At 44.3% G+C, this 115343-nt stretch carries 112 protein-coding genes and 2 pseudogenes (1 of these 114 running past the window's edge); 21 read left to right on the forward strand and 93 right to left on the reverse strand.

Annotation, left to right across the window (positions count from 1 at the left end):
• Positions 1-236: 236 nt before the first annotated feature.
• Positions 237-3452 carry a S41 family peptidase gene (locus OH456_RS06310; RefSeq protein WP_270033072.1) on the reverse strand — a complete coding sequence of 1072 codons (3216 nt, stop codon included), beginning with the start codon at positions 3450-3452 and terminating at the stop codon, positions 237-239.
• Between the two features lie 408 nt (positions 3453-3860).
• On the opposite strand from OH456_RS06310, the gene OH456_RS06315 reads away from it, so the two are divergent.
• Both OH456_RS06315 and OH456_RS06320 read left to right on the forward strand, forming a co-directional pair.
• Positions 3861-6293 (forward strand): hybrid sensor histidine kinase/response regulator, encoded by a 2433-nt coding sequence (locus OH456_RS06315; protein ID WP_270033073.1) that lies wholly within the window; start codon positions 3861-3863, stop codon positions 6291-6293.
• A 14-nt stretch (positions 6294-6307) separates the two neighbouring features.
• Entirely contained in the window at positions 6308-6670 is a 363-nt protein-coding gene (locus OH456_RS06320) for a DUF805 domain-containing protein (protein ID WP_051647556.1), read from the forward strand.
• Positions 6671-6723: 53 nt separating this feature from the next.
• Here OH456_RS06320 and OH456_RS06325 read toward each other — a convergent pair whose 3' ends face one another.
• Positions 6724-8544, reverse strand: a complete 1821-nt coding sequence (locus OH456_RS06325; protein WP_270033327.1) for a PhoX family protein — start codon at positions 8542-8544, stop codon at positions 6724-6726.
• Positions 8545-8953: 409 nt separating this feature from the next.
• Between OH456_RS06325 and OH456_RS06330 the strand changes: the two genes are divergently transcribed.
• The 3 genes from OH456_RS06330 to OH456_RS06340 are packed head-to-tail and all read left to right on the forward strand — an operon-like array spanning position 8954 to position 13923.
• Positions 8954-10576: an ABC transporter transmembrane domain-containing protein gene (locus OH456_RS06330; RefSeq protein ID WP_270033074.1), complete on the forward strand. Its 1623-nt coding sequence runs from the start codon at positions 8954-8956 to the stop codon at positions 10574-10576.
• A complete protein-coding gene (locus OH456_RS06335; protein ID WP_240205855.1) occupies positions 10569-12635 on the forward strand; it encodes an ABC transporter transmembrane domain-containing protein in 2067 nt (688 codons plus the stop codon). Before OH456_RS06330 ends, OH456_RS06335 begins: the two co-directional genes overlap by 8 nt.
• Positions 12628-13923 (forward strand): HlyD family type I secretion periplasmic adaptor subunit, encoded by a 1296-nt coding sequence (locus OH456_RS06340; RefSeq protein ID WP_270033075.1) that lies wholly within the window; start codon positions 12628-12630, stop codon positions 13921-13923. The genes OH456_RS06335 and OH456_RS06340 overlap by 8 nt, the downstream gene beginning before the upstream one ends.
• A gap of 64 nt (positions 13924-13987) precedes the next feature.
• Here the strand turns inward: OH456_RS06340 and OH456_RS06345 are convergent, their stop codons facing one another.
• Positions 13988-26119, reverse strand: a complete 12132-nt coding sequence (locus OH456_RS06345) for a VCBS domain-containing protein (protein ID WP_270033076.1) — start codon at positions 26117-26119, stop codon at positions 13988-13990.
• A gap of 447 nt (positions 26120-26566) precedes the next feature.
• On the opposite strand from OH456_RS06345, the gene ggt reads away from it, so the two are divergent.
• Positions 26567-28336: a gamma-glutamyltransferase gene (ggt, locus tag OH456_RS06350; RefSeq protein ID WP_252039025.1), complete on the forward strand. Its 1770-nt coding sequence runs from the start codon at positions 26567-26569 to the stop codon at positions 28334-28336.
• Positions 28337-28355: 19 nt separating this feature from the next.
• On the opposite strand, the gene OH456_RS06355 is transcribed toward ggt, so the two are convergent.
• On the reverse strand, positions 28356-28961 hold the full coding sequence (locus tag OH456_RS06355; RefSeq protein ID WP_006072366.1) for a nucleotidyltransferase family protein: 606 nt from the start codon (positions 28959-28961) through the stop codon (positions 28356-28358).
• Positions 28962-29038: 77 nt separating this feature from the next.
• Between OH456_RS06355 and OH456_RS06360 the strand changes: the two genes are divergently transcribed.
• A complete protein-coding gene (locus OH456_RS06360; RefSeq protein WP_006072365.1) occupies positions 29039-29227 on the forward strand; it encodes a hypothetical protein in 189 nt (62 codons plus the stop codon).
• A 61-nt stretch (positions 29228-29288) separates the two neighbouring features.
• Here the strand turns inward: OH456_RS06360 and OH456_RS06365 are convergent, their stop codons facing one another.
• From OH456_RS06365 to OH456_RS06480, 24 genes are all read right to left on the reverse strand, one after another.
• Positions 29289-29765, reverse strand: coding sequence for a GNAT family N-acetyltransferase (locus tag OH456_RS06365; protein ID WP_006072364.1), 477 nt, complete (start codon positions 29763-29765; stop codon positions 29289-29291).
• A 2-nt stretch (positions 29766-29767) separates the two neighbouring features.
• Positions 29768-30235, reverse strand: a complete 468-nt coding sequence (locus tag OH456_RS06370) for a 2TM domain-containing protein (RefSeq protein ID WP_006072362.1) — start codon at positions 30233-30235, stop codon at positions 29768-29770.
• A gap of 199 nt (positions 30236-30434) precedes the next feature.
• Positions 30435-30830 (reverse strand): DUF1801 domain-containing protein, encoded by a 396-nt coding sequence (locus OH456_RS06375; RefSeq protein ID WP_252039023.1) that lies wholly within the window; start codon positions 30828-30830, stop codon positions 30435-30437.
• A 10-nt stretch (positions 30831-30840) separates the two neighbouring features.
• Complete coding sequence (locus tag OH456_RS06380) at positions 30841-31593, reverse strand: SDR family oxidoreductase (protein ID WP_270033077.1); 753 nt, start codon at positions 31591-31593, stop codon at positions 30841-30843.
• Positions 31594-31786: 193 nt separating this feature from the next.
• Entirely contained in the window at positions 31787-32497 is a 711-nt protein-coding gene (locus OH456_RS06385) for an HAD family hydrolase (RefSeq protein ID WP_124941114.1), read from the reverse strand.
• Between the two features lie 159 nt (positions 32498-32656).
• Entirely contained in the window at positions 32657-33073 is a 417-nt protein-coding gene (locus OH456_RS06390; protein ID WP_270033078.1) for a GFA family protein, read from the reverse strand.
• A gap of 32 nt (positions 33074-33105) precedes the next feature.
• Positions 33106-33735, reverse strand: coding sequence for a DUF1349 domain-containing protein (locus tag OH456_RS06395; protein WP_236110575.1), 630 nt, complete (start codon positions 33733-33735; stop codon positions 33106-33108).
• A gap of 50 nt (positions 33736-33785) precedes the next feature.
• On the reverse strand, positions 33786-34313 hold the full coding sequence (locus OH456_RS06400) for a PH domain-containing protein (protein ID WP_240206784.1): 528 nt from the start codon (positions 34311-34313) through the stop codon (positions 33786-33788).
• Positions 34314-34519: 206 nt separating this feature from the next.
• A complete protein-coding gene (locus tag OH456_RS06405; protein WP_198557770.1) occupies positions 34520-34795 on the reverse strand; it encodes a hypothetical protein in 276 nt (91 codons plus the stop codon).
• A gap of 12 nt (positions 34796-34807) precedes the next feature.
• A complete protein-coding gene (locus OH456_RS06410) occupies positions 34808-35257 on the reverse strand; it encodes a YHS domain-containing (seleno)protein (protein ID WP_124941110.1) in 450 nt (149 codons plus the stop codon).
• 387 nt (positions 35258-35644) lie between these two features.
• A complete protein-coding gene (locus OH456_RS06415; RefSeq protein WP_270033079.1) occupies positions 35645-36034 on the reverse strand; it encodes an MAPEG family protein in 390 nt (129 codons plus the stop codon).
• A gap of 46 nt (positions 36035-36080) precedes the next feature.
• Positions 36081-36464 (reverse strand): hypothetical protein, encoded by a 384-nt coding sequence (locus OH456_RS06420; RefSeq protein WP_270033080.1) that lies wholly within the window; start codon positions 36462-36464, stop codon positions 36081-36083.
• A 177-nt stretch (positions 36465-36641) separates the two neighbouring features.
• The gene (locus OH456_RS06425; RefSeq protein WP_270033081.1) at positions 36642-37418 is read right to left on the reverse strand and encodes a phosphotransferase family protein; all 777 of its coding nucleotides are present in this window, start codon (positions 37416-37418) and stop codon (positions 36642-36644) included.
• The gene (locus OH456_RS06430; RefSeq protein WP_270033082.1) at positions 37415-37870 is read right to left on the reverse strand and encodes a DUF3291 domain-containing protein; all 456 of its coding nucleotides are present in this window, start codon (positions 37868-37870) and stop codon (positions 37415-37417) included. Before OH456_RS06430 ends, OH456_RS06425 begins: the two co-directional genes overlap by 4 nt.
• Before the next feature lie 69 nt (positions 37871-37939).
• A complete protein-coding gene (locus tag OH456_RS06435; RefSeq protein ID WP_270033083.1) occupies positions 37940-38185 on the reverse strand; it encodes a Rho-binding antiterminator in 246 nt (81 codons plus the stop codon).
• Positions 38186-38249: 64 nt separating this feature from the next.
• Positions 38250-38726, reverse strand: coding sequence for a GNAT family N-acetyltransferase (locus tag OH456_RS06440; protein ID WP_198557765.1), 477 nt, complete (start codon positions 38724-38726; stop codon positions 38250-38252).
• Positions 38727-38765: 39 nt separating this feature from the next.
• Entirely contained in the window at positions 38766-39239 is a 474-nt protein-coding gene (locus OH456_RS06445) for a GNAT family N-acetyltransferase (RefSeq protein WP_031495856.1), read from the reverse strand.
• A gap of 71 nt (positions 39240-39310) precedes the next feature.
• On the reverse strand, positions 39311-39676 hold the full coding sequence (locus tag OH456_RS06450) for a hypothetical protein (RefSeq protein WP_270033084.1): 366 nt from the start codon (positions 39674-39676) through the stop codon (positions 39311-39313).
• Positions 39677-39939: 263 nt separating this feature from the next.
• On the reverse strand, positions 39940-40293 hold the full coding sequence (locus tag OH456_RS06455; protein ID WP_006075010.1) for a DUF1428 domain-containing protein: 354 nt from the start codon (positions 40291-40293) through the stop codon (positions 39940-39942).
• Between the two features lie 574 nt (positions 40294-40867).
• Entirely contained in the window at positions 40868-41263 is a 396-nt protein-coding gene (locus OH456_RS06460; protein WP_006075009.1) for a GFA family protein, read from the reverse strand.
• Between the two features lie 121 nt (positions 41264-41384).
• Positions 41385-42329, reverse strand: a complete 945-nt coding sequence (locus tag OH456_RS06465; protein ID WP_270033085.1) for an RDD family protein — start codon at positions 42327-42329, stop codon at positions 41385-41387.
• A 421-nt stretch (positions 42330-42750) separates the two neighbouring features.
• A complete protein-coding gene (locus OH456_RS06470; protein WP_006075006.1) occupies positions 42751-43206 on the reverse strand; it encodes a GNAT family N-acetyltransferase in 456 nt (151 codons plus the stop codon).
• Positions 43207-43349: 143 nt separating this feature from the next.
• Entirely contained in the window at positions 43350-43739 is a 390-nt protein-coding gene (locus OH456_RS06475; RefSeq protein WP_270033086.1) for a nuclear transport factor 2 family protein, read from the reverse strand.
• Between the two features lie 110 nt (positions 43740-43849).
• Positions 43850-44284 (reverse strand): Sbal_3080 family lipoprotein, encoded by a 435-nt coding sequence (locus OH456_RS06480; protein ID WP_270033087.1) that lies wholly within the window; start codon positions 44282-44284, stop codon positions 43850-43852.
• 412 nt (positions 44285-44696) lie between these two features.
• Between OH456_RS06480 and OH456_RS06485 the strand changes: the two are divergent.
• A pseudogene (locus tag OH456_RS06485) lies at positions 44697-45568 on the forward strand (IS110 family transposase).
• A 22-nt stretch (positions 45569-45590) separates the two neighbouring features.
• Here OH456_RS06485 and OH456_RS06490 read toward each other — a convergent pair.
• The 17 genes from OH456_RS06490 to OH456_RS06580 all read right to left on the reverse strand — a co-directional run bounded on the left by OH456_RS06490 (position 45591) and on the right by OH456_RS06580 (position 58757).
• Entirely contained in the window at positions 45591-46484 is an 894-nt protein-coding gene (locus OH456_RS06490) for an SIR2 family protein (protein WP_270033088.1), read from the reverse strand.
• 136 nt (positions 46485-46620) lie between these two features.
• A complete protein-coding gene (locus tag OH456_RS06495; protein WP_270033089.1) occupies positions 46621-48297 on the reverse strand; it encodes an ATP-dependent nuclease in 1677 nt (558 codons plus the stop codon).
• Between the two features lie 157 nt (positions 48298-48454).
• On the reverse strand, positions 48455-48931 hold the full coding sequence (locus tag OH456_RS06500) for a hypothetical protein (protein ID WP_270033090.1): 477 nt from the start codon (positions 48929-48931) through the stop codon (positions 48455-48457).
• 138 nt (positions 48932-49069) lie between these two features.
• Positions 49070-49993, reverse strand: coding sequence for a chromosome partitioning protein ParA (locus OH456_RS06505; RefSeq protein ID WP_239942003.1), 924 nt, complete (start codon positions 49991-49993; stop codon positions 49070-49072).
• Between the two features lie 130 nt (positions 49994-50123).
• Entirely contained in the window at positions 50124-50687 is a 564-nt protein-coding gene (locus OH456_RS06510; protein ID WP_270033091.1) for a hypothetical protein, read from the reverse strand.
• Between the two features lie 120 nt (positions 50688-50807).
• A complete protein-coding gene (locus OH456_RS06515) occupies positions 50808-51020 on the reverse strand; it encodes a hypothetical protein (protein WP_270033092.1) in 213 nt (70 codons plus the stop codon).
• Positions 51021-51026: 6 nt separating this feature from the next.
• Complete coding sequence (locus OH456_RS06520) at positions 51027-51305, reverse strand: hypothetical protein (RefSeq protein ID WP_270033093.1); 279 nt, start codon at positions 51303-51305, stop codon at positions 51027-51029.
• Positions 51306-51435: 130 nt separating this feature from the next.
• Complete coding sequence (locus OH456_RS06525; protein WP_270033094.1) at positions 51436-51876, reverse strand: hypothetical protein; 441 nt, start codon at positions 51874-51876, stop codon at positions 51436-51438.
• Positions 51877-52013: 137 nt separating this feature from the next.
• On the reverse strand, positions 52014-52508 hold the full coding sequence (locus tag OH456_RS06530) for a DinB family protein (RefSeq protein WP_270033095.1): 495 nt from the start codon (positions 52506-52508) through the stop codon (positions 52014-52016).
• A 142-nt stretch (positions 52509-52650) separates the two neighbouring features.
• The gene (locus OH456_RS06535) at positions 52651-53163 is read right to left on the reverse strand and encodes a hypothetical protein (protein ID WP_270033096.1); all 513 of its coding nucleotides are present in this window, start codon (positions 53161-53163) and stop codon (positions 52651-52653) included.
• Positions 53164-53298: 135 nt separating this feature from the next.
• On the reverse strand, positions 53299-53733 hold the full coding sequence (locus OH456_RS06540; RefSeq protein WP_239913574.1) for a hypothetical protein: 435 nt from the start codon (positions 53731-53733) through the stop codon (positions 53299-53301).
• A gap of 136 nt (positions 53734-53869) precedes the next feature.
• Positions 53870-54652, reverse strand: coding sequence for a hypothetical protein (locus OH456_RS06550; RefSeq protein WP_270033097.1), 783 nt, complete (start codon positions 54650-54652; stop codon positions 53870-53872).
• Positions 54653-54803: 151 nt separating this feature from the next.
• Positions 54804-55550, reverse strand: coding sequence for an AlbA family DNA-binding domain-containing protein (locus OH456_RS06560; protein ID WP_270033098.1), 747 nt, complete (start codon positions 55548-55550; stop codon positions 54804-54806).
• 144 nt (positions 55551-55694) lie between these two features.
• A complete protein-coding gene (locus OH456_RS06565; RefSeq protein WP_140304463.1) occupies positions 55695-56390 on the reverse strand; it encodes a hypothetical protein in 696 nt (231 codons plus the stop codon).
• Positions 56391-56568: 178 nt separating this feature from the next.
• Positions 56569-57228 (reverse strand): CatB-related O-acetyltransferase, encoded by a 660-nt coding sequence (locus tag OH456_RS06570; RefSeq protein WP_270033099.1) that lies wholly within the window; start codon positions 57226-57228, stop codon positions 56569-56571.
• 212 nt (positions 57229-57440) lie between these two features.
• Positions 57441-57779 (reverse strand): hypothetical protein, encoded by a 339-nt coding sequence (locus OH456_RS06575; RefSeq protein ID WP_270033100.1) that lies wholly within the window; start codon positions 57777-57779, stop codon positions 57441-57443.
• A 147-nt stretch (positions 57780-57926) separates the two neighbouring features.
• A complete protein-coding gene (locus tag OH456_RS06580; protein ID WP_270033101.1) occupies positions 57927-58757 on the reverse strand; it encodes a hypothetical protein in 831 nt (276 codons plus the stop codon).
• Between the two features lie 243 nt (positions 58758-59000).
• Here OH456_RS06580 and OH456_RS06585 point away from each other — a divergent pair.
• Positions 59001-59924: pseudogene (locus tag OH456_RS06585) on the forward strand (integron integrase).
• A gap of 188 nt (positions 59925-60112) precedes the next feature.
• Here OH456_RS06585 and OH456_RS06590 read toward each other — a convergent pair.
• From OH456_RS06590 to OH456_RS06605, 4 genes are read right to left on the reverse strand one after another with little or no spacing between them, the layout of a single operon-like run.
• Positions 60113-64090: a host specificity protein J gene (locus OH456_RS06590; protein ID WP_270033102.1), complete on the reverse strand. Its 3978-nt coding sequence runs from the start codon at positions 64088-64090 to the stop codon at positions 60113-60115.
• 1 nt (position 64091) lies between these two features.
• Positions 64092-64667 (reverse strand): tail assembly protein, encoded by a 576-nt coding sequence (locus OH456_RS06595; protein WP_270033103.1) that lies wholly within the window; start codon positions 64665-64667, stop codon positions 64092-64094.
• Positions 64574-65332: a C40 family peptidase gene (locus OH456_RS06600; protein ID WP_270033104.1), complete on the reverse strand. Its 759-nt coding sequence runs from the start codon at positions 65330-65332 to the stop codon at positions 64574-64576. Before OH456_RS06600 ends, OH456_RS06595 begins: the two co-directional genes overlap by 94 nt.
• The gene (locus tag OH456_RS06605) at positions 65329-66021 is read right to left on the reverse strand and encodes a phage minor tail protein L (RefSeq protein WP_270033105.1); all 693 of its coding nucleotides are present in this window, start codon (positions 66019-66021) and stop codon (positions 65329-65331) included. The genes OH456_RS06600 and OH456_RS06605 overlap by 4 nt, the downstream gene beginning before the upstream one ends.
• A gap of 333 nt (positions 66022-66354) precedes the next feature.
• Between OH456_RS06605 and OH456_RS06610 the strand changes: the two genes are divergently transcribed.
• The 4 genes from OH456_RS06610 (at position 66355) to OH456_RS06625 (ending at position 71476) form a co-directional block, all read left to right on the forward strand.
• Complete coding sequence (locus OH456_RS06610) at positions 66355-66954, forward strand: Rha family transcriptional regulator (protein WP_270033106.1); 600 nt, start codon at positions 66355-66357, stop codon at positions 66952-66954.
• 203 nt (positions 66955-67157) lie between these two features.
• Entirely contained in the window at positions 67158-68318 is a 1161-nt protein-coding gene (locus tag OH456_RS06615) for an MrcB family domain-containing protein (RefSeq protein WP_270033107.1), read from the forward strand.
• 466 nt (positions 68319-68784) lie between these two features.
• Positions 68785-70341 carry an AAA family ATPase gene (locus OH456_RS06620; protein WP_270033108.1) on the forward strand — a complete coding sequence of 519 codons (1557 nt, stop codon included), beginning with the start codon at positions 68785-68787 and terminating at the stop codon, positions 70339-70341.
• Between the two features lies 1 nt (position 70342).
• Positions 70343-71476: a hypothetical protein gene (locus OH456_RS06625; protein WP_270033109.1), complete on the forward strand. Its 1134-nt coding sequence runs from the start codon at positions 70343-70345 to the stop codon at positions 71474-71476.
• Positions 71477-71611: 135 nt separating this feature from the next.
• Here the strand turns inward: OH456_RS06625 and OH456_RS06630 are convergent, their stop codons facing one another.
• The 32 genes from OH456_RS06630 to OH456_RS06785 form a co-directional block, all read right to left on the reverse strand.
• A complete protein-coding gene (locus tag OH456_RS06630) occupies positions 71612-72253 on the reverse strand; it encodes a GIY-YIG nuclease family protein (protein ID WP_270033110.1) in 642 nt (213 codons plus the stop codon).
• 465 nt (positions 72254-72718) lie between these two features.
• A complete protein-coding gene (locus OH456_RS06635) occupies positions 72719-73978 on the reverse strand; it encodes a hypothetical protein (RefSeq protein WP_270033111.1) in 1260 nt (419 codons plus the stop codon).
• A 3-nt stretch (positions 73979-73981) separates the two neighbouring features.
• On the reverse strand, positions 73982-75181 hold the full coding sequence (locus OH456_RS06640; RefSeq protein ID WP_270033112.1) for a nucleoid-associated protein: 1200 nt from the start codon (positions 75179-75181) through the stop codon (positions 73982-73984).
• Positions 75182-75436: 255 nt separating this feature from the next.
• A complete protein-coding gene (locus OH456_RS06645; protein WP_270033113.1) occupies positions 75437-75709 on the reverse strand; it encodes a hypothetical protein in 273 nt (90 codons plus the stop codon).
• A 183-nt stretch (positions 75710-75892) separates the two neighbouring features.
• Positions 75893-76309 carry a hypothetical protein gene (locus OH456_RS06650; RefSeq protein WP_270033114.1) on the reverse strand — a complete coding sequence of 139 codons (417 nt, stop codon included), beginning with the start codon at positions 76307-76309 and terminating at the stop codon, positions 75893-75895.
• 78 nt (positions 76310-76387) lie between these two features.
• Complete coding sequence (locus OH456_RS06655) at positions 76388-77416, reverse strand: aKG-HExxH-type peptide beta-hydroxylase (RefSeq protein ID WP_270033115.1); 1029 nt, start codon at positions 77414-77416, stop codon at positions 76388-76390.
• 2 nt (positions 77417-77418) lie between these two features.
• The gene (locus tag OH456_RS06660; protein ID WP_270033116.1) at positions 77419-78675 is read right to left on the reverse strand and encodes an MFS transporter; all 1257 of its coding nucleotides are present in this window, start codon (positions 78673-78675) and stop codon (positions 77419-77421) included.
• A complete protein-coding gene (locus OH456_RS06665) occupies positions 78647-79483 on the reverse strand; it encodes an FkbM family methyltransferase (RefSeq protein ID WP_270033117.1) in 837 nt (278 codons plus the stop codon). Before OH456_RS06665 ends, OH456_RS06660 begins: the two co-directional genes overlap by 29 nt.
• Before the next feature lie 297 nt (positions 79484-79780).
• Positions 79781-80794 carry a hypothetical protein gene (locus tag OH456_RS06670; RefSeq protein ID WP_270033118.1) on the reverse strand — a complete coding sequence of 338 codons (1014 nt, stop codon included), beginning with the start codon at positions 80792-80794 and terminating at the stop codon, positions 79781-79783.
• A 2-nt stretch (positions 80795-80796) separates the two neighbouring features.
• Positions 80797-82053 (reverse strand): MFS transporter, encoded by a 1257-nt coding sequence (locus OH456_RS06675; protein ID WP_270033119.1) that lies wholly within the window; start codon positions 82051-82053, stop codon positions 80797-80799.
• Positions 82025-82861, reverse strand: a complete 837-nt coding sequence (locus OH456_RS06680) for a hypothetical protein (RefSeq protein ID WP_270033120.1) — start codon at positions 82859-82861, stop codon at positions 82025-82027. The genes OH456_RS06675 and OH456_RS06680 overlap by 29 nt, the downstream gene beginning before the upstream one ends.
• Positions 82862-83130: 269 nt before the next feature.
• Positions 83131-83460: a phage tail protein gene (locus OH456_RS06685; RefSeq protein WP_270033121.1), complete on the reverse strand. Its 330-nt coding sequence runs from the start codon at positions 83458-83460 to the stop codon at positions 83131-83133.
• Positions 83447-85339 carry a phage tail length tape measure family protein gene (locus OH456_RS06690; RefSeq protein ID WP_443088627.1) on the reverse strand — a complete coding sequence of 631 codons (1893 nt, stop codon included), beginning with the start codon at positions 85337-85339 and terminating at the stop codon, positions 83447-83449. Before OH456_RS06690 ends, OH456_RS06685 begins: the two co-directional genes overlap by 14 nt.
• Before the next feature lie 431 nt (positions 85340-85770).
• On the reverse strand, positions 85771-86070 hold the full coding sequence (locus tag OH456_RS06695) for a hypothetical protein (protein ID WP_270033123.1): 300 nt from the start codon (positions 86068-86070) through the stop codon (positions 85771-85773).
• Complete coding sequence (locus OH456_RS06700) at positions 86061-86483, reverse strand: phage minor tail protein G (RefSeq protein WP_270033124.1); 423 nt, start codon at positions 86481-86483, stop codon at positions 86061-86063. The genes OH456_RS06695 and OH456_RS06700 overlap by 10 nt, the downstream gene beginning before the upstream one ends.
• A complete protein-coding gene (locus OH456_RS06705; RefSeq protein WP_270033125.1) occupies positions 86480-87043 on the reverse strand; it encodes a phage tail tube protein in 564 nt (187 codons plus the stop codon). The genes OH456_RS06700 and OH456_RS06705 overlap by 4 nt, the downstream gene beginning before the upstream one ends.
• Before the next feature lie 3 nt (positions 87044-87046).
• The gene (gpU, locus tag OH456_RS06710) at positions 87047-87442 is read right to left on the reverse strand and encodes a phage tail terminator protein (protein ID WP_270033126.1); all 396 of its coding nucleotides are present in this window, start codon (positions 87440-87442) and stop codon (positions 87047-87049) included.
• Positions 87439-88062, reverse strand: a complete 624-nt coding sequence (locus tag OH456_RS06715) for a phage tail protein (protein ID WP_270033127.1) — start codon at positions 88060-88062, stop codon at positions 87439-87441. The genes gpU and OH456_RS06715 overlap by 4 nt, the downstream gene beginning before the upstream one ends.
• Positions 88063-88072: 10 nt before the next feature.
• The gene (locus OH456_RS06720) at positions 88073-88384 is read right to left on the reverse strand and encodes a hypothetical protein (protein ID WP_270033128.1); all 312 of its coding nucleotides are present in this window, start codon (positions 88382-88384) and stop codon (positions 88073-88075) included.
• Between the two features lie 27 nt (positions 88385-88411).
• Entirely contained in the window at positions 88412-89395 is a 984-nt protein-coding gene (locus OH456_RS06725; protein WP_270033129.1) for a major capsid protein, read from the reverse strand.
• Positions 89396-89443: 48 nt separating this feature from the next.
• Positions 89444-89776, reverse strand: coding sequence for a hypothetical protein (locus OH456_RS06730; protein ID WP_270033130.1), 333 nt, complete (start codon positions 89774-89776; stop codon positions 89444-89446).
• A gap of 3 nt (positions 89777-89779) precedes the next feature.
• On the reverse strand, positions 89780-90883 hold the full coding sequence (locus tag OH456_RS06735; RefSeq protein WP_270033131.1) for a S49 family peptidase: 1104 nt from the start codon (positions 90881-90883) through the stop codon (positions 89780-89782).
• Positions 90867-92219 carry a phage portal protein gene (locus OH456_RS06740; protein ID WP_270033132.1) on the reverse strand — a complete coding sequence of 451 codons (1353 nt, stop codon included), beginning with the start codon at positions 92217-92219 and terminating at the stop codon, positions 90867-90869. The genes OH456_RS06735 and OH456_RS06740 overlap by 17 nt, the downstream gene beginning before the upstream one ends.
• Positions 92216-92449: a gpW family head-tail joining protein gene (locus OH456_RS06745; protein ID WP_270033133.1), complete on the reverse strand. Its 234-nt coding sequence runs from the start codon at positions 92447-92449 to the stop codon at positions 92216-92218. Before OH456_RS06745 ends, OH456_RS06740 begins: the two co-directional genes overlap by 4 nt.
• On the reverse strand, positions 92449-94287 hold the full coding sequence (locus OH456_RS06750; protein ID WP_270033134.1) for a terminase gpA endonuclease subunit: 1839 nt from the start codon (positions 94285-94287) through the stop codon (positions 92449-92451). Before OH456_RS06750 ends, OH456_RS06745 begins: the two co-directional genes overlap by 1 nt.
• Positions 94271-94849 (reverse strand): hypothetical protein, encoded by a 579-nt coding sequence (locus OH456_RS06755; protein WP_270033135.1) that lies wholly within the window; start codon positions 94847-94849, stop codon positions 94271-94273. The genes OH456_RS06750 and OH456_RS06755 overlap by 17 nt, the downstream gene beginning before the upstream one ends.
• A 261-nt stretch (positions 94850-95110) precedes the next feature.
• Complete coding sequence (locus tag OH456_RS06760; protein ID WP_270033136.1) at positions 95111-95266, reverse strand: hypothetical protein; 156 nt, start codon at positions 95264-95266, stop codon at positions 95111-95113.
• A complete protein-coding gene (locus OH456_RS06765) occupies positions 95253-95735 on the reverse strand; it encodes a hypothetical protein (RefSeq protein ID WP_270033137.1) in 483 nt (160 codons plus the stop codon). Before OH456_RS06765 ends, OH456_RS06760 begins: the two co-directional genes overlap by 14 nt.
• Positions 95736-95745: 10 nt before the next feature.
• Complete coding sequence (locus tag OH456_RS06770) at positions 95746-96435, reverse strand: phage antirepressor KilAC domain-containing protein (RefSeq protein WP_270033138.1); 690 nt, start codon at positions 96433-96435, stop codon at positions 95746-95748.
• An 81-nt stretch (positions 96436-96516) separates the two neighbouring features.
• Positions 96517-97041 (reverse strand): lysozyme, encoded by a 525-nt coding sequence (locus tag OH456_RS06775; protein WP_270033139.1) that lies wholly within the window; start codon positions 97039-97041, stop codon positions 96517-96519.
• Positions 97038-97319: an HP1 family phage holin gene (locus OH456_RS06780; RefSeq protein WP_270033140.1), complete on the reverse strand. Its 282-nt coding sequence runs from the start codon at positions 97317-97319 to the stop codon at positions 97038-97040. Before OH456_RS06780 ends, OH456_RS06775 begins: the two co-directional genes overlap by 4 nt.
• A 169-nt stretch (positions 97320-97488) precedes the next feature.
• Positions 97489-98127, reverse strand: a complete 639-nt coding sequence (locus OH456_RS06785) for a hypothetical protein (protein WP_270033141.1) — start codon at positions 98125-98127, stop codon at positions 97489-97491.
• A 67-nt stretch (positions 98128-98194) separates the two neighbouring features.
• Between OH456_RS06785 and OH456_RS06790 the strand changes: the two genes are divergently transcribed.
• Entirely contained in the window at positions 98195-98575 is a 381-nt protein-coding gene (locus tag OH456_RS06790) for a hypothetical protein (RefSeq protein WP_270033142.1), read from the forward strand.
• 63 nt (positions 98576-98638) lie between these two features.
• On the opposite strand, the gene OH456_RS06795 is transcribed toward OH456_RS06790, so the two are convergent.
• The 5 genes from OH456_RS06795 to OH456_RS06815 form a co-directional block, all read right to left on the reverse strand.
• The gene (locus OH456_RS06795; protein ID WP_270033143.1) at positions 98639-99763 is read right to left on the reverse strand and encodes a hypothetical protein; all 1125 of its coding nucleotides are present in this window, start codon (positions 99761-99763) and stop codon (positions 98639-98641) included.
• 207 nt (positions 99764-99970) lie between these two features.
• Positions 99971-100876: a DNA/RNA non-specific endonuclease gene (locus OH456_RS06800; RefSeq protein ID WP_270033144.1), complete on the reverse strand. Its 906-nt coding sequence runs from the start codon at positions 100874-100876 to the stop codon at positions 99971-99973.
• Between the two features lie 193 nt (positions 100877-101069).
• Positions 101070-102455: a short-chain fatty acid transporter gene (locus OH456_RS06805; protein ID WP_270033145.1), complete on the reverse strand. Its 1386-nt coding sequence runs from the start codon at positions 102453-102455 to the stop codon at positions 101070-101072.
• 470 nt (positions 102456-102925) lie between these two features.
• Positions 102926-103123 (reverse strand): hypothetical protein, encoded by a 198-nt coding sequence (locus tag OH456_RS06810; RefSeq protein ID WP_270033146.1) that lies wholly within the window; start codon positions 103121-103123, stop codon positions 102926-102928.
• Positions 103124-103132: 9 nt separating this feature from the next.
• Positions 103133-104110 (reverse strand): hypothetical protein, encoded by a 978-nt coding sequence (locus OH456_RS06815; protein WP_270033147.1) that lies wholly within the window; start codon positions 104108-104110, stop codon positions 103133-103135.
• A 339-nt stretch (positions 104111-104449) separates the two neighbouring features.
• On the opposite strand from OH456_RS06815, the gene OH456_RS06820 reads away from it, so the two are divergent.
• From OH456_RS06820 to OH456_RS06845, 6 genes are all read left to right on the forward strand, one after another.
• Positions 104450-105112, forward strand: coding sequence for a LexA family protein (locus OH456_RS06820; protein ID WP_270033148.1), 663 nt, complete (start codon positions 104450-104452; stop codon positions 105110-105112).
• A gap of 205 nt (positions 105113-105317) precedes the next feature.
• Positions 105318-105557, forward strand: coding sequence for a hypothetical protein (locus tag OH456_RS06825; RefSeq protein WP_270033149.1), 240 nt, complete (start codon positions 105318-105320; stop codon positions 105555-105557).
• Between the two features lie 391 nt (positions 105558-105948).
• Positions 105949-106176 carry an excisionase family protein gene (gene xisR / locus OH456_RS06830; protein ID WP_270033150.1) on the forward strand — a complete coding sequence of 76 codons (228 nt, stop codon included), beginning with the start codon at positions 105949-105951 and terminating at the stop codon, positions 106174-106176.
• Positions 106173-107414, forward strand: a complete 1242-nt coding sequence (locus OH456_RS06835; RefSeq protein WP_270033151.1) for an Arm DNA-binding domain-containing protein — start codon at positions 106173-106175, stop codon at positions 107412-107414. The genes xisR and OH456_RS06835 overlap by 4 nt, the downstream gene beginning before the upstream one ends.
• Before the next feature lie 369 nt (positions 107415-107783).
• Positions 107784-108152 carry a hypothetical protein gene (locus OH456_RS06840; RefSeq protein WP_270033152.1) on the forward strand — a complete coding sequence of 123 codons (369 nt, stop codon included), beginning with the start codon at positions 107784-107786 and terminating at the stop codon, positions 108150-108152.
• A 533-nt stretch (positions 108153-108685) separates the two neighbouring features.
• The gene (locus tag OH456_RS06845; RefSeq protein ID WP_270033153.1) at positions 108686-109654 is read left to right on the forward strand and encodes a hypothetical protein; all 969 of its coding nucleotides are present in this window, start codon (positions 108686-108688) and stop codon (positions 109652-109654) included.
• Between the two features lie 321 nt (positions 109655-109975).
• Here the strand turns inward: OH456_RS06845 and OH456_RS06850 are convergent, their stop codons facing one another.
• From OH456_RS06850 to thrS, 7 genes are all read right to left on the reverse strand, one after another.
• Positions 109976-110323: a nucleotide pyrophosphohydrolase gene (locus tag OH456_RS06850; protein ID WP_270033154.1), complete on the reverse strand. Its 348-nt coding sequence runs from the start codon at positions 110321-110323 to the stop codon at positions 109976-109978.
• Complete coding sequence (locus tag OH456_RS06855) at positions 110295-111122, reverse strand: HNH endonuclease (RefSeq protein ID WP_270033155.1); 828 nt, start codon at positions 111120-111122, stop codon at positions 110295-110297. The genes OH456_RS06850 and OH456_RS06855 overlap by 29 nt, the downstream gene beginning before the upstream one ends.
• Before the next feature lie 27 nt (positions 111123-111149).
• A complete protein-coding gene (locus OH456_RS06860) occupies positions 111150-111413 on the reverse strand; it encodes a hypothetical protein (protein ID WP_270033156.1) in 264 nt (87 codons plus the stop codon).
• Between the two features lie 383 nt (positions 111414-111796).
• Positions 111797-112150 (reverse strand): 50S ribosomal protein L20, encoded by a 354-nt coding sequence (gene rplT, locus OH456_RS06865; RefSeq protein ID WP_004401084.1) that lies wholly within the window; start codon positions 112148-112150, stop codon positions 111797-111799.
• A gap of 41 nt (positions 112151-112191) precedes the next feature.
• Positions 112192-112386: a 50S ribosomal protein L35 gene (gene rpmI / locus OH456_RS06870; RefSeq protein WP_004401085.1), complete on the reverse strand. Its 195-nt coding sequence runs from the start codon at positions 112384-112386 to the stop codon at positions 112192-112194.
• A 106-nt stretch (positions 112387-112492) separates the two neighbouring features.
• On the reverse strand, positions 112493-113044 hold the full coding sequence (gene infC, locus OH456_RS06875; protein ID WP_081411588.1) for a translation initiation factor IF-3: 552 nt from the start codon (positions 113042-113044) through the stop codon (positions 112493-112495).
• A gap of 3 nt (positions 113045-113047) precedes the next feature.
• Complete coding sequence (thrS, locus tag OH456_RS06880; RefSeq protein ID WP_031494507.1) at positions 113048-114973, reverse strand: threonine--tRNA ligase; 1926 nt, start codon at positions 114971-114973, stop codon at positions 113048-113050.
• 346 nt (positions 114974-115319) lie between these two features.
• Here thrS and OH456_RS06885 point away from each other — a divergent pair, with 346 nt between their 5' ends.
• On the forward strand, positions 115320-115343 hold the start of the coding sequence (locus OH456_RS06885; RefSeq protein ID WP_124941089.1) for a hypothetical protein. The gene runs 168 nt beyond the window's last position; 24 of the gene's 192 nt are visible here — the first part of the coding sequence; the start codon lies at positions 115320-115322; the stop codon falls past the right edge of the window.

Genomic DNA, 115343 nt, shown 5'->3' on the forward strand with positions numbered 1-115343 from the left:
AATATCATCAAATGTAAATGGTCTCATGTAGTTATATATGGTCAAAGCACCATACTGATGCAATACACATTATTTTGGTGCTTTTCATTAAGACGTGATCTTTTTCACAAAGCCTCACAGCGCTTTAACATTAATGTCTTACACGAAAGTATGTTCTATCTACTTCCATGAAAAAGGCCCTTGAACTCAAAGTCAAAGGGCCTTCAAAACTAAGTACTTATATGTAGTTGCCTATCTTAGTTCAGCTTCGCCAGCAACTCCTTAATAGCAACGCTTAGTTGACGGTCTCTGTCAGAAGCGACGTCGTCAGGTGAGTTATAAACCAAGATATTTGGCTTCACTTCATTGTTCTCGAACCATTTACCCTGATCATTTTTGAAACCAAGTTGCGGCACACCATATTCTAACAATGGTTCTTGCTGGTTTTCCCAAAGCACGTAAGTTCCCGTCCCTGGCACGCGTTCACCCACTAGTTTTCCAATTCCCTCTTTCTGATAAAAGTAAGGTACCACTGAACCATCTGAGTAACTCGATGCATTCGCTAACATAATGCTAGGTTTTGCCCAACGGCGAAGTGGGAAAGAGCCTGCTGAATAACCATCTCTCGATACCGCTGAACTGTGTCTTACGCCAGATAATAGATTCATTATTTGATCATGTAAGTTCCCTCCGACATTGTATCGGACATCAATAACAACCGCTTCTTTATCTCGATATCGTCCAAACAATTTGTTGACCAACTGACGATATGAATCGTTACCCATTTCAGGAATATGAATATAACCCAGACGTCCATTTGATAGCTTATTGGTCAGCACTTCACGCTCCGTTACCCAACGTTTATACGAGAGTTTCGCTTCGTCAGACAACGAAACTGGCTTAACGGCTACGGATATCGTCTTCTTATTCCCAGGAGTAAGAACAGATAGTCGAGTTACTTTACCTTCTAGGTTATTGAGTAATGGATAAATATCCTGACCAGGTTGAACATCTACACCATTGACCGAGTAAATAATGCTACCTGATTTAATCGGGTTATTCGGCAGATCCGCTGGCCCTCCTAGTAGAACGCTACGAACTCTTGCACCTTTCCCTTGATATTTGTCATCGTAAATTATGCCGAGTGATGCTGGCGACTCCCAGTTACCTGGGTGCATCCTATACGTAGAACCAGTGTGCGAGGCATTCAACTCACCAGCCAACTCGCTTAATAGCTGAGCAAAGTCGGTATAATTATGTATGCTTGGTAAATGTTTTGCATACGCCTCTCTATACCAATCCCACTCTACTCCATGTAGATTCTTGTCGTAGAATTTGGTCTTGGTTAAGCGCCATACATGGTCAAAGATATATTGTGTTTCTTTCGCAAAGTCATATTCGGCATCCAAGCTAAAATGAACGTCATCACTATCGCCATTAGCCAAATCGATTTTCTCTAGTTGTCCATGACCGATGAGCATCAACATCGTTCTGTCAGGCGTTACCGTAATGGCTTGGATGTCGTCCGCGGAGCGTGTGAACATCACTTCATGCTCCCCTGTTAAAAGGTTCAGGTGCACAAATTCGATATCATCGCCTCGTTGATTGGCAACAACCATTTCAGTGTTGTCGGGAGAAAGGTAACTCGCCAAAATTGACATAGAATAAGGCGTTAAGCGTTGGATTCTATCTTGAAGGTCGTTGACATCAATCAGAGTTTTATGGTTTGGAGCAGCAGCGTGTTCTTCTTGCTCAGCTAACCACGCTTGGTCTTGAGATAGGCCCAAGTTCGCTTCTGTCTTTTTATTTAGAGTGACCGCATATACGTCACCATTTACGGTACTGCCATCCAGTTCTGTCAGCCCGTCTTTGTCTGATGTCCAGTAAACAACCTGACCATCATCAGAGAACTTTGGCGCAGATTGAACAAATCCGCTGTAGCTCAATGTGATGGGTTTGTTCTCGCCTTTGCTATCAAGTAGAACAATATTATTAGCACTTAACGTACTACCATCACGAGATACAATATACTGATCATCTGGCGACCACTGATAACGCCAATCTGAATCCTCGTAAGAATACATAGATTGGCTGTTAAGAAGTGTCGTTTTGGCGCCATCTTCAATAGTCATTACTTTTAACGTATTTCTTGATTCTCTGTATGCAATGCGAGTGTCATCATGAGACAACACAGGTTGGGTCTCATCTACCAGCGTATCCGTGAGTTGCTGTTCTGTTATCTGACTTGCCGTAAGAAAGCTCTTATCGTGATCGCCTATATGACTCGCAAATAAATCCCAATTCCCTGCTCGCTCAGAGCCATAAAGTAATGTCATTCCATCACTAGAGAACGAAATGTTTCTTTCTGCTTGTGGGGTATTCGTCAACCGACGTGCCTCTCCGGTCAACGTAGAGATGACAAATACCTCCCCTCGAGCTACGACGGCGACTTCCGGAGCTGTTGGTGATACCGCTAGTTCAGTAATCTCATAGGCCAAATTCACGTTTCTAGTACTGCTATCACTGCGCGCTTTACGTATTTTGATGTCAACTTCATGCGCTGCCTTATCGCCTTTCCTCTTAAGCCAAATACCACCGTCAAACCCGTAAGCTAAATCACCTTGGGTGCTAATCGATAAAAACCTAACGGGTAACTTTTGATGATGAGTTACGGCAACAGCATCACCTTCAGGCTCAGTCAAAGATTGCTTCCAGATGTTAAAACTGCCTGAACGTTCAGATAAGAAATACATGGACTGGTCATCCTCAGACCAAACTGCGTTGCGATCTTCACCTCTAAACGTTGTTAGTTGTGTGTGTTTGTGAGTTTTAGCGTCATATTTCCAGATATCTCTTGCAGCATCTGATTGAGCACCTTTGCGCCACTGTTGTTCGGTATACGAAGGCAAATCAGTATACAAAGCCTGACTACCATCATGAGAGACCGAATAACTACTCACTGAATTTTCTAACAAGACCTGCTCTCGACCACCCTTTGCAGGAACTGTATACAGTCTGTAGGAGCGGCCAAAAAATCCGTTATTTAATTCGCTATCACCATTACCGATCCTAAAAGATTGAAATAAGACTTGGCTACCATCGGCACTAAAGGAATAAGGGATATCCTTGCTACCGTGGAAAGTTAATCGTTGAGATTTATGAGTGTTCATGTTCAAAACAAACACATCTCCCCGACCATACTGGTTAGATTGGTATGCTAACGACTGTCCATCAGGAGACCATACAGGATTCGAGCTATAAACCGTCTCACTTGTAAGCGGAACTGCATCGCCACCCTTTGCGTTTGCTACCCAGACTTGGCCACTGTAAGTAAATGCAATCTGATCACCGGCCGGAGAAATAGCAATGTCTCGATACCATGATGAGCCATCTGATGTTTGTGCAATAAGCAAAGAGGCGTGACTAGCCGAGAAAAGGACAAAGCCCACTCGGGCTAAATGTGAAAATTTCATGGATTCCCTTAAGTGTTGCGTTTTTACCCATCATGCCACAGATTTGGGCGGGAAATTTTCATCACGAAATCATTGTAAATACAGACAAGTATTCGTCACTTTATCAAGCAATCACTCACCAAGAAAATATGCGAGATAATCTCCTACCCAACCTATATCACACAGCATTTAAATACTGCAAAATGACATATCCAATCATCTTTGCACTAATGAATTCTTATTCCTCAACCTTGCGTCATGGCCTCAGGCATACACAAAAATACAAGTTGCTACAAAGTATTGACTCTGCTCTACCAAAATTAAGGGAATAAAAACTAACGCCATCTAGTTTTGTTTCATTTTTGTTACTACTTGTTTTGCGTTACACTACGGAGTGCAAAAAACGTTGTACCATAAGGATATGGATTGATGAGCAACACCTTTCCCACTCAGGCTATTCGCAAAACCCTTACTTTAGGCGCATTTGCTATTCTTAGTTTCTTAGCCCTATTTTTCTATACTCAACATTCCGTTGATAAAACCAAAAACCAATTGATTTCGCTTCAAAAGAGTATTCTTACCGCATCTAACGACATGCTAATGATGCGTCGTCACGAAAAAGATTTTATTGATAGAGTCGACCACATATATCTACAGAAAATGGAGACGGATTATCAAAACATTCTGGAGCAGCTAGGTTCGATCAATGCAACCATTATTAATTCCGGACTAAATACAGATTACGATGGGCAACAGGCATTATCCCATGTCGATGATTATGTTCAACGCTTCTACTTACTGGCTGATATTGTGTTGCTTATTCATGGTTCAGAGGGTGAAACCGGCCTTATTGATAATTTAAAGCAGAAGACGCTCGCATTCGAGTATGCCTTGATTCAAGCCAACTCAACACCACTTGATTACATTGCTCTAACAACCAAAGATTTAATGTACCAGTTCTTCGCCGAGTTTGACCCTACTGTTCTACCTAGAATTGAACGAACCCTCGTTCAAATGCAATCAGAGTTAAGCGCTCAGGAATCCTCATACGAACTCCTATATAGATTTCAGGAGTTTCGACTTGCTTTTTATGCTCTACAAAGCGCATACGAGAATTTTGGGTACTCCTATCAAGAGGGACAACTTGGTGAACTCAGAGCCACCATTCATAAACTGGAAGGTAAACTGAATACCTTGTTTAATATCTTACCAGAGCAGATAAACAGCGAAATCGTTAAGCATGAGAATCATCAATCTCTTGCTACTATTTTGCTCATCGCTGCCATTGTTCTCATCCTACTTTATGTTGTTAGACAAACCTCTACCCTAGAGAAACAGCTGATTGATGCAAGAGAGCACGAAAAACAAGCGAATCAAGCTAAGAGCACATTTTTGGCCAATATGTCTCATGAGATTCGTACGCCCCTTAACGGTATTTTAGGTATGACTGAGATCCTCGGAGACTCCAAGCTTAGTGCCATCCAAAAAGATTACCTGACGACCATCAATGCATCATCTCAGACCTTACTCATGTTGATTAACGATATACTCGATCTTTCAAAAATCGAATCCGGGCATTTAGAGATTTGTCCTCACACGACAGCAATAAAAGAGACGATCTTTGATACCGCGGCACTAATCGCACCCAAAGCACAGCAGAAACAAATCGATATTCTCATCGACATCGATCCAGAGATACCTGACTATGTGAAAGCCGACGAACAAAAAGTTCGCCAAACATTAATGAATTTAGCTTCCAATGCGATTAAGTTTACTGAAACAGGCAGCATCGCATTCTCTCTAAAGTTTAGAGCTCAGACAGAAGACAGTGTCACCATTGGCTTTTCCATCCAGGACACAGGGATAGGCATTGATGAAAAAAAGCAGAAGCACATTTTTGAAGAGTTTAAACAAGAAGATGTCGATACCTCGAAAGACTATGGCGGCACTGGTTTAGGCCTGGCTATTTGCGCAAAGATGGTGGAAATGATGGGTGGCAACATTCATCTTGAATCAATTAAAGGAAAAGGCTGTCACTTTTACTTTGACCTTGAATTCAGCCGCGACAGCCATAGTGTAAGTTATGAGCCATCGCTACATGTTCAATACTTCTCAGACTATCCAAATCCACTGTTGCTTTCGGAACTAGAACGTTACGGAGTGAAATACGTGCACGCTGCTGTATCAGACATCAACACGCTAGAACTCACTGTTGATACGATCATTATTCTTGATAGCAATGCCAACTTCTCTTCGGTTCAATCACAATTCAAAGAGCATGATATTGTCCTGTTGCGCGATAACAAAGAAACCGCGAATGCCAATGGATTACGGGTTTCTGCGTTTCTAACATCACCACTATTTGGTAACAGATTGATCAACAGCCTACGTAACCTTACGGCGACTAGAGCACCTACGACTAGAGCACCTACAGAGGTGACTAGCACCAATGACACCAATCTAAAATCGGAGAGAACCTTTAAAATCTTGGTTGTTGAAGATAATAAAGTAAACCAACAGATCGTTAGTTTAAATTTGAAGAAGCTATCTATTGACTTTGTGATTGCCAATAACGGTCAAGAAGCAGTTGAGATTTATCAACGAGACTATTCGACTATTGGACTTATACTTATGGACTGTATGATGCCCGTGCTTGATGGTTTTGAAGCCACCAAAGCAATTCGAGAGTTCGAAGCTGAGAATGCTCTTAAGCAAACTCATATTATTGCCCTAACCGCTTCGGTGCTCGATGACGATATTCAAAAGTGCTATCAAAGTGGCATGGATGACTATTTACCCAAACCTTTCAAACGCGAAGTGTTGATGGAAAAGCTAGACTCTAAGTTCCAAGCATCCTGTTAAACCAAGGAGTGTTTATGCTGAATAACTACATCGATGTCCTAAAGAACAACTATGCGAACTTCAACGGCCGAGCGACGCGCAAGCAATACTGGAGTTACGTGTTGGTCAGCTTTGTCATTGCCTTACTATTCAATATCATCGATAGAATCGTTGGTGCCGGTAGTGAGCAATTCGGGTTATTTGGTACGTTTTATTCTTTAGCTGTACTAGTACCAACATTGGCTGTGGGATGCCGACGACTACATGACACTGGTCGAAGTGGTTGGTGGTTATTCCTTTATTTGATTCCTTTGTTAGGCGCTCTCATTCTAGTCATCTTTTTCATTTTCAAGAGTGACCATGACAATGAGTACGGAGCCGCTCCTCCTTCACTTTAGTAAGTAGAAAAAGAGACTCACGCAGAGTCTCTTTCGATTTTTTGAGACCCTTATCAGGCCCCAATGATGCCGCCATCTGTACGCGTAATCATCATTACAGATGAACGTGGTATAGAATTACCACCTTCAGGGAAATGTGATGGAGCAAGGTCTTCGCCAGGATGCTGCACACCAACAAACATCGTCTTATAGTCTGGAGAGAAGGTTAACCCTGTAATCTCACAAGCAATTGGTCCAGTCAAGAAACGGCGGATTTCACCCGTTTGTGGGTCACTACAAAGCATTTGGTTGTTGCCCATACCCGCAAAATCACCCTTGTTTGAATATTTGCCATCAGTTTGAATCCATAACCTTCCAGCGAGGTCAAAACCAATTCCATCAGGGCTATTGAACATGTTGTCCTTATTGATGTTGTCACTGCCAGCCATCAAACCAGCTTCGTGCACCTCAGGATTGCCCGCAAGTACATAAATATCCCAGTTAAACGTGCCTGCTGAGTGGTCACCTTTCGTCGGCTTCCAACGAACGATGTGACCATATGGGTTCTTTTCTCTTGGGTTTACTGCATTCAGTGGCTGTGAATCTTTAACACCGCGATGTTTATTGTTGGTCAACGTACAGAAGACCGACTGATTGTCCGGATGTACGGCTACCCATTCTGGACGATCCATTGTTGTCGCACCAACTTGGGTGGCTGCCTCTCGAGCAAAAATCATCACTGAAGCCGCATCAGGGAAGCCGTTTTCAGGTGTTAGACCATTCTTACCCCATGTAAGCTCCAACCACTCACCAGTGCCGCTCAATTCACCTTCTGTTCCAGTGAATTTAGCAACGTATAATGTTCCTTCTTCAAGGAGATCACGATTAGAATCTGCACCTGCTACGTATTTTTTCTTAGATATGAACTTATATAAGTGCTCACCACGTTCATCATCACCTAAATACACCACAACATGGCCATCATCATTGATCGTCAATGCCGCATTTTCGTGTTTGAAGCGGCCAAGAGCACTACGCTTTTTTGGGGTTGCATTAGGATTCATCGGATCAACTTCAACAACCCAACCATGACGATGCGGTTCGTTAGGGTCTTTAGCCATATCAAAACGCGTATCATACTTATACCAGTCATACCCTCTGTCTTTATTACCCAGACCATAACGCTTATAGCGGTCGCCTAATTCACTACCAGAAGTATTAGCGAAATAGCCATTAAAGTTCTCTTCGCAAGTTAGGTAAGTCCCCCACGGCGTTTGCCCATTAGCGCAGTTATTAAACGTACCGAGTATCTTCTTACCCGACTTATCAGCATTGGTTTTAAGCAGTTCATGACCGGCAGCAATACCCGTCATTTCCATTTCTGTGTACGCCGTGATTCGACGGTTTAGGCGGCCATCTACATTCACTTGCCACTTGCCATTGTTCTTTTCTAACTCAACAACCGACACCCCGTGTGCTGCCTGTGCTTTTCTAGCATCATCTGCTGAAATATTATTACCTTGATGCTCATAAAGGTACTCGTTGTTGGTGTACTCGTTATTCACAACAAGAACAGCTCTGTCGTTGGAAATTAAGAAAAACGTCATACCGTCATTGTTGTCACCAAATTGAAGTTCCTGTGCCTGCGCATTATTCGACTGGCTAAACGCCGGTGCACCTTTTCTGATAACGTCACCCCAAGAGATCAATACATCTGCCTGATAACCTTCTGGTACTTCAACTGTATCGGTTGTTGAAATAGGAATAGCATCAAAGCCAATTAACTGCGATTTGCTTGGCATAGTGTTAGCAACAGCCTGACTAATAGGACTCGCAGCAAAAAAGCCAGCCGTTCCAGCAGCCCCCGTTGCTTTTAGAAAACGACGACGCGACATAGCAGCTTCAACAAAACGATTGAATTCTGGTTCTTGGTCGAGCGCTCTTTGATCTGGAGTTCGATTAAAATGCTTCACTTTGACTTCCTTTCTACTAAAGAAAAGGCCATTAAATTGGCCGTTATTACTATTGTGGCCGCTATGATGCAATCAAATTATGACATCTCAGTTACAAATAACTAACACTTATATTATTAGAAGTTTCTTTATGGACGATTTGATGTCTGTATAAGTTAACCTCCCTACACAAACACTGCTATGAAATAGATATTGCTTTTAAGTACAGTATTACTCCAATAACAATCGAACACTAAACCTTAACAAATTGTGGATTTTTCTTTCCTTACTATTTGAAATGTCGCTGCTTTTGTCCGAGTCTTAATTGATATGGATAAGAAATGAGCTAGGTATGGACACAACATTCTCTTCAGGTATTCAGGGCATTAAAAAAGTGCTGCTGCCATCAGTGCTTATCAATATTCTTTCTCTTGCCGTGCCTTTAACGGTGCTACAGATTTATGACCGCATAATTCCAAACCAAAGTTACGGCACTGCGACGTTGCTACTAGCAGGCGCAACGATAGCGGTATTACTTGATGCTTTACTCAGATACGTTCGTTCTAGGGTACTGGCCGCAGAATCTTCCATGCTCGAACAACAACGTTACGCAGAAACAGTTCGGGCGTTAGCAACGTCACCTATTAAGGAAATTAAGCAATTAAAAGTGGGAGGCGTTCAGAACGGATTAGAAGCTATCGCAAAAATCAAAGATCTCTATTCAGGGGGACTTCTATCTGGATTGATAGATATTCCTTTTGCGCTGTTGTTCCTATTTTTAGTTTACTATGTTGGCGGAAGCTTAGTAGCGGTACCTATTGTCGTATGGGCTATTACATTCAGCTTCGTCTGGCTGTCAGGTAAAAGAGCAAAACAACGAAGCTTAGAGCATGCCATTACCGAGGACGCAAGAGCGGGGTTTGTACTCAATCTCAACCGTAACATTCTTGGTATCAAACGTCAGGCAAATGAATATAAGACGTATGCAGCTTATAAGGGTATTAATCAGGAACATCGACTTACTCATTCAGAAGACGAACGAAAGAACGCCTTCGCTCAAGAATGCATCTATCTAGCCTCCTTGGGAACCTCCGTTATTTTAGTCATAGCCGGTGCCTCCCATGTTCTTTCTGGAGAACTAACAACTGGTGGGCTTGCTGCTTGTTCCATCTTGGCTGGCCGAGCGGTAGCGCCACTTAGCGCACTGACTAGTTTGAATATTCGTTATGCTAATATGCAAACCGCCATACAAAGCGTAAATGCGTTATTAAAACTCTCACCTCAAGACCAGAGCATAAGCGCTGCTTTACCATCTTTTTCATCACTACATATGAACAATCTAGCAATAAAGCGCTTCTCAAAAACCTATGTAATTAATGCCAGTATTTCTTCAGGCTCAATCTGTCAAATCACCTGTCCCGATAAGGAAGCAGCTAGCCACCTTCTCACTACAATAGGAGGGGCTAATCAGGAGCATGCCGGTCAGTTCTTGTTAGATACCGACACAACTTCTGCTTTGTCGCGCCAATATTCGAGCTCTTACATAGGGTCTCGTTCTTCAATTCTTCAAGGCTCTATTTTAGACAACTTATGTGGGTATAAGCCCGAGCTTTCTGAACGCGCCTTAGCATACAGTAAGTCACTTGGCTTGTATGACGTGCTAACTCAGCTACCGGATGGTTTCGAAACCAAACTGGGGGATCTTCCGACTATACCGTTAAGCCACAGCAGTATCCGCTTAATCAACATTTGTTTTCAGCTCGCTCGCCCTACCTCCATTATTTGTATTGATTTACCTGAATTGGACTTAGACATAGATACTTGGCCTAAGTTAGCAGAAATCATCCAAACAGAAGCGAACAACGGCCGAACCATATTTCTAGTCAGTTTTAATCACACTTTTACCTCTATATGTGACAACACGATCTTATTGCAGCTTGATGCGAACGCTGAGCAAGGAGAGAACAATGAATAATATTGAAACAGCCTCATTGTTGTCACTCAGAGCACTTGAAGTGAACAGCAACGTCGATGTGTTCGCTCATCAATGGGTAGAAGAAAATGGCCTCGATAACTTAGAAGACTATTTGAGTATGCTCGACCGACTCAATGTGCCTTATCGAATCGTCAATGCACAGCAACAGCTTCATACGAAATCTTATAAAGTGGCAGTTTTGGTCACCGACCAACAACTGATAATCGCTCAACCCAAGGACCAAGTCTTATTCGAAGTAACCAATGACACCCCTTTTTCATCACAAGATTTAAAACAATTCAGCATCGCGATCTTACTAGAGGGCTCACCTCCTGATAAACCCGACCCCAACTGGATGGGCACAAGGTTGGACGCTTACAAAGCGGTGGTCCCAAAAGTTGCGTTAGCGAGTTTGTTTTCTAACTTATTCGCACTGGCGATTCCTTTCATCACAATGTCCATCTACGATCATGTCATTGGTGGTGATGCAGCCCACGAGCTACAGGGAATTGCAATAGGAGCAGGCATTCTGTTTTTCATGCTTTGGTTGCTTAGAGTGGTACGAAGCCAGACGTTAACCACTGTCGCCAATCGAATAAGTCGCGAAATTTCCGATGCGCTCATTAAAAAGCTACTGACCGGAAGTTATAACGTTTGTAAGGCAACCCCTCAACAAAGCCAAATCAATCAATTGAGTTTTGCGGATAGAGTCGCAGGGGTTCTCGCTGGCCCTCTGGGAAACGCGCTATTTGATATCCCATTTGTCCTGCTATTCATCATAGCGATTGCTATATTGGGAGGTTGGTTAGTCATCGTTCCTATTGTCGCCCTCGGTCTGTATTACGTGGTCGCTCGCAGTAGTATCAAAAATTCAGCTTTAAAAGCCAATCAATCCACCATTGCAGGAACCAACCGCCAAATGCTCATAGCCGAGCTATCTACCCACCTCGGTTTTATGCGTAGTGGCCAACTACTAGAAGGTTGGTTGTCTCGATTCGATAAAGCAAACCACTTAGCCGCTCAGAATGGCTTCAAACAGACAGTACACCAAGCGAAATACACATCGATTTACTACGCCATAGGCGTGACCTCGACGCTCGCTGTCGTTGGTTTGGGCATCGATTTGATTTTTAACCAAGTGATGTCGGCTGGTGGACTGATCGCAACCATGATGTTGATTTCCCGAGTAACAGGTCCGGCCCAAACCCTCGCTAACAGCGCTTTTAGGCTTCAGCAGCTTAAGCAAACACAAATGACGATCAATCGAACGCTCACTCTAAATTCGGAAGAAGCATATCGATATCAACATCATACTTTGCCAAGTTCACCGCCACGGATTGAACTCGACCAAATTACTCTCCGCTATGCTAAACAGGCTAAACCGGCTCTTAGTGGGGTAAGTGCAGTCATAGAGCCAGGAGAAATCATAGCCATTACAGGGCCCTCTAACAGTGGTAAAACAAGCCTTATCGACACTATCGCAAGTTTCCAACCAGTGCAAAACGGTGTCGTTAATATCAACGGTATTAACTTAAGCCAATACGCGCCATTGCTCTATCGCCATTGGATGTTCTACAAAGCTGCTCATCCTCAAGTGCTCCTGACTAACATCCGTGAATGGTTCTCGGATAAACAAGAGATACAAGATGCAGAAATTATCCATGCTATTGAGCAAGCAGGTGGTAAAGATTGGCTTAACTCATTACCAGCTGGACTTGATACCAAACTCACCGAATTCTGGCCTGCCAGTATGTACGATTTATTGTCACGTTATGAAGCTAGAATGTTGATTGCTGCAAAAGCCCTCGCCATTCATTACCCTCTCTATTTGCTCGATAACCCTCTTCATGACTTGTCACCTAAGTCCGTTGAACTGTTTAAGACCTTCCTTAATAAAAAAAGAGGTCACTCTACAATTCTATTCAGTTCACAAGATCCCGAGTTAATTAAGCTAGCAGACAAAGTTATCGTCTTAAACCAAGGCGCTGTCGCCTACTTTGGTGCCCTGAACGAAGAGAACAATAGTGACAGCACAATGGAGGTCGCTGCCAATGAATAAATCTCAGTATGCTGAAGCAATCGAATCACAACAGACCAAGAAGCTATTGTCTGTAATCACTTATTCAATCGCCTTGTGTGTGATTGCATTTGGTACTTGGTCAGCTGTAACTCAAGTTGATGAAATTGCCAAGGCAAAAGGCACGGTCGTCCCAGAAGGTGAGCGTCAGGTCATTCAAAGTGATATTGGTGGCAAATTGAAAACCATTTCTGTCGCAGAAGGCGATATGGTCGAAGAGGGTCAAGTGTTGGTTGAGTTTGATGCGACCTTCCAAACAACAGCCTTGGAGGAATTGAAAGCTCAACAAGCTTCTCTCAATTTAACGATAGAAAGATTATCTTCACTTATTGACGAGCGCGAGCCTAATTTTGATTTATACCAAAGCCAATATCCAGAACTCGTTGCACAGCAGAGAGCTCAGCGCAGCGCGCAAATTGCTCTTTACTATCAAAAACGGATAGTGCTAGAAAAAGAGGCGGAGCAAATCGCAGAACAATTACGCAGTACAGAAAAAGCCATTCCAGCTTACGAACGCCAGTTAAGCGCGTCAAAACAAGAGCTCAGCATACTTCAAAAAGGACAAAAAAGCGGTAATATTTCAAGACTTCGTGTTCTTGAAATGCAGCAAAAAGTAGCCTCTATTGAACAGCAAATTGAAGAAGCGAGGGGTAAAAAAGCTCTGCTAATCAAACAGGCAGATTCTAATGATGAAAAGATCTCCCAGTTGCTCGCAGAAGCCAAAGTCGAGGTAGCCGATCAGCGCTCGAAAGCTACCTCTGAACTCTCTGCACTAGAAGCTCGTGTTCGCTCTGGAGAAGCGAAGCTGACTAATACTGTTTTGACGTCACCACTACAAGGTTTAGTTCAAAGTATACCGAGTACAAAAGTTGGTGCTGTAATTCAGCCAGGGGGAACCGTGGTCGAAATCGTGCCAATTGGAGGCACGGCAGACTTTAAAGCTCAGCTATCTCCGAGAGATATAGGTTTTGTTAACGAGGGACAAAGTGCGAGAGTCAAAATTGATGCCTACGACTATAGTCGATTCGGAGCTCTTAAGGGTATCGTAGAGTCCATCTCCCCTACAACCAGCAAGGATGAGAAAGGCAATATCTTCTACGAAGTCACCATTGCAGTCGAGAAGCCCTACTTTAGGGACGACCCAGATAGATTTGCGTTGTTACCGGGAATGACCGGTGAAGTGGATATCACCACTGGCGAAAAAACGGTGTTCCAATATCTGTGGAAACCGATATTCACAAATATCAGCCGTGCCTTTGGTGAGCGATAATCTTCTCAATCATTAATATTCGCTAGTTTGACTAACGCCCTTGATGAACAAGGGCGTTTTGTTGTTAGCGAGTCAGATCATCTGGTAACGTTGGATCTTGCATATCTTGATGGTCATTATCGATATCTTGGAAGTGCTCAATATCACTTTGAGCACCATGATGCGCCACATCACTTTGATGTTCGGTCGTAATATCATGCTGCTCCGCGTCATCAAGTACAATATCAAGATCATCAGGCAACGGGCTTTGCTCTATAGGTTGAAGCCCCTCTTGCTGAGTAATACCTAATTTATCCAGATAGTTTGAAGCATCATGTTGCTGGTGGTCGTCATTACCCGACGTAGCATCGCTAATTCCTAGCGCAGACATTATCGTTAGAGACTCTCCATCCGCTACCGCGTTATCGTCCATCGGCTCATCATTCAGAACCGGAGGTGGTGGAGGCGGCGGTGGGTTGATATGGCTATGTGTGTGTCCTTGAAGGTCTTCAGTCGTAACAGCACTTACCCCTGTTGCTGAGTTGTGGGTTGTCACTTCCGTTGCAAAGTAGTGATGGCTGCCACTTATAGGCTGAGATGAAACCAGCGTAACATGTCCGTTTGTAGGCACGGTGTAACTGCCATCTGGGTTTGCGTGAATCGTATGTCCAGCACTTTGCAAAGTGACATGAGTTTGCAAATGCGTTATCCGGATATCCGTGACAGTTTCATCATGAGAAGACAGGTGAGCTTGGATGCTTACATCACATTCATAATGCCCCTGGCTTTGAACAGGAAAGTTCGCAGGAAGGTGCCCTTTTAGTACAGTGCCATCACCCAGAATGATGTTTTCAATACTTTCTATCTCCATCTCTTCATGCCCATCACTGAGCTTTTCACCATGGTCACGCAAGCGTGGTGCGTTTTGGCGATTATAGGCACCAAGGATTAGCGTGTCTGAACCATGCCCCCCCTCAATCTCCTTGTCTGTCAGGCTACCGCCGATATAAAGAATGTCATTACCACTCTTCAGTTCGGCTTCTTCTGTTAAGCGCCCTTGCACAATAATAATGTCTGAGCTGCCATGCCCATTTATCTCATGGTGCCCGCTCGCCGTTGTGGCGGACTGCCCTATACGGTGAGCGTAATCTCGGACTGTGGTGGCAGTTATGGTTGGGGTTACATGACGAGCATGCCGAGCATCAACAGACACACTGATTGTCGGTGGCGTGTAAGGCACAGGGTCAGTATGACCATTAATGGTCATGGTAACTTGTTGGCTGGTTTTCCCACCATGCCCATCATCCACCAGCACAGTAAAGGTGTCGTGCAGCACATCACCATCATTTAACGCGTTAACGCGTGAGTTAGCATTGTCGAGATGATATGTCCAAGTATTACTATGACTATCTAGTTGTACCGAACCATAACTCGCACCATGACTTGGATCTAGGCTCAAACTGAGCGTATCCCCATCGATATCTTGAGTCGTCAGTTGTCCGGTTGAGATTAAGTTGCCATCTTCGGTCACCACGTGTCTGCTGGTACTTTGACCTGGTAGCACTTTTTCTGAAACCGTAGGGACGTCATTGGTTCCGGTGACCGTTATCACTATGTCATGCGTGGTGCCATCTTTTGCTTGGACTGTAATGGTTTCTGTATCCGTCTCGCCTTGCTTAAGCTGCTGTACAATGGGGTGCTGGTTGTAAAGGTCGTAGGTCCAGTGTCCACTACTATCAATATGCGCATGCCCATATCCTTTACTACCGACAATACCCACACCGCCTTGCACCGCAATAAAACCTTGCGTGCCATCAGGGTCAGCCACATTTAAGACCCCAGCTGTTTGGGTGTGAAGATCCTCTTGAGTTCGACCCGTTGAATCACCTGTGAATACTGCAGGGTCAGGAACTGCGACAATATTAATTAGGTACACTCCAGGCTTAGAGTCAGTATGCCCATCGTTTGCCGTAAATCTAATGCCCCCTAAGCCACTCGTATTAACACTATGGTAGTTCGGTGTTGGGGTATAGATTAATGAAGCCAAATCCACAGCGGCCACGTCATCACCAACAGAAATTGCCTGCCCATTGAGTGTCAGTGAACCATGAGCGATGCTGGTAATGGTAATGTGATGCAGTGAATCCCCATCAACATCTGCGTATTTGAAGTCGGATTTGGTAAAGCTGTGAGGTGTATCTTCCAGTAAACTGGTAAAGCTTGAACCAACCGTCGGCGCATCATTGATCGCGTTCACATCGATGACCATGGATGCACTCACCGAGTCTTGATGGCTATCATTCGCACTGAACTCAAAATGCGCATAATTAGCGCCGCTCTGATTTTGTATTGGTGTGAAGGTTAAATGACCCGCGTCTAGGTCTGCTTTAGAAACTTGTTGATTGGCAGTGACAGCCACACCATTCAAGGTTAACAGACCGTGGGAAGGTAACTGAGTAATCGTGATGTGGTTTAGTGCATCATGATCAGCATCTTGGTAGCCAAACTCTGCTGCGGTGAAAATATGACTTTGGTCTTCATCGCTTGTGACCGTTTGTGGTGTCACCGTTGGTGCATGTTGAGCTGGCGGCTTAACCTCTATGGATAGCGTATTTTGCGAGGAATCATTAACTGGGGTACCGCCATCGTCTCCGACTCGATATACCATGTTGGGTACTTTCCCAGCGAAGCCCGTTTCAGGAGTAAAGATGTAGTGACCATTAGCTTCAATAGCCAGTGTGCCAATTCCCGCTATGGCATGAGGGTGACCTGGAGTGACAGCCACGTAATTCCCCGACACAGGATCTTGTATCTGAATATCTTGAAGAACAAGGTGGGCATTAGTGTCTGAATCTGTCGCCGCAGCCGCTGCGCCTTGTGAGGTGCCTACACCAGAAATGAGATTACCTTCAATGGGTCCCGTGTTTTGGACGCCAGAGTCCGTGAAACTATGTATCGTTGGTCTATCCGTCGAACCACTAATGGTCACTGAAATCGAATGTTTAGTGCCGTCTATTGAGGTAATCTCGATACTATCGGTTAAGGTCTGGCCGTTATCTAAATCTTGAATGTTTGAATCGCTGTTGTCGGCAGTATAGACCCATGTACCATCTGGTTTAATCAAGAAGTGACCATAGGTACCATCTTGCGAAATTTGGTTCTGACCTTTTAGATCTAGTGCCGCTTCGCCTTGTCCGTCAACATCAGAGATCACAAGGCTTCCACGACAAAATAGTGCATCTTGAATAGTGGTTGAACCGACAAATCGAGTGTTGTGTTGCAGGTTGGTATCTTCAACAAGGCTTGCTGAATCGCCAGTAAATGTTGCCGCATCATTAACGGCAGCTAAGTTCATTGTGGCGGACGTCGATACTGAAGCACCATGTTCATCTTTGACGTCATAAGTAAACTGTACCTGTCCGTGATAATTTTTCTCTGGTGTGAAACTGAAGGTTCCATCTAAGTTATCGACTATCTGCCCATGATCAACACTCAAGTTGTGCACACTCAACTGACTGTGGTCATCAACATCACTGGCATTCGCGAGTAAATCCGCCGCGTTCAATGTGACTGGCGTGTCTTCTGTACCTTGAGATAAGCTCACCGCGGAAGTCACGACAGGAGTGTCGTTAGTACCGTGTACGGTCACTGTAATGGTTTGCTGAGCGGTTCCATCAATCGACTCAACCGTAAAGGTTTTCTGGTAGCTTTGTCCTTCGCCTAAATGTTGTAGCTTGGCATTGTCAATTGTGTACTGCCATCCGCCGCGAACATTGATAGAGAAATGTCCCCCTTCTGGCGTATCAAAACTCTGAGTAACGAACCCCGCTTGACCATGGTCGGGGTCGATAACATGTAAATTTCCACCACTCCACACTTGATTTGGCGTACTTCCCGGTGACAGGTTATCTTCATAAGCATGATTATCTAATGACGAATATTGCCCAACGACAATACGAGCTTGATCATCTTCCCCAATGACTTTAACGATGATGTTGAGTTTCTGACCATCACTGGTTCTGACCTGATAAGGGATCTCCATCGATTCCCCTTTATGAAGGCTATCGATCAAATCATCGGCATGTCGATTACGAGCTGATTCCAGTCGGAACTGATAAGAACCATCAGGCCAAACAGTTAGATCTCCTGGAGCATAACCTTGTCCCATATATCGACCGCTAAAGGCAAATTGAGTGTGATCACCCGCGTCGGGATCCGTAAGTTGTAAGTTGCCATGGTAAATCGACGTTTTACTTAATAAGGCTTCAGACTCTGACACTTGGATAACATTGGATGTCAATACGGCTTTGTCATCGGTACCTTCAATCGTTAAAGTTGCCGACTGCGGTGTTTGCCCTCCATGCCCATCATTAACAAGATAGCTTACTACGACTTGCAGGGCTTGACCTACGGCAAGATGCTGAAAAGTTGAGTGTGTTGCATCAACAATCACAGAATGTCCATCTGCACCTAAAACCAAACCGTCAGGCAGACTAGTCGTTGCGATAGCACCATCGACTGAATATTTGATTTGGGATACAGACAATGCATCCCCTTCTTTGTCTGTTGCGCCAGTTAAAAGATCAACGGAGTGATTATTGGTTGAGTCCTCTTTGATACTATCAGTAATAGGTTGAACGTCAGGGCGGTCGTTGACTGCAGCTAATGTCGTGTTTGCTCCTGTATGTGTAATTCCGCCATGCCTGTCAGCAACATCGTAAGTAAAATGAACGGTACCGTTGTAATCATGATCTGGATTGAAGGTGAAACTGCCATCCGAATTAGCGGTAATACTACCGTGGTCTACCGTAAGATTTTGAGCGTGCAGCCAACCCCTGTCGTTTGAATCGGCATCTGTAGCGTTGGCGATAAGTTGTGCCTGTGTAATATGTATTGAGGAGTCTTCTTTACCAGACGGTAAAATCACCTCACCACTCACTACGGGCACATCGTTATTACCACGTACAACAACCGATACACTTTGTGAAACCTTACTGCCATCAGTAGACACGGCCTCAATAGTAAAGTGCTCCCAGTATTCGTCTCCGTCACCTAGTTTTGTCGCTTTGCTCTGGTCAACGTCATAGTGCCATTGGCCATCGGAACTTAAATGGAACGAACCATACTGACCACTAACGCCACTTGTAGGTGTTGCTGTCCAGCTCACGGAGTCATGAAGGTCAGTATCATGTGCCGTCACGCTACCTGCAACAGAGGCGCCTGTTTGAGCATTCTCTACAACATGACCAAGCTCCGATTTAGAATAAATGACGACCCCATCCTCACTACCACTTACTTTGACGGTAATAGGAAATTCAGTGCCGTCAGTGGCGATTAACTTGATCGATTCAGTAAGTGATTCACCGTGCTTTAACTCTTGAACGTGAACATTAGAGTTGTCGCCAATATAGCTCCATGAATGCTCACCCGCATGCGGCCCACTCACTAAGGTATGAAACTGAAACTTACCAAACGGAGTGGTCACATCTAGGTCACTGCCCAGATTCCACGTATATTGCTGTCCAGCAAATTCAACCGTTACTTGTGTATTCGGGCTGTCCACGTCTGTGATTTGTAACGTTTGCCAGTCGACAGCATCCATGATGTTTACATTGGTCGACATGTGAGTGGCAACATCTTCCGTAGCAGTGCCATGGTCAGCACCTGTAATAGTGGTTTTGTCGTCCACTGCGGCAAGAGTAGTATTTGCTCCCGTGTGTGTTGTTCCTCCGTGAGCATCTACAACATCATAAGTAAAGTGTACCTGTCCGTTGTAATCTTTGGTGGGTGTGAACGTAAAAGTACCGTCTTGATTATCTCTGATAGAGCCATGGTCAACTTGAAGATTGTCCACGTGCAACTTACCCGCATCACTACTATCAACGTCCATACTATTGGCCAACAACTGCGCTTGAGTGATAGTTTGTACCAGATCCTCTTTTCCGGAATTGAGTTGCACCTCTCCAGAAGCAAACGGAGAGTCATTATCACCGTGGATGGTAATAACAACATCATGAGTCGTGCCATCCGCACTTCGGATGGTAATGGTATCGGTCAGGTTTTCGCCTGTATTGAGTTCATCTATTTTGCGACCTACCGCGCTATTGCCTACATCAACGCTATAATACCAATCACCGTCAGGCTGGAGTATTAAACGGCCATACTGACCAAAATACTGATAGGTCGGAGCATTGTTATCAAAGTGTGCCTCGCCAGAATCATGATCAACAATGTCTAGTTTTCCTGAGGTATGTATCGAATCATTCCATAAGTGAGAAATAATACCCCTCTGATAATCAGGAGAGCGATCGGCATAGGTTGACTCGTAGACATCTCCACTATCAGCACCAGTAATCTGCGCTGCATCATTGGTGCCTGTTACAGTGATATTGAGATCTTTAGTCGCGCTTGCTCCATGCTCATCCGTGACGGTAACTGGAATGGTGAGAATCTGAGTCTGGCCTTTCGCTAAGTGGTCGTAGCTCGCATTGGTTGGATCAAACGTGTAGCTACCGTCAGCATTGAAAGTTAGCCCATCCACAGACTTGGCAATGGAGTAGACTAATGTCGCACCGTGGTCGATATCACTTCCCTGCATCTGACCATTGAGCAGCGAACCATCTTCATTCACCGTTTGGGTTTGCGCCACAAGAATCGGTGTATCGTTGGTACCCACGATATCGACAGTAATCACATGGGTGTCACCGCCAAGTGTTTGCACCTGATATTGAACGTGCTTCGTTTCACCTTGCGCTAAATGTTGTAGGTTGCCATTCGGGACGCTGTAAATCCAACCTCCCGCTTTGTCTATTGAAAGGCTGCCGCCATATGGATCACTAATCGCGTGAGCATTCAAGGTATGATGGAAGCCACGTTGACCGATGTCCGGATCTATTACATTAAGAACACCACCAGTAAATACTGTATGTCTTGCGTCGCCTTGCACGTGAAGATCTTCTGTCACTAAGCCAGTGCTTTGGCCAGTAATGATTGCCGCATCATCAGTGCCCTTAACGAGTATTTCCACTTTCTGAGTGGCACGGGAACCATCACTAGAGATAGCGACAATATTAAATGCCTCAGCCTTCCCATCACCACTTCTCAATAAATCAACTTTTGAAGCATCCAAGTCATAATGCCAATGCCCAGCTGGATCGACGTAAAAGGTACCATAGCTGCCTGCTTGAGATGACGCAGAGCCTGTTAATTCAAAAGAGACATGATCGCCCTTATCGAGATCGTGCGCCTGAAGCATACCAACAACAGTCGTTTTGATATCTTCAACTGCCGTTCCTATAGCCGCTGTTAGCGCATCTGGAGTGTCAATAATGACATGATCGTCTTGACCTTGGATGGTCGCTGTTACTGGAATTCGAGTACCATCTTTTGTGATGAGCACCATAGTGTCCTGAAGCTGCTGCCCGGTCTTCAGTCCTTGTATTTCTGAGCTAGTATTATCGGCAGTGTAGCTCCATTTGTTGTGACCGTCGGTGCTATGTGTCGTTGAGAAATAACCATGGTTTGCAGTCAGGCTCATGCCAAAATCTGCTGGCACTGCATGCTTGATACCATTAACTTCGATAAAAGCGACTTCTGCCTCTGAAGCACTATCCACATCGGTTACATCTAAATTCGTCCAACCAGACCAGAGTTGCCCAGCGGTACCAGATCGCAGGTGATCCTCTGTCACCGAACCTGAATCTTGTCCAGCAGCCAGTACACTTGCGTCATTGGCGGATGCAAGATCGAACGACGCACCTGTCGGTGTAGAACCGCCATGGGCATCATGAACGTCGTAACTGAAATGGATTTTACCGTGATAGTTCAGCTCTGGCGTGTAAGTATAGGTTCCATCATGGTTATCGCGGATAGAGCCATGGTCAGCAAGCAAATTGGCGACCCTCATCAATCCTGCATCGTTACTGTCAACATCAACAGCATTCGCCAGCAAATCAGCCTTGGTGAAGGTTTGGCTGACGTCCTCTTTGCCAGACTGCAAGGTAACTTCTGATGAAACGTAAGGAGCATCATTATCCCCATGTATGGTTATAACAATATCGTGAGTGGTTCCATCTTTGGAATGAACGGTGACCGTATCGGTGAGAGTTTCCCCTTGACCCAACTGATCGATTGTTGAGCCTACTGTGGTTTTGGTGGAGCCTAAGTGCCAATCGTGAGTACCCGCAGCAACGGCATAGTCCCAATGTCCATCTGGTCGAAGCAGTAGGTGCCCATATTGACCGCTATATGAATACACCTTGCCATTGGGGTCAAACTCACTTTCACCAGAATCAGGATCCACAATCGTCAGTTGACCGCTTGTTGTCAGAGAGTCTTGACCAATAACCCCAATGCCGGGCTTTGCATAGTCAGGAGACTTATCCTGCCCTGCTTGATTCTCATGTACATCACCAGTATCCACGCCTCCAATAACCGCGGCATCTCCTTTACCTTGGAGGTTTATGGTCAAGTTTTGCGTCGAGCTTGCACCATATTCATCGGTCACCGTCACCGGAATATCTATGATCTTGTGCTCACCGTCTTTGAGCTGTTGATAGCTAGTATGAGAAGGGTCAAACGAGTAGCTGCCATCAGCATTAAATGTCAGCCCATCAACAGAGTGAGCTATCGAATATGTGAGCGTCGCACCGTGGTCAATATCTCGGCCTTGCATCTGTCCATTAAGACTGCTTCCATCTTCTGTCACTGACTGTGTTTGTGCGCTGAGTGTTGGCGCATCATTAGTGCCATGTATATTTACTTCAATCGTAAACGTTGTCCCATCTTTAGCTCGAACCACGCACTGATCAGTAAGCACTTCACCTTGACTTAATGACTGAACTTGGGGCTGATGGTCTCGGATCGTATAGGTATAGTGGCCATCGCGCATCAACAGAATATGGCCGCCAAGCTTGGTATCATAGCCTATGCCGTTATAGGTTTGCGGGCCGTAGTTAATATCAAATTCCGCTTCCCCTTGATCGGGGTCGACGATGTCGAGTTTACCTTCAAAGTGAAGCTCATCATGGGTATCGATATACCCCCTATCTTCTGTAACTCCCGCTAAATGATGGTCGGTTGATGCGTAGCTTATTTGTGCATTATCTGACACCGGCTTGAGTACCGAGTTCGCTGAGGTGATAACGCTTCCACCATGTCCATCATGGACTTCGTAGCTAAAACGCACTGGTCCGTTATAGTTGAGTTCTGGGGTAAATGTGAACGAACCATTGTGATTATCTGTAATGGTGCCAGCGGAAGAACCGTCTGCCTTGAGTGCAATAAGGTTGGACACTGATAGATGTCCCGCATCATTTGCGTCTACATCCGATGCATTGGCAAGCAAGGCGGCGCTACTGATGATATAAGGCTTGTCTTCATTACCAGGTGGCAATGTCACTGTCGAGGAAACTTCAGGATCATCATTGGTACCATGTACCGTCACAGTAATGACTTTTTGCGCAGAACCATCTTTTGATTCAACGGTAAATTGCTCTTGGAAGCTCTCCCCCTTGCCCAACTGCTGAATCGCAGGCAAGCTGTTGTCAATGTGGTACTGCCACATGCCCGTTTCTGTCACCGTGAAGTGACCTCCGTGGGCCGACACTAATGTTTGAGGCTTCAATTGATCGTCGTCATGGTCAGGGTCAATAGCCTTAACGATACCCGTTGCAAATAGCTCTGAAGGGTATGCCGGAGACGTCATCGAGTCTTCGTGTAAGTGATTGTCTGTCGTACCGTAATTAACAACAATCTGAGCGCTATCTTCTTCACCATGAATGGTCACGGTGACAGGTTTTGTTTGCCCATCGGCGGTCTTCACATTGAAGGTTTCGGTGAAACTCTCACCAGGCTTCAATGCTGCCACCGTTTTTTGAGCATTGGCAGTACCGACGTAGTTACCTTGAAGAAAGTACTCGTAGTGCCCATCAGCACGTAGCGCAAGAGAACCCAATCGAGAGCTAGATTGATAGATCATATCGACGAACTGAGGATTGTCGGTAGTATCAATATCCGTTAGTTGAAGAGCTCCTTTGATAGAAGTGCCGTGATAGGTGTGCTCGGCAACAGCTTCACCGATATTTATTGAGCTCGAAACCAGCTGCGCTTTATCGTCGGTACCAACAATTTTTACAGTGACACTTTGAGGCGTTGAAGCTCCGTGACTATCCGTGACTTTGTAACTCAGCTCAAACGTCGCAACCTCACCTTGCGCAAGATGCTGGAATGTAGAACTTGATGGGTCAACCTGCAAATGACCATTAACTATGCCAAAACCGTCAGGAAGCCTCTCTATATGACCATTCACTTTAACTTGAAAAAGGCTACCCACACTTAGCGCGTCACCATCCACATCTTGAGCTTGGGATAATAAGTTGATGTCAAGGTGTTGAGACTGGTCTTCATGGAACTGAGCGGTTATTGGAGTTACTGTCGGCTTATCGTTAGATCCTTCGATAACAAAGGACAGCTCTTTTTGATCTTGCCCACCCGCAGTATCAGTTACAATGACAGTGGTTTTCACAGTCTTTGTGTCGCCAACTGCTAAATGTTGGTACGAGGCATGACTAGGATCGAAGGTATAACTGCCATCTGAGTTGAATGTCAGGCCATCAATTGGGTTTGAAGTGGTGTACGTCAGTAAGTCTTGGTCAACATCAGTGGCTACCATTTGACCATGGAAAACCGCGCCATCTTCTTTAACCGGCTGCGACTGGCTCGTCATTACCGGCAAGTCGTTAACACCATCAATTTCTATCTTTATTTCATGAGTCGTTCCATCGACCGATGCTACAGTAAACGTTTCATGTAGCTCATCACCTTTACCCAATTGTTGAACTGCGGCTTGTAGGTTATTAGCTTCGTAACTCCAATGACCATTCGCATCAATACTCAAACTACCAAATTGACCAACAAGTACTTGTGAAGCAAAGTGTGCTTCACCTAAGTCAGTATCGACAACCGTTAGGTCGCCCTGTGTCTTTATGCTGCCATTTTTGACATGCAAATCTTCTACGACTACACCAGAGTCGACCCCAGAAATGACAGCATTATCATCGCTCCCACCGATAACTATTTGGATATTTTGACTTGTGTGGTCAGCGGTATGGATTGATATTGTTTCAGTAATTTGCTGTTGAGAAGAAAGCTGCTGTATTGCATTGAGGCTGTTATCAACTTGATATTGCCAGTGCCCTTGTTCATCAATAGTTAATGTCCCAAATTGCCCTTTTATGACTTCCGCTAAAGTATGCGATTCACCATGATCAATATCTTGTACTTGAACTTGTCCAGCAACGGTAAGTAAACCAGAGGAGTCAACATTGATGTCTTCTTGAATGTGACCAGAAACTTGACCTGTAACATTAGGGATGTCATTAGTACCCGTTACTCGAATAACAAAGTTTGCATGAGACGTCAGTCCCACTGAATCAGTCACAGTTACGGGTACTGTCAGTTCTTTAACTTCGCCCTCTTTCAAGCTCTGATAAGCAGTATCCGTCGGATCAAAAGTGTAAGTACCATCTGGATTCAGTGTTAAGCCATCCACATGAGTATTTGTAGCAAAACTTATGGTTTCATTGGTGTTTTTGTCTGTCGCAATCAATTGACCATGTACCAGTTGCCCATCTTCTTTGACCTGTAATTGTTGGTTAGAAATTTCAGGCCTGATAAATTGCGGTGCATTCTGATGTGAAAAAGGTTGGTGTAGATAGTCTTGAAAGCCAGTTAAAGTACTGCGTGGCGAAGAAGTTGGTTCTGAGGACTGGTTAACGTTATTGGTAGCCAATAAATGAGAGTTTGTGTAGGCGTGAACTTTATAATGGTGCAATTCCAATCTCGCACTTGACGCAATATGAGCGTCTCTAGCTTCGTTTGTATCAGCGTTTACAAGCTCTGACTCTTGTAAACTTGCACCTATGTGATGGGTATCGGTATCAGAAGACTCACCATGATGCAGTGCTTCTGTGGTTGGATGACTAGTTGGGCGTAACAAGTTTTCATTACCTTGAGCACTTGCATGTCTAGTAGCTAGAGAAGGTAATATCAGAGCTAAAGCAGGAGGTAGACCGACTTGGTATCGCAAGGTACTAAAAAGGCGACGTTTTTTTTCGTTTTTTTGCTGCTTCTTACGGCTAACGGTCTTTTGGGGTAGAGTTTCCTTTATACTCTGGCCGCTTTGGGTCTTCGCTTTATCACTCTTTTTATCCGTCATTCGTCCATTCCTAACTTCTAACTCTTTCATAAAGTTAAGGATATGGATGAAGAATTTGCTAATTATTCTTATCGGTTTTGCTTATTTTTCTATATAGAATCAAAACAAAAGTTTCATTACAAGTTGGTCTAAGTCAGCAAAACAAATCAGGCTAATGTAGACGACAATAAGTACCGCTATCATCAAGTAGTAACAAGCCCGTTTTGTTGCATCACTTAGCTGTCGACTCATTATAAAGAGCATTTCTTACCTCTCTTTGTTACATAGACGCATACATAAAAACAATAATCATTGAAAATGACAGCAGTGTTATTTGGCTTCAATTCAGCAAAGTAAGTTTCGGAAGCAAGTGCACATAAATAGACTAGAATTAGGAATTATCTTTTTCAGGAACGTAAAAAAGACTGTGGTAACAGGTAATTAACCCCACTATTATAAGGAAGTCAGATGTCAGTTAAAGCGCCCACCTCTCGACTAATTGCGATTACAATTAGTGCCTTACTCGCTTCATCCAGTGTACACGCTTCGCAACAAGCGGCGGATGCCTTTGCACCAGAAATGGCAACAGGAACGAGCGACAAACAACTCGTCAAAGCAAAAGACTGGATGGTAACCGCAGCCAACCCTGAAGCGACACAAGCTGGCGCTGAGGTTCTAGCTCGCGGTGGCAACGCTGTTGATGCCATGGTTGCCGTGCAGCTGATGCTAGGTTTAGTCGAGCCACAATCAAGTGGCATTGGCGGCGGCTCATTTCTTGTCTACTGGGATTCGAAAAAGCAGCGGTTAACCACCTATGATGGTAGAGAAACAGCACCATCAGCTGCCAATGGTGACTTATTTCTTGATAAGAACGGAAAACCACTTAAGTTCTATGACGCAGTGGTAGGTGGTCGCTCCGTGGGCACACCAGGTACAGTCAAACTGCTTTGGGACGTTCATCAGAAATACGGTGCTCTTGATTGGGATGAAGTGGTGTTGCCTATCGCTCAGAAAGCCGAGCAAGGTTTTACTATCAGCGAAAGATTGTCGATGCTCATTGAGAATGACGTCGATTTTCTTACTAGACACCCAACAACAGCCGCTTATTTCCTCAATAAGGACGGCACCCCAAAAACACAAGGAACCTTGCTAAAAAACCCTGACTACGCACAAACCTTAAGAACTATTGCAGAAAAAGGCAGTGACGGTTTTTACAAAGGCCCCGTAGCTACAGCGATAGTCAACGCCGTTCAAAAGGAAGCAGCAAGCAATCCAGGCAAACTTTCACTGGCCGACCTTGCTAACTATCAAGTAAAGAATCGACAAGCCGTCTGCGCCCCATATAAGCAATACGATGTTTGCGGCATGGGCCCTCCAAGTAGTGGCGCGCTAACACTGGGACAGATTCTGATGTTAACCGAACCATTCAAATTAAATGAGCTGGGAAGTAATAACCCAACCAGTTGGCAAATTTTAGCAGATGCTTCAAGGCTAGCATTTGCTGACCGCGGTCTATACATGGCCGATAGCGATTTCTTCGATGTACCAGTGAAAGGACTGCTGGATCAAAAGTATATCGCTGAAAGAAGCGCGCTCATCACACCAAACGAAGCGCTGCAAAAAGTATCCGCTGGCTCTCCACCCGCAATAAAAACCGTTCAACTGGCACAAGATCAAGCCATAGAACTTCCGTCTACAACGCACTTCAATATTGTGGACTCGCAAGGCAATGTTATATCCATGACCTCTTCCATTGAAAACGTATTCGGGTCGCGTGTCATGGCAGCTGGATTCTTATTAAATAATGAGCTTACCGACTTTTCATTTGTGGCCAACAAAGATGGTAAACCTGTGGCTAACCGAGTGGAAGCGAATAAACGCCCACGTTCTTCAATGGCACCGACTATCGTCATGCATGACGATAAGCCTTACCTTGCTATCGGATCTCCCGGCGGTAGCAGAATTATTGGCTATGTGGCGCAAAGCATCATTGCACACGTAGATTGGGGAATGGACATTCAACAAGCCATTGACCAACCGCGCATGATTAACCGTTTCGGTGCCATGGATGTTGAAATAAACACGCCTCTGGCGGACTATGCACAGCAATTCGAAGCAATGGGCTATAGCGTTAATAAGAGAGATCTCAACTCTGGTCTGCACGCAATACGAATTACTGAAACAGGTTTAGAAGGTGCCGCTGACCCAAGACGCGAAGGAGTGGCGCTCGGTAAATAGACATCTTGCTATGAATGGCCTAAGTGCTTAAATGCAATTTAGGCCATTTTTCTAACCACTGCTTCTCATTCACGCGATTCAGAAATATCTGATAGTCCCGCTTGATGTTATAAGTCACGTCCCCCTCGAACAAGGATTCCAGTTCAAAAGCGTGAACAATTTCGATTTGGTCATTGTCGAGCAGCCTAACGGCTATGGCGGTTTCTTTCTCAGGCCAATAAGACATCGCATCTTGCAAGCTTTTATATGGTTTGTCGCCATTACGAGTATGCATTACCGCTTGGTTCTTGACTTGCCAATGATAGCGAGGGTGTTGCTTAGATAGCTCTTTTTCGATAGTTCGCTGTATCTCTAGCCCCTCCACCTGATCATCAAAGTAAATCACATCAATATCGTTTAATGGCGTTGAAAATTGATACTGATGCAGTGAATCCCAAACTAAGTTTCGAACAAAACCCGCGGCTACATAAAGGCGATAGGAAGACCTTGAAAGTGCCTGAACGGTTTGGAGCAACTGAATTCGGTTCTCATCTTGTACCAATAGCTTGGTCAATTTTTCAAGATATTCATTTGGATTGTTTCGCATACGAGTTATATCACCACGAGCATTATTAAAAGATGCCATTAATTGATTTAAATCAAATTATTAATTTGATATTAGATTTATGTTGTAAAGGTGTTAAACACAAGGAGACAAGCATTATGGAATTAAAAAAGGACCCGCGCTGCTATACCGACATTTGTATCGATGGCAGATGGTTTCATCACGATCACTGTACCGATACAGCCTATATGCTTTGGGGAGGCAGTTCACCACAACTAAAACTAGAAAGAACACCAAACACCGAAGATGAACTGATTGGTCTTCTAAAACAAGCAAGATACAAATAACCTATGATGCTGGTTAGCCTCTATTACGTCTACCAGCATCGAAAATAAAGCACTCTAACTACTAAGTAAGTTCCACTCCTACCACTTGATGATTCTCATCACATTCAGAGTCGATAGTTTTCCATCCAAGATGTAGATACATCAACGGCACATCAGTATAAGCAAACAGAGTTTTCTGTTCGGCATTAGACATCAGGTGAATTGCACAGTCGATGAGGTGGCGAGCAACCCCCTGACCTCGCCAAGTTTCATCAACATACAATGCATTAAGCCAAATTACATTAGGTGGATTTTTATCGCTGCCACTGTCTTCCGGAGACGAAAATAAAGTAAACGCGAGCCCACCTATCAGCTTTCCATCCTTCAACGCCGCAATAGGGTTTGGAATGCCCTCCTTACGTTCCACATCAAATCTAAAGTCACTCCAACTAAGCTGAAATAGTCGCTCTAGTTCTTTCAACATTGTGGGTTCAATAACTTCAAGCGTTTGAAACGTCGCTGGAAAGCTATTTAAGGGTTGTGTTGTCACTTGTTTCATTTCTACAGTTTTTTTCCGAGACGCTTTTCAATTTGTCGCTTTTCCCACTTAGGACCAAAGAAGCTAAACAGTTCAAACGCATTGATTCCGTGGTTGAGAATACCGATCCCCCATCCCATCGCTGGCCACCATGCCCAAATATAGCTAGGGTCCGTGACAATGTTAATGGTAAACAGTAACGTCATAACTAACACATACGTCATTAAGTGAGAGTAAAAACCTTTGATAGATCTTACCTGATCGATAACGTTCTGTTCTTCCTGAGTGATCTCTACTTTACTGGTCATTTTAGGCTCCTGCTGTAGTTCAGTGATGGTTGTTTCAAATACAGCAGCTAGTGATTTTAGGGACTCCAAACCCGGCTTTTGCCCTCGCTCAATTCTCTGAATCGTCCTTATACTTAATCCGCTTAATTCAGCTAATTGTTCTTGAGACCAACCACGTTGTAATCTGAGTTTTCTAATAATCATCATTTATCCTTTCTGCTGTTGCAAAACAACTGTACTTACTTGGAGCTAAAATCGTTACGACAGCAATCTGTCACCGCTATGACACTCTTTAGTTATCAGATAGTTAAAAATTACATTCTGACTTCTGATATAGCCAAGTTAGACAACAACAATGCGTGACACACAATACAAGTTACTTATTTTTCGCTTTGCTAATATTTTACTGCCCTAATAATGGCAAGTGTTTAACGTTATGGTAAGTAAACGCCAAAGTGACACATTGGTTAATCATTGAAGGGAGTGGTTTTGAAGTAGATAGAATGATAGCGCGATTACCTTGGAACTGAAGCGATTCTCCGTAAAGCTCTTTAAAGGTGTCAACAAGCTTCGATTGGCAGTTGAAGTACAAATAGTATTGAGTAGGAGTGTTAAGTTTCCAATCTATGCGTATTGGGCTCCCTCCCTCAACTGAATAACTCGGCTCTCCCCATTTCAACGATTCCTTTACTTCACCAAGCTCTTTAGCTACTTGATAGATCAACGTCCTGAGTTCGAGCATCCGTGAACGCACTTCATTCGGATATTGGTTGAATTTTTCTTCGACAGATTTGTCCATGAAAACCCCGTTATAAGCCACCAGCTAAATCGAGAAAGTTACCCGTTGAATAGGAGGATTTATCCGATGCAAGCCAATATATCGCTTCCGCCACTTCTTCCGGCTGACCACCTCTACCAAGCGGTAGAACCGATTTGAGCCTGTCAACTCTCCCAGGCTCCCCACCATCACTGTGCATATCCGTATATATCAGCCCCGGACGAACGCAGTTCACTCGAATACCTTCTGAAGCCACTTCCAACGATAACCCTTTAGTGAGGGTATCAATTGCACCTTTAGACGCGGCATAATCAATATACTCATTTGGCGAGCCTGAACGCGCTGCTCCAGACGACACATTTACAATGCAACCGCCGCTACCACCATTGCGCGTCGACATTCGTTTGACCGCTTCTCTTGCACATAGAAAATAACCAGTGACATTCGTTGTTAGTATGGCGTTGATTCTGTCTGCGGACATATCCTCTAAGCGAGTCTGCGGTTTTAAAATACCCGCGTTATTTACCAACACCGATAGTGTTCCTAATTCACGATCGACGGTCGAGAATAAGCGCAGAACTTCATTTTCATCAGATACATCGGCCTGAACAGTGATGCATCGCCCTCCTTGCGCTTGTATACTTTCAGCCAAAGCTGAGGCAGAACCTACGTCAGACCTGTAGTTAATACATACCGCATAACCTTTCTTTGCAAAAAGTGTAGCGGTAGCTGCTCCTATCCCTCGGCCCGCACCGGTGATCAATACTGCTTTATTCTTATCCATACGACTAAATCCCGACTTCATGTATCTTGAAGTCCATTACCTTAACACATCAAAGAAATAGTACTTGGGCATACCGCCAAACACAGCAACACAAATGAGTCGTAGCAGAGTTAACCAGCCTGCGATACGAAGTACAATCACCGATAGTTATTGCCGATTACCCGAAGTGCGTCGAAGTTTCTTTCTGATACCGTTACGCATATTTCCCGATTATTTGAAGTAGATCTTCTACTTTATGGGCAACATAATCAGGCTTGGCTAGCCATCCATCTGGCTCTGAACGACTATAAGCTGCGGCAACTGAGATGACCTTAGAACCTGTCCCTAGTTCTTTCTGCAAGTTACGAGCGAACTGCGTATCTGCTTCATGATCGCCGATATACATCAGCAATTGTTCATTTTTGCTTCCCAAAATGGACTCTACACATTTGATGCCGCCATAAGGATTTGGTTTTTGGCTTCCATCAGGAACATCGTCATAACCGACAACCGACTTAAATGGCAAATTGATCCCGTGATTTTTCAGCACACGACGAATGTTGTTTTGAGAGTTCTGAGAGCAGATGCCGTGGGGAATATTAGAGAATTGCTCGATAACACCTTGAATGCCATTAAACAGAGAAACTTCCGTTTGGTTTTTCTCCTGATGCTCAGCCCACATTCCTCCAGCGACAAGCATTTCTTCGTGTGTTAATCCATAGTAGTCAACATATAGCTCTTGCCAATTCTTAGCACCATGGTTCGCTTCATGGTACAAGTCTTCACTAAGCAAGTATTTCGGTAAATTCTCGTTTGATAGGTGTGGCGCGACTATCGATAAAATCGTTTTGGTAATATCAATATTCTTTGGCACAGAGTTAACCAACGTGCCATCATAATCCCAAAGTATTGCGTCTAACTTCATTATATTCAAATCACCTAATTTTTTAATTTTATCAGAAGGTTAGTTGGTTTCAGCGCTCTACTTTAATGGTTTATATATTGATGACTGTGAGGTATCGCAGAAAAGGACAGATTGATACGCAGTGTTACCCATACCTTCCTCGTAAACGCTTCAAATACACTAATGTTCTTCTGTCATAAAGCCAAGATATTCCGGGGCGACTACTCCCTTACGAAACCATTCCGTTTTTTCCGAACAAAAAATCTGAGCATTGGGAGACAAAGTGAGTGCAGTATCCAAACAGCCCACCGGAACAACCAAATCCTTCCCGTTCTGCGATTCATGAGGTAAACCCGAGCCGCAGCGTGAACAAAATACCTTAGTGAATGCACCGCTCGGATGGTCAAATCGAACAGTCAGCTCTTCACCTATAGTCCAAACTATGTTGTTTTTATGGGTAATCGCATTTGAAGCGTGCGAAGAACCCGTTACCCTGCGGCATTGCTCACAATGACAAAAATAAAAGTTCTCAAAGCTGTCTTGAACTTCAAATCTCACTGAGCCACACAAACAGCCACCAGCTACTGTCTTTGTCATAACATCTCCTTATGTTAGATTTTCCAACTCCATTAAACAGCGTGAGCTAACCACTTGCATGGTTCTATATTCAATTCAGTGAATCTAGCGGTAAATGAAGATTGCAAAGGACTACAAGCATAAACACCAAATGTCACTGGAGTTTGGGCAGGTAAAGGTGGATTTGATTTCCCCATGTCAGCCGTCGTCTCACCCAATTGATGAAGATGGAAAATCCGCATTTGCTTAAAGGTTTGTCCATCAAATGACGACTCAATGAGAAAGTCAGGACCACGACGACTTAGGCGATACCAAACCTCGTTTGGCAATGGAATATCGGACGTTGCCCAATCAGAATAACCTAGGTTTGTCACAACACTGCCTAGCCTAGAATACTCTTCATTCTCATACTCAATCGAAGCTTTAAACCAGTTTTCGCTGTCTAGATAAATGATTAAACCGCATTGATCGAACTGAGCTTGGTAGTCAAATTGTACTTTCGTAGTGAAAGTGAAATTCTCAGTTGTCTCAAGTTGTAGTGCTGGAGCGTTATCATTTCTGAAGCCATAGTAAGACCGCTGCCAAAAGTCCGTCTCGGGATCTGTGGTTATTGATACAGAGCCTTTAGTTACCTCACTATTCCTCGGTTTGTATAACCATTTCGCTGTCGTAAAATCTATCATTGTTAAGTTCTACTGCTTTCTTGTTGTAGGCCCTATCATACCAATAAGTATCAGTGTTTCTGAGCGCTACGTATAATACTGAAAACATAATTGGGGTCTTTAATTAAATCTAACTTGGGTACACCTTTGGGTGTGCCTGATAGAGTCATTCCACGTTGCGTCGCACTTTGCGAGCCCAGTAAGATGGTTCCTACTCCATCCGAACGCTCCGACAAACTGACCTCAGGAAGCGCGTGGATATTCAAAGAAGTGATATTTCTCTGAATAAAGCCATCAACTATGATGATTCTCTCATTGGTAATTCCATAAAATGTCTTCTTCCTTTGAGAGGAGTCCCAGAAAAAGCGACCTAGTACAAAGTTCAAACCAATAACGACAAACACCCCACCAAACAGTAAAAAGAAAATCGACGCCCCCGAGTTAAACGCAGTAAATTCCCAAAAAATCGCAAAACCACACCAAAGTAAACTAAACGGAACCAGAAACAGGTCGGTACGTCGGAATACGATTCCCTGCTTTGGTTGCCCTGACCAAATCAACTTCTCTCTTGGCTCAAGTGCTTGTTGAATAATGTGCATACTTCTTCCTTGGGTGTTAGTAAAACCGCCAGTTCTCTTTTCCTAGTATTGTTCTTAGCAGTGCTTTCCGTTGTAGCCTTATCGTCCATCAGTTAGAGCGTCACTTTCAAGTAACAATTATTTATATAGCAGCGTTTAATTAGGTTAAGATTTATTTCCACCTTCTTAGAATCTGACAGGCACAAGATGCAAGTATCAGAATGATTTCAAATAGAAGAGTAGCAATCCTTTGGTAGGGCTGGGAGAGTTAGTGCTTGAGATTGCAATCCAATCGAAGATATCAGCATGTACAGTTTCTTTAAGAAACCTTGGTGCTCACTTTTGTAAATAGCCTCGGCTTCCTCTGCCGATACTACTGTGATAATTAACGATTGTTCGACAAAACCTTGTTTGATTAACTGAGTAGACTCTTCTTTGAACGTTGCTGACTCTATACAAAGGTAAGTGTAACTATCACCTTTGTTATAAAACTCAAAATCCATTTTTCCCTCAATTTAGTTCTTAAGTAATTCAGGCCAATTTAAATCAGCTTTTTGTACATTCCCGCTAATATCCTTTTGCCAGTTTTTTTGAACTGACTTGCTATAGTTCAAATACAACTTATTCTCGAAAATATACCAAGCATTAGGATCGATGCTAGCCGTGTAGCCTTGACTTACAGCCCACGCGCAGTATCCGCCGTATTGAGGCGCATAAGCTGTTGGGTTAGAAACAAACTGCTGCCGGTTTTCCTGTGTCGAAAAGTACCATTTAGCGCCATTCCACTCATAAGTAATATCACTATCACCTTTTAGTGGTTTACCTACCGTAAAGTAAGCAACTGGGTCATAACCTTTTATCGCTTTGCCAAAAAAATCACTATAGGTGGGTTCCAGTGCATAAACATAAGTCCACGAACTTAACCACATCAGTATTATCGAAAACAATCTTGCTGAGTATTTCATAACGCACCCTCCTCTATCACCATAGATAAAGAACTGAGAAAGCAGCGAAAGATTTCATTCACGCGATAATTTAAAAGTACTAATCCGTTAAACTCAGCCTAGGGAAGTAAAGTAACAAATACCTGCAACCATTAAGAGGTTTCTACAAACAAAAGGACGTGGCTTGGTTAAATCTTTCGGTACCCCTTTTTCAATAAGATGCAATTGAATAAACTCAAACTTCGACATGTCGGCCTCTACTTGTTGCTTAGAACATTATGAGGCCTATTTGGTGAGGATTACCCTAACCGCTCGTATATTTCGACACACTTCAAACTCATTGGACTAAACCACATCCCATTATGAGTTGCACTAAATGAAGAAATAAGCCTAATAAATAACCTGCCATCAACTAGGCATACTCTGCAACATAATCGCAAAAGAGCAACCTATTGCAACAGTCCAAGATAAAGAACGTAACGTGGCTTTGTTGAGCAAGTAGAGAATGTTGTAAATAACGCGAAATACGATGTGTACTACCGCTAAAAACTGTACGGTCTCATTAATGGTTCCCGTCGCAATGGCCAGCAATATCGCTATGGCAAACACAATCAAAGATTCGAAAGCATTTTGGTGTGCCGCTAAAGCACGCTCGCCAAATCCTTTGAGTTTTGCTTGCTGTTCTCTGGGATTATTATTGTCGTAACCTCCAGCTCTATGCATTGCGACTGCAAGAGGCATTTTCGCCAGATAAGGCAGTAGTGCCGCAATAAATAAACAAAGTACTAATGTCGTCAAGTTCTAATCCTTATGAAGGTTGTCCTAAAGCCCTTTTGAGGACCTATCATGTGCATTTATTCAACATAAAGTGCCAATCCTCTTCTGATATCCAAGACTGAAACACCCTCTTTCTATGATAACCAGTCTGGGTTAAAGAAGTCACTCTTATGTAGGGTTTGCCCAGCAGTGACTTTTGATACCTTAATGCCGCAGGTATATCGTAAAGGTAGACATCTTCATCATCAGCCGTCAGGTGACTTTCATTGTTTCTGATCGTGACTAAAACCTGAAATACCGCACCCAAAAAGGCACTTGCATATGCCACAGCACTTTGTTCATTTGAAAATACAAAGTGAACAACTAATACGGCCGTAACCCCTCCGACTAACGAAGACAGGCCCATCTTCCACGCTCGATGTAACCCAACAAATTCGATTGTACGTTTCATAGAACTTTCCTCCTGGTTGTTATGTTCTATGAACCACCCACTGATAGACAGATTGCTTGCTACTATTGCGACTGGAATCACTGCGGCATATTCAGGTAGAGTGTTGGTAATCTACTTTAATGACTGTGGAGTTCACATTAACAGTACTAGAACAGGTCCACTTTATCGGCTTATCCATTACAACGATGTCACCACCTTTTGGCACCAAGCAGGAACGTTACCATTAAACCAGTTGATGTATTTCTGAGCCTCGTGGTTTCGACGACTAATCAAAAGATTAGTCACCTCAATCACTATCCAAGCTTTCGCTATTACTAAATGCTTTTCCAGCAATTCTGCGGAAATAGAAGGATTGTAGATCAAATATTTATCTATGACTGCACGATAGTCTGAGCGCGTACCCAACCCTTTAACTAGTGGCGCAAGATCGATAGCAGGGCTACCGAAACCAAATCGCTCCCAATCGAAGAGAACGAGCTCACCATTATCCCTTCTCCCCCAATTGCCATCATTAGTGTCGCCAGATACTAATCCACAATGCTCAAATAGTTCTGAAGACAAAGTCTGGATAGTTAAGAGTGCATCTTGTGTTTCATTAGGTAGCGACAAAGCTCGAAAAGCAAATTCTGTATCCTGTAACGACCAAGCATGCTGTTTTACCTCAAATGTAGGAATATATGAGGATTGATGAATGTGTGACAACTGCTCAAAAGTACCACTAGATTGCTGTAATTCCTCTAAAGCTACTTTATTTGGTACTAGCTCAATGAATAAATCGTCGCCATCTACGTTAATTAGTTGTGGCGTCTGCACATTTTTAAGTTCCGGTGCTGCATATTGATAGAAGCCAACTTCAACGGGGGACGCATTCCGTTTATTGATATAGGGCCTTCCCCCGCCTTCACAAAGGATAACTTGAGCGTTTCCCATCTTCGACAAATATTGCGACTTCATGACTTAGCCTTAATATCGAGCGGCGTATAATTAGTCTTGAACGTAAACGCGTAGGGACTATCACCATTCGCTCTTAGATACGCTAATCGTTCCAAAGCTTCTTCTGTTGATGGAATGTGGTGGTCTTCAATCCACCATAACACGTAGGTATCCTCAGCAAGCCGGTGAAACCATTCACCTTTGCGGCGCATAAAATCTCTATGGTGTGTTCTAAACATAAAGTTTTTAAGCGAATCTACCGACTCCCAAACAGACATATTTACTATCATGTTGGGGTCATCGAAGAGTTGTATACTGGTCGCATCACCGCTGTCATCTTTTAAGCGCCAAATAAAGCCTTCACTTTCTTCTGCAATGCCATTGACCAAGTCTAAGTTATCAACGAACTCCTTAATCTCAGGAGCATCGAGCGGATATTTTGCTAATGCGATATTTAGTTGTGCCAGTTTCATAAATTCCTTTCCTTGGAATGCATACGGTTGATAGCTAACACCATTCTTTTTCCCATTGATGTTCAAACATCATTTAAAGACGACTTCAGAAAAATGTGGGTTATCTACCAATACCTCTAACTTATTGATTTCATCTAATATAACAAGAACATCTGTTTCCTTAGCAATTAGCTTCAGACATTCATTGTTGCTCTCGTCTCGCGCTGTATCCAATGCAATACCTTCTAGTAGCTGACCCACTTTCATCGTTAATTTAACCGGATAACGATACATACACGCTATTTCAATATAATCGTAGTCACTGCAACTTATCATTCGTTAACCTCAGAACTGCTAACCCACCAAATTACCCTAGTTATATATTGCTAGAAGGCGCTTTTTATAGCTGCTTCTCCATTCGAAGCAGGTCCCAAACCACCCCATCATAGGATCTTGTCCCTGTTTCACGAGACGTGACGTTAAAGCCTAACGCTTCATAGCAACGTCTCGCTGTTCGATTGTGCGCAAAAACTGCGAGTGACAACTGCGTCGCAAAGTATCGCGTTCGAGATAATTCGATTAACTGCGTTAGCATGATTTTAGAGATCCCCTGGCCCCGAAAGTTGCTCGACACAAATACACGACAAATACGGAAATTTGACTCAGTGACTTTGAACAATTCAACGTAGCCAACACGCAGGCTACCGGATACAAGAATAAAAGGAAGGACTTCGGGTTTAGCGCAGTGGCTGGTGAGTTGATGGTGGTCTAATGGAAAGGCGAAATTTGGCCCTCCCCATTGATAATTCAGTTTTTCTGAGTCAATCCATTGGATGAGCGTATCGTAATCTGCTTTGTCGAATACTCTGAGTTTCATGGTTCTCTCACTAATTGGCTCTCGCATTAAGTACATAGACTAAAGCACTTTTTCATAGCATTGCTCTCGTTGCATTGCGCCCCATAACTCACGTTCTATTTCCTCAACCTTACTGAATCCATATTTGATATATAGCGATTTTGAGACAGCAAGTCCGGCTACCGTCCATAACACTACCTTGGAGTAGCCTCTGTCAAGACAGAAGTCCAGCGCTTGTTCCATAAGCGCTTTGCCCACTCCTTTCCCTCTTGCAACGGGGTCAATAGAAAACCACCTGAGCTGTGCTTCGACCTCAGAAAGCTCGCAAATACAAATTGTCCCGACAAGCTTGTTATTAAGCCTGACAAGCCAAATTCTCTCTCGATCATTGTTTCGCTTAGCAAATTGCGCCAGTGGTTCGGCAACATAAGCTTCAAATGTCACGTCATATCCATATTCACTCGAGTACAATAGCCCGTGCTGTTTTATAATCTGCCCAATATCACCAGGCCTTAAAGTATTTGATATTTCCATTATTCTCCATTCCATAAGAAGAAGTCGACAAACGCGACAAGGCGGTATAAACCACACGGTCCCAAGCAGTACTATGAACTAAGCTTCAGGAATACGCCCTCTTCCCTTAATTGAGCACGTAAGTCTAGCAACTGAATATTAGCCGATATTACTGATAGCAGATTTCCAAAGGCTAGTCCGAGCATAAGACCAGCGGCGTACCCAGCCCAAACCTCCAAGTTCGGCTGATAAAACATATTAACGGCCTGACAAAAGAAAAGCAGACTGATTAAATAATGACGAAGTTCCCCGCAGCTCACTTTATAAGTATTAGTCGCATAGTCGTAGCAGATTTTGACTTGTGAACTTAAGCCGCCCAACTTGATGTACATTCTAGTTTTGCCACTTTCATAAGAAATATCATTTAACTCAAGCACTTTCTCGATACGTTCTAGCATATTTTTATTCCCTTTGAGCTTATTCAGAATCTATCAAGACTATTACTCTGCGGGAGCACATTCAGAACAAGAAGGCTATTTCACGAGATACTTCAAAAACAGAGTTGGTTTCATTGTGATTTGTGACGAGCAGAGATTCACCTCAACAGTATGACGTTGGTATTTCTTCTCTCGCCACAACAAATCAGCAAACTTGAAGGAAAACCACCAAGCACTACACATTACCGCTATTACTTGACAGCTTTACTGTGCATAGAAAAACTCTATTTGTCTAGAATGACCTCAAATCCCCCATAAATGATGCGCTTGCCATCGAATGGCATTGGATTGTTTTCTGGGCTCATCCTCGGGTCTTCTATTATTTTTTCCCAAGCAGAATCTCGTACATCCTTAGAAGGCCAAACGACCCATGAGAATACAACTGTTTCGTTGCCCTCTGCTTGAACCGCCATAGGGAATGAAGTAATTTCTCCATCAGGCACCTCACTTCCCCAAGCTTCTACAACCTTTATTGCGCCGAAATCTTTGAACATCTCTGCTGCAATTTCTGCGTGCGCAATGTACTTTTCTTTATTCACTGTTGGTACGGCAGCTACAAATCCATCGACATATGACATAAGCGAACTCCTTTGTATGGAGTAATAATCGTAGTACAAGGACTGCGTTGTACATAGCTGCCTGCCGTTAGAATGAGCTTTAGCAGATGCTGACACTGCAAGTGTTCGGACTTATAGACTGCTTGAGTCGTTTGAGGGAACTATAGCTTCCTAAGAGGCTGTAATAACTGTGTTACAAAGAATAAGAGCACCACTACTCCTGTAGCTTCCCACCACATCAAATACTCGATTCGCGTGCACATACTAATCAAATAAAGAGTGACAACGTACATTAGGTAATAGAAACGATGATATACGCCTAGAAGAGATCGACAGTTATCACAATATATAGGAATCTTAGGATAAGCTTTAAGTTTGCTAGCAAGTGTTAATGACTCATCACAATTGGGGCATTTAAACATCGAATATTCTCATGCAGTTGAATAGAGATTCAACCTAACCAATGTTAATACACTCAACCAATCGTCTAGTTAAATTCTTCGGCCAGGTTCAGATTAATGAGTAGATTTAGCTGTATTCTCTTTAAAGGCTAGCAAACAACAGTATTCAAAATATGCAACGCAATATCAGCTCACTATCTGTCCGCTGGGTGGTTGACCCCGTCATTTGTCACCACATCACCCAGATCAAACGGGTTAACTCCTTGTAAACATCCGACGTTGTATCCGTATTCAGTCGGGTCGGAACGTCTTTGGTGATGAGTGTAAATGCCACAGTTCGAGCAAAAATAGTGTTTTGCCGTATGCGTATTGAACTGATATAGCTTTAAGTGTTCCTGCCCTTTCAAGATACGAATACCGTCTAGTTTCACTGATGCAACGATCGCTCCACGACGACGGCACATTGAACAATCACAACGTCGAGGCTTATCTATTCCATTTGGTAGGTGCAACTCAAGCTCAACAGAACCACAATGACATGTAGCTAGATGGTAAGTTTTAATCAGGGTGTCACCGACTAACTTGGTCATTCATTTATCTCCAGTTTGATAAAGCGGTTTTAGGCGACAAGTAATAGCACGCTAAAAATGAGGTGAAGTGGAACCTAACAAGCTGTCACGCGCCTTACTTTAAACCCATGTTAAATTCTCATTACTCCAGACCTGTTAATTCTTGTGGGGTAAATTGGTAATTGTGGCTATTCCATTTTGAAGCAATACCAATGTCATAGCCGTAGACAAGGGCTACCTGAATTATGTCTTTGCTTAGTGATTCTGGATAAGTCTTAATTATTGCCTGCGCTAATTGCTTTGCAGTTTTGGAATCATCAACATTATCCTTATAAAGAAACGCTTGAGCATTCACATACGTAGTTGTTCTAGTACCTGAATCAGATGAGGTAACCGTACTTGAGCCTGTTGTTACCTCTGCATATCTAACCGATTCATTGCTGTTTATTGCTTCCTGAGTTACTAGCAGACCTTTAAAAGGTTCTGATTCAAATAAACTAGAAGTATATGCTGGCACAAGCGCTGCAACGATGAATAAAACAGCCACTACCCCTAAGTGAGGTTTCCAAAGTGAAGGGAGTTCTTGACGATTGGCCTTTGCATTTACGACGTAAGTACCTACCACAAGGTCATGTAATGATTGTCGAGTCACACGATTAAAAACGTATAAGTAAGAAATCGAAAGTAAGCCACCAAGAGTAATCAAAGATAAGGGGTACATTAAATATGAAAGAGATAATTCGTTTGGAATCTGTGCTCCATTCAGTGAAAATGGAATCGCTAGGAAGCTAAACCTTGCAAAGGATTTAGGCAGACTAATTGTTGAATTGGATGAGTCTACAACTCTGATGTTTAGTGCTTTTTTACCAATTGTTTGACCATTTGATACAGAGCTATTCATAACTCCAAAATATGTAATTGAAACGGCAAAACCAATTAACCTACCCCACCCGCCAAGTTGGGCGAAGGTGTCTTCAAGAAACAAACCTATAACAGACCCAAAAACACCTAGTATTAGAGAGTCGATAACCAAGGCCCCGATTCTTCTCCAAAAGCCGCAAATCCATTTCTCTTGTACTTCTTCCAAAATTCATTCCCTAATACAACGTTTGAAAACAATCTAATACCTTGTTATGCGTGTTTAATTCCTAAACTGAGCAAGTATTATTTATTGTTTTCCTTACCCTGAAAATACTCTTCGTACTTTCTGGCAACCCACTGATGAATGTGAAATCCAGTTTTGCGAACCAGGTACCAATCTACAGCAGCTAAAATAACCAAACCAATTATCGTTCCCATAGAAAACTCTCCATAAACATCGTGTGTAATTTCATAAAATAGTTAACAACACTGTGAACCTAAACAAGCTATTAGTGTTAGTTCTGGTTTTCCCGAACTTTACATAATACTGACGCATCACGTCCGACTAGGTGGCTGCTAATAGGCGGAACTTGAACCCAAACTGAAGAGCGTTACGAACCTGCCTGAGTTCATTATTCGCAGACTACCTACAACGCGAGCTTAAACCCTTCATGTGTCGCTTTGAATCCAAGTTTTTCATAGAACCTGATTGCATCAGGGCGCTGCTTGTCACTTGTTAGCTGAACGATTGTACAACCTTTGTTTTTTGCCAGTTCGATAGCATGTGCGAACATTTGCTCACCGAAACCTTGTCCACGATAGTCGCTATGGATTCGGACTCCTTCGATAAGACAACGCCAACTCCCAATATGCGTCAGGTATGGAATAAAGGTAATTTGAAGCATTCCAACTAGAGAGTTTTCCTGTTCAACAACAAGCAATTGGTTGTTTGGATCTCGTGCAATAGCTGCGAACGCTTCAAGATAAGCGCTGTTCAACGGAATAGAGGAATCTTCTCTTTGACTACCAAGGGGGTCATTTGAAAGCAAAGCAACAAGACTTTCTAAGTCTTCAAGAGTAGCTGAACGATATTTTAATCCCATTGAGGGTTCCTTTTTACTTTTGACTACTAACATCCTGTTAAAAGTAACAGTTTACCACCTTTGCACTCAAGTAAAGCCACTGTAACCTCAATACGCAACCAAACCAAAATCGGCGCCCTTAACGCGTCCACTTGAGTAATTTTTCAGGTGCCCTTTCGCGATACCTTTATTTCAAATACGTCACATGGCGTACCTTGATGATATTTAAGCTGCCACAACTCTCCGACTAAAACCCAAATGGAACTGCGCTTGGTGAAGTTGCTAACTTGACCACCGTCATCGATTAAAGCAGATTCATACGTCAGCAATTGAACTGTTGGCTCTAATGCGACACATTCATAATTCTGAGAGTGTACCTGCACATTTGATGGTTTCTCCGTTTCCATCATTCGAACAATTGATTTGAAGTCGTAGCTATTACCTGATCTACCAACTTCTCTAAAGCCTGGATGGATAAGTCGCTCAATTTCTACTTTGCCTTGTCGGACTTCGAATTGGTGCAACGCAATTTCTTGTTCGATTAGTACTTCCATTTATTCTCCGAAATCGATAAGGCAACTAACGCCGCATTATGGTTGAGCAACGCTTGACAATACTTGAGCCAAGCGTTGCTAATCACTAAATGCTTTGTTATGAGCCTGTTTTAATTGGTTTCGGCTTTGCCCAACATTTGGTCGATAACAGGTGTCATTTTTTCTTTCACACTATCAAACTTAGACATATCTAGACCACCTTTACCGTCGAGGTGATACTCACCATAAGCGATCTTCTTGTGATTTTTGTATAAACGAAGCTCTGCATGAGATAAGTAAGGAACGAAGTCCCATGACCTTAAAGCTGTGTAGGTAAGCTTGTAGTTGCAAGATTCAGGTACAAAATCAACGAACTCTGTCGTAATACCGTGATATTGGAAGCGATCTTCGACTACTCCAACAAAATCATCAACTATGACTTTCGGGTTATTCTGAATACAGACATGCTCCAAACTATAGTCATTGGATACAGGCTCAACTGTAATTGATGTACAGCCGGAAATAATAAGAATTGAGCTTACAGCTAACAAACTTGACGCTTTCATATAGACAACCATTTGCATTATTTTAGTTGTAGCTGATTATACAAGCGGAAACATATTAGTCATTGAAATATGTTAAGTTTTTCGATTTGACACGTAACGCCCAGTTAAGAGGTTGATAACTTTCAACCTCTTAACCAAACCTTGCCACCGTAATCACTACAGCTATTAAAACTGACAAACGTTGGCATTCCTGCTTAAACGGTTTGTATGGATAATAAGCACTCCAATCGGGTAATGTGAGACCCAGGCTTTAGCTGCAACTAAAGCTTTCTATGTAGCAGTTCGTTTAAACGCTGGCTCCTCTATCGAGAGACCGATAACAAACATGAACACTACATAGGACTTCAAGCATCAACCTCGAATAGTCGACTGGGTCTCGAACCCGCATTACGCAAGCATGAGTTAGCTTATTATGAATACCAAAATCAATCAAAGCATCAACGTTGGAGTTGATACTGGCAAAACACTATTAGACATCCACATCAGGCCACTAGACCTATTTTTCTCAGTAGAGAATAACGATAAAGGCATCAAAAAAGCACTCAAAACAATTAAGAGTCATAGTCCTGAACGCATCGTTATTGAAGCTACAGGCCGATTAGAAATGCCTTTTGTTTTAGCATGTGCAGAGGCTCAACTACCTATTGTTAGGGCAAACCCTGTCCACATTAAACGATTCGCTGGCGCTATTGGCCGCATAGCCAAAAATGATCGTCTAGATGCGGAGTTGATCGCTCACTATGGAGAAGCAATCAAACCATGGAAAAGAATCGAATCCAGATACTTCCTGTTTCTCTCCATTCGACTATCAAACCATTGCTAACCACGATAAAAAATCAGATCAACAAGCTAGAAGAAAAGCTTGTTAAGCTCATTGAAGATAGCCCTGAATACCAGAATAAAAACACAATATTGCAGAGCGTTCCAGGGATAGGAAACATTGCCGCTGCATCTATAATTAGCAACGTACCGGAACTTGGCTACATCACCAATAAACAAGCCGCGTCACTGATAGGTGTCGCTCCAATCACACGCGAAAGTGGACGCTACAAAGGTAAGCGTGTAATCCAAGGCGGTCGAGCGCAAGTACGAACCGTTTTATACATGGCGATGATGTCAGCTATGCAATGTAACCCTGTTTTCAAAACCACCTATTCACGACTTTTAGAAGCTGGGAAACCTAAGAAAGTGGCTATCATTGCCTGCGTTCGCAAGATGGTTGTAATACTGAATTCAATGTTACGAGATGGCGTCATGTGGGATGAAAATGTAGCCAAAATTTAGCTATTGACGCCATAGTCGTTTGTTAAGTGTATTTTACGGAGATCTGATCAATTGCACGGTTATAGTAACCAAGCTTATCTAGTTGGCTGTTTTCTATTTCTACGACCTGCACACCTACACTTTTGAGTAGATCTAATTTACTCTTCGAGCCATCAACGTAGGTTTTGGGGATATAGTAGTACACTTGATTAAATATCAATAAACGCTTGGTGTGCATGGACTTTTGTCTGAAAGTAAGCAACCACCATAGATCATTTTCATTAAAATCCAAAGATAGACCAAGAATATGGACGTCTTTAGTGAAGAACATATCAACCCATGATAAGTGCTCAACTTTATCCTCTTTGAACCGCTTAGTTAAAGGCGAAAAAGAGCGACTTTTGTAAGTATCTTTAGTGCCAGTAACAACATAACTGCGCATATGCTGCAAATATCCACTGTAGTGCTCATAGCCTAATGTTATAGATTGATAAGCATTTGCAGAACCGTGAATATGCCAAACTTTTTTATTCCCAACTTCATGATAACGAAACAAATTGTAAAGTGACTCTTTGATGTAACCACTATTTTTGAGTGACTTGGTTTTAGAGGACAGTACAGACTCAAGGGACAAATCATAGTTAGTTGTGAGAATATTTTCACAGCTTAATTCCATCAAACGGTTATGAATAGTGCTTGATTGGATATCGCTGACATGGCTAGCTACAAATCTTTTAACTACACGTTCGTCAAATGAACCACTAGTGTCTAAGCCCTTGAAGTAGATTTCTTCATAAGCTAGGGGAAAAGGCTTATCTTTAGGAAAATCCACCGAAATTGACAAATGTTCTGTAAGGTCCTTAAGAAGATCCTCCCATGATTTTCCGGCAACAATATTATTTATATCATTACCAACTAGTACAACATAATCTCTCATACTTCCTCTATACACTTAACGCCTTGCTAAGTTGCAGCTAACAACCATTGCATCTAAACAAAGCCACCGTAATCACTAAACTCAAACAAACCCAAAATGCCGAACATTAGCTGTCGACTTGAGCAATTTGTTAGGTTTATAACCCTTTTCGATGTGGATCAGATACCCACATTGAAACAGTTCTAATAAATTGCCACACGTCACCTTCACTAGGCTTTAGATATCCTTCATCTTCGGGATCAGCCCCCATTTTCGCAAATGCTTCCATTATCCATTGAGGACCATGCCTACCACCTGTGATTTCCAAGCAACGAAGCCATTGTTCTAATGCCCCGACAGGGACAACAAATAAGCCAAATTTTGCTAAATTATCTAGTAGCATTTGGACAGAATCTTGATGCTCTTTGGGTAGTTCAAGAATTCCATTCTTATTGGGATTTAAGCCTGAATCAGTAAATGCTTTAGTGATATTACCCCTTAACACACCCCAACTATCTATTAATTCTTGGGGTATATTGCATGCCTTGCATATTTCTTTGAACTCTTTGTTAACCTTTATAATATCGAGATCTGTTATAGCCGCAGCAGGAATCCCCATTTCTCTGAGAGGAGCTATAATACGACCAATGGTTTGCTTATTCTGTGCATTAATAAATAAACTATCTTTCGCTCCATCACTATTAAAGTGATTTAAACGCTCATTAACTTCCTGATAGAACGCTCGATCTGCATCAGATTCTGAAACAATAACGCTTTCATGGAACATTGCTCCCAACACACCTGATGACCTTAGCAGAGGATTTTTCATTAATTCACTAAGCTTTTCAGATGGTAAGTACCTTGCTGATGGAACTCCATCTGTATATGTCATACGGACAATATTTATTTTTTGCCCAGATTGAACACAACCCATAACAAAATCAGAGCTATGTGTTGCAATGAACATTTTTTGATCTTTCTCTTTAGCAAGAGAGCTAAGCACTTTGCCAAGTTTGCGCGCTAACGGTGGATGTAGGAACGCTTCTGGTTCATCAATTAATAGAACTTTGTAATCTTGGCTTAATGTAGAAGAAACTAAACCCGTGAATGCTTTAACACCATCACTCATATTAGCAATGTCAGTTGCATTACTATGGAAATCTCTCGCTACCTGATCTAGACCTTGTTCTTCAGAATTATCTTTTGGTGCAACATCAGACATACGAATCCTAAAATGTGTCATGCTCGTAGGGTCAATTACAAAGTACTTTCCAATTGCATCAAACGTAATATCACTAATTCTTTTCCGTGCTTCGTCATTTTGAAAAAGCGCCATCAAGTGATTCTTTGCCTCTTTAGTCAAATCACCCGATGCTCGTGGCTCAGTTAGTGAGAACCGAGTTTTTCCATCTAGCCTAACTGTGTAATAAGATAGAAAATTCTCTGCAAAATAACTAAAGTCACTTTGATTGCCTTCAAACTGTTCCATAAGGTAATCCACACTAACCTGTCTAACAGGAGCTTCATTATCACTAAAAACACTTAGGCCCCTCATAAATATATGCCCATCTTGATGAGAGTAGCCTTCTGGTTTGTCGACTTCTCTAGCTTTTATCATTCGTATGAAATCATCTTTTTCAATTTTCTGTATATCAATATCATCAATGATCTTTCTATTAGGTTCAGGGTTGTTACAGATTGATTCTATTTCTTTTAGGATTAGACTTTTTCCAGAGTTATTAGGGCCAACGAAGATATTCACTGCTTCTGGAGCTAACAATAATGAATCAGAACTAGAGCCTGAGCCAAACAAAAAACTTATATTATTTATCACTTATTAACCTTCTATTTACTAGCTATACTGGTCTGTTGAAACCTTACGCCTTGCTAAATTGCAGCTAACTAACACGACACTCAAGTAAAGCCATCGTAACCACAAAACCCAACCAAACCAAAAATGCCAACTGTGAGCTATCGACTTGAGCAATTTGTTAGGAGTTTTCTATCTCTGCATCCCACATATCAGTATCACCATTGAACTTTTTATACCAAGCTCTCAATGACACATGTGCTGGACTATGACTTTGTGCTCCCCACATTAAAGCTTCTGATATCTCGGCTAGTTCTGTATGCTTATTGGTTGCGTAAGGCATCAATTTTTCAATTAATGAGAGAAGTCTAAATATATTTCTATTGTCCTGTGCATTAAGATTTTCTTGAGTCAACAAGTGCAAAACTTGCGCGGTTAGAACTGGTAAAATGATGTTCAGGTTTTTCTTGCGCTTGAGCCAAATCCCTTCAACCAAGCTAATTCCAATGCTTCTAGCTTGTTCTCCCTGATTAAAGTAGTTCAGGGTCTTTTCAAGCAACTCAGCTTCATTTTTATCTTTAGCTTCCCTAAAGGTGAGTACAAATTGGAGGATGGCTAGAAACCAACCAGCTAATGCTATTAAAATCGCCCAGTTCATATATACTTACTCGAAACTCCTAACGCCTTGCTAACGGGCGATAACGCTATAACACACGACTTAAAATTTGTAATCTAAACACTGAAGCTGATTTGAATGAAAGTGGCCAAGCGTTAGGAGTCCCTGTTAAGCAACTTGTTAGGCAACTTCACGCAAGTTATTCATGAATTCTTCGAAAACTAATTTACCTTTCTTGGTACTTTCAGCATGTATAGCTAAATACTCACTTTCATCGAGCTCTAAATCTAATTCAGAGCGAACAGACAATAACAGTTGTGGAGTCAGGTCGTTGACCCTGAAGAATTCAGACATACATCGCTGACTGAATTCTGCGTGTTCTTCATTTTGTACAGCCCAATTTGCATCTATTTCCGACGATACCTTATCCCTCGCTACACATTCGTTCTCGAATGAGCGATTGAGCCTGTCCCAAGCACCTTGATCCGTTATACCTTCTAGATTCATGTTCTTCATCATGGTCAAACAACGTTCAATTTCGTTATTATGTTTATGACGAAATGTTTCTAAGAACTCGATATGAGCTTTTCGCCCAACTAAAGCCTCACGTTCTATCAATAAACTCATGTAAGCAGCAGCTACCTCACCCATAAAAGTAGTTAGATTTTTTACTGTAGATTCTGAACCGACTAGGTTAATTTTTGATATCTGAGCTGCACTAGTAGAGAATGTATTTGAAACATGCTGATTTGGAATATTTAGGTCGCTCATGGAAGCCAATGTATTCTGATATCTACCTAGAGCTTCCATGCTCTCAAGGTAAACTTCTTTTTTGAGTAATTTTTCTCTTTCAATAGATGCTAACTTTAGTTGATGGTTGTTTTTTACCTCTTCTAGCATCTCTGCATAACCAGAACGAACTAACTCTACTTCATCAGTTATCGCACCGATATCTTCTTTGGTAGCTAAATTAGCTGCCTTAGAAGAAAGGTAAGATGGTAGGTACGATTTAAGTATGAAAAACACAAACCCAGCGCCAATAACTGCCCCTAGGCCAAAATTACCAACTAGTTCAAACAATTCTTTAATGTCACTTATGTTCATTCTTATCTCTATTGCCTAACGCCAAGCTAAGTTGCAGCTAACGCAATACCGCTCTCAACCTAACCAACGTAATCACTAAACTCAACCAAACCGAAAATGCTACGCGTTAGCTGTCAAATTAAGCGCCTTGTTATGTCATTTTGTGATTGAAGACATCTATTGGATTACCATCTAAAGTACTTTTAGCTAACTTGAGATTATTTTGAAGTGAGTTTTCTATATTTTCCAATAGTACGACATTTGACGAGTATATCGATTCAGCCGTCATATCACGCTTATCTGCATTATCGATGTCTTCTTTGAAATTCGCTTCGAACTTCGATAACAGTTCATCTACTTGAACATAATAGTTATGTAAATGACGAAGATTATCTTTTTCGATAGTAGTTAGTTTGGGTAATGCAACGCAAAACTGAGGCTTGAACTCAATAGTTGAAAAAGCAGGGCATTTAGGTGACAAGAAGCGTCTAACTTTCAATGCATCAATCACTTCTTTAAGTATTTCGATCTTGTCTTCGGACTGACGACTATTAAATCGCAACTCATCCAACAATACTAGTTTTGCACTTTCTTGGTTTTTTAATTCCTTTCGGTAACTCCAGTATGTATTGAGGGAAAAACCCATCAGGAGACCTAACAAAGTCCACGTCCCTCTATGGTCAAGCATTGACAATATTTTAACTACAAGTTCCATGAGTTTCCTCTTTGACATAACGCCTCGCTAAGCGGTGAGCGAACGTGTGCTATGTCTGAGCGACAACGAGTTCAGCACACGTTTGCGAATCTGTCTTAAGCGATTTGTTATGTGCCTGAACTATAAGACTTTTACAAAATATACTGGCGATGCGTTTTTTGGGGAAGTGGCTACCATTGAAGCGGCTTCAATACCCCATGAAAAAAACGTTTGCTTATTGCAAGCTGTACAAGTTGCCGCATATTCACCATTAACTTGAAATACTCCATTAAGAGCCGCTTGGTAATTCGTGCCACATTCTTTACACACCACATCAGTTATTGAGTACGACATTTTTACCTACTTAGTTGATTTATAATAAGATCGAGAGCCAATTTTCTTAAACTCTACTTTGTTCTGGTCTTGTAGATGACGAGCTAGCGTTGCAAAAAGCCACCCTGTTTTATTGTCAGTTTTGTTACCTTGCGGGTAAGCATTCTTAGTAAGATCCAGTTGTTGCTTGATAAAAGCTGCTGGCACCCAACCTTCGCTAAACCCAGACTCTGACTTAGTAATAAAACTTAACACCTGTTTCGCCATCTCGTTAAACAGCTGATCTATTTTGTTCTTTTCTTCCACCGGAGCCTCCTGACACATAACGCCTTGCTAAGGTGCAGCTAACCACTACGACACTCAGCTAAGCCACCTTAATCACTGCACTAGACCAAACCAAAAATGCCAAGCGTTAGCTGTCTACTTGAGCAATTTGTTATGTGATTGGGTTTAACAATGGCAAGACCCCGAAAATTTCACCCGCCCTAGCCTTGTTTTCAATGTCATAGGCTTCGTCACTGGAATCTACTACAAAATATTGATATTCAAGGTGTTCATGAATATATGATTTGGTTAACCCATCCAATTTAAGTTCACCTGACGCAAAACGAGGTAAGTCCTCTTGTTGCAAACTAGGGATTACCAAGCGATTAGCGACATAAACACAGAACTGATCGCCACTTAAACGACCAGATGCATGACTTTGAATACGAGTAATTAAACCGAATTTAGACTTATGACGATTCTTTTCAATCTGGCGACCAGACATACCGCAGTAGACTAAGTCTTCACCTCGCCAAATCGCATACACTCCCGCTGCGACTTGAGGAATATCCGAACTAGACCACTCTGAAAATTTGTATCGTTTTGAGAACATTGATTATTTACTCTTAAATCACATAACGCCTTGTTAAGTAGCAGCTAACTACCACTACACTCAAACTAAGCCACCGTAATCACTAAACTCAACCAAACCAAAATCGCCAAACGTTAGCTGTCTACTTGAACAATTTGTTAGCTTTTTGTCCTACGTTCGGGTTCAGCAACGTGGATATATAGGCTGTACGTATCTGCTGGCCTGACGAAACCTTCATATTCTATTCTGTGACCAATTGCACTGCGATGATAAGTTGCATGGTTTGAAATATGAAAAAAGATTTCATAAATCGTCATGCTACCTTGTTTACCATCAGCAAAAACAAAGTTCACATTACTTGATAGTGCATCAGTGGCAGTTAATTGAACTTGTTTAAGATACCAAGAGTTTGAAGATATCAACCTTTGCTCTAACTCTTCGAAATTGGGAACACTTAACGTATTAGTTTCTTTGTGAGGCGGAGACTGTTCAAGTAATCTACTTTGAAACAGTTCCTCTACAATTACCATATGATTCAGTTGCTGACAGCAAAACGCATAGAGGGAACTTTCTTTATCTAGTGATCCAATCGCCTCAAGGAGTCGAGTGTCTGACCAACATTTATACTCAAAGACTTTCAATAAGCTCTGCAATTTCAACACTCCCGTTAAAAGCTAACGCCCAATTAAGGGGTGAACAACGCCTCCCCCCAAACCTAAAGCATCGTGCCATAGACACTAAATTTGAAGTAGAAGCAAAAATGCCGAGCGTTGTAAATCCCTCTTAAATTGCTTGTTAGCTTATAGTACGCACGTAATCTCCAAACGAAGACCTTAGACTCTTCATAGAGTTTTTCCAAAACTCTATGTCTATATCTTTCCATGCTTGGCGATACTGCTTAACCATTGTCATTGGACCTACATGCTCAACCTCAAACGCTCTACCGTCTGCATGACCAAGCATTTGATCTCTTGCTTGTTTTATTAGTTCAACCGTTTCATCAAATTGACTAAGTTCGGAATCATCAATTGCGAAATTAACCCAAGGTCTCCAATATTGTTGGCGAAACTCTCTACTGTTTGTTGCTACACGTTCAGAATCACTATTTCCTTTATTCACGATTTGGCAAAAATAAATTATTGCCATTTCGACAGACGAATCTCTTACAAGCTCAATTTCATCTTCGTTGTAAGAACCTGCTGTAGCTACTGGCTTCTTAGCATGCAGATCGAGCAACTTACAGCATTGCTCTACCGCGAAATACCATAAAAACAACCGCCCTTTAATTTCTTCATTAGAATGATCCATTTGTTCTCCATAAGCTAACGCCTTGCTGAGTTGCAGCTAACTACCACTGCACTTAAACAAAGCCACCGTAATCACTAAACTCAACTAAACCAAAATCGCCAACTGTTAGCTGTCGACTTGAGCAATTTGTTAGGTTTACCAACCTGTGTCGTAAGATTGATTACTTAAACGTTCCATCTCTCTTTGGTTTTGCAAATCTTCTGCTTTCAATCTCTGACTGGACTCTGGGTCTACCGGAAGAGCTAAAGGAACTTTAAATGCTATTTTACTTAAGGTGGAGCTAGATTCTGACGAACTTGCTCCACCACCAAATGAAAGAACAGATGCGACTGTCAATTTTCCATCCGCAGATGTACCAGAATTTTCCGAAACTGATATGGCGATATCAAAGTCTACCGTATAAATATTCTGGCCATCACTCAGAGAAGATACATGTGACTGCGAGGGTTGTTGAGAAATTCTAACCGCTGGATTTAGACAACCTCCAGACTCTCTTATTTGTGACTGTGCTTCTTTCACTCCTTGAGTAATTTGAATCAGCGCTTCCTTCACAAATTGTTGTAGTTCCATCTTAACTCCTAATTAAACCTAACGCCCTGTTAAGGGGTGAGCAACGCAATACTGATGCCGCCGCATTCCACCTTAAACACTAAAACCAACGCATAGTGAAAATGCCACGCGTTGCGAATCCCTCTTGAACAGTTTGTTATAAGTATTTGTCGCGAATTAGCTTATGGAACTCTTGAGCAGATACATTTTTAGGGATTGAAAGGATGTCATCCTTAGACCACGGTTCCAACTTCAATCGTTTAACTGCACTATGGGAGCCTCCAATGAACAATTGATCGTGGGTATCTTCGGGACCATCACTATCGATAGATAAATGTAGATACGCTAACTGAGGCCAATATTCTAAGGCCAGTTCAATTGCACGTAATACAGCCTCTGGTTCTTGATCTACGCCAACCCAAATGCCAGTTGAATCTCGTAAGTCACTTTCGTGGACAGCATCACGTTCATACAATTCTGCAGAAAAGCCTTCTTTGAGTAGTCCATTCAGAACCAAATTAGAGTATGCCGTGTTAACCACTAAAACATTGCAAGCTCGTGCTTTCTTCAACAACGTGATTTGTTCTTGTGGCGTACGGTCTTTTGGTAACTCAAGAACTGGTAATTTTTCTTTCTTTTCCTCTTTTACTGGTTTCGCAACATTAACAAATTTGTTCTGGTCTTTAAGCCAAACCGCATATTTCTCTGAATCCTGTAAGTTTGGTCTAAATTTTGTCAGCATCAGAAAAACGCAAATAATCACAATAGCGATTAAGATGGTGGAAGATATTACTAAGTACCCTGCCGCCCAATCTGGTTTCGAAATTTTTGCGGCTGCAGCTAACAATATAGAAACTAATGCAACCAACATTACAAACCATGCGGCCATTAGCTGCATGGGGTGAGTTATTTTTTCTGGAATTATTCTTGATGTACTCATAACCTAACCAATCTCACTAATACTTATAACGCCCTGCTAAGGGGTGAGCAACGCAATACCGATGCCGCCGCATACCACCTTAATCGCTAAACCTGATGCATGGTAAAAATGCCACGCGTTGCGAATCCCTCTTGAGCAGTTTGTTAGATATTTATTGCAGCATTTTTTTGATTATCTGTTTCTTGTGCTCAATCATTTCATACAAAAATGAAGAGTATATTTTGTCGCCCTGGAAATCTAGAAACTCTCTAAGCCCATGGTTAGAGTCAAAAATTTCTTCTTGCTCTAAGACATTAACTTGTTCGCACAGTGTTTTTAGCTGTTCAAGATGATAACCAAGCTCTAGTGTAGGAGTTGACGAATATTCCGTATCAATACGGGCATTTATTAGAAGTTCTAATTGCTCTCTATTTGCAACGATGGATTGAGTCCCATCCCGAACGTATACGACGCTAGACTTCAGTCCATTACCTTCTTTCAAGCAAAGTACTGGTAGTAGCTTTTCTGAATACTCGACAAGCAGTACTTGAAACTTTTTACCGACCAATTTTGGTTCTGATTCATCGTATACAAAGTTAAAGACGTCATATTTCACTTGGCTTGGTATGAATTTTCTAAGAGTTTTACTTAGATCGGCCATATCTACTAGCCTTTCTAACCCTCTATTATCAAATTCTCCATCGGAGTCTTCTGCGACACCAAAGATAATTGCGCCGCCCCCACTATTTGCTAACGCTAAAACATGTTTAGAGACTTGCTCAAGTTGGGGCCACTCTGCCTTAAAATCTAGATAGTCTCTTTCACCAATATTGTCATTAAAGATCTCTTTCAAAAAGCCTCGAGTAGGTTTTTCGAAAAACTGTCGAAATAGTTCATGTTGTGTTTTCTGAAGACTCATGTTTTCTCTCAAATATCTAACGCCGCATTAAGGTGTGAGCAACGCTACCACGAAACTCAACCATGCCACCGTAAACACAAAACCCAACGATGGAATGAAAAATGCCATGCGTTGGGAATCACTCTTAAATGCTTTGTTATAAGCCTAGACAATGACACCTTCGATAATTAACTTTTCGACTGTACCATCAAGCTCAGTAGACAAACTTTCAACTTTATCCAGCAACGCCATTATTGATTCCTTCGATATATCAACTTTCTTACCTTCCTTGTCATAGCCAGCCCTATGAACACAATCATGCCTTACTCGTACTGCCTCAAATAACCATGATATATCTTTAAATTCATGCCCCAAGACCGCTTTGTACATTGGCTTAACTTTCTTCAGGTCATGGAAAATTAAATCCTTGAGATAGGTAGCAACTATCGTCTTTAACATTGACTGCTTTTCGTATATTTCTTGTAGAGTAAACTTACGCTGAGAAAACTCTGGCGTTGTTTCAACCAACTTTCTCGTCAATTCGTCAGAGCTAGTTACATATTGAATGAACACACCCGCTAAGTAGCCCTCCATTGCAGATACAACGTGTGCATGCAACATAACAAAAAGGCTGAATTGAGCACTTTCAGGTACATCGACTTCTAGAAGAGTATCAATATTGTTTAATTGTTCATTCAACAAGTCATATGGACTCTGCGTAGCATCATTGAGGTACCACTCAAGTTCTTCGTCATCTTCTGAATCATCATGAACGGCATATTTTTCAAGCCATTCATCCATAAAGTCTGGATCTCCAGCACTACCACCATACATTTCACAAAAATCTGCGTAATCACCCATTTACAGGCTTCTCTCCAATTAGAAATATTCTCAAAACTAATAAGGCTTATAACGCCGCATTAAGGTGTGAGTAACGCAACCACGAAACCCGACCATACCACCGTAAACACAAGACTCAACGATGGAATGAAAAGTGCCAAGCGTTAGGAATCACTCTTAAATGCTTTGTTAGCTGAATTTATACTGCCAAGCCATTTTGTTTCGCAAATTCAAGTACTTTAGGAATGTCACCTTTGACTAGAATTGGCATTGCTTTCTCGATTAACTCAACTTCCCAGTCCCACCATGCTAGCTCCAAAAGTACTTCTTGGTCAGCTTCACTGAACCGAGTTTTAACGACTTTCGCAGGGTTACCTACCGCAATACTATACGGTGGAATATCTGTAGAAACGACTGATTTAGCACCAATAATTGACCCATGACCGATGTTTACTCCGGGCATGATTGTTACGTCATAACCAAGCCAAACATCATTGCCAATTACTGTGTCTCTGTATGCTTTAAATGGGTACTCTGTCAACGGTAGAGCTTCAGCCCACTTTTCTCCGAAAACTGCAAACGGATATGTTGTGATACCTGAAGTTGCATGGTTTGCGTCAGGCATGATGAATTGAACCCTATTAGCAAACGCACAAAATTTACCAATATGAAGTGAGTTACCCGAAATACCAAAGTTATATAGTACATTTTTAGTCAGGAACTCTGTTGGATCGTCAAAGTCACTGTAATAGCTAAAATCACCGGCATGAACATTAGTCACTTCGCTTTCGGCGATTAGAGGTTTCAAAAAGACTGTATTTTTGAAGTCTTTGATAGGAAAAAGATTGTCTGATTTCATAGAGTTATTCTCGTTCTAATTTGCCTCTATTATTCCACACGCTGTAGGTCAATGTATTCAGCTAACGCCCGATTAAGTAGCCCGAAACAAACAATGACTGTTGCTGCATGACACCGTAAACGCTGCACTGCCTGCAAACTGAAAATGGCGAGCGTTGAGGGTCTGCTTAAATTGTTTGTTAGTTGAATGTAGCAAGCGAAGGAATCTAACAGCTAGCTACCCCGTAGACGCATGTCTTTACCATCCAAACTGATTCTATCAACACTGCGAAACCAACCATTTAGTGATTTGAACGTAATATTCACATTGCTTCCAGGTTGAAAAAAAGAGAGTGAGTCACGGCACACATAGTCGTTCAAACCAAAATAGAATGTACCTTTTTTATTACCATTAACTACTGTAAGCGCAACAGATATTTGTGACTTTCCTGTTTCTACACATTCAGCGGAGAGCACAGTCCCTGAAAAGTGCTTCTCTTTTTTTAGAGCACTAACAACCGTAAAAAAAGCTATTACTACGATGCAACAAACTAAGTATGTTCGATTACTCATTTATACACTCTAAAGATTGAAATAAACCGTTGTTCTTATCAATGCAACTAACGCCGCATTAAGGTGTGAGCGGCGCTCGGCTATACTTGAGCGAAGCGAAAATGCCGAGCGTTGCGAATCACTCTTAAATGCTTTGTTATACGATTTTTACTTTGTACCCACTGCAACCATTTTTGAATTGAACACTGTCATCCCATTGTCTTGAGGTGCCTCTGGAAAATGTCTTGGAGGGTAACTATCAAAATTAATAGTTAGCTGCGAAGATTCATCAATAGACAGGTCCCGAATTGGCAATAGTTTTCCATGGTTGAAGTTGATATCTTTCGGTTGATTCCACGTTACCCAAAATGCAAATGGAAAGAATTTAAGTAAGTCACCAACTATTGGCTTTGCTGCACCAAATTTGCTTCCAAAGGCTCGAGCAACACGAATGTCATTGAAAGGATAAAACCAGTAGAAAATTTCTAGTTCTTCGGGCAAAGCAGATGTTTCATCAAAAAAGTAATTTTCCATGACCTGATACATCGGTGCATGCGGTGTATCTTGCTTAACTATGTCTACAGCATTGCCGGCTAAAATATGGCCAATAACTGACCTTGCTATTCTTTGAGGCTTGATGAAGTAAGTTTTACATGGCGGTAGTGATAAGTTTCCGTTGGAAACAGATTCCGCCAAGAGTTTAACTTCGTTAAACAACTCAGCCAGAGCAGGATCGTATTTTTGCCCTAACCAATCATTGTTACAGCTCGAACAAGTTGTACGATAGTTCAAGCCTCCTTGAGAAGTAGTCGCGTACCTTTTATCGTATTCACCAGAGTTACTTAATGATCGGACAACAACTTTGCTCACATTTCCACAACTTGCAGGTGGTACATGCTCTCGAGTGAGTTTAGCTGGCTTTCTGCAAATAGCACAGTAACCTTCTTTCGGTCCCCACGTATTAATTCTTTTTGACAAATGATCCGAATATTTTCCCATTATGCCTCTACTTCCGACTAATCGTATAACGCTTTATAGACGGATTATTTCCGTACTTCCGCACACGCTACCGCCTTCTAAAAACATAGAATCTAACCATGTTAGATCATTAGTGTATGAATATCAGTAGATTAAGTATTATTAGCTTTGTTGCACATCACAAAATGCGGAAATTTTCCGTATAAGTCCTCAAATCTTACTTAGACTCAATAACTGTATACAAACACAGTATTGGAGTAAGTAATGAAATCCCCATTTTTGAACTACATTCGTGACTTTATGCGAGCGAGGCACTATTCGGAAAGGACAATAGACGCCTACCTCTCTTGGATATTTCAGTACATTGTTTATCACGATAAAAAGCATCCAAAGGAGATGGGTACTGCGGAGGTGGAAGATTTTCTTTCCTATTTGATCACAAGTCGTAACTTGGCTATGCGTACTCAAAATCAAGCACTCAACGCGCTAGTGTTTTTATATAAGCATATCCTTCATGACCCTATAGACGTCAATATGCGCTTTAAGAAGTCTAATAAGAGCAAAAAGCTCCCTACAGTCCTCACAGTAAAGGAAGTGAGTAAAGTGCTTGAAAGTATGCCGCCGAGCTTTTTATTGCCAGCACAACTCATGTATGGCTCTGGACTGCGTCTTATGGAGTGCCTTCGGCTCAGGTATCACGATATCGACTTTGATTATGGCGCGTTGAGAATATGGCGAGCGAAAGGAAATAAGAACCGAGTAGTGACGTTAGCCAGAGAGCTATTCCCAGCGATACGGAGACAGCAGCAACACGTTGAGAGTATTTGGAGGCAAGATGTTAAGCAGAGTGACTATTCTGGCGTGTGGCTCCCCAATGCATTGGCGACTAAATACCCAAAATCAAACAAAGAGCTCAACTGGCAGTTTCTGTTTCCTTCTGCTCGGTTGTCCATTGATCCTACTTCTAATTTGATTCGTCGACACCATATTAATTAGTCGAGCGTGCAAAAGGCTCTGAAATCTGCGGTAAAAAAGACGGGGATAGAAAAGCAGGTTAGCTGTCACACGTTGCGGCATTCATTTGCAACTCACTTACTGGAAAGTGGCGCAGATATTAGAACAGTGCAGGAGCAATTGGGGCATACAGATCTTAAAACGACTCAAATATACACCCTTTACGCCGGATAACCTAAATAATGTCTTAAAACCAATTGGATAGACGGATTGCTTCCGATTTCACTCATCAACAACCACTGTGTATACCCTCATGTGTTTGACGCTATATTGGCCCAAATGTGCCCCATTATTCATTGCATTGCCCCATAGGCGCCCCATTTTTCGAGACCTGTTTTTAGCAACAACCAGGGTTAATTAAGTCAATTGATCACAATATCGCTGTTGTCTTTATCCAACATGATGTCAATCGACGCTGAGCCCGCTCGAATGTTCAAGTTATGGTTTAAGGTAGGACTACCAGCATTGCACGCGATGGCCAACCCGATTGAATGCGAGCCACTGAGGTTGCCTTTGGAAGCATCAATTTCAATCGACCACTTTAATTCCTGCTCATTAAATAAAGCTTGCCGATTGCGTTGGTGCCACGACAACTGTGTAATGTAGTGACTGGCCAAACTGCCCACTTTGACTGGCAAACGAGAACTATCCACCAACTGTCCTCGAGTGTTATAGACAAAACTGGTCGCACTCATTCTCAGCGCTTCCCACGTTTTTACTGACGGCACCGTTCGATAATATGGATTGGTCGGCGAATCCATACTGGTGTTATGCAGTCGTACCGTGATGACCCCTTTTCGTTTGAAGTCCGCTTTAGGAATTTGGATCGTAAACACTTTATGGTATTTGAAGCGATTGTTCTCCCCTCGTTGGAATGTGAAAATGATGCCACTGATGAAGGAGATCCTTCGTGATGTCAGACCCACTGAACCAATAAGTTTCCCTACTTTCACCGTACCATTAAATTCTCCCGTTACGCCATGGATTGACCCGCCGATAATTCGCGGAGCACGCAGTTCCGTCCCCGCCACAATGTGTTCCCCTCGGATGGTTCCCAAGGCAATGATGCTGCCGTCGACGATTAACTTTGGCGTGACCCAACGTTTTCCATCAAACATTCGAGAAGCGGCTCGGGTTACCTTCGAACCACTTAAGGCATACACAGTGAATACATCGTCCTTCACGGGCGAATGCCCGACATGAGAGCGGAACAATGAATTCGCGGTGGAATCCGAAGGAAAGGTACCGCTTGAAGTCTTGATGCGATAGATTCCGGCCCCGCGTTGAGCCTGGCCATCATCCCCTTTAAATTTCGTCCAAGCGTAACTAGACGGATTAGTGGACTCCGTCGCACTGGTTTTGTTGTACGCAATGCCAATGTACCGCTTACCAGCCGAACTATTGGATAACCCTCGACCTGAAGCGGTGTCTGCGTATTTTATCCAGGTGTAACGCTGAGTGGCATTCTGCCCTGAAGGTCCTTTTAAATCCGTTAGGCTACCCCAGGAGCCCGCTTTACCATTGGTGATCTGGCGACTACGCAGATATCGATCACCAGATCGCCCCGGAAAGTGCCAATCACGACGATTCGCACTGAACTGAAACTCGGTATAAATGGTGTCCCCATCTTGACCGTCACGTCCTCGAATATCACTCAATCGAGACACCGTATGGCCATCGAGCAGTTGTATCTGCCCTTTCACTACCAAGGTTCTTAAGTTGGCATCCCAATAGAGGTTACGTTCTAAGGAGATGGGATCCGTCAATGAGATATAATCCGCTAACATATCAATGGCACTGACTTCACTCTCGGCGGTCACGGTCATTCCGCTCACCCGCCCCTCTTTATTGACCACCAGTGCGGCTCTATCTTCCAGTAACACGACGCTCGCTTCGTTGTATTCAACTAACGTTGTCAGTTCTTTAGCCCAATCGAGTTTTGGTATTTCAGGACCAATCAAATCCAGAATATCATTGGGTTCAAACGGCGTGGTCACCGAGGCCACCAGCAACGGACTTCTCCCGACTGCATTGATGGCTTCCACGCCATACCAATAGGTAGTATCTGGTTTTCGTCCTTGATGGTTTAGAGTGAAGTTGCGACCCAGATAATGGGCTCGGCGCTTGACCTGTGCCTGAGTCAGACCAAAGTACCAGTCGTAATTTGTGCCTAAGGTCTGATAGCTGTCCAATACTGGCTTAGCCGTCACCGTATAATTGGTGGCATCAAACGCGATCTTAGCTGGTGGTTTAGGCTTGTCGATAACGAAACTGGCCATGGTTTCAGGCCCTAGTTGTCCCGTCTCATTACACCCTCTAAGAAACAAAGCGTAGTGACCCATTGGCAAACCACTCAACCGCAATTCAGTATCCTCCGTCTCCTGGTTCGAATACACCTTGTCATCTCTTATCAGCCGTATCACAAATCGTATCCCATCGACGACTCTTGGGGTGTTCCACGTGATCCGGATCTGGAATGCGTCCTCGTATTGTTCAGCTTCCACTTGTAAACGCTCAACGGGAGGAATGCGGCCGCCATAAAGACTCGCACTTAAGGGGTCGAAGTGCAGCCCTTCTTCAATCAACGCATGTTTTTCGGGCACATGTTGGAGCGCGGTGATGCGATACCCTGTCTCTGTTTCACTGATGTCGACGCAACGCCACAGAGTGGGTGTCAGCGACTGGGTAGAAAGTGTCCACGCAAGCCAGGCGTCTAACCCTTCTGGTTTTTCTTCCAGTATCAGGGTCTTCGACGCTGGCTGAGAGAGCACGCGAATACGTTTGGCTTCACCCTCTGCGTCAATGTACCCCAACCACGCGACCAAATCGCGCGTTTCCACCTCTCTGTCGAGCGTCACGGTGTAGTCTTGTATTGACTCAACTCGTCCCCCTATATTCGCTCCTGCACGATCATTGTCCGCGATCTCAATGACGTCACCCGGCAAGTGGCGGAGCCCTTCTCTTCCCGTCGCAAAGCTCACCGTATAACGCTCAAGTTTTTCAGTGGTTAATAACCATTTTCCTGCTCGTATTGCTTGCCCTCGTGACGTACAACCAAACGGGTGGATTGTTTTCGTATTGAGCCCATAACGCGCAATAGCATCGTCATCACTGATGTACTCCGTTTGCTCCTGCCAGCCATTGTTGGGATCTTGCCATTTGATATGAATTGCAGTGTGTCTGGCTTTCTTGGCGCTGGCTTGATAGACAAATTTACCCGCATCTACATTGGCATTGGTGTATCGGTATACCGGATCTTGGGGTAGATCGGCGGAGGCCGACAAGGCCGTACCCGTCCAAATTGGCATAGCCCGAAATATGGCGAACAAGTGACTAAGGACGGCGTGTGCTGCGCGAGGAGTATCCAGATACACGTTACAAGTCATTCGGGGCTCTTTCCCCCCAAAGCCATCATCCACCCATTTGTCACAGTATTGCGCGATCTGATACAGCGACCACTTGTCCATCCCATTAGGACCTAAACGCTGCCCCAAGCCAAAACGGTCGTTCGTCGCCAACTCCAACGCGACCCAAGCTGGGTTATTCGTCCAGGCTATCTTGAAAGTGCCATCCCAGAATCCCTGATAGGTTCGATTCCCTGGCGTGTAGTTGCTGGGGACGCGCACTCTGATCCCACGTCCTAAAACGTTAATTCGCGGCACCCCTGAGAACTGGGAACTGTCGAGCGTTAGACCTAACACTGCTGAGTTGGGGTAACACAATTTTGAATCTATGATTTCGGTGTAGCTGGACCACAAGGTGTCGTTATTGAGCTTTTGGGATGTAGAGTCCTTCGTCAGACGTGTCACCGTCACCTGAAATGGTGTCTCTGGCAACGACATAAATTCTATCGACTTCAGATACTGGGAGGTGGTTTTTCCCTCGATGACCATCGATTGACTTTGTCCATCACTCAATGACACCTTCAACTCCACACGGGCGCCGTGCGTATCTCCTTGGCTATTAACTTGGCGCAAGGCGGTAACACCAAGCGTCACTCTAAGACGATCCACTAGCGGATTGGTCACGGTACGAACCAATGGGTTGGCCCGTTCGACTTTTGCTCCAATTATGACTTCCGACTCTAGCTCAGAAAACCCTGTCAATGGAGCCTGTGAAGGTGTACCCGATGTCCACTCAGCTTTCACTCCACTGAAGTTGTAGGTCCCATCTTCATTCATGATAGGCGTATCATTCAAATAAAGTGAGTTGAGCCCATTCAGTGGCCCCTCGACCTCTCCCTCACTGAGCAAATGGACCACCGACAATCGCTGTTTGGATTTAAGTGAATCCGGCTGCTCTGTTGGAATGTGCTGACTGCCGCCGCCCCCTTTACCCATTTCACTCAGTCCTCAAGCCTTGGCTTAGTATCTTTCCAGCAATCATGCATTCGCCAATCAGAATGGGGACGCAACCGCCTTGAGCCACTTGGTTTTCAAGTGATGCGAAGTACTGATTCGGTTCCCCATTGTTGGTCGTTGTGCCACTCGAAGTATCTGGCATATCGGTAAGCATCGTTGCGACGCCAGACAGCATCATGGACGCTCCTGCTGTCGCCATCCCGGTTGACAGTGCTCCCCAAGCTGCCAGTGAGGCCCCTCCCGTATAAAACGCGGCCACCACCAGCACGGCACCAGCGACCACTTGCCAAATGCCCCCTTTTTCTGCGCCTATTACCACAGGCACCACATGAATGACATCGTTCATACCAATGGGTTTGAACGTCTCATCTAACACTGACTCTGCCGAAATATCCCGACGTTTGATGCGCACACGGTACTGTCCGTGCTCCATATGAGCACGCAAGCCTGAAATTTGCACCATCAAAGCTCTGAGGGCTTCACTGGCGGTGGTGACCTCGAGTTGGAACTGGCGTCCAAATCGTTGCAGATCCCCATAAAGTCGCACGGTTGCCATGATTGATACCTCCAAATGGAATGTAAGTGGTGGCGCCAATAGCCACCAAAAGACTGACGGCAAGACAGCCGGTTGGGACAGTGGTGTAGCATGCGGTTATCGCCGAGATAGATGGCGCAATGATTGGCGATGTCACTCGCCAGTTGAATCATCAGGACATCCCCAGGCTTAGGAGAACCCACGCGGTAGAAGCCATGTTTAGGAAGGTGGTCGATATACAGATTTTGTCCTTTTTTCCACCAATCCTCTTCATAAGCAATTTCTGGAAGCTGATGCCCTGATAAGGCATAAGCATCTTTCATCAAGGTATAACAATCCACTTCACCATATTGGAAATTACGTCCGAGCAGTGGTGGGACACAGGGGTATTGATAAAGATCGGCATTAGTCACTATCCACCATGGCAGTTGAGTTTGTAGTTGAGCTTGCCGATCAACTGCGCTAAGGACTTTGGTACCGTCTGGATGAGAATGCACAATCGCGACAACCTCACCGAGCGTCTGTGCTTTCATCCACCCTTCAGGAGCTAACACCATATGCGTATCCCCCTCCCTAGCGATATTTTTCACGGGAAGGAACTGTGCCTCGCCTTTGACATGTAGCACCAATCCACACATTTCTTCTGGAACGAGGAGCGCTGCATAATCGAGTAGTAGTGATTTCATCGAACAGAGGTCGGGAATCCGCCAAAAGGAAGCGGTGCATTAATACCAAAACGCATTTTACAGCTCCCTATTCGTTTCCCGCATTTATCTTTGTGAATGTCTTGAGTTGGTTTATCTTCAGCATCAGCAACCGGACCACCAGCATATCCGCAGTTGCCGTCTCGGTATTGCCAAACGCAGACGTCCGTCGTGACCATTCTGGCGGGGATGATGGCACCATCCGTCTCACACGGAAGCGCCAATTCAAACGAAGCAGAAAGCGCATCAATGTTGACCAGGCGCTCAACGACGAAGCGCGATATCACCTCTTGCGTTTCATCAGCATCCGGATTTCCGTGTTCAAAGTTTTCTGCATCCAAATGGTGTAAATACATTTGACGTCGAATGACGATGGCTCCCACCAACTCTTCGTAGTTCATTGTGAGGCCGGTGATCAATCCATTAATATTAGCGAGCGTAAGCTTAGGACGTGAAGATGTACCCTGCCCTTTTAAGTCAAAACCCGCACCTCTAACTGGATACGGTTGATAAGTATTTCCCTGCCACACTATCGGTTCGCGGTTGGCATTGTTGCCATTATGAAACCGAAATCGCTCTCCACCTATCGCGGTTAGATCCACTTCGTACAACTCTAACAAGGGAGGCTGCTGGATCTTGGCTGATTCAATAAGCATTTTTTGTGGGATCACGGCAACACCTCCGCTACATCGTCGGAAAACTGGGCTTATGTAGTGAACGTCATCGTTTGAGTTGACAATATTGAATAGCTTGGACTAGTATCCGAACCGAGGCGTCAGAACCTCTTAATCAAGTCGGACTGCACCAACCCCGATAGTGTTGGCTTTTTTGCGCCTGAAATATGGCCAGCTTCCCTAGCATAGATCTATCTATAGAATTATGTCGGGAGGGCGACGAATACAAAACCTTTCGGGGAAATAAGTCCGCGGTTTACTTGAGCCGTTCTGAACCTCCTGGCACCCATTCAGTAAGTGGGTATTTTCAGAAAAATCAAGGAGGCAGTGATGCCAGTACAAACTACACCGATAATGGACCATCGACCCGAAGACTTAGTGTTTATATCCCCAACAAAAACGCTAATAACCAACTCTCTTCTCGTCGCCGAGTGCTTTAACAAACGCCACGACACCATACTTCGAAAAATAAGCTCTCTTGAATGCTCGCCCAAATTTAACGCCCACAATTTTGCGGCCGTTAACTACCATGATTCGAAAAATGAGCGTCGACCTAAATATGAAATGACCAAGGACGGATTCATGTTCCTAGTGATGGGATTCACAGGGAAAAGAGCGGCGGTGGTCAAAGAAGCTTACATCAATGCGTTTAATGAAATGGCTGAACAATTCGAAAATCATTTAAGGCTCCCTTCTCCACCGGCGAATACAATTGCTCTTCCGAACGTTTATCACCAGCAAATTCTTCTCACCGTTCGGCAAGGGGAGATCGTAGAAAAGCGCCTGCTAACCAATGATGAGCTGGTGATGAATAGGAATAGGTTTATCAACTACTTTAAAGAACCTGATATTGCTTTTAACGATATAGAGCAACTAGCCGAGTTATCAAGAGTTGTGAATGAGAGAATTTGTATAGTAGCTACAAAGTAAAACTTCCCTGACGGAGCCTCGCTCCGTCAGATGCTACGGAATCACACCTTATGATGTTAACTGGACGTAGCTACCATTAAATCGTGACCTCACACACATATCAGTCGATTGATATGAAGAGTAGTGTGATTTCTTCAAGTAACTAATTGATTTCCTAAAATTGATCCTTATATATTCATTAGGTTGATTATAAGAGTTTCAAGATGTTTAAAGAGTTAATTGATGAATTTACTGCTGTGTGGCCTTTTGAGTCCGTTAATGCGAAAGTTGAACACGCTAAGTACAAGGAATATAACAAAATCATTGATGCACAAGCTAAGGCTGGAACCTTAGAAGGCACTTATAATCAGAACAAAAAAACGTTTAAATTTAATGAGTTAGAAATATCAAAATTACTAACCAAGCGAATTCCAGAATCTATCTATTCAAGTGCCGAACTTTCAAAGAATAAGTTCAAAGTTACTGGTTCAATTGGTCAAGGAGGTATCGCTGATATACCGTGGATCTGCATTTTCGATTTGGATGTTACCTCAACAGCCTCAAATGGCTATTACGTTGTCTATTTGTTTGATGCCCAATTAGAAAATCTCTACTTATGTCTTGGTCAAGGATGGACTCAATATGAAACAGCTTTTGGTGTTGCCGAAGGTAGGTTCAGGATCGGAAATGCAGTAAAGGAAATAAGAGACCAGATAAAACTTCCTAATGGCTTTTCACATACTACGATTGATCTTGCCTCAACTGGAGGGTTAGCTAAAGGCTATAGAGATGGTGTTATTTTCAGTAAAAAATACCAACTTAGCTCTCTTCCTGATAATCACACTTTAATTAATGACCTAAATGTCGCACTTAAATCATACAATGAACTAAAGTCTCTAATTGGGTTGAACATTATGGACTTCGATATCTTCGCTAAAGAAGAATCTTTCCAAAATCAAATTCAGGACTCTGCACCAAAAACGCCTAAAGGGAAGATAAAGCGGAAGAAAAAAGTCCGAACTCACCTTAAAGAGACGTATGCGCGTTGCATTGGCCCTTCTTCTGACGCCATTAATAAAGCTGACTACAAGTGCGAAAATGACACGAATCATACAACATTCGTTTCAGCTGCATCTGGGAAGCAATATGTAGAGGCACACCACCTAATACCAATGGAGTTTCAAGATGACTTTGAATACAGCATCGATGTTCCAGAGAACATCATCAGTTTGTGCCCAATTTGTCATCGATTATTTCATCATGCATCTACTGAAGCGAAGAAGGAAATTATCGTAAAATTCTTTGACAATAGAAGTACACAGCTTGTAAATGAACGCGGAGTGAGTATCAAAATAAAAAGGCTTCTGGGATACTACAAAATATAGCTACTACATCCATGTATTGCTCTAATTAAATGCCTGGGTCAGGTTTAATTTTCACCAGAACTACTTTAGCGTATCAAATATAGATGAAGATGTTTATTCTCACATAGAGAAACAACACCATATGGGGTACCCTAGGATTAGGAAATGCTAAATGTAATCGCTCTGAACTACAAAGAATTACGAAAGATAGTACATTAGCACCTCATTAATAAAACATCGTATTGCAGAGTCCCTTAAAACGATGTTCGAGACGAATTTTGTCGTCTAGTAGGGAGTACTACAAGCTTTGAAAAGATACCGAAACTGAAGTTTAAAGCAAAAGAACTGATTTTCTTTGCAGACTAGGTTGTTCTACGCTGACTTTTGTACAATGTCTTATTTAATTGACTAACACTAACCACCGAACTACCTTTTGTTCATTGATTTCATTATAATATTCACATTAATATGAAAATGGAACGACACTATGAAGTCTATACGAGTAAGAAATCTGAGAAGCTTTTCAAATGACGACTCTCAACCTTTCATCAATTTAAAGCCGATTACAGTGTTTGTTGGAAAAAACAGTTGTGGTAAGAGCTCACTGCTTCGAACTTTACCATTGCTTCGCCAGTCAATTGAATCAAGAACTAGTGGTCCTTTTCTTTGGTACGGCAACTACGTAGATTATGGCTCTTTTTCGGAGGCGAAGAATAAAAATTCACACGAAAACACAATTACGTTTGATTACATTTTTGACATAAAGTTGAATCAGAGACCATTACACACCGTCGAAAATAAGAAAATTCCTATTGCGTTAGAGTTATCGGTTTCAGAGAACAAAAGAGCCACAATAGCCAACAAAATAAAACTGACAATTAACAAATCTAATTTTGAGATATCCTTCAATAAAGGAAGTCCAGCTTTAACTGTAGATGGCCATGAAGTACTTACTGATTTTACATTCTACTTTGGAAGGCATGGAGTATTACCTTCTATATCGATTGACCACTTTATAGAATCAGAAGAATTTAGCAATAAGTGGTTTAACGAAGAAGAAGAGCTCGATAGTTTAGATAATTTGAAGTCAGAATACGAGATTAATAATGCTATTTCTAGAAATAACGTAAGAGAAATAATTAACATAGTCAAACCTAAAACAGACATGATTGGTGACGATTTTTCTCTAGAGCTATTTATAGTAAGTAATCTAGATTTAACACATAAATACCTCATCAACTCTACATTGGAAAAACTATTCCAACCTAATGAGCCTTTTACCAAAGTCGAAATCGACAAGATCTATCATCATTTGCTAATCATCTTTCTACCTAGATTAGTTGACCGCGTTAATTATTATCTTAGTCAATATGCCAAAAGTATAAAATACATAGCTCCTTTACGAGCAACTGCAGAACGCTTTTATCGTTTTCAAGATCTGAGGGTAGAAGAGCTTGATCATACTGGGTCAAACTTAGCAATGCTACTTAGAAATATGACCTCAAGTGAGATGATTCGATTCCAACGCTGGTGTAGTTCTAACTTTGGATTTGTGGTGTCTGTCCCTGAGACTCAAAGCCTACACTATGAAATCGTTATAAATATTGATGGTCAGGAGAACAACATCAGTGACATGGGGTTTGGATTCTCTCAAATTTTGCCTATTATCACGATGCTCTGGTTCGAAACGCGGCCCAGACTCGCTCAGACGAGGACGAGACGCTTGGAAGGCATCCCTCTTACATTTGTCATTGAACAACCCGAACTTCACCTTCATCCTCAACTTCAGGCGACGCTAGCTAAAGTGCTTGCATCGGTTGCACATAAAGCTAATTCAAATTTGGGGATTCAAATCATCTTTGAAACCCACAGTAAAACTATGATTGATGCTATTGGTGACTACATTGAGAATAATGAATGTTCAGATCTTGCCAGCATATATATTTTTGAGAAAGAAGACAATATGACCGTAGTGAGAGAGTCAGGCTTTGATGAGGAAGGTGACTTGGTTAATTGGCCACTTGGCTTCTTTTCTGGTAGGTAATATGTTTGTTAAAATTATCAATTGCTTTCCTGCTCAGTATAGTTCCAATTTGGATCGTCAAAAGGCAGTCCATTCCTTTCTAGAGGCACATGGAGAACGAAACCACATTGTTAACTGCAAAAAAGCAATATGTGAAGAGTTAATTTCTTGCGATCTTTATGGCAATCTACATAAGAAATATGCGAGTGATCTACTAGAGATGAAAAGAGAACTTGGTTCTCTTAAATCAGCTTTTGACGTGCAATTAACTATCGATTTTTCTTTGGAAGATGACCACATCAGTAGCACTGTAAATAGCCAGTCACTAGATATAATCGCCTCCTATCATTACCTACTAAAAAGCTCTTTTAAAGGTAAATGTACTTTCCTAGCGGAAGATGAGTCTGATTGTGAGTTCTATACGCTCATTGCTAACACTATAGCACCTATAAAATATGGTAAAGGCGTCTTCGTGAAGTTTAACAACCTCGAAGGAGGAGGTGCTAGAACACACAAAAAATACGTAAAGATGTTAAAAGAACACCAATTTGGTATTTGTATCGTAGATAATGATAAGAAACACCCAAATGGTGCTGAAGGAAGTACATCTAAAGTGTTTAAAGACACACAAAATCAAAGAGGATATGCCATTAATCAAGAGTGCGTTGTATTAGATTTCCATGAAGCCGAATCAATAATTCCCGGTGTGGTTCTAAAACACATAGTAGATCCTAGCAAAATTGATACATTAGATCTTATTGAACGTCACGATAGTTCTAGTAATTATCAGTTTAGACGTTTCTTTGACCATAAAAAAGGTTTTACCCTTGAACAGGGATGGAAACTTGATGCTTTATATCAACATAGCTTTTGGAAACAATTCTTCTCCGACGACCGAAGGTATCATACCAAACCTTGTAGACGCACTAGTTCATGCATAAATGATACACACAATTCAGAGTGCGATTTCTGTATTAAAATTGAGGGCTTGGGTGACAAAATCTTAGTAGATAGTGTCCAAAAAATGCGAGGAATACATTTACGCCCAGTTTATTCTCAACTAACTCCTCATATTCAATCACAATGGGATTCAATCGGTCGTACACTAATTAATTGGGGATGTTCGCCTTTGTTAGCCTCTGTCAAGTCCTTTTAAAGGTACTGAGTTCTGATCTGACAGGCACTCATTTTGATTTGAGCCTGTCAGATTTTAGCTGCTATATCTTGCCTTGAACTGAGCGGTTGGTTCTGTCAAATTCTCTGGGGTCTACAATCATAAAGGTTCCATTCCCTATACTTTCACAAGTGGACTGGTTTTCGCAGCGACTAAATACGGTTTATCTCTCTTAGTAGTTAACACCGCTTTTATTCTAACAAGTTCACCTTCACTGTAACGATCTCGCTCACTTCTGCTGCATTCAACGTAAACACCAGAAAACGGACCACTGCAACACTTTACTCGTTTTCGATTCTTCTCGATGACAATACGGCAAACAAATGTTTCGCGATCTGAGTCAGCATACTTGCAGTTGTTACCATGATTTCTCTTTGCAGTGAGGGACACTATGTCTGAAACTCTCTCAAGAGAGTTAAAATAAGCTCTCACATTCGGTAATATTGTTTCTTTCCTGCTGTTTAAACTTGCACAGTAATATTGAATAGCTAACGCTTCCTTAGCTCGAGCTTCTTCTTTTGATTTAGCTACCGCCACGACATAAACTCTTATTAAGTGGCTACGTAAAAGTGCACTCTTAATGTTGTCATTACAACCGCAATCTTTCCCAACCTTTCTAGCAGAGTGGTTGTGAAATCGCCAGCGAGTAACAAGGTCCTTTGTCTCACCTACATATTGTCCATAATCCGTATCCAAAAGATAAACCAAATATTCAGCTGTCCTAACATCTCGCTCGATGAGACCATTTACACAAATCACAGATAACTTCCGAGCATCGCACCCATACTTAGCAACAGGTAAATTGATTAAATTCGAATCAAGACGATTGCTCTCCTTCCATATTACCCTGTGTCTTTCGCATAGCGACGAAGCCTCACACCCTAAGCAATTTGTGCTAACATCTTCCCCACATTTATCTACTATCAATCGAAGCTTATTTAGCTCTCGTTCTTCTTCGAGTATTGGATTAAATAACATTTATAACGATTAGAGTTATCAGAATCAATGATGAATTATTTATTAATTATCATCCTTCCTCAAACTATAAAACTTATCGTAATGATAACTACTTTTAATATTCCCTAACTTATTCCCTTTAGTGATTCCAGTTTTTTACTCGAATCCGTGTGACGATAGTCTCCCTACACTATTTTGAAACAAACAACAGCCATTAATTCAACTTGTATACTCAAAAACTTGTAGTGAAGCAATTTATCCTAACTATCAATGAACCTTCTGTTCAACGTTCACGCTTGAACTAGTATCTGTATCCAAACGCAGTTGATTCTGCGTTACCAAAAATATACCAGCAACAATCACTGTTACCCAAACTACTCCTCTGATGAACTCTAAACTAAGTTTGGCTTTTGTATTTAATTTCAACAAACTGCTTTTCGTTTTTTCCGCCTTAGATCTGACCTTACTCTCAACCGCCAAGTGTTCATATTGTTTAAATACATTTTTGATATGTTTATCTATATGTAAAAACGAAGACTTATAGATAGATAAACATCTATCTATAATTATCGCCGTCAAAACCAACCCCATCATTACTCCAAATGCACTAAAGGAGCTATTTGTCTTTAAAATAGCCGCTATCGCTACCATTGCACCCGGTATCGCTAGCGCTTTAGTCTGGGCTGATGATGTAAACTCGTTGATTTTTGTAATGTACTCCAAATCTTTTTCCGCAATTTCTTGTATAACCTTGTTTACACTGAATTCGCTAAGGAACATGTTGTGGTGGTCATTATATGTACTATTCAAATCTTCAATTCGAGACAATAAATAGTAAAATAAGGTGCGATTGCTAGACGCCTTGGACATCAATGTATCTAGTGCCGAACGCATACAGTTTTTTCGTTCAGCATCCTGAGCGTCACCCAAAGTAACCTTTGAAATTAAGACGGAAACTAAAGAATCTAGAGCCATAAGATCATCTAATTTGCTAGGCAGGGCTCCATTAAGTTGTTGCCAAGTCAGAGATGTACCCACTTCATACTTATTAGCGGTCTCGTCGGTCTTGATAAAGAATACCGTTTTTTCAAAACCTTCCATAAAACCAGAATCTGGCAATGATTGATCACTCAACTTTACTAGTAGTTCAATGAAAGATTTAACAATATCTAGCTGCTTCTTAAGCGGAGAGTTATTAGTAATATGGTCAACTTTTTTGGTCTCAGAGTTATATACTAACGACCCCGTGATAATCTTCCCTTTACTAAAGAACTCCTTCAACAGCTTTTCGTAGCTTACGTAATACTTGCTTTCTCCTTCATCCCAAAAGAGTTTGTTTGGGAGTAACTCTAATTTTGAGTTTCTAACAATCGATGAACGAGGTAAAAAACCAAATTCTTTAGCAGCAAGCTCTATCGTATCCAAATCGCTACTTGCAGGTAAAGATAGCCTAAGTATATTGTCCTCTTCTTCTACTTCAGCTGGACAATTTTTGATTAAATCAAAAAAACGCTTTGAATTTGGCATGGTCTAATCTTTTTTCATCAACGCTTGTATACGATCCTTTAATAAATCGTCTGTTATTAACCAAGATATGCGCCCATTTGACTCGTTATATTCGAAGGTTTCACCTGAATTTGGTACTCCAATAGTTGGTCTAAGTGCTTTAGCTATAATCCCTGAACTGCTGTCAGAAAAATCTATCCAACGCTGTTTTTCTACTTGTCCTTTCGTAGGTTCAATAAAATGATTAATCGGCTTTTCTTCCTCATTAACAAACTTTACAAAGGTTCCTTCAAGTTTTAAAGACTTGGGAGCAGCAGATTCAATAACTCTGCCAGCTTCATCTATAGAAAATGAAGAACGCGATTTGTCGTTTAGCAGATCATCAAGCATTAAATCTAGCGCTTCCTGAGCTTTTGATTCAAATCTTCGATCCAGATTATGACGTGTTGCAAATTCCTCAATCGCTTTATACAAGTTTTCTAATGACTCTCCATTGTCTACTTTTTCAACACAGCCAAATGCCGTTCTAAAGTATTCAGCCGAAGAGTTACCCCTAATAAACTTAAGATACGGTTTACTTTCATTAATAGGAAAGCTGTCGTGAAACATTTGTAGGTCAATCCTGACAGCTTGCTTCATTGCAGTTAGATTAATATGAGCGGCCTTTTTGGGGTAAAGTTTATGGTCATCGGTAAAGTCAAAGCCATCTTTCTTATCGACCATCACAACGAGCAAACGCCCCAAGTCGAACTCTGAGTTGCTTAAGACATCTTTATAATGAGTAAAAACAATCGATGAGCTATTGGTACTACCCAAAACTTTAAACAATTCTGTTTTTAAAGATGTTGTCAGAACTTTTACAAGCTTGTCGAAGTCAACACTAGTAGCGTTAGATTTAGCGTAAGCGAGTAGAGCATTTGTCAAGGTTGGCGAATTTTGGTCATAGAAACTATGGAATTTGTTCTTTCGTTTGAATTTTGCTTCCACATCTCGGATAAAATTGTAAGAAACGCTATCTTCTTCAATAGTCCAATTACTGCCCACAATCTCATCAATACTTGCCTTATTTTCACCTTTGTTCAATTGAACAGTCTTAGCATGCAGCGCAAGTAACCCACCAGTTGCTACGGTAGAATTGACTGTAGCATCCGCTTCTTTCTGACAATTTGGGCACTCTTTCTCTTGTAAAGGAAACTCTAAATTACAACTAAAGCAAGTTTGCATAATCACTCGTTAAATTACTGATTGTTTGACTATATCCTCGTCGCAATATAACTAATCAGCATTAGATTTTAAAGTTGTTTCATATCAATACATGTCATATATCAAGAAATACAATGCAAAGTTATCGCTTAGAACGAACTAGTTACTTTAATCCGTTTGTTGTAGGTCCAGAATTCAATTGCCGCTACGCCAGCTAGCATCAATAAAGGAGCAGAATAACTGTCTGAATTATTTGGATACTTCGGTAGCTGTTATTCAATGGCGTAAGTTGCATTCAGCAGAATGTATATAGTTCACCGCTTTCTTGAGCACAACTTCATTGAAACTCGCTCTTAGATCAACGTCAGTGAGTACGATAAGCAGAAGTACGTCTGCGTCTCCCATTTCGTTCATCAAATGCCAATCGATTTGTTCAGCGTCGGTTTTCAATACCGCTCGGCTCATCATTTCGAAAAGGTCGTCTAAGCAAGCATCACAATCCAACATCGCACGCTGAATTTGATGTAATAAAAGAGTTTTAGTTTCCATTTCATTAGGATAGCGAGTTATCTACCCTAAAAAGTCTGAAATTAGACCTTTGTAATGTGACCAAGAATACATTTAACACCAAGAATTGAGTGCCGGTTAGGATGGTGAGCCGAAATACTATCTCTGCCCGTTGGTTCGCTTCGATTAATGTTGCGACTCCACTTCCTCACCGCAATCCTGCTCTTAAGGACGTAAATCTCGAATATGGATGACCAAACGAACATAGAACAGCACATACCAAAGCAAGAAAGGAATCACATCCATCGCTGCAGTTGCTGTTGGTACTTTGTCTAATGGCATAAACATATAATAGCCTGCCAGTAAGGCAAATAGGGGCACCAACCCGACACAAAACCGAATCATAACCACGACACCCAGACTGAAAAACCGCCCTAAAAAGTCCGTGCCCTTCTCTGCCCCATTCGCTCGATATGCCCAGTACGTTCCCATCATAAAAATGAGCAGATTAGCAATCACGTCGATTCTATCCCAAAGATTGGGAGGGGTCCCGGGCGCTACCACCAGCAAAAGCTCGTAGGCGACCGCCCCTGCAATCAAGTACACAAACAGATACCAAAACTTATCTCGCTCGGAGAGCATGTTGGCCTTGATATCCCGCTTCAGTTTGTTTACGTTCCAAAAATACATCGGGCTCCCTTTTTTTGTGTCGTGGTGACACTAAATGTCACACTGACAACTGTCCACCAGCTCTGAGCAGTCCTCCAAAAGCCTGGCTCCAAACGTAGTCAACTTTCTCGACGAACCGAGCACATTGACAGTTTGCCTAAATTTCTCTTTGAACGGTGTATCGTTGTTGGCTTCGTTGTAGTGACTTTCAATGTCTTCCGGACGGAGCAGTTTGTGATTGAGAAGCGCCTCAAATCCGTAGATGGTTCGAGCCAACACAAACATCGCATGATAAACACCACTAAGCGGCCGGTAATCCATACGAAAAGGTGTGTAGTAAACGCCCTCATCGTCGATAATGGGCGCTTTCTGGTACCACATGTGGTACAGCAAGTTATGCGCAGACTCATGAACAGCGTGCTCAAACAAACGCGACCAGTGCTCTTTTTTCGGCTGATATGTTCGCAGAAAAAACGCCCCTAGAAGACTGAGATAAGAGCTCGCATTGATGCCATTCGATCCAACCAAGACGACGCGTTGGATGAGCGTATTCAATTCATTAAAGTGCGCTTCATCCACCCCGTCCAGCCTGCGAAGGACGGCTTTCAAGACATCGATGGTGTATTGCGCCTCCTCATGATCGGGCGTATAAAGCAGACTTTCTTCGCCTCGATATTTGCCCTCGTACGTTTCATCATGATCACGTTTCATGATCTGACTCATCATGGCCTCTATTGGCGGAGAATACGTTAAACCATATCGTGAATACTCTATCTCGATATGAGGCTGAACCACGTGCATGCTCTGCCCCTCTAAACTGTCCAGGACACGATGGCACGCCGCTTGGTCTTGCGATTGCACCGCCTTGACCAACGCCTCATGCGTTAAGAAAAACAACATCATGTCGCTGCGCATCCTTGCACGCTGGCGAAACACCGCCAAGCTGTCGGTCTTGTCGTACTCGCAAATCTGTGCCAAATACAGAAAGCTCTCTGACAGTTCTTTAATATTGATGTCTATCAGGTGCTCGGCGAACTCCGCGTTCGGTCGAGCCCAATTGTGTTGGAGAAAATCGTCCATGTTTACCCTCCAAAGGCTGTGGGATAGAGTTTTTTATACAGTTGTTCAAGTTGGTCATTGGAACGCCCCAACACATACACCGTGCGCTTGGACAATAATGGCCAGAACGACGTGGTGATGATCGCTAATCCCATCACGATAATGAGCGCGTTAAGCTGCGACGGATCGATAGTGGCGATAAGATACCCAAACAATTGACTGCCAAAAGGGATAGTGACGATGCAGAGGAAAAAAATGGCGCCTTCAAGTCGTGCTCGGTGGGAGTCAGGGACAGCAAAGGCTCGGATACTGTTACAGGCCACCCCTTTCATGGTCAGGCCAAAGCCGGAGACACAAAAGCTGATTGCCTGAAACGCGATAGACTCTGACATTGAGAACGCAATGATCCCAGCACCAATTAATACATTGCCCGTCACCACCGGAAGTATCCGCCGATGGCGATTAAAATCCATTCTCGATAAAAGCGCGGCCCCCACTAGCATTCCGAGGGCAAATGACGCTTCAAACAGTGCCAAGGTGGTGGCTTCTTGTCGAAGTTGAACCGCGACGTAATAAGGCACAACCACCATCAACAAGGGGGTGACCACGAAATTGGTCACCATCGCGGTATAACAAATGACGCGTTCACTATCGACGGTATACAGCACTTTAAAACCGGCGATCACTCGTCGAAGATACGATTCGTCATGAGGGGTGTGTTCTGGCTCAGAGAAAAATACAAACAGCAGCATCACCAGTGCCAGGCCGTACAACCCCACCACGAACAGTATCGCCAGATGGACCCCCAAAAAGGCAATCAGGCTGCCACCAAAAATGGCGCCAATGATCACTTGCAACGAGTTCATCGTTGCCGCCAATCCAACAGCACGATTCAATTGGTCTTTGTGCGCAATGAACGGGATCAAGCTATTAATGCTGCTGGACGTGATCGAGTTTGTCGCGGCCAGCACCGAGGCACACAATGCCATCACGACGATGGAACTGCCTAATGTCTCATAATTCACCCAAAACACTGCACTCGAGAGGATAGACACGATGGCGCCCACGACGAGGACCTCTTTCTTGGCGAAACGATCCAAGCAGTCTCCCGCCAGTGGCAACGCTATCAGGTTGAACACCCACATCAGGGCAATCACCGCGCCTAGAGTAAAGCTGTCTTCGCCAGTCATTTTGATCACTGACCACACCAGAATGATAGAAAAGCTTCTAAACGCGACTAAGCTCAGGCCACTACAGATCAGAAAATTTAAGAGTCTCATTATCAAACTCCTGCAGTAAAAAAGCGTGATAAGGCGCTGACTCCACCTCGGACTGTTGTAAGCAATGCAGCGCAATATCATAAGACTGGTACACATTGTGAGCGATCATCGCGAGCTTGACGTATTCCTCTGATGTCAGACTGGCGGTGTGGAGATCTTTGATAAAGACGGCATGAGACCACATCCATTGATTAAACGTGTCGTAGGGATCATAGGGATTATCGGCAGGCTTGAGCATCCGAGAGCCATAGCCCGTAAAGGTATGGAACATATACCCCTGAGCTCTCAGCAGTTGTTCGACCTCTGAAAACAACGGTTGGTTTTGATACTGAGGGATAAATTCAACTTCCACTTCGACCACCAATGCCGCACCAAAAAATCGGTCGCCATACTGTATCGCTAACGCGTCCGCGCCTTGTATGTCCGACTTAATGTAATCGGGCACCTTTTCAACACTGAGATCGTTGAGTCTTATTGTGTCGACTGGCACCGCTTCTTTAACGGTAAGCCATTCACTTAACGTCTGATATTGGGCTAGTAACGGATGATTGGGCTCAAACAGCGAAGAGCAAGATTCGTATTCTGTGATGTAAAGGGTTTGGGGCGTGCCATCACCAATCACCGCATTGATCACCTGATCGTACTGTCGGTGTTCGTCGAGGCTATCCTGATCGGAGAAATAGTCCACACCACACACATAGATATCGGAGAGTGCGTCGTAGTTTTGTTTGTCTGACAGGTAACACTTAGCGCCTAAGTCGAGGACGTTAATGCGTTTTTTTATGCCCATAATATCTTCAAATGTCATGATAACTCCTTATCATTACTAAGAAGGCCGCGACAACTTACTGCGGCCATGAGCACTACATTAATTGTCCACGACTTTTAGGCACTTCGTGCTTTTGCGTTGCAGTGAGAACAATTTTTTCGGGTCTACTTTTTTCATTCTATTCTTCCTTTTAACATGAATGATGAGGTACAACCTTGCACATGCTTTATGTGCAACATAACGCTATCACCATAGGTGAATATACTTTGTCCAAGTTTGTCATGATGGAACAGAGATCTCGTACAAAATTTAACCAATTTTACTCACATCCGAGCGCTAAAGGGGGCAACGACACGCATTGACCAGTGCCTTACAGTTCGCTAAGAGTTGCCACCCAAATCGGGTCAGTTTTCCCGACGACTCAAGGACGCGAACGCTTTGCGCAAAGGTCTCTTTGAGCGGTGTGGAGTAGTAATGACTGTCGACATCTTCGGGTTGGAGCAAGGCATTATTGAAGAGAGCTTCACACCCATATATGGCTCGAGCCGACACAAACATCGTGCGATATACCTTGCTAAGAGGGCTCAAACTGGCACGAAACGACGATAAGCTCGTCCTTGTCTCGTCTGCGATAGGTGCACTGTGAAACCATAAGTGGCAGAGCAAGTTATACGCCGACTCACATACAACTTGCTCAAACACTCGTGACCAATGCTCTTTGGAAGGCTCATACGTTCGCATAAACACCGCCCCCACTATGTTGACGTAACAGGTTGCCTCAACGTCACTCGCCCCCACCAACACAATGCGTTTGATCAGTGTTTTGATTTCCGTAAAGTGCTCTAAGTCCGCCCGAAGACACCAGCGTTGGATCTCGTTGGCCATATCAACAGTGCGCTGCGACTCATCCACATCTGGTGTGTAAAACGAGCATTGGGGGGCACGGCACTCCTCAGAAAGCCCTGAATACTGGCGCTCTAGTTCGCTCTTCATCAAGATTTCAATGGGTGACGAATACGTCAACCCATAACGAGAATACCGTACCGAACTGGGTCGCTGCACAATGTGAAGACACTGCTCGTACAATGCATCGAAGATGTCGACACAGGCAGGTAAGTCGTTCTCTTTCAATGCCTGTAACAACGATTCATGCGCTAAGAAGAACAGCGCGGGGTCGCTATTGATGATGAAATTTTGCCGAAACACCACCAGAATGTCTCTGCTCGTATAACCGCAAACCTCAGCGATGTCGATAAAGCTTGCGCCGAGTTCACGAAGTGTTTTTTCCATGAGTTGGCGAGCGTGGTCCGCGCTTGGGCGGGCCCAATTATGCTCTTGTAAACCATCCATAGCTAATCTCCAAACGCTGTGGGATAGCGCTTTTGATACAGTTGATCAAGTTGGTTGTTCGTTTGCCTAAGCATGAACAACGTCGGTTTTGACAACATCGGCCAAAACGACACCACGACCACCACGGCTCCCAGCAAAAGGCAGGCGATACGAAGTGAGGTCCCATCCAAGGTCCCGATAAGGTAACCAAACAATTGGCTACCAAAAGGGATGGCCAACATGCAAAGGAAAAATACCGTTCCTTCGAGTCGGACTCGATGACTGTTTGGAGCGGCGAAAGCCCGAAGACCATTGCATGCGACCCCCCTCATGGTAAGGCCAACCCCAGACACACATAGGCTAAGGGTCTGAAGTCCGGTCAGGTCAAATAGGGAAAAAGACATGACCCCAATACCCACTAACATGTTCCCTACCACGACAGGCAACACACGCTGATGGACGTTAAAGTCAACTTGAAGAAGAACCGCGGCGCCCAATATCATGCCGAAAGCAAACGAGGCATCGAAGAGCGCTAACAAGGTCGGCGCTTCATGCAGTTGGACCGCCACATGATACGGAACCACCACCAAGAGGTAGGGTGCGATCACAAAGTTCGTCACCATGGCGGTGTAGCAGAGTACACGTTCACTGTCGATGATATGTAAGACCTTAAACCCCGCCGCAATGCGGCGGGGAAAGGCGTCGCTGACGCTCGCAGCGTGGGGAGTGGAGAGCGAGATAAAAAGCAGAAAGAAGAAGGCGACCCCATACAGGATCACCACGATTTTGATGGCAGTGTCGAGACCAAATAACACGATGGCACTGCCGCCTAATAAGGCACCAATAATGACTTGAAACGTACTCACGGTCGAAGCGATGCCCACCGCTCGATGAAACGTTGACTGGTCAGTGATGGCAGGAATGTAGCGTTTGATACTGCTTGTCGCCATGACATTTGTGGCGGCCAACACAGAAGCACACAACGACAGTAACACCCAAGACGACTCAAGGTGTGTATAGGTCAACCAGAAGGTGGTGATGGCAATTATTGACGCGATGGCGACCACCATTAATACAGCTTTGTTCGAGTATCGGAGTAACCAATCCGCCGCCAACGGCAGGGCAAATAGATTAAACCACCACACCAGTGCCACTACGCCGCCTAGAACGAAGTGGTCCACATCGGTCGTGCTCACAACCGACCAAATAAAGATGATCGAAAAACTTCGATACGCGATCAGGTTCAGCGTACTAGAAGTCAGAAAGGCTAAAAGATTCACCTTGCCACTCCTGAGTTAAAAACGCGTGATAAGGGGACTCGTCGACCTCGGATTTTTTCAAACAATGCAGCGCTAAATCGTAGGACTGATACACGTTGTGGGCAATCATCGCCATTTTGAGATACTGATCCGCCGCCAATCGCGCGGTAAAGATATCCCGAATGAAAACCGCGTGCGACCACAGCCATTGCTTACACGAATTGCCGTCCGCATTCGTCGGATCTGCAAGATGACTGGCCCCCGCCCCTTCGGTCGTGAAGGTATGAAACACGAAGCCCCGTTTTCTCATTAACAGTTCGATTTCCGAAAACAAGGGTTGACCTAAGTAGAGAGGGAGAAAAGCCACTTTGATTTCTACCACAAGGGCGTGTTCAAAATAGCGATTGCCATGCACAATCGCGTACAGATCGGCACCTTGAAGTGTCGACTTGATGAAGTCAGGTGTATGATACAGTTCGAGAGTGTTGAGCGTGACCGTATCCACCAATGGGGTTTGCTTAACTTTTAACCATTGATTTAACGTTTGACAGTAAGCCAACCACTGAGGGTTTGGCTCAAACAACGATGAGTAGTCTTCACACTCAGTAACGTAAAAGAGTCGAGACGACCCATCGCCTATCACCGCCTCAATTTCCTGATCGAAAGGGCGATAAGGGGTCATGGCACTGTTGTCCAAAGACACATCCACGCCACAAACATGGGTATCCATGAGGTCGTGGTAATTCACCCTCTCTGCTGAGTAACACTTCGCACCCAGATCCAAAACGTGAATACGTTTGGATACCTCCAGTATGTCTTCAAATGTCATGACAACTCCTTATCAATAACAATATGAAGGCCGAAACAGCATAATGCGGCCATCCGCAACACATTCATCACTGATCAGCGCATAGGTTCACCGCATTGCGGTCACCTGACGCAAATCAAGGAACCATCCTGGCCCTCCGCTAGCACACGATGGGGGATATCGCATTGCTAGCACGTCATTAATGTGTAACAAAACATTAACAACATTCGTCACGAGATAATGTCTGACTTTGTCATCTTGGAACTAAGATCTCACAGATAAGCAACAAATCACTTGACTACCTCTTCAAATACCGCACTTAACTCTCCCTTGAGCCCGTTCTCCACCACTCGCCACGACTTACAGAGCACTACTCTCTCCTGCCACTCACCAAATGGCACAAACAAGAACGCTTCAACCGCGCCTCGATCAAACAAGAAATCGTCAATGGCTCGAATGACCTCTGCGTCTTCTTTGAACGTGGCGGAATACCGTCGTAAGGCGTGATTAATGCCATCGGGGGCGCGTTGTTGATACCCATCACCAAACGCCACTTGTTTAATTTTCGGCTCGCAATGACGACCTAATCCGGCGACAGGGACCCAGTTAAATCGATGCATCCAATAGCCCTCCCGGTCTTAGGTTTTCCACCAACTCTTCTTTAACCACATGCCGAAACTGCCCAGTCAGGGTATGAATGGCCTCAAGATCTAAGTGGCTCTCCGACGGGATGGTCACGTTGAGATGTATGTCGTTGACGCCTGTTGAACTTCGGCGTCCCGATTCAAGAAGCTCATACATGCGGTCCAATTTATCCGCGGCAGGATGGGAGTAGACCCGCTCCCCCTTTTCCAATAGCCACGTACCGTCTTTGGGGATCGCCGAGATGCCATCGTGCGCCATACCCGCGAGCCCACCAGCGGCGGCGGCGGTCGCCGCAATGGCCAACGGTTCAGTAAATGCCGTGGCCGCCACCGCGGCCGCAGGTGCCATAAGCGGCCCGGTGTAAGGGATAGCGGCGGTGGATTTGTACGCGTTGATCGCGGCGACTTTGGACGCCGAGTGGGCTTCAGCGGACACTTGTGCCACCTGACTCGATACACCCTTCGCAAACATCGTCTTTTCCAACGTCCAAAGCACGAGACGCTGAGCCATTATCTTACCAATCGCGCTCAACATGGATTGCGCCAACCCTTGCGCCATCGCCTTAAATGCGTCCCCCAACGATTCACTTTGCATGATCACCGACGCAAAGGCCTGACCAAAGTGCGTCGTAAACCCATCGAACGTCTTCCGCCAAAGTTCGTCGGTTTGAAATGCCGATTCCTGCATGGATTCGGTGTAACGGTCCCAGAATCCTTGCTGCGCCTTTTCTTGTTCTTCATGTTGACGTTTGATAAGCGCAAGGCGCTTGTCCGCGTAGTAAGTTTGGATATCCTCAAGCGCAATGTTAAATTCTCGCACTCCTATCAAGCGGTCCTGTCGTTGCCGTTGCAATAAAACCGCTTCGTCCATGTATTGAGCGTTCAATAACGCCATTTCACTGAGATTTCTTCGTGACAACGTCACCAACCAATCATCAGCTTGCTGCTCTGCTCTAGCCCGCTCTCGTTTGTCCGACTCCTCAAGCCGCTTTTGACGTGTGGCCTCTTGGTTCGCTTCTTGCGCCGCACGCACTGATGCCGCATCCTGCGCCGCTTTTTGACGGGCTTTTTCTCGTGCTTGTGCACGTTGGTCCGCCGCTTGCCGAGCTTGTTCTTGTGCTTTGGCTGATTGGATAGACGCTTGCTTTGCGTTGTCTTGTAACTGGCGCAGTCGTCTTGTGACTTCACCATAACGAACTTGGGCATTGAACCAGCTGTTTTTCGACTCACCAAATGGATTAATGGCAGGTAACGCATCAGGATCCCCCATCGCTTTGATTCGTTTGTCCAAGTCCATGCGCTCTTGCAGCAATGCATTGAACTCCTTAAGCGGCTCTGGGTCGACCACCGCACGAATGTCATTAAAGATCTCACTGAAGCCTTTTAACGTGGTCGTCGCAAAAACCATTGCCCCCGACTTGTCCGCCAACGATTCCAGCATCTCATCCCAAGACTGAGTGAAGCTGTCCACCGCACCGACTAGGCCTTGTGCTTCTGCGCCACCCGCCCCCGAACCGGTCCCCAACTGTTCTTCCAGCTCGGCCAAAATCAAGGCTTGAGCGCCCGCTACATCACCCGCCTCCTCCATCGCGGCGACCATCTCTCGCTGAGTCTCAGTGAATGTGACGCCAGAGCGTCTTAAGGCGGTCATCCCTTCACTCGGCAATTCGAGCGCTCTGCCCAACTGTTTAGCGGAACTGGTGATGTCACCCCCAAACACACTCGCCATACTTTGGGCGAGGTAAATCGCACGCTCGAACGTGTTATTTTGGTCATTCATTACCGAACGAAACGTCAACATCACCGCAATCGCTTTGCTGGCATGTTCGGTGTTGGTCAGCGTGGCCGAGGCCACCTTGCGTGCGAGTGAGTCTAATTGCTCGGCGGTATACCCACTGGCATGATGCGTCGCTTTCAAGAGCTGTTCTTGTTGCAGCATCCGCCGCTCGGTTTCTGCTAACACGGGTAGCCCGGCGGCGATGGCCCCCACGAATGCGGTCGCGCCAATCGTCGCCCCACTAAGCGCGACGCCGACGCCAGACACACTGTCCAATAGCAAGCCCATTTGACTGGCCGCGCCACCCAGTGGCCCAGGCAAAAGCTGAACCGATCGAGCCGCGTGTTTGAAGCTGTCACCCAATTTTCGGTTGTGTCTCTCGGTCCTTTTCGCCTTGCCGCCATATTCCGTCACCGCTTGACCACTTCGCTTCACTTTACGATCGAGCCTCGCCGTGTCGGCATCTAACGTCGCAATGAGTTCAATAAAACGTTGTGGCATCTCTGCTCCTACCCTTCATGATCTGGCGCTCTTATGGACGCTCGCTCACAAAGCAGTTGGGTGAGGACAACTTGCGATAGCGCTTGGGGCTCGCGCTCATGCTCTCTTCGCCAGTCAAAGTCTTGGGCCAATACCGGGGATGCCCAACGACCGCTTGCATTGAGCACCCCGGCATTAAGTTGTTGGAGCAAACGTTCTTGATTTCGATGTGTCAGCCCATTGCGGGCGATATAGGTAAGCCAACGGCGATATTGGCTGAGGGACATGTCATTGAGCAGCTGCTCGACATCGATGCGTTTTAGTTCCAAGGCCAAATCGTGCGCCAACGCCCAAGCCTTATCCAGCGCTTTCCCAACGCCACCTCATCGACGTTCTCGTTCGCTACGTCTTCACCTTTGTTGAGTTCCGTCAGCATGTCATAGGCGGTCGTGAATGCCCGTTGTGGCCATTCGGTTTTCACCAGGTTTTCTAAGAATGCCACACTGTCGTCACTGGTGTGGCTTAATGAGAGCGCTAAGCTATGTGCCATATTATCCAACGTCATACGCTCTAGCTGGATGATGTGTCGTTGCTGTTGCTCAGTGGTCGCGTCGTCATTCAGAGGAACGGGCTGATGACCTACCGCGTGCTCGAGATCGCGAATTCTATCCAGCGCCGTAAACTCACTGAGTGTGTAAGCGCGCGATCCAACGGTCAACTGCGCGGTGTTTAATAGCGTCATGACGCGGCGTTCGTTTTCATGTTAGGACTGGTTGGCCGGGTCAAAGCAGACCGAAGGAAATCTTCGGCCAGTTTCGGACGACCTTCCACAGCGACCGTAATATCGCGCTTCATGTCCGCGGAGTTTTCAATCGCACTGGGGGCGCCGAGACCACTCATCGGGCCGTAATACATGTTCACGACGTAATGGCTGGGATCTTCTGTTGGCGACTTCACCCGATACCAATTTTTCTCCACTTCACCATTGGAGACATCGTAGATGTCCACCAAACGTTGTTGTACCGCTAGACCTGGGGCATAGCCAATCTGAAAGGATAAGTCACCGGCATCCTTACCGCCTGTCGACTTCGTCGTATAACCATCAGGGTTGTCCAGGTAAACTTCGGCGTTCACTTCTTTGGTCATCGTCACTGGGGTGATACCCGCGAGGTAACCAATATGGTCCCAGTTGGCGTCATCAGCCTCCCCAGCAGAGAGCGCCGTCTCAATGGTGACGCTTTTCTTTAACACACTGACAATATTGCCTTTTCCCGCAACCGGGATCATGCCGTACTTGCTCATGGTTTACTCCATTTGATAGGTATGAGTGAAATGCAATGCGCGATAGGTCCCCTCTTCACTGCGCTCATATCGGAAGCCTCGACGATGAAGCGTGGCCAGCCTAGGGAACCGGTAATGGTCAGGCAACGCCTGTAAAACCTTGTCGCCCAGACGGTCGAGCTGCTCGTCGGTCGTTCCCGCTCCCAAATACACCGACACCGTCAGGACGCCTTGCCACGCGTCATGCTCATCGAGATAGAGCGACGTCAGCTCCCCCTCATCGAGGTACACCATTAACGCGGGGGTTTCTTCTACGGCGAGCAGTCGCCAGCCGGATACAGTGGTTTTGAACGTCGAATCGGGCATTCTGGCCATCAACACGGTCAACACGCGTTGGCGTAGGATGGCGTTTGGCTTCATGCCCATCGTCTTACCAGCTTGTCCACTTCTCGACGCAACTGCTTGGCCATTTCTTGAGGAAATAGGTGGTTGTAAGCCCACCTGACTTGGCGTCGATAATGTTCAAGCGTCACCGTCTGAATATCGAGTTTGATCGCAACCAGAGGGTACCGCCCTTTGGCTTTTCGTTTGAGCACCATCGTCTGATTAAGGGTGGTGGCGCGATACGGTCTATGGCTGCGATGACGTTGTCTTTTGGTGACATAGCGTCCATATCCGTGATGCCCGTCTGCGATGAACGCCCCTACGAACCGATGTCGACCCACGCTGACACCTCGTCGAGTTTGACGCAGTGTGCCAAGCCGACTGGCCATCAGCGGGGCCAACCGCACTTTGGTTTGACGTGAAGGGGATCGCGCGCTGGCACGTTTGATAGGACGGATGCGAGGACGAATCGCTTTTTGAGGGATCCGTTCCGCCTTGGCAATCGCTTTGATGGTCTGCCGCTCTGACACCATCCCCACTTGATTGATGCTTCGATAAACCGCATTCGGCACGGCGGTGTTAGAGAACTGCTGAAGTCGTTGAGCCGCGATCTTAATGTGTGCATAGACGGAGGGGGATTGATACCACGTTGCCATACGCCCTCCTCTAACTCAGGCGCTCCGACAGGTCGTCGGGTTCGTATTGGACGATCACTTTATTGTCCGACCGAAAAGAAGGGGTCACGCACACGCCACGCTGGTTCGTGTTCATAAACCTGATACGGTCACTCAGTCTGGCTTGAACGCCAGAGTTGCCTTGAAACAACAGGTAGTAACTTGGGGCTGGCATGGCTTCAAGGGAGGTCGTTCCCTCGGATTTCAAAGCCAAATATGGGCCTTTGTCTCCAATCATCACCGCTTCACCGAGGCGGGTCCAGATCACTTGCTGGGTTCGAATGACCAGTTCATCAACCGTCATGAGGCGTCGCTCCCAGTTCCATGTCCATTAATTGGACGAATGAAGTTCGCAAATCAGTTGCGGATTACGGACAATGGGCAAGTAAATGGCTCGAGAACGGATTTCCAACCCTTCATCGTGCTTTTTGCGCTCCGTGGTAATGTAGCATTCACGGTTTTTGGTGCTACCACTGAGCACATCGGCGGGCGCTCTCAGCATGGCGAACAAACCGGATTGGACATTCGGGTAACTGGCACCACGACTGACCACTTCGTCCACCTCATCGGCAATGAAATTAATCCCACAGATCTTGATGCGAGTCGGGTCGTCTGCCCATTTCACCAACAGCCTTGGATACAATTCAGCGCCATAAAACTGCTCCACCGAGGCATGCATGAGGATTTGGTAGATCATGTCAGAGCCAATGCGGACGGTGGTCCCGTTCTGCAGCAAATGGCCATAATCTTTGCAAAGCTCACGATTTTTCTTGGCGAGCGCTTGCAACAGTTGTGGGACGTCGGTCGTCGGCGTCCCTAATTTGAGATCCAATTGCCGTGGCGTGGTGCCCATGACACTGTGAAGATTCACCAACACGTCCCCTTTCTTGTTCTTGACGATACCTTTGAGCGCAGAATACGCGGTAAACGCGGCGGTATAACGATGGTTGGCGCGGTGTTTCCCCATGTGAGACTTCGTCAGTGTGGCCAGATCTTGAGCTTGGAGCTTTTTGTCTTTCAATGACTTAATTCGGCTCAGATCGTCGGGAACGATGGCGCTATCAAATGGATAACGGATGAGAACCACCGGTACCGCTTCTTCTGGATCATGCGTATCGATGTTTGGGTGTTGTCCGATTTCACCCGGCATCAAGACTTGGAGGTAGTGACCCGATTTCACCAACATCACCGTGCGGTGTTCTACGGGTTCAGTCCTAAACATATCGAGCACTTCCGACTCAATCGGCGTTGAGTAGTTGTACGCGGTGGTGAGGTTATGAAGCTGAAACGCTTCATGGTCAAAAATGTGGTCCATAACGTAGGTGCCTTACTTACTGGAAATAAGCGTGTTCACGCAGTGGTATCACGCCTGTTTGATGATCAGAAATTGGCGTTCCAAATGTGCAATCACATCGTGTTTGTCGTCGTCACTAATGCCCGTGGGCCAATGAAGGTAGTCGTCGTTGAATACCGAATGCGCCCAATACACCTGACCCTTTTGCATGTGTATGCCATACGCCTGGCTGGCATCCCAAGAGGCCGACGTCGGGTCAATGGGTTCACCCAGTTTGTCGACAATCGTGCCCATTGGGTATGAGGCGGCCGCAGTGAGGGTTTTGTTGCACAGCTCACCCCGTTCGTGAGTCCAAAGTAAAAGGAGTGACTGGGAGACGGGTTTGACGATAGAGTTAATCATGGGTTACGCGTCCTTTATTAATTGGGTCATATCGAAGACCTGATCACGGTTTTCGAGGGTCGAATTCAGCGACAAGTCTTCATCACGCTTGGCCGCTTCAATCTTGATTTTCTCTTTGGCGGACGCCAAATCCGCCCCCTCGACGACCAGCTCAGCGGCGATGTCGCGAACCCCAGCAGACGCGGCCAATTGGTCGACTTGCTGAAGCAGGCGACGCTGCTTTTCTCCTAGCTCTTGGGCTTGGATGGTCACCTGTTGTATCCGCTCGGATAACTCGTGGTTGGTTTGAGTCAGAGCATTGAGCGATTGTTCATGCTCAGCTTGCAGGTCAGCGACAATCCGCTGGTGCTTGGCAATAGACATCATCATGGTCCTCATTTCCTCTTCAGTTTTGATGCCATCAATCAGCCCTAACTCCAACATGCGCTCAGCATTAAAAATACGGGCTTGGAGGGCTTCGATACCATCGGGGGTCATGTGCCGTGCCTCGGCAACACGGTGAAAGAACGTGGCCGCGGTCTCATTGATGAGCGTTTGCCAGCGCTGGGTTTCGGCTTCTGTCATCGCTAAATAGGGCTGGCCATCGGCTTTTGCCTCACCCGAGGCAATGTAGTGCACCTTGGTGTCACCGTCGGTGCGCTCTTCTCGACAGAAAATAGCGCCAATGGAACCGGCCAGGCTGTGCGGGGTCATATACAGTTCGCTACATTGACTCGCGATGGCATAATTGGCAGAAAATGATGTGCCATTGATGAAGCCAACGATGGGCTTGGTTTGCTTGGCCTCTCGCAGGTAATCCAGCAAGTCAAACAGCCCTCTGCTCTCACCACCTGGACCGTCAAACTCGATGACGATCTTGGCAATCGAATCGTCGACCAGTGCGGCGGCGATCTCGGCACGAATGTCACGGTAACTGCGAAGGACCTCGCAATGGGCGTCTAGGCCGCGAAATCGATGCGTCGTGGGTCCAAATACCGTAATATGACCCAGTGTCTCCTCATGGCATTGGGTTCGTCCCGCACCGTCTGCCACAAACAATCTTGGACTGTTGTAATAGTCGCGAAGCGCATGGTAATACGTCTGATGAGCCTCAGTCGTTATCATCATCACTTGGCTCGTCAGTAACTGTAATAGATGTCGCATGTCGGGGAATACCTCTCTCTTCAGCGGCCTGTTTGCTGCGCTGCACACTGTCTAAATGGTGTGCTAAGGTGCTGCCTCGTTGGTTGGCAATTTTCTCCATGGAAATGATGTCCAGTTGCAATTCTTGAGCGAGGGCCTTCGCCGCCTTCAGCGGATCAATTTCTTCCCATTCTGGCCACACCCACTGCGGCGTGGTATAGGGGTATGGGTTGTCAAAAAACGCTGGGAGTTCAGGGCCTGAGGTCAGATGGTAGGCCTCGCAAAACCAACGAATCACCTTATTGAACGCCGGCTCCAGATAGATGGTTCGAAATTGACCGATAAATCGGCGGTGATTGATCATGCCCGCTCTTATCGACGAGTAATTCACTTGAGTTAAATCGCCAGTGAGCATTTCGAACGGGATCCCAAACAATCCTGCAATCATTCTCAACACTTGGTTGTTGTGCTCTTGATAATTTCCGGTGACTTCCGGTGGCGAGGCGGTTTTGATGTCTTTTATCCCATTCAACACCGTGAGATCGCCCGCTCGCACCATGAGCTTTTCCTTGTCGACGTGAGGCCCTTGCCCATGTTGGGGTAACTCCGCGTCTTTTAGTGCGTAGACTTGCTGGCCTTGGCGCTTCATTCGGGATTTGATTTCCACGGTTTGGTTGTCTTTGTACTGTTTCGCAAAGTCCGCACCGGCGGTCACCCAAGGCTGAGCGCCAGACTGCCCTGGGTGAAACACATCGCGAATATCAATGACGTCCTCAACCCGCAACCACACCACCGCCGTATCGGAAAATTGCGGATGGTCTTTGGGGAGCGAGTAGAACGCGTATCGCTTGGGTTTGCCATTCTTGGCGTAATGGACACCGCCTCGAATGTATCCACGGCTCCCTTGCTGTTCGAGCTCGCTCGCAAGACAGGTCGGACTCACGACGTCGAGTTGCAACGGGATCAAGCCATTGGTGCGGCGTCGTACTATGAACGCCCGTCCTTCGACAATCGCCGTCATCACTGCAAGCGCTTGAACACCAGCAAAGTTGGTTTGGTCGGAAAAGTCACTGTAATGGGTCCAATCCCGAAAAGCCGTCAAAAACGCGTCAGGATACACATCGGGATCAAACACTGGAGTTGCGCCATTTCCGATACAACTGGCTCGATAGCGTGTGGCCCCAATACGCACCACTGGATTGTTTCTTAATAAGTGGTGACTGGCTTTGATTTCTTTGCTCAGTGCCGATTCACTTCGCGTGTTATCGTGCGCCTCGGCGTCTGAGAACAACGGCGATTCCGCTGTCGTGGAATAGCTCAAAATACGATCTCCACTTCTATGCTACTCAGAGTTGGGATCGGATTAAGCGACGCCTGCAAGGCTCGTTCGATGTTTCGTAATTCCGTCAGGTTCACGGGCGCGTATTCGAAGGCGTTTTTAAAGCCATCGCTCGTGACGTACTCCACTTTGACCTGTCGCTTGCCTTCAACCAGTTCGGTAATGGCGTGCTGAACTTTGTCGAGATTGTCTTGACTGGCATAGATGGTCATCAGTAATTCTCATAATCAGAGAGTTCATAGCCATCGTGATAAGGCGCAAACTCATCCGATTGCGTGGACTCGGTGTGATGACGTCGCAGCCCCAGTGGCGCATCAGGACTGGCAAGACGTATCGACGGTCGTAAGTATTCATAAAGCCAAAGGAAATACACCAGCAAATCCCAGGGCTCATTGCGCTTATGCCCCGGTTTGATGGCCCATTTTACGTTCGCCCCACTGCCAATCAGGTGCTCCGCGGTGAGCATTTGGAAATAGTCGAGATTGAACGGTTCGCAGTTGGGGTAATGAAGGTAATTCTTGCCAAATCGGAGCAGGTTTAAGCGCTCCGCGGCTTTGTTTTTCAATTGGTGCACATTAATAGTTCGATACTCACACCCGACTTCTTTGTGAACGCGGTAAGACAGCGTCAGATCGGTACTGAACTTATTTTTGCCATACGCGTCGCCTCGAATGGCATAGAGCCACCCTTGATAGGGCACCACAAATTCGAGCATGGCTTTCCAGGCGTGACCATTGCAGTCCATCACCACCGCATAAGCCACCAGCTCCCGACCGTCGATCATCAAAAAAGGTCGGCTCAGCTTATCTAACAGTTGCGCTTGGATTTGTTCGTCTTCGGGATCACCATGCACGGCCCCGTAATCCAATGCCCACGTTTCGCCATTCTCACCCACCGCCCAAAGGTGGTATTCGAATCGACGTTTCTGTGTATCGACAGAGCCAAGAATACATCGCGTCTCTTTGGGCAATGGACGATGCGGCGACCAACACTCTCGTCGAGTGTACAGCTGCTCAAACCCTTGCAGCTTATAGTGCTCAGCGGCATCCGAATACGCCACGCCTACCCTCGTGTTCATGAAAGTCTGCATTTTCGATGCGTCGTTTTTTGCCCGCTCGTACTCGGCCGCAATGGCCGCGAGTGACGTGTTGGGGTTGTCATTGTACGCCGACCAAATATGCCAACTCGCGTTCACTTTACCGCGCTCGTTAGTGTCGCCCGGCTTGTGGCAGTGTCGACAAAGCGCCGTACCCGTGTGGTCCCACAACTCAGGCTCTTGATGCGCGCCACAACAGGTAAACTCCCGCGTCGCTCGCCACTGCCCCTGACTCACCGCACGGTATTTATGCTGCTCTCGAATGGCCTGACCACAGTGCTCACAGGCAAAATGTGCCGATTTGACGTCGTTCGGATCGTAGCGAAAGTGGTCGAGTTTAAGACGTTGAAGGTGTTGGCAATGCGGACAAGGCACGTAAAAGTAACGTTGGTCCCCAAGGAGAAACTCTCGACTGATTTTGCACGTCCCTTTTTCCTTGGGTGTTGAACCCATGACGATTTTTCGTTGCGCTTCGGTCTCGGTTCGAACCATGGCCAAGTCAAGCGGGTCACCTTCTCTGTCTACATTATCCGGATAGCCCGAGACCTCATCCAAAAACAAATAACGAATGGTGGCCATACGAAATGAGTTGGCCGATGTGGCCCAAACGATGCCCAGTTCACCACCGAAAAATCGTTTCTCTTTGGCGGTGTTTCGGCCAAACAACTGCTGTCGCACCGCCGAACAGTGCGTGAGTACTTTGCCGATTTCGTTGGCCGCAAACTTCTCGGCATCGTTCTCGGTGTTTTGCGCAATCATGATGTTGCCGGGGTCGTTGCAGATGATCCAACCCACGGCGGAGTTCATAAAAATGGCGTAACCAACCCGAGCACTTTTCTGTAGAACACTGGTTTCGATATAAGGATGTTCCATCGCTTCTAACCAAGCACGTTGAAACACTTTCGGTCGGTAGATCTGAGCTTGTGGGTTTTCATGCTCAGTCGTCCAATCCACTATCCTCCTCTTCTTCAAGGGCACAATAATATTGCGAATAGCGTTCGAGAATGGTCTCGATAACGTCTTCAAGTTCATCCGCGCTCTTATCCCCTAGTCTTGCTAGCGCGTCCCGTACCACGTCATCGATGTCCTCAAGTAATTCAGGTTCGACGTCTGTGCGCCGCTGAATCTCACTTGTTAGACCCAATAACTTGTTTCTGCAGAAGGACAAGGGACCGTTGTATAACTCGATCATGGCTTCCGCTGGGACGAGCTCACCGACGGCTTGTTGGTTTGCAAGCTTGAGCTTTATCGCGTATTGCTTATCCTTTTCGGCTTTCCAATCCACGCCCTGGGTTGGCGAGTGGATGTCACGATGACTGTTTCCGGTCTTTCCGGTTCGTTTTTGGGCACTGAGCTCCCTGATAAGGTTGGATTGAAATCGAACATAGGCCCGAACCGATTCGTCTACCACCAGCTTGCCATCGCCCGATAAATAAGGCTTAAAGCCCTTTTGCTTCGCGTTATAAATCGTCTTATTTGATACCCCCAATGCGATCGCTAAAGCGGCTTCCGTCATCGTCAAAATCCTCTAAAAACCGGAACCAGTAAGAGCTAAAAAATAAAAAAAAAATTGCCGGAGTCCGGGAGTGTCCGCCCCGTAGAAACGCCGCACTCGGGAGGAAGTACCTTTACGCTCACGTGCCTCTATTGGTTGCCTGTGGCGGCCTCCCATTAGGGAAAGGTCACCCTCACCGCTGCTAGTAACATCAACCTAGGTAATGCGAAGCGCTAGCAATGAAGGTGGTCAATACGTGGCAACCCCTTACACCGTGTCGCCCTACTCTTGCGCTTGTTTCGCCTCCACCCATTGACGCATCTCATCGATTTGATTAATGCACTTGTTCATGGAAGCTCGCCAAATAAGATCGCGGTTTCGAATCACCTCTAAGTTTTGAGCATGAATGACTTGCGGAAGCGGATCATGGAACGGCATCTCGGGCACGATCAGTAGCGCGGCGGGGGGATACATCGGGACGCTGTGGCTGTCGTGCACGATGTGTGGTGGCAGTGTGCCGGTAGAACTGCTGCATCCGCTCATACTCAGCATCACTAAAACGAAGCTCACATACTGGTGTGGGCGGTATGGCATCATCAAGCTTCTCCAACTCGGTCAGGGTGTGCTGTAATTGCGCATCGATGGAAAGGTTGTATTGACGCAGGCGCTGAGCCGTTTGCTGGGATTTGAGTAGCTGCTGCTTTAACGTCATTATCGTTTGATTCAGATGACGGTTGTTAGCGGTAACCATCCCTAACTCGTTTTGCTTCAGTGCCACGACGTTCGTCTGTGCTTTGAGCTTTAGCGTTAACTCATCAACCTCTTTCGCGGTCGCCCACAATGCAACGGCCAACATAGCGGATACGATAAAGGGGGCCGCGCCCACTAACTTAGATAGCGGTAACATGGTGGCTCTGCTACTGCATCCAGTTTTTATAGCTACTTGATACCATGCCTTCTGAATAGAGACGTTCCGCCACCCACATTTCACCAGCTGGCGTAAACAGCGCCTGAGAAAACCCCAGGTCAGTCTGCTTCATCTCTCCCAGTTGTTGGTCAATAAAGGACTGAGTGAAGACCCGACTGCGTTTGACCGTCCCGTTGTATACACCTCCAAGTTCATCGAGAAACTTGTTCAATTTCACGGCGGAGATTTTGTGCTTTTGTGCGACTTGAGTCGCTGTCATTAGCGCGTGGCGTTCTACCAGATTGTCATAAAATCGAACTTTCGATTTTTGCTCCAGCAGCCGCTGTTCGGCCCTCTGCTTTCGTTCAATTTCATCGGCCCATGCTCTAGCCGCTTCCGCTGGGTTGGTGAAATCTGGGAGTACGGTGACTTTGTTGCGGTCAATCCAGAACTGTGTGATCGTTTCTAAATAATCGATATTGTGCTTCGCCACGAACATTTTAGATTCAAGCTCAGGCAGATTGTAATAATCGACGCGACCTTGCCTATCGAGAACTGGGGAAAAGTTTTCCCTAGCGGTATCATCACCAAACATGGAACGAATTTTCTTGTTGATCTCCTTTTTTTCGTAGTTCAGTAAATTGGCCAGCTGCACAGAAGACATGGTTAAGATCCCTGTCTTTACGATACATCCGTTCATGTCCATTTCCTCTTTCATTGCCCAAATGAAGAACACTCAGCCCTGAAGGTATGAACTCAGAGCGAGACGTTCTCTGTTGTATTAATCGCTCAAGCAAAGGGCCGTTTCTTTTTGCCTTCGGATGATTAACCCTTTCAGTTTCACACCACCTCCGTACACCCAGCGCCGAAGCTGGTGGCACGCCGCGGTATAGTTCCCGGCTGTAATGTGTTGATAGATTTGAGTTTTGGAGCCGTCTTGATTGAATTGGAAACGAGCACACCCGGTGTTAAAGATGAACGAGGTAAACGCGTCATACTGTCCCTGAGTCAGGCGAGTATTCGGAAGCGCCTGTTCTAAGCAATGTTGCGCCGCTTCGATATTTCTCGCCCAGTCCTGAGCGACCTGCGCTAAGGGGATGACGTCATTAGGGACGTGATGGGTGTTCCCAATACCATTGGTAATATGGCCCGCGGGACAAACATAAGGCGTCAGACGACACTGTTCTGCATTGCCTATCAATGCCAAACCCTTGTGTGAGAGCTTGACGTCATTCGGCACTATCCCCGTTAGCAGTAAAGCAATCACCGCACCTACCGAACAAGTGATGCGCTTACGGCGCGTCATTCACCGTCATCCTCTTTCAGCACCGACGCCTGTGCGGTGTCCTCTGCCACACGTTTGACCAACAGTTTGTGGTTTTTATATTTGAACACCCAGGTCAGAATAAATGAGGCTAAACCAAGGATAAGCCCTCCGATAACGCCCCATTCGCTGACCGAAAACGCGCCAAGGAGCGTGGTCACGCTGGCGAAAAACTGAATCACCCGTTCACCGCGCACCGTCAAATACGTCGTGATCGCGGCCAACACCGCGGTCAGCACGAATTTTTTGCCTATCCACATACGTGCTCCATAAAAGAAAACCCACCAAGCAAGTGCAAGGTGGGTTGTGAGATCGCCGGATGATGACGAGTAAGACTCCAGCCATAAAAAAAGCCGCTCAATTGGGCTTGAGCGGCTTTCATGTATATTTATCCATACTAGGAATACATACAGTAAACTGCCATCATTTTCAAATCAAGTGCTTTTTGAAGCTTTTTTGAGCGGCTTGGTCGTAACCCATGAGGACGGTCCGAATCACGTCAACATGCCCCTGCCATCGCTCCCAATTGTTCTGATAGTAACGCTTACGCCTTTTCTTAAAGGACTCACTGTTCACTTTTTTGTGTTCACAGTCATACTCCACCAACACTTCTATCAACGTGGAACGAGAGACCGCAGGCAGGTACCAAATCTCACTGCGCACCATTTCTGTTCTCGCACCTTCAGATAATTCGATCGCCACACCACCAGCGATGAATGGGATGAGTGGCAGCACCTTGTCGTAGGTTCGTCGTTGAATCAGGTGACCTTGACGCAGCATTTCAAACACCCAATCAGCGGCAACACTCTCGACTAACCGCCGACGATTACCTTGATTGTTCCAACCGGGAGACGCATAGGCAAAATAACTCCAATCGATCAGATGGGCATCCATCGCGTCGACGGCACTCAAGACTTTCGCCCCATCCAATCGTCGTCCAATTTCCAGGTCACTGTCGCCACCACTCTTGACGCTCACTCCTTCAATAGGCTTTGTGGTGATGCCATCCGTTGCCATATTGATAGCGACGGGCATTGGCCAACGTTCTATTCCAACGACGAGTCCCATAGTCCACCTCTAGACAAATCCCTTGTTGATAATATACTGTATATATATACATACCTTAGAATACATCATGTACCGCTCAATACAAGTCACCGATGCTTATCGCCTAGACCGAATGAATGAACACGGCCCAATAGGGTCTAATAAACGTAATGAAGGCACACTCTCAGCGCTTCTGAAAAATGGTGACACCTTTAAGGCGCCTTTTGGTGGCTTTATTGAAGGCGAGAACCTTATCGGCTTGAGGAGAGTCAAGCTGCTTCATGTTCGATTCCTCTGTGAAGATGAAGACGCGATGACGCCGAGCTACCAAATACCAAAGGACCATTATTTAGTGGGTATTTATCTGGAGAAGAAACTGTACGTGCTGCTTGTCGGCGGGCAACCTCAACACCATTTCTATAAAAATGCTGAGATTGAGACCAACAACAAGGTTTGCCGATTGTTCTGATCCACTCCAGTAGCCACTCTCGTGACTGATAACGACATGGCAACCGGAGGATGTCAGAGTGCACTATTTAGGGAAGTACCGCAGTAACAGCTTAAACATATCAGCGGCATACAGTTTTGGCATATAGCTCGGAACCAATTTAACCCGACGGCTTTGACTGCATTTCTGGAGCGCCGAAGGATAGCGAACTTGCAGCGTTGAGTTCGCTTTAAAGAACCGCTCCGCTTTATGATAATCATACGTAATGAGTTTACTAAGGTGGGGTGAAAAAGGGCTTTGCATCCAAATATCTTTACCCATCAAGCTGACATCAACACGGCGAAAAAACTCATCCGCGACTTTTTGATAAGGTAGTTCAAAATCAGAGCAATGACTGCTAGGTGAGCGGTCCCCTCTGCGACTGAAGTAATTTGGCCAGCCGATATCATACCCATTGAGCCCTTGCTCTAATGCTAACGTGATTCTCTCGCTCGAGCTCATACAGTTGTTAAAACCAATGATCTGTTTCACGTCATCCAAGATAAGCTTTGACGTGTTACTTTGTGTACTTCCCCCAATATCACCGTGGACACCATTCACGATGTACCCTTCAAAATGGGTAGTCGGGTTTAAGAGGATATCCGCGGCGCCAAAACCTGGCCGTCCCTCATCACGTGATTTGTACAAGTAGAGATGTTTGACGCACTCTGGAGTCTGATAAGATTTATTAAGAAACGGTCCAGGCACCGGATCAAGTAAAATGACGGTCACGTCCATCTTGAGTGAGGGGCGTTCCATTTCAATCTCTTGAAGCGCTTGAGCAATGGCAACCGCTCCACGGCTAAAACCACAAATAGTGACACCAAGCAGATCTGCAACGGTTGGGTGAATCTCCTCGAGAATGTACTCTTTAATTTCGTCGACCATATAGCGCAAGCCGTAGCCGGTTGCAGCGTCTTTGGCCATCCTTAAGGCATACTCTAGTAGGCCCATTCCTCCACTCCCACCCTCGAAGTAATACGGTTCCAAGATCTGCGAATCGAAATACGTTCCCATTTTGACAGTTCGGCCGCTACTTCCTACGCCATCAATGTATTTGTAGTTGTAACAATGCTCTCGAGCCAATCGATCCAGTTCCGTAATGTTACACGTCGAGGCTCTATCCTCACACGTTCCCTGAACTAAAATGAGCGGTTTGCATATCTTCATTTTGCCTCTTTAGTTTGATTTTCCATTATAAACTCAGATGCATAATAGAAGATAAAATCGCCACTTCAAAAATGGGCGAGCATTTCACCGCTTATCGTGCCAATAAGCGGACCCTTATCACGTTGGGATGGGTTGGAGCGTGATAGATTCAAGAGACAAGCAAAAAGAAAAGGGCCATCATTGGCCCCTTACTCACTCATCCAGTACTTACTGATGAAAACAAATACCACAATCTTGCCCCTTGCTCGTTGAGACATTATGTAATTGAGGCGTGGTGATTTGGCGTCGTTGAGTTTCCGCACTTTCAAAGAAGAACATAGGGTTGCTATCGAACGCGACGTCAGGGAACTCCAGACCCGTAAGCTGCTCAATCAATGTAGTGGAAGTTTGGTACTGTTTGAACGGTTCGATATTCTTATTACCTTTAACCTGTCCCATCGCTTGTATCGCTTGGTCGTCTTGAAAAACGATAAACGCATTCGTTTCAAGTGCCCCACTGTCTTTACCGATGTAGGTGATCAACTTCCAGTAAGCAGAAGGTACCAGACCTGGTTCCATATGAGAGTACGGTCTGACCATACGGTCGATTCCGGTGAATATCGGGCCACATAAGATATTGAATCTATTATCAAGATCGCTTGTGTTGTGCTCAATGGCTTTTTCGAGTGCGCCCCATTCATCTTGATTGAAGTTTTTATGTTGAAGAGAGACATTGGTGAAGTAACAAGAGTCTTTGCTGGCTTTATTCGCTTCTCGGGGTGTCTCACCCCACGAAATCGCATCGCGTCGTGTCAAGTGTCCTCGGTCGTATGGGTTTTCGATACCTTCGAGATCTTTATAGTAGATATTGTCCAGTTGGTACTTCTCTTTGATCCGCCTATCTACGCGGAAACGTCGGCCTTCACCATGATTTCGATTGAAGTCCGCATTCGCGGCTGAGTAAAACGCTTGTCTCGTTTGCTTATTCATCACCAGCGAGAAATTGGGGTAACTCAATACGGGCTCCCCACCCTGTATCGGATACACGATATTGCTTTGGTGCTCTTCGGTGATCCTTGGTAAATCAAAGATAAAATCGGCGCCCAAAAAGTCATTTCTATATCCCATCTGCATTGCTAGCCCTCCGTAGTAAGTGAAACGTGCCTCGACTATTCTGGGAGTGAACCCATCATTGCCACTCCTCAGCATAGTCAACAACGCACTTATTCTTCTTACTGGTTTAGGATAGCGATCACAAACTCGATAAAAACGTCAAAAGACGCCTGTTAGAGCAGTTTGCTCATCACGAACAACGTATTGAGGTTTGTCAGAACAACAATAGCCCCGTTGCAATGATGGCCCCGGACACGAAGAGAGAGACCAGGCAGAAACCCATAATATCTCGGGCACTCAAGCCAGCAATCGACAGTGCGGGTAAGGCCCAAAACGGTTGTATCATGTTGGTCCACGCATCACCCCACGCAATGGCCATCGCTGTTTTTGCCGCGGGCACACCCAACGCTTCACCTGCTGGCATCATAATTGGAGCTTGTACCGCCCATTGACCTCCACCAGAAGGAACAAAGAAGTTAACAATCCCAGCACTAATAAACGTAAAGAGTGGAAAGGTCTGCTGGTTGGAAATGTTGACGAAAAAGTCGGACATCGCTCCTGCCAATGAACTGCCTTCGGGTCCTTTTGCTACCATCATCCCCATAATGCCAGCGTAAAATGGGAACTGAAGTAAAATCCCGCTGGTGTTGCGCGTCCCTTCTGCGACTGCGGCAATGAGTCGTTTAGGCGTTCCATGCAGTAGAATCGCGGTGAAGAGAAAAATGAAGTTCACGATGTTTAGGTTGAGTGCAAATCCATTTTCATAGAAATAGCTGATCACATAGGTAAAACCCAACGCAGCCAGTAAGCGACTTACCCACACACTGTTTTCCAGCTTAGCCGCTGGCGTCAATTCTGCTGTCTCTTCTTCCGTTTTCTGCACGTCATGCTCTAAGGCAGTTGGTGTAATCGCAATCACTTCACTGGGCATTGGATGCATAGAACGGTTGAGGAGCGGGAGTGTAAAGAACAACGCTGCAATAATCACCAAGTTCATACTCGCGAATAACGTCTCACTGACAGGCACCGGTGACAAGACAGCACCTGCGGTCACGGCTTCAAGGTTACTGCCAGAAGCCAGTGCGAGAGGGATCGAACCCGATAAGCCTGCGTGCCAGAACAGGAACCCAGTATACGCTGACGCAATCAACAAACGGTAGTCTACGCCCTTGACACGAATGGCGAGTTCACGTGCAAAGATAGCGCCCACGACCAAGCCGAATCCCCAGTTTACCCAACAAGCAACGGCCGAAACGGTGGTAACAAGTAAGATGGCTTGACCCGGTGTTTTTACCGAATGAGCCAATGTACTCAGACCACGACGAAAAATTGGCGCAGACGCCATCGCATGGCCAGTGACGACAACTAACGCCATCTGCATACTGAACGCCAGCAACTTCCAAAAGCCACCAGCGAAAGCATCCACCATTTGTAGCGGGCTTTGTTTCGTGACTGGCATAGCAACAAGGAAAACGACAAAAGTCAGTATGGCGGCAAATAGAAATGGGTCTGGCAAAAATCGCTGGACAAGCGCGGTACAAGCCGAGGCAAAGCGTTGCATGACCCCGGTCGGTTTGTGTGAAAGTGTTTGGGTAGACATGTCTATCTCCTTAGATCCTTGGAAAATCCGTCCCAATCAATGAAGCGTGTTACTTCACCTTTAATTAACATTTCACACAATATTGCAACGCATTTACGAAGTCTTTAATAGCGCCAATTTCAGGAAGTAGGTTTGCAAAAACAGGAAATAGAAGTGAGACCAACGTATCAGTTACTCAGAATGAATGCGTCTTACTGGAAGCGTTGGAATGCACCTCTTCAAGCTGCAGAAACGACAGTTCTACCCTAACGTCCTTGAAATCAATTAGGGAAATGATACGGTGAAAAAGACTCTGTATAAGCTCAGAGTCACCTAGCCAACTGACGTTGTTAGTGAACGAAGTCTTGTTCACAGGTTAATAGCCAGCTGCGGTCTTGTAGCTGGCTCTTTTCTCTCACTAACGTCCCATTGGCTCAGACACCCCGTAGAACTACTGGTTAATCCAAGTGAATGTTGTAGGCTTTTCCTATTCATAAAGCGCAGCGAATTTTGGTTTTATGGTTTGTCGCCTCATTACTTTCAAAATGTACGCCCTTCCCTGATTTGTCGGCTTCCTGACATAGTCGTGCCAAATCACACACGTGTATCCTTAGCGCTCGACACAGCTCTTCCGGCGTCCATAATCGATGAACCTTACCCAACACGTACTCAAAAGATCCCATTTTCATTGCACTTCCTTAAAAGGCCACTTCACGCCCCTGTGAGTATAAATACTGTCTAAATTCTTCCGATGGACTCAGTTGATTTGAATGGCTCTGCCGAGCCGACATACGGCGTTGCTCATTCCGAAGCCATCCCCCAATAAATCGTGATATTCCGGCTTTCGTCTTGCAACGGGTCGGGTTGTCATGACACCAACCTGCCATCGCCTTGAGGTGGCGACTTACATCCACATCAGGAAATCGGACCTTCCAAGTTAACAGCTCCGTTTTCGTCATAGAAAACCTCCGTCCTCCTCGAAGCGGCAGCGTAATCGCTGGTTTTTCTTCATCGGTTTCGAGCAAATGGCTCGGAACAGCAGTTCGGATCTGTCTGTTCGGATCTGGTTCGGATCTGTTAATGGTTTGGGACATTTCCCGTTTCATTTGACATGGGAATCTGCCTATTTTAGATATGGGAGATTTTCTACTTCGGTTTTTTCCCAAGTAGACATCATGACGAATATTTGAGGTTGTCGCAGGCTTTCCCGATACTGACCGCTTATCAGTTGATGGCTTCTTCTCAGGCACGTCTGGGAGAATGGTTTCAATTAACCGCTGCTCGTCAAAGTAATAGTGGTTCTGGGGGATGTTGTTAGCTCGCTTCACTTTAGTGCGAAGCGCCGCCCCTAATCGCTTTTTCAGTTGAGCCACAGCATAACGAACCTGCTCTTGGGTTAAACACAGCTCTTCCGACAATTCACGGTTTGATTTGTACAACCACTCACCTGGTTTTTTCTTGCCAAACCAAAAGATGAGCTGTGACAAAACAACCGCTTGAACGTAGTTACCCTTACAAAAGCGAATGTAAGGCTTCGCAATGCTCACATTGGCACTTTGCTCAGAGTTCTTGGCGAGTCCGTAGTCAAACCTCGCCATAGTTTCGCTCTCGAAACGCTTTACGTGAGAAGAGAGCGGATTATTTTCAAGTGGATTGTTCAGTGATATCCTTTTCATTGTGATTTTCCTCGCGAGAGATTTCACATTTGGGCTTTGGGTAGTTGCCGCTATCCAAAGCCCTTTCGATTTCCAGCGCGTCTTCAAATTCGTGCGCTAGGTTCATACCTTAATGTCCGAGCTTCAAAATGAAGCTCTCTTTAACCGAATAGCCAATTGCCCTTGAAGATACTTTTGGCTTGTCTCAATTGGCGCACCCAAGATGCAATTGACCAATTAACAACCAACCACAATCTACACATATCGTGCAATATTATCAAGTTGAAATTCACTAATCGTGCAACACAAATACACACTCCGTGATAGACTAAATTCAAAGTGATTGAGAAATATACGATTATGAACAAGAACGAAGAAGTCGGACAACGCTTAAAGAAACTCAGACTCAGTCGGAATATGCGACAAATTGAGCTCGCTAAATTATGTGGATGGGGCGCATCACGTATCAGCAACTATGAATCTGGAATTCGAAGCATCAGCCTTCAAGATGCTGAGACCATCGCATGGCAATTAAAAGTCAAACCATACGAAATTCTGTTTGATAGCTCTGAGCTTATGGAGTTGACAGATTTTGCCAATTCAAATGGTACGACCGAGTTTCACCGTACGTTCCCAGTACTGAGTGCGTTACAAGCTAACGAATGGCTAGAGGTCAAAGAAGCTTCTAAAGACGAGTTCACTGAGTGGCACCCCACTACAGAGAGTGCCAGCAAACGAGCGTTCTGGCTGAGAGTTAGGGGCGAATCTATGACGTCACCAAATGGAGTGAGCTTTCCAGAAGATACCTTAATATTGGTGGATCCAGAGCGACAATCAGTGAGCGGCTCTTTTGTGGTAGCAACATTGTCGGGGGTCAAGGAAGTCACTTTCAAAAAACTGGTTGTTGATGCTGGGCAGAAAATTCTGATGCCTCTCAATACTCACTACCAACCTATTCTTATTCAGGACGACAATAGCAGACTGGTAGGAACAGTGATTGACGCCAAACTTAACCTGTTCTAATCAAACAAAGTTTCTATCATTTTTATCAGCTGCCGCAAGGCGGCTTTTTTAATGCTCTCGATTTATCTACACAATACGTGTTGACATTGCATTCACAATATGTTTACTTTGTTCACATATTGTGAATTTCATATGAAGCAGAAGAATTCGTTGAATCAAGAAGTACTGTTTAACCGGATGATAGATCTTGTGAGGAGTATTACTTATGGAGAAGCAAGTACCACCTTGTAGCCAAGAGGCTTTCATTGCGAGGAACATCAAAACCTACCTAATTCAAAAGGGCTATCGAGATGGACACATTTCACCAGCAGTGGAGTATGCCTTAACACACTATCGTAGCGGCAACTATGACAGGACTAATGTTTTTAAAAGTTGTTTAGAAAAGAGCCTCTACTTTATCAAACGTCCACCGAAGTACGGAGGCGAAGATGTCACTATCACTTGATACACACCTTGGCAAAGTTACCGTCAGCAACCCTTACTACAGTTTCACCTGTTGGAGAGAAGTCGTTTCCGTGACGCTTCTAAAAACGGAAAACAACTCAAACGGGTACGGTATTTGTAAAGAGTATTCTGTTTCATGCAAGGAGAAAATTCATACCAGAAAATTCTTGGAGCAATTTGCTCACCAAGCCGCGATAAAGTTCTATGAGGCTCCCTAACGATAAGCCCTACTCTTCCATAACTTGTCTTTACAAGACACAGAGAACAAATCAAGGCGCAGATAGGCAATTTCGCCAAATGTCTTAAACTAAATGGAAGCGACAGTCTCAGTCTCTTAAACGCATGAATCAAAGAAGCCATTTAGCCGTATATCCGAACAAAGGAATGTCAGTATGTTCGATGAAAGATACCTGATCCAACCCAATGAGTGGATAAAAGAAGAATTGTTAACTCAGCTTACTGGTATGAGTTCCGGAGAGATCAAAAACTATCGTTGTTACCGTTGGGTTCAAGGCGTTCATTTTAAACGTTCATCTTCTATGAATGGAAAAGCTGGCAGGAACTACAAGTACAATCGTTTAGAGATCGATAAATTCTCAACCAAGGAGGACGTTGCTTGATTAAGATACCAGAAGGCATTGAGATTAGAGGCAAGTCTATCCGAATTAGCTTTAGCTACAAAGAAAATCGCTGCAGAGAAACACTAAAAGGTTGGGAGGTAACACCTGCTAACATTAAGAAGGCCGCCCAACTCAGAGCCGTCATCATCTCTGAAATCACCTTGGGGACGTTTGACTATTTAAGTCGGTTCCCAACGTCCAAGAAAGCACTCTTATTTGCAACCCCAAAGCAAATTGGTTTACACCTCACTGTTGCTCAAATGTTTCATAAGTACAGCGTGTTGAAACAAACAACGTTGTCTTCACAAAGTCATTATGTACTGCTCTCACAGATTAAAGCGTGTATCAAATTTCTTGGTGCTGAAAAGCTTATTACGAACATCACTCACATCGACGCGCTTCGATTCCAGCAATATCTGATAAAGACTCCGACAAGAAAGCGGAGCCCTCGAAGCCCAAAGACGATAAACCACTTAGTGAAATTGGCTCGCCGTGTCTTCCAACTCGCTAAGGTGTCAGGCTATTTGACAACCAACCCTTTTAAAGACGTTACCAACCTTTCTGGGGTAAGCGATGGACCAGACCCACTGGAGCCCGAAGAGTATGAAGCACTCATTCGGTCTACGAAGAATGAGCAACAACGGAATATGTTCACCGTCGCCCTCTACACTGGAATACGAACCGGCGAACTATGTGCTCTGGCATGGGAAGATATCAATTTAGATGAAGGAGTGATCAATATACGTCGCAACGTCACAGTAGAACGTAAATTTACAGACCCCAAGAATAGAAAGTCCACTCGGACGATACACTTATTAGAGCCAGCCGTTAAAGCGCTTCGCGCTCAACAAGCCCTTACTCTTTTTAGTCCGCTAAGAACCATTCAGGTCGAATTAAAAGGAAGTGCCAAAACGCGAGAAGAACGGGTCCGATTTGTCTTCATCCCAGTTAGCCGCTCTCCTTCAATTTCAACCGGCATCACCTATAAAACTACGACTTATAACCGATTGTGGACTCGAGCCTTAAAGAGATCGAACATACGTCACCGCTGTTCCTATCAATCTAGGCATACTTATGCATGCTGGTTGATCACTAGAGGAGCTAATCTTTCCTTTATTGCCGAAGAGATGGGCCACACTGGCACAGGAATGTTAGAGCGTGTTTATGGTCGGTTTATGGAATCCCATGCCAACGAACAAGTCGCGTTTTTAAATCAACAGTTTAATATCAATAGGTAGAATTAGTCTGCAATCAATCTATTAGTTTCTTTTGCTCGATATGACTAGCTCTGACAAGTTGCCCTAAATCGGTTCTGCCCCTTTGTGAGTTTCGGCAATAGTGACATCACGCTTTCGTGCTCAAGATTTGACCTAGTTTATCTTATGCCGATACCGTGACAAAAACACAGTTAACTCATAATTTTCTTTGGAGGCTTTATGAAACAGACCTACGCAGGATCGTGTCACTGTGGATAAGTAAAATCTGAAGCAACAGAGCAACGGTAGTTCGTCAAAGTATATCTATTAAAATCCCCAATAGTAGCTAATTTCAACTTGTGATTATCAAAAGAGTAAACTTATCAAAAATTATTTTTGAACGGCTACACAATGAAAAAACAACACTTACTGGTATTGGTTTCGGCAGCATTGACAATAACAGCTTGCTCCTCAAGCTCTCACAACATCACTCAGGCAGACGTCATTAACATGACAGCTCAAGATGGTTGCTTTGAGTTTGGTTATGCTTTAGCTATCAATGATTTCGACAGCGCAAAAGTTTTAGATGCTGAACTAAATAGAAGAATGGAAGACGGTACGTGGAACCTTTCCAAAGAATCATGCCAAGGTTTTATTGAAATGGGCAAAGCAAAAGCCAAAGGGCCAAGTGGTTTCGACAAAGCAATTTCTAAGATGGATGATATCGCAAATGTAGGTCAAGGCGGCACAATCACTATCAAGGAAAAGAAATCAGACTAATGCAAATTAGTTGCTTTGAGGGTCGATGTGATGTCTACCCTTTTTTGTGTGCACCGAGCAATGCGTTGATCTTGGAGGTAGGAGATTCTACGTATTCAGTCGAGCGAGAACTGCCATCCGATGCAAAATTGTTCATCGTGATATGAAGTTTGAATGAAGCAAAAGGCGAAACCGCACTTGTAACAAGCTCATTCTCCCATAACTGAGGCTACCTGCACTTTCTTAACTAAGTCCTTTACTGTAAGCAACGTTTGTCCAGAACTATCACAGCGGGCACTTTGTAACTCAAAAGTGCCCCAAACCTTCACAGAACCTGCAAACAGAACACCTGAGAAGTGCACCAATAGACCAAGTTAATCTAATCTGTACCTTGTTCTCTTATAAGGGATTTTCCCGTTGTTTACTCCCTCACCATACGTCGATTCACATAATCGATTGATACCAGTTGAGTTTCATAATGTACACCAGCAAGATAGATGGGATGAAAACACGGAAAGATTCCATCTAATAAGCATTATAACTCAGGAGTGAATATGGAATATGTGATGGGGGTACTTGATGATACCTTTAATAAGTCATCATTGGGGTGCTTCCAAGACTATGTTAGGGCCAATAGTCGCTATAAAAAATTTTTGATATTCAGTGATTACTGCCTTCATGATAAAAATAAACCAAATGATGTGGTGTCGTTTACAATAGTTCCATACGATGAATATCCTGAGATTTTAAAAAAAAAGATTAGAGAACTTGCGCCACGTGATATAAAAAAGACTCGAAAAGTTAATCCAGAATTCATTAATTATTTGAATCAAAATCGATTTTTCCATGTAAGTTTTATTCTGGGTTCTAGAGGCGGTCTGACAAAAAATTGCTCGATGAAGGAAGTCGACTACATCAATGAGTCGATTGATGTAACAAAATCAATGTTAAATGATTGGGCCATTAATACACCTTCTAATCGTGAATATTTTGATTCAATCGTTAAAAAGCTCAATTACTTAAAAAATGAACAGAATAAAAAGTCACCTAATAGGAAACTACTGCGTGATGTTTTGTTGGTACCGATGCTTGCTAGTTATTTAGCATATCTTTTAACCAAAGAGGCGCAAGCAAGCATAATCGGGTGGTTTTCTGATCGCGATAAAATAATTGAGTCATATAATGAAATTGCATATGATTTTTTTCATATAAATCATCATAGCTTTTGTGAAAAAGCTGGAATAAATAGTAGTGATAGTCAGATTGTTGTTGGTCAACCAACCTGTTCTGAAGGAGGGATGTGGTACGATGCCCAGAATCGTTTGCCAGATCATATCGCAGGAACTATAGCAGATTGGAGTTTGCCTGATAATAAATCGAGTAAGCAGAAATTCATCAGTTTAATCGAAAATTTATTAGCGGATAACAATAACTGTATTCTTATAAAATTAGATTTGAAAGTAGGTTCCTTTTCTTGTAGTAGACTTGAGGTCAAATCTCAAACCTGTGACTCTGATTTATAACAAAGCAATCAAGGTGACCCATTACACTCGGCAGATTTGGTATGGAGTATAGTGTGCTTTGCTAGTTCTGATTGGGGTACCTTATTGCAGGTGTTATATGACATAAGGAGGAAGTCATATCATTGCGCGAAAAATCATATAACAAACGACTATGGTACGATTCGCCTTACTCAAAGTAATCCGTACATATCTAAATCAGCAGATTCACTGACACAGAAATGTCCAATTGTAAGTCACGATACCAAGAGGCCAATCGTACTATCTCGTCGTTACTAACCAGAGAATGTATAAAGTCGAGCATGAACTACTACAAATAACTAATCAGAGCTTACTGTATTTAGTAGAAACTCCATAGGCTTTTGATATTGGGTATTTTTCTTCATTAAGGCGCATTTTCTGCTCACACGCCTTAAACAGGTCGATGCCAGTTTTGTCCGCGATTCGAACCAGATAAAGTAAAATATCCGCCAACTCCTGAGCTACTTCATCTCGTTGCTCTTCACTCAAATTACTACTTTCTTTCTCAGTTAGCCATTGGAATATCTCTAACAACTCCCCTGCCTCACCAGCTAGAGCCATGGCCAAGTTTTTAGGGGAATGAAATTTGTCCCAATCCCTATCTAAGGAAAACTGCGCCAGTTTAGTCTGAAGCTCTTGTAGTTCGCTCATGAATAATCTCCTTGAGTTTAGGGACAGTGATCCAAGGTCGGCTACGATGAATCATTTTATGGCAGTTTGAACAGAGTAGCGCGAGGTCATTCACGTGAGTTGTTTGCCCTTTTGCATCCGATAAGGGTTTTTCATGGTGACACTCAATGTAGTCTTCTCCCCGACTTCCGTACACCTCTTTAAAATCAAAGTTACATGCTTCGCAAACCAATTTACCCAATTGAGCTTTAACTAGAGCTTTTTTTCTGTTTACGATTTCTGGATTTCGCTCACGAACAACATGCCTCCTATACACAGGGGCGCCTTCGAATATTTCAAAGTCATTGTTCTCTGTAGACGTGTAAATTTCGCTCATACTGCCGCTCAACTCAATAGCTAGACCTTTTCTCAAGGTCGACTCTCTGACTGCTTCGACAAAGGATGAGGTAAAGAACTCATGTCCAAACGGAATGTTAAAATGGGTTTCCAACACTTTGAAGCGATATCGATTCGGGTACAAATCATCTGGCCAAACACGGGTATTCTGGTCAATGTAAAAGTCCTGTGTTACTTCAGCTTTGACCAGTGTTTGAATCCAACCATTATAGTGTTCTGCCCCAACTCTTGGAAAGCCAGGTACGGACTTACCCAATTCATCTTTCATCAAGGTCAGGTGATGAACAAAATATAGAATATCCCCTTTTTTAATCTTATCTGTGTTGACCGTAGAGAAGACCTGTTTGTGGCCCCAAATCCCTTCCTCAAGGCCTATCTTGAAATTCCTGGTTGTGGCCTTAGCTACATATATAATCCAGTCCATACCTTAACCTACCGACTCCTGACTTTATTACGAATACTCGTTAGCATTGTGTTGAGACAGTTCCGTCTCACAAATTTTCACGAAGATGTCGAACTCATCTTTGTTCAACATTGCCTTCCGCTCTTCCGACCAAGAACTGAGAATATGCTCAGCCGCTTCCACTGCCACAGGATAAATCGACGAATTGTATGTACGCAGGCAGGATTCCGCCTCGCTCAGCGACATCCCATTCTGTTCTCTTTCCTTACGTCGGTTTTCTGATTCAGAAAACCACTGCAAGTCCAAACACATAACTTCGCTCCAAAGTTTGAAAATACGACACCTCATTGAGATCTATTTAATAGTGCAACTCCCGACACTACAACTCAAGCCTTATTCATTTACGATGTGATTTTTGTTCGTGAACCACTGCACGATTCCGGGATAGGAGGAAGGCGATAGAAAAGATAAGAGTAGGATACGATACGGGTTGTCCCACTGACGTCCCATACCCCTATGAAGGGTGATTAGTTAACGATTAATCAACGAATTAGCGGAGGTGGTTAGATACGACTCAAATATACAGGCACGTCATTAACCGAGGAGCGAGTGGCGTGAAAAGTCCGTTATCTAATATTCTTTAGATACAAAAAAGGAGAGCTTTCGCTCCCCTTTTACATAGACCTAACTGCTAATTAAAGAGCAGCTTTCGCTTTTTCAACTAGAACTGCGAATGCAGCTTTGTCGAATACCGCGATGTCAGCAAGGATCTTACGGTCGATCTCGATAGATGCTTTCTTAAGACCGTTGATGAAACGGCTGTAAGATAGACCATTTTGACGAGATGCAGCGTTGATACGTGCAATCCACAGTTGACGGAATTGACGTTTCTTGTTGCGACGGTCACGGTAAGCGTATTGACCAGCTTTAGTAACTGCTTGGAAAGCTACGCGGTAAACACGTGAACGTGCACCGTAGTAACCTTTAGCTTGTTTTAGAACTTTCTTATGACGTGCACGAGCTTGTACACCACGTTTTACGCGAGGCATTATGTCTCTCCTAAACTAAACGATTGATAAACTAAAAAGAATTAAGCGTATGGCATCATACGAACAACTGCAGCCACTTCACACTTAGGAAGGATTGCATTTGGACGAAGCTGACGCTTGTTCTTAGTAGTACGCTTAGTCAGAATGTGACGTTTTGTAGCGTGCTTGTACTTAATACCACCAGCAGTTTTCTTAAAACGCTTAGCAGCACCTTTGTTGGTTTTCATCTTAGGCATGATGAATAACTCCGCATTGTTGAGTTGATTAAACAATAGTAATTAGGGCGAACAAAACCCAGCTGTTCAGAAAACAGCTGGGTTTTCTTACTTGTAAAGCCTTTAATTACTTCTTCTTAGGGGCCAATACCATGATCATTTGGCGACCTTCGATTCTAGTCGGGAAAGATTCTACTACAGCTAAATCTACAGTATCTTCTTTCAGACGATTTAGAACGTCGACACCAATGTCTTGGTGAGCCATTTCACGGCCACGGAAGCGAATTGTTACCTTCACTTTGTTGCCGTCTTCTAGGAAACGCGTCAGGTTGCGTAGTTTTACCTGATAGTCTCCAATATCAGTTCCAGGACGGAATTTTACTTCCTTAATCTGAATCTGCTTTTGCTTCTTCTTCTGCTCTTTCGCAGCTTTGCTCTTCTCGAAGAGGAACTTGCCGTAGTCCATCACACGACAGACTGGTGGCTCGGCGTTAGGGCTGATCTCTACGAGATCCATACCAGCTTCTGCAGCTGCATCTAGTGCTTCTTGAATCGATACGACACCAACAGATTCACCATCTGCACCTGTTAGACGAACTTCACGAACGCCACGAATTTCACCGTTTAAACGGTGCTGGTTTTGTTTGGCCGGTTGTTGGCCACGTCTTCCGCCTTTAATAGCTTATTCCTCCAGATTGAGCTTACGGCTAGAAACCTCGGCTTGGATGTATGAGATAAAGTCATCCACTTTAAACTTGCCTAGGTCCTTACCCTTACGTGTACGTACTGCAATTTCTCCGGCTTCCATTTCTTGGTCACCACAAACAAGCATGTACGGGATACGCTTCAAAGTATGTTCGCGGATTTTAAAGCCAATCTTCTCATTTCTCAAGTCCGCTTTGGCTCTAATTCCACTTTTTTGCAGTTTTTGTGTTACTTCTTGAACATAATCAGACTGTTTGTCAGTGATATTCATGATAACAGCTTGTTCTGGCGACAACCACGTTGGGAAGAAGCCAGCGTATTCTTCGATAAGAATACCGATGAAACGCTCAAGAGAACCTAGGATTGCACGGTGAATCATAACAGGAACTTGACGTTCGTTGTTTTCATCCACGTATGTAGCACCTAGACGACCCGGTAGGTTGAAGTCTAGCTGAACTGTACCACATTGCCATGCACGATCTAGGCAATCATATAAAGTAAATTCGATCTTAGGACCGTAGAACGCACCCTCACCTTCTTGAATCTCGAATGGAATTTCCATTGCTTCAAGAGATTGTTTTAGTGCTTCTTCAGAGCGATCCCAGATTTCATCGCTACCTACACGCTTCTCTGGACGAGTCGACAGTTTCACCACGATGTTATCAAAACCAAACGTGTTGTATGTATCGTAAACCATCTTGATGCAAGAGGTTACTTCGTCTTGGATTTGGCTTTCAGTACAGAAGATGTGTGCATCATCCTGTGTGAAGCCACGAACACGCATAATGCCATGAAGTGCGCCTGACGGCTCGTTACGGTGACATGAGCCAAACTCAGCCATACGTAGCGGTAGATCACGGTAAGATTTAAGACCTTGGTTAAAGATCTGAACGTGCCCTGGGCAGTTCATTGGTTTAATCGCGTATTCACGGTTTTCTGATGAAGTCGTGAACATTGCGTCTGCGTATTTGTCCCAGTGACCAGAACGTTCCCAAAGAACGCGATCCATCATTAGAGGACCTTTTACTTCTTGGTAACCATATTCAGTCAGTTTTTCACGAATGAATACTTCTAAATCACGGAATACAGACCAACCGTTGTGGTGCCAGAACACCATGCCCGGTGCTTCTTGCTGCATGTGGAATAGATCCAACTGCTTACCAATTTTACGGTGGTCACGTTTTGCCGCTTCTTCTAGACGCGTCAAGTGCGCTTTAAGCGCTTTTTTATCGTGGAATGCAGTACCGTAGATACGTTGAAGCATCTTGTTGTCACTGTTACCACGCCAATATGCGCCAGCCACATTCAGTAGTTTGAAGTGTTGGCAGAAGCCCATGTTAGGAACATGAGGACCACGGCACATATCAATGTATTCTTCATGATGGTAAAGGCCTGGACGGTCGTCTTTAGAAACGTTCTCGTCTAGGATTTCCATCTTGTATGGTTCGCCGCGACTTTCAAATGTGTCACGAGCTTCCTGCCAGCTAACCTTTTTCTTGATAACTTGATACTTGGTTTTTGCTAGCTCTTTCATACGTTTTTCGATTTTTTCAACGTCTTCCATAGTAAGAGACTGTTCTAAATCGATATCGTAGTAAAAGCCATTGTCGATCGTAGGACCGATTGCCATTTTCACATCTGGGTACAGTTGTTTAATAGCGTGACCAAGTAAGTGAGCACAAGAGTGGCGAACAATTTCAAGACCGTCTTCGTCTTTCGCCGTGATGATTTCTAGGCTCGCATCGTTTTCAATTAAATCACAAGCATCTACACGTTCGCCATCTACACGACCAGCGATGGTTGCTTTCGCAAGACCAGGACCGATTGAAAGAGCGACATCCATTGTAGAAACAGGGTTATCAAATTGACGTTGGCTACCGTCAGGAAGAGTAATTACAGGCATGTAGTATCCTATTTACAGTGGTCTTGCACACCAAGCAAGACATGTTTTATTGGTTAGCAATTTTCAGTGAAGCGAAAACTGCCGCGATTTCATTGTGTTATCTGCTTATTTTGATGCAAATACGGATGCACCAGCCAAAGCGAACGAACATTGTAAACAAAGCTCAAGAAATAACAATCAGAAATGTGACATGTTTAATAAAACAACGATAACTCGCCTCTCTCCCATTGCATGGTACACCTCGTAAATCCCTGCTATTACAGCCTGATTCTCGTTATGTGAATCTTTGATTTCACATCAATAGCTTCTAATCTATATATTAGGTATGTTGGAAAAAGGACTTCTTATGGACCACTCAGAATATTACGTC

The sequence above is a fragment of the Vibrio sp. La 4.2.2 genome, from assembly GCF_027586995.1.
Lineage (GTDB): Bacteria > Pseudomonadota > Gammaproteobacteria > Enterobacterales > Vibrionaceae > Vibrio > Vibrio mediterranei.

What these genes read in the sequence shown, in the direction of transcription:
- OH456_RS06500 (WP_270033090.1), bottom strand. Translation starts at nt 48,931, where the DNA reads ATGAACTGGGCGATTTTAATAGCATTAGCTGGTTGGTTTCTAGCCATC.
- OH456_RS06655 (WP_270033115.1), bottom strand. Translation starts at nt 77,416, where the DNA reads ATGGACGATTTTCTCCAACACAATTGGGCTCGACCGAACGCGGAGTTC.
- OH456_RS06610 (WP_270033106.1), top strand. Translation starts at nt 66,355, where the DNA reads ATGCCAGTACAAACTACACCGATAATGGACCATCGACCCGAAGACTTA.
- OH456_RS06845 (WP_270033153.1), top strand. Translation starts at nt 108,686, where the DNA reads ATGGAATATGTGATGGGGGTACTTGATGATACCTTTAATAAGTCATCA.
- OH456_RS06400 (WP_240206784.1), bottom strand. Translation starts at nt 34,313, where the DNA reads ATGCACATTATTCAACAAGCACTTGAGCCAAGAGAGAAGTTGATTTGG.
- OH456_RS06515 (WP_270033092.1), bottom strand. Translation starts at nt 51,020, where the DNA reads ATGTCGTACTCAATAACTGATGTGGTGTGTAAAGAATGTGGCACGAAT.
- OH456_RS06760 (WP_270033136.1), bottom strand. Translation starts at nt 95,266, where the DNA reads ATGCCGTTCCATGATCCGCTTCCGCAAGTCATTCATGCTCAAAACTTA.
- OH456_RS06435 (WP_270033083.1), bottom strand. Translation starts at nt 38,185, where the DNA reads ATGATAAGTTGCAGTGACTACGATTATATTGAAATAGCGTGTATGTAT.
- OH456_RS06370 (WP_006072362.1), bottom strand. Translation starts at nt 30,235, where the DNA reads ATGATTATTAGAAAACTCAGATTACAACGTGGTTGGTCTCAAGAACAA.
- OH456_RS06385 (WP_124941114.1), bottom strand. Translation starts at nt 32,497, where the DNA reads ATGAAGTTAGACGCAATACTTTGGGATTATGATGGCACGTTGGTTAAC.
- OH456_RS06410 (WP_124941110.1), bottom strand. Translation starts at nt 35,257, where the DNA reads ATGAAATACTCAGCAAGATTGTTTTCGATAATACTGATGTGGTTAAGT.
- OH456_RS06355 (WP_006072366.1), bottom strand. Translation starts at nt 28,961, where the DNA reads ATGGCATCTTTTAATAATGCTCGTGGTGATATAACTCGTATGCGAAAC.
- OH456_RS06700 (WP_270033124.1), bottom strand. Translation starts at nt 86,483, where the DNA reads ATGACGCTATTAAACACCGCGCAGTTGACCGTTGGATCGCGCGCTTAC.
- OH456_RS06665 (WP_270033117.1), bottom strand. Translation starts at nt 79,483, where the DNA reads ATGACATTTGAAGATATTATGGGCATAAAAAAACGCATTAACGTCCTC.
- OH456_RS06365 (WP_006072364.1), bottom strand. Translation starts at nt 29,765, where the DNA reads ATGAAACAAGTGACAACACAACCCTTAAATAGCTTTCCAGCGACGTTT.
- OH456_RS06570 (WP_270033099.1), bottom strand. Translation starts at nt 57,228, where the DNA reads ATGAAATCAGACAATCTTTTTCCTATCAAAGACTTCAAAAATACAGTC.
- OH456_RS06450 (WP_270033084.1), bottom strand. Translation starts at nt 39,676, where the DNA reads ATGCTAGAACGTATCGAGAAAGTGCTTGAGTTAAATGATATTTCTTAT.
- OH456_RS06645 (WP_270033113.1), bottom strand. Translation starts at nt 75,709, where the DNA reads ATGGAAACTAAAACTCTTTTATTACATCAAATTCAGCGTGCGATGTTG.
- OH456_RS06480 (WP_270033087.1), bottom strand. Translation starts at nt 44,284, where the DNA reads ATGAAAGCGTCAAGTTTGTTAGCTGTAAGCTCAATTCTTATTATTTCC.
- OH456_RS06705 (WP_270033125.1), bottom strand. Translation starts at nt 87,043, where the DNA reads ATGAGCAAGTACGGCATGATCCCGGTTGCGGGAAAAGGCAATATTGTC.
- OH456_RS06805 (WP_270033145.1), bottom strand. Translation starts at nt 102,455, where the DNA reads ATGTCTACCCAAACACTTTCACACAAACCGACCGGGGTCATGCAACGC.
- OH456_RS06505 (WP_239942003.1), bottom strand. Translation starts at nt 49,993, where the DNA reads ATGAACATAAGTGACATTAAAGAATTGTTTGAACTAGTTGGTAATTTT.
- OH456_RS06590 (WP_270033102.1), bottom strand. Translation starts at nt 64,090, where the DNA reads ATGGGTAAAGGGGGCGGCGGCAGTCAGCACATTCCAACAGAGCAGCCG.
- OH456_RS06430 (WP_270033082.1), bottom strand. Translation starts at nt 37,870, where the DNA reads ATGAAACTGGCACAACTAAATATCGCATTAGCAAAATATCCGCTCGAT.
- OH456_RS06840 (WP_270033152.1), top strand. Translation starts at nt 107,784, where the DNA reads ATGAAAAAACAACACTTACTGGTATTGGTTTCGGCAGCATTGACAATA.
- OH456_RS06790 (WP_270033142.1), top strand. Translation starts at nt 98,195, where the DNA reads ATGTACCGCTCAATACAAGTCACCGATGCTTATCGCCTAGACCGAATG.
- OH456_RS06525 (WP_270033094.1), bottom strand. Translation starts at nt 51,876, where the DNA reads ATGTTCTCAAAACGATACAAATTTTCAGAGTGGTCTAGTTCGGATATT.
- OH456_RS06725 (WP_270033129.1), bottom strand. Translation starts at nt 89,395, where the DNA reads ATGGACCACATTTTTGACCATGAAGCGTTTCAGCTTCATAACCTCACC.
- OH456_RS06775 (WP_270033139.1), bottom strand. Translation starts at nt 97,041, where the DNA reads ATGACGCGCCGTAAGCGCATCACTTGTTCGGTAGGTGCGGTGATTGCT.
- OH456_RS06615 (WP_270033107.1), top strand. Translation starts at nt 67,158, where the DNA reads ATGTTTAAAGAGTTAATTGATGAATTTACTGCTGTGTGGCCTTTTGAG.
- OH456_RS06510 (WP_270033091.1), bottom strand. Translation starts at nt 50,687, where the DNA reads ATGGAACTTGTAGTTAAAATATTGTCAATGCTTGACCATAGAGGGACG.
- OH456_RS06445 (WP_031495856.1), bottom strand. Translation starts at nt 39,239, where the DNA reads ATGGAAATATCAAATACTTTAAGGCCTGGTGATATTGGGCAGATTATA.
- OH456_RS06335 (WP_240205855.1), top strand. Translation starts at nt 10,569, where the DNA reads ATGAATAATATTGAAACAGCCTCATTGTTGTCACTCAGAGCACTTGAA.
- OH456_RS06780 (WP_270033140.1), bottom strand. Translation starts at nt 97,319, where the DNA reads ATGTGGATAGGCAAAAAATTCGTGCTGACCGCGGTGTTGGCCGCGATC.
- OH456_RS06770 (WP_270033138.1), bottom strand. Translation starts at nt 96,435, where the DNA reads ATGAACGGATGTATCGTAAAGACAGGGATCTTAACCATGTCTTCTGTG.
- OH456_RS06475 (WP_270033086.1), bottom strand. Translation starts at nt 43,739, where the DNA reads ATGGAAGTACTAATCGAACAAGAAATTGCGTTGCACCAATTCGAAGTC.
- OH456_RS06460 (WP_006075009.1), bottom strand. Translation starts at nt 41,263, where the DNA reads ATGACCAAGTTAGTCGGTGACACCCTGATTAAAACTTACCATCTAGCT.
- OH456_RS06735 (WP_270033131.1), bottom strand. Translation starts at nt 90,883, where the DNA reads ATGATGATAACGACTGAGGCTCATCAGACGTATTACCATGCGCTTCGC.
- OH456_RS06850 (WP_270033154.1), bottom strand. Translation starts at nt 110,323, where the DNA reads ATGAGCGAACTACAAGAGCTTCAGACTAAACTGGCGCAGTTTTCCTTA.
- OH456_RS06320 (WP_051647556.1), top strand. Translation starts at nt 6,308, where the DNA reads ATGCTGAATAACTACATCGATGTCCTAAAGAACAACTATGCGAACTTC.
- OH456_RS06580 (WP_270033101.1), bottom strand. Translation starts at nt 58,757, where the DNA reads ATGGGAAAATATTCGGATCATTTGTCAAAAAGAATTAATACGTGGGGA.
- OH456_RS06620 (WP_270033108.1), top strand. Translation starts at nt 68,785, where the DNA reads ATGAAGTCTATACGAGTAAGAAATCTGAGAAGCTTTTCAAATGACGAC.
- OH456_RS06405 (WP_198557770.1), bottom strand. Translation starts at nt 34,795, where the DNA reads ATGGATTTTGAGTTTTATAACAAAGGTGATAGTTACACTTACCTTTGT.
- OH456_RS06720 (WP_270033128.1), bottom strand. Translation starts at nt 88,384, where the DNA reads ATGACGGTTGATGAACTGGTCATTCGAACCCAGCAAGTGATCTGGACC.
- OH456_RS06395 (WP_236110575.1), bottom strand. Translation starts at nt 33,735, where the DNA reads ATGATAGATTTTACGACAGCGAAATGGTTATACAAACCGAGGAATAGT.
- OH456_RS06855 (WP_270033155.1), bottom strand. Translation starts at nt 111,122, where the DNA reads ATGGACTGGATTATATATGTAGCTAAGGCCACAACCAGGAATTTCAAG.
- OH456_RS06820 (WP_270033148.1), top strand. Translation starts at nt 104,450, where the DNA reads ATGAACAAGAACGAAGAAGTCGGACAACGCTTAAAGAAACTCAGACTC.
- rplT (WP_004401084.1), bottom strand. Translation starts at nt 112,150, where the DNA reads ATGCCTCGCGTAAAACGTGGTGTACAAGCTCGTGCACGTCATAAGAAA.
- OH456_RS06625 (WP_270033109.1), top strand. Translation starts at nt 70,343, where the DNA reads ATGTTTGTTAAAATTATCAATTGCTTTCCTGCTCAGTATAGTTCCAAT.
- OH456_RS06730 (WP_270033130.1), bottom strand. Translation starts at nt 89,776, where the DNA reads ATGATTAACTCTATCGTCAAACCCGTCTCCCAGTCACTCCTTTTACTT.
- OH456_RS06380 (WP_270033077.1), bottom strand. Translation starts at nt 31,593, where the DNA reads ATGGATAAGAATAAAGCAGTATTGATCACCGGTGCGGGCCGAGGGATA.
- OH456_RS06785 (WP_270033141.1), bottom strand. Translation starts at nt 98,127, where the DNA reads ATGGGACTCGTCGTTGGAATAGAACGTTGGCCAATGCCCGTCGCTATC.
- OH456_RS06825 (WP_270033149.1), top strand. Translation starts at nt 105,318, where the DNA reads ATGGAGAAGCAAGTACCACCTTGTAGCCAAGAGGCTTTCATTGCGAGG.
- OH456_RS06800 (WP_270033144.1), bottom strand. Translation starts at nt 100,876, where the DNA reads ATGCAGATGGGATATAGAAATGACTTTTTGGGCGCCGATTTTATCTTT.
- xisR (WP_270033150.1), top strand. Translation starts at nt 105,949, where the DNA reads ATGTTCGATGAAAGATACCTGATCCAACCCAATGAGTGGATAAAAGAA.
- OH456_RS06640 (WP_270033112.1), bottom strand. Translation starts at nt 75,181, where the DNA reads ATGCAAACTTGCTTTAGTTGTAATTTAGAGTTTCCTTTACAAGAGAAA.
- OH456_RS06340 (WP_270033075.1), top strand. Translation starts at nt 12,628, where the DNA reads ATGAATAAATCTCAGTATGCTGAAGCAATCGAATCACAACAGACCAAG.
- OH456_RS06390 (WP_270033078.1), bottom strand. Translation starts at nt 33,073, where the DNA reads ATGACAAAGACAGTAGCTGGTGGCTGTTTGTGTGGCTCAGTGAGATTT.
- OH456_RS06715 (WP_270033127.1), bottom strand. Translation starts at nt 88,062, where the DNA reads ATGGCAACGTGGTATCAATCCCCCTCCGTCTATGCACACATTAAGATC.
- OH456_RS06440 (WP_198557765.1), bottom strand. Translation starts at nt 38,726, where the DNA reads ATGAAACTCAGAGTATTCGACAAAGCAGATTACGATACGCTCATCCAA.
- OH456_RS06535 (WP_270033096.1), bottom strand. Translation starts at nt 53,163, where the DNA reads ATGGATCATTCTAATGAAGAAATTAAAGGGCGGTTGTTTTTATGGTAT.
- OH456_RS06635 (WP_270033111.1), bottom strand. Translation starts at nt 73,978, where the DNA reads ATGCCAAATTCAAAGCGTTTTTTTGATTTAATCAAAAATTGTCCAGCT.
- OH456_RS06795 (WP_270033143.1), bottom strand. Translation starts at nt 99,763, where the DNA reads ATGAAGATATGCAAACCGCTCATTTTAGTTCAGGGAACGTGTGAGGAT.
- OH456_RS06540 (WP_239913574.1), bottom strand. Translation starts at nt 53,733, where the DNA reads ATGGAACTACAACAATTTGTGAAGGAAGCGCTGATTCAAATTACTCAA.
- OH456_RS06660 (WP_270033116.1), bottom strand. Translation starts at nt 78,675, where the DNA reads ATGAGACTCTTAAATTTTCTGATCTGTAGTGGCCTGAGCTTAGTCGCG.
- OH456_RS06815 (WP_270033147.1), bottom strand. Translation starts at nt 104,110, where the DNA reads ATGAAAAGGATATCACTGAACAATCCACTTGAAAATAATCCGCTCTCT.
- OH456_RS06680 (WP_270033120.1), bottom strand. Translation starts at nt 82,861, where the DNA reads ATGACATTTGAAGACATACTGGAGGTATCCAAACGTATTCACGTTTTG.
- OH456_RS06670 (WP_270033118.1), bottom strand. Translation starts at nt 80,794, where the DNA reads ATGGATGGTTTACAAGAGCATAATTGGGCCCGCCCAAGCGCGGACCAC.
- OH456_RS06375 (WP_252039023.1), bottom strand. Translation starts at nt 30,830, where the DNA reads ATGGACAAATCTGTCGAAGAAAAATTCAACCAATATCCGAATGAAGTG.
- OH456_RS06560 (WP_270033098.1), bottom strand. Translation starts at nt 55,550, where the DNA reads ATGAGTCTTCAGAAAACACAACATGAACTATTTCGACAGTTTTTCGAA.
- OH456_RS06565 (WP_140304463.1), bottom strand. Translation starts at nt 56,390, where the DNA reads ATGGGTGATTACGCAGATTTTTGTGAAATGTATGGTGGTAGTGCTGGA.
- OH456_RS06490 (WP_270033088.1), bottom strand. Translation starts at nt 46,484, where the DNA reads ATGAGAGATTATGTTGTACTAGTTGGTAATGATATAAATAATATTGTT.
- thrS (WP_031494507.1), bottom strand. Translation starts at nt 114,973, where the DNA reads ATGCCTGTAATTACTCTTCCTGACGGTAGCCAACGTCAATTTGATAAC.
- ggt (WP_252039025.1), top strand. Translation starts at nt 26,567, where the DNA reads ATGTCAGTTAAAGCGCCCACCTCTCGACTAATTGCGATTACAATTAGT.
- gpU (WP_270033126.1), bottom strand. Translation starts at nt 87,442, where the DNA reads ATGAAGCCAAACGCCATCCTACGCCAACGCGTGTTGACCGTGTTGATG.
- OH456_RS06310 (WP_270033072.1), bottom strand. Translation starts at nt 3,452, where the DNA reads ATGAAATTTTCACATTTAGCCCGAGTGGGCTTTGTCCTTTTCTCGGCT.
- OH456_RS06330 (WP_270033074.1), top strand. Translation starts at nt 8,954, where the DNA reads ATGGACACAACATTCTCTTCAGGTATTCAGGGCATTAAAAAAGTGCTG.
- OH456_RS06810 (WP_270033146.1), bottom strand. Translation starts at nt 103,123, where the DNA reads ATGAAAATGGGATCTTTTGAGTACGTGTTGGGTAAGGTTCATCGATTA.
- OH456_RS06575 (WP_270033100.1), bottom strand. Translation starts at nt 57,779, where the DNA reads ATGAGTAATCGAACATACTTAGTTTGTTGCATCGTAGTAATAGCTTTT.
- OH456_RS06550 (WP_270033097.1), bottom strand. Translation starts at nt 54,652, where the DNA reads ATGAGTACATCAAGAATAATTCCAGAAAAAATAACTCACCCCATGCAG.
- OH456_RS06470 (WP_006075006.1), bottom strand. Translation starts at nt 43,206, where the DNA reads ATGGGATTAAAATATCGTTCAGCTACTCTTGAAGACTTAGAAAGTCTT.
- OH456_RS06425 (WP_270033081.1), bottom strand. Translation starts at nt 37,418, where the DNA reads ATGAAGTCGCAATATTTGTCGAAGATGGGAAACGCTCAAGTTATCCTT.
- OH456_RS06600 (WP_270033104.1), bottom strand. Translation starts at nt 65,332, where the DNA reads ATGAAATCACTACTACTCGATTATGCAGCGCTCCTCGTTCCAGAAGAA.
- rpmI (WP_004401085.1), bottom strand. Translation starts at nt 112,386, where the DNA reads ATGCCTAAGATGAAAACCAACAAAGGTGCTGCTAAGCGTTTTAAGAAA.
- OH456_RS06755 (WP_270033135.1), bottom strand. Translation starts at nt 94,849, where the DNA reads ATGACGGAAGCCGCTTTAGCGATCGCATTGGGGGTATCAAATAAGACG.
- OH456_RS06765 (WP_270033137.1), bottom strand. Translation starts at nt 95,735, where the DNA reads ATGTTACCGCTATCTAAGTTAGTGGGCGCGGCCCCCTTTATCGTATCC.
- OH456_RS06325 (WP_270033327.1), bottom strand. Translation starts at nt 8,544, where the DNA reads ATGTCGCGTCGTCGTTTTCTAAAAGCAACGGGGGCTGCTGGAACGGCT.
- OH456_RS06315 (WP_270033073.1), top strand. Translation starts at nt 3,861, where the DNA reads ATGAGCAACACCTTTCCCACTCAGGCTATTCGCAAAACCCTTACTTTA.
- OH456_RS06420 (WP_270033080.1), bottom strand. Translation starts at nt 36,464, where the DNA reads ATGAAACGTACAATCGAATTTGTTGGGTTACATCGAGCGTGGAAGATG.
- OH456_RS06595 (WP_270033103.1), bottom strand. Translation starts at nt 64,667, where the DNA reads ATGGCAACCGTGCGACTTTATGGGGATCTGCAACGATTTGGACGCCAG.
- OH456_RS06455 (WP_006075010.1), bottom strand. Translation starts at nt 40,293, where the DNA reads ATGTCATATGTCGATGGATTTGTAGCTGCCGTACCAACAGTGAATAAA.
- OH456_RS06745 (WP_270033133.1), bottom strand. Translation starts at nt 92,449, where the DNA reads ATGACCATCTATGCCAGTCAAGACAATCTCGACAAAGTTCAGCACGCC.
- OH456_RS06650 (WP_270033114.1), bottom strand. Translation starts at nt 76,309, where the DNA reads ATGCTCTCCGAGCGAGATAAGTTTTGGTATCTGTTTGTGTACTTGATT.
- OH456_RS06345 (WP_270033076.1), bottom strand. Translation starts at nt 26,119, where the DNA reads ATGACGGATAAAAAGAGTGATAAAGCGAAGACCCAAAGCGGCCAGAGT.
- OH456_RS06685 (WP_270033121.1), bottom strand. Translation starts at nt 83,460, where the DNA reads ATGCATCGATTTAACTGGGTCCCTGTCGCCGGATTAGGTCGTCATTGC.
- OH456_RS06360 (WP_006072365.1), top strand. Translation starts at nt 29,039, where the DNA reads ATGGAATTAAAAAAGGACCCGCGCTGCTATACCGACATTTGTATCGAT.
- OH456_RS06860 (WP_270033156.1), bottom strand. Translation starts at nt 111,413, where the DNA reads ATGTGTTTGGACTTGCAGTGGTTTTCTGAATCAGAAAACCGACGTAAG.